We start from the raw sequence: 113,475 nt of genomic DNA on the forward strand, positions 1-113,475 counted from the left end.
GGCGACGGCCTGACCCGCAATCACCTCACCGCCGAAGGCGAGGCGGATGGCGTCGGCTTCGTGCTCGACGCTTCGCGGATGGACACCGACGGTTACCGTGACCACAGCTCGGCACGCCGCGACCAGACCTTCGCCAAGCTCAACTTCAAACCCGATGAAGACAGCAGGTTGGCGCTGATCTACAGCAGCCTGGAGCAGAACGGTACGCAAGATCCATTGGGGCAGGCGTGGGCGGCATACAAGGCGGATCCGAGATCGGTTACTGCCAACGCTTTAACGTACAACACTCGGAAAAGCATCGATCATCAGCAGCTAGGTGCTAATTATGAGCGGTATTTTGGCGAGGCGACGTTGCAGACAACGGTCTATGCGGGTAAGCGCCGCGTGATTCAGTACTTGGCCATTCCACAAGGGCCGCAGGGCAACCCGAACCACAGTGGTGGGGTCGTCGATTTCGACCGAGAGTTTCATGGCGGCAGCATACGCTGGCTGCAGCCGGTGGCAGGTGTAAGTGGGGATCTGCGTCTGGCGTTCGGGCTTGATTACGACCAGAGCCGCGATGACCGACGCGGTTACGAGAATTTCTCGGGTTCTCGGCTCGGAGTCAAAGGTGACCTGCGTCGCGATGAAGTCGATACCGTTACCAGCCTGGATCCCTATGCCCAGGCCACCTGGACCATCGGCAACTGGACCCTGCAGGGTGGCTTGCGCTACAGCACCGTGGAGGTGGATGTCGATGACAACTATATCGTCGGCGCCAATGGTGACGACAGCGGTACCAGGCGTTACGAGAAGGCCACGCCCTCGGTCAGCCTCGGCTATGCCTTCACGCCTGACCTGAACGGCTATCTCAGTGTCGGCAAGGGCTTCGAGACGCCCAGCCAGGCCGAGCTGGCCTATTCCCAGGGAAACGCGGGTTTCAACTACGGCCTCGAACCTTCGGAAAGCACCCAATATGAAATCGGCCTGAAAGCCCGCGTCGCCGGAGGCACCCGCATCAACGCTGCCATTTTCCAGATCAACACCGATGACGAAATTGTGGTGCTGGAAAACAGCGGCGGCCGCACCAGCTACCAGAATGCCGGCAAGACCCTGCGCCGCGGCCTCGAGCTGGGGGTCGAAAGCCAGTTCACCGAGCGCTGGTCGGCAGCGCTGGCCTATACCTACCTGGCGGCGACCTACGACTCCAGCTTCACCACCGGAGCTGGGAATACCCTGAAAAATATCGACAAGGGCAATGATCTGCCCGGCGTACCCCGCACCACGTTGTTCGGCGAGCTGGCCTGGAAGCCGGTCGACGGCGTCAGTACGGCGCTCGAGGGCCTCTATCGTAGCCAGGTGTACGTTGAGGACACCAATACCGAAAGAGCCGCGCCCAGCTATGCGGTGTTCAATTGGCGTACCCGCTTCGAACAGCAGTTCGGTCCATGGAGCACCCATCAGACCTTGCGCCTGGACAATCTGGCCGACAAGCAATACGTCGGCTCGGTGATCGTGGGTGACGGCAACGGACGTTTTTACGAGGCGGCACCGGGGCGTTCCTGGTACGCCGGTGCCGGCGTCGAGTATCAGTTTTGAGCCGCATCGCGGGTGTATCGACCCCGGTATGGCGGGCAGCGCAGAATTCGCGGCCTCCAGCAGCTAACTAAGCGACGGTCGGTAGCGCCTTGCAACGCTTTGACGCTGCCTGGCTCTCCACTCCCGCGCAGGTTTCAGCTACTCTGAAATCAAGCGGTCACCATAGCCGTGCGCAGTTTGAGGATACCCTTATGAAAAACTGGTTCGAAAAAATCACTGCCCAGCTCAACGCGCTGCTTGCCCCACGCATGCAGCCCATCCCGATCCGCAGCGACGAGCAACGTCGTCTGGCCGAAGAGCGCCGTCGGCGCCGCTGATACCAGGCATTCCCACTGGGAGCGTCGTCCAGGGCGCTCGCCATGGATCGGCCATGCCTATATGCGCTTGGCTCAGGTCCTCTTTTGCAGCAACTGACTTCCTGATCAGGTCGATGCCCAGGCATCGGCCTGTTTTCGCCTGTATACGGTACTCCTTCAGCGTCAATTGGCTGGACTGGCGTCACCTCGTTCGGCGCACCGGCTCGCAGATTCCTTGCTGCCCTCCACATGGGATACAGAACCGCAACGGGTCGCCGCTCGCGGCTGACAAGCGGCTGCAAAGTTAGTTCAACGGCACCCTCAAGTCGTTGAACCTGTTGCCGACAAAAGAAGCAATCCCGTTCGGGTGAGCAGCGAGCAAGGTATGACAGGGGAGCTGCAGGTCGGCTTTCCGCGTGTTCTCTCTCCAGCGTTTCGAGCATCACACACCAACCGCCTACCCTTGCTGGCGCGGCAGCTTTGCTGTGCTAGACATAGTGGAGTGGAAAGGACGTACCCTTCACGTATTAAAGGATCGCAACCATGCGTCAGAATCTTCCGGTAACTCAGCGGGAACGGACTTTTCCCGGTCACGAGCGGTTGATTTCCACCACTGATCTGAACAGCAAGATCACCTACTGCAACGATGCTTTCGTGGCCATCAGCGGGTTCACCCGGGAGGAGCTGATCGGCCAGCCCCACAACCTCGTGCGTCATCCCGATATGCCGCCAGCCGTCTTTGGCCATATGTGGGACACCATCAAGCAGGGCAAACCCTGGATGGGCATCGTCAAGAACCGTTCCAAGAATGGCGATTACTACTGGGTCAGTGCCTATGTCACGCCCGTTTATGAGCACGGCAAGGTGGCCGGGTACGAGTCCGTTCGTTCTTTGCCCAGCGAAGACCAGAAGCGCCGTGCCGAGGCGCTGTATGCGCGGTTGCGGGCGGGCAAATCCCCCGTGCCGAAGATCGAGCACCTCACCTATGACCTGCTTCGCTCCTGGCCACTGATCATCGCCGCGCTGGTGATTCTGGCTGCCCAGACGATGCTTGCCGGGGCATGGCTGGCGCTGGTGGTGGTGGCCGTGATGGCGGCGCTGGGTTCCTATCAGTTGTACAGCAAGCGCGCCTTGATCCGCCGCACCCTGGGTGAGCACCCCAAGGCCTTCACCAGCAGCCTGGTGGCGCTTACCTACAGCGACAACCGAGGTGCCCAGGCGCTGCTCGACATGGCCATGATCAGCGAAGAAGCGCGGCTGCAGACCGCCCTGACACGCCTGGAGGATGCCGGTGTCAACGTCAAGAGGCAGGCCGCCCAGGCCGCCGGCTTCTCGCGATCGGGCGCCGAGATGCTCGATCAACAGCGCAGCGAGACCGATCAATCGGCGACGGCCATCAACCAGATGGCCGCCACCATCCAGGAAGTCACCCAGAACGTGCAGAGCACCAGCCATGCCGCCGAGGAGGCGGACCGCTTGGCCAGGGAAGGGCGGCAACTGGCGGGTGGCAGCCTGGAGTCCATGCAGCACATGGCCAAAGCTGTGGTGGATATCGGCCAGGCGGTGAACGACCTGGCCAACTCGACGCAGTCGATCGGCAGCGTCGCCGACGTGATCACCTCGATTGCCGAGCAGACCAACCTGCTGGCCCTCAACGCTGCCATCGAGGCGGCACGTGCGGGCGAACAGGGGCGTGGTTTCGCCGTGGTGGCCGACGAGGTTCGTTCGCTCGCCTCGCGCACCCGTGAATCGACCCAGCAGATCCACCAGATCATCGCCTCGTTGCGCGCCGGTGCCGAGCGCGCCGTTGCCACGGCCGGGCGGGGCGAGGAAATCTCCCGGGAAAGCGTGCAGAGCGTCGAAGCGGTGCGCATTGCGCTGGACGGCATCAGCGAATCGGTCAGTCGCATCAGCGGCATGAGCCAGCAGATTGCGGCGGCCTCCGAGGAGCAGGGGCAGGTGGCGGACGACATCAGCCGGCAGATTACCCGCATCGCCCACCTCTCCGAGCAGGGCGCCGAGCAGGCCCACCAGGGCGCGGCGATTGGCAAGGAGCTGGAGACCATGGCCGACTACCTGCACAGCCTGGCCGAGCGCTTCAACCGCTAGCGGTCTTTACACCGCCTCTCGGCTGCGCTGGCGTGCTATGGCACACTGCGCGGCCGAGGAGACCCGCCAATGCCACGCCCCCGCTGTTCCCGCTGCAAGCGCCCGGCAAGCCACTGCCTGTGCGCGTTGATCCCTGATCTGCCAAGCCGCACTGAAGTGCTCGTGCTGCAGCACCCCGATGAAGTCGACCATGCGCTCAACACAGCCAATCTCGCCGTGCTGGGCTTGCGTAACGCCACCTTGTGGGTGGGCGAAGTATTCGCTGATCTGCCGGCCTGGCTGGCAGAGCCGGGCTATCGTGTGCGTTTGCTGTTTCCCGGAGATGACGCGCAGCCACTGGCCCTTGTCAGCAGCGCAGAGGAGGACCGCCCGATGCGCCTGGTCGTGCCCGATGGCACGTGGCGCAAGGCCCGCAAACTCTTGCATCTGAATCCGCTGTTGGCAGCGTTGCCGCGGGTGACCCTGAGAGATGCGCCGCCTTCACGCTATCGATTGCGCAAAGCGCCGATGGAGGGATCGCTATCGACGCTGGAGGCAATAGTCGCGGCATTGAACGTTCTTGAGGCCCCTTATGATTACGAGGCCCTGCTCAAGCCGTTCGATGCCTTGATCGAGGGGCAGATCGCGGCGATGGGGGAGGAGACCTTCAGGCGTAACCACCTGCGCTGAGCGGCTGTGTCTGCGTGCATCCGCTCAGGCAAAGCTGCCATCACGGAAATCACGCAGCGCCTGCTCGATTTCCTCCCGGCTGTTCATCACGAATGGCCCGTACTGCACGATCGGCTCGTTCAGCGGCTTGCCGGCAATCAGCAGAACGCCAGCACCGCCGTCACTGCTCAAGAGCAACTCGCCCTCGTCACCGAGCCTTACCAGTCGACCTGCTTTGACCTCATGACTTTGCTGTGCCTGGATTTCGCCCTGGTACACATACAGCAAGGCGCGATGACCTGCCGGCAGTTCAGGGCGTACAACGCTGCCGGCGGGGAGGCGCAGATCGTAGAGTTGTGGCTCGGTGCGTGGGCGCTGTACCGCGCCGGCCTGGCGACTGTCGCCCTCGACGAACGTGCCGGCAATCACCACCGCCTCGACACCCTCGGCGGTATGCAAGCGCGGAATCTGCGTACTGGGGATGTCGCGGTAGTCCGGCTCGGCCATTTTGCTGTCAGCAGGCAGGTTCAGCCACAGCTGGAAACCGCGCATGGTGCCCTGTTCCTGTTCGGGCATCTCGCTATGAATGATGCCCCGTGCGGCGGTCATCCACTGGACGTCCCCGCCCTGCAGCAAGCCGACGTTGCCGAGGTGATCCTCATGGCGCATGCGCCCTTCGAGCATGTAGGTGATGGTCTCGAAACCGCGGTGCGGGTGCGGTGGGAAGCCGGCGATGTAGTCGTCGGCGTTGTCGGTGCTGAACTCGTCGAGCATCAGGAAGGGATCGAAACGTTCGATACCGGCGCCGCCGATGACCCGGTTCAGGCGCACACCGGCGCCGTCTGAGGCCGGTTGGCCCGGTTGAATGGCAAGGACAGGGCGTAGCTGGTTCATCTGGCTGGCTCTCGTGACAAGCGATGGGTCCATGGTAGGCCAGCCGAGCCGTGGGATGGGTGGGAAAAGATCAACTCATCTATCGAGAATGTCGATGTACTGACGGAGCCCTGGGGCGCCGTCAGGTTTTCACTCGGCGATCTGCAGCTTGCGCGACTCGGTGTAGAAGAAGCGCAGCTTCTCGTATTCGAACGGCGAGTTCAGCTGGCCGTAGCGGAAGCTGGTGGTCGAGCGCTGATCGATGCCCCGCAGGACGATGATTTCCGGGTGGCTGCTGCTGACCTCGGCTACGTTGAGGTAGTTGATCTGCTGGGCGACCCCGAAATCCACCACCAGGCCCGTGGTGTCACGCAGGTTGGACGGGCCGAGGATCGGCAGCATCAGGTACGGGCCGGCGGGAGAGCCGTAGAAACCCAGGGTCTGGCCGAAGTCCTCGCGGTGCTTGGGCAGGCCCATGAGCGTGGCCGGGTCCCACAGGCCCGCCACGCCCAGGGTGGTGTTGAACAGCAGACGCGCCGTGGTGTTCAGGGCGCGTTCCCCCTTGAGCTGCAGGGCGCTGTTGATCAGGTTCGGCACATCACCCAGGTTGCTGAAGAAGTTGGTCACGCCCTTTTGCACGAAGCCTGGGGTGACATAGCGGTAACCATCGACCACCGGCAGGAACACCCACTGGTCGAAACGGTAGTTGAAGTGGTAGACGCGACGGTTCCAGGATTCCAGAGGATCCTGGATTTCCAGCGCCGAGAGCGTCGAGCGTTCGAATTCGCGCTGGTTGAGGCCCGGGTTGAACGTGAGTTCCTTGAGCGGTTGCTTGAAGCCATCGTCTTCGACGGTGGTCTGGGCAGAGGCAACGCCGCAGCTCAACAGGGCAGCGAACAGTGCGAGAGCAGGGAAGGACTTAGCCACGGAAGAACTCCAACATGTCGTTGCTGTTGACGCGGTAATTGAGGTTGCCGCAGTGCCCGCCGTAGGGATACACGGTCAGGCGATCACCCATCGTACGGCGCAGGAAGCCCAGGTCGCCGGGACCGAGGATCACGTCATCGGCATTGTGCATCACCGCGATCTTCGGACTGTTCTTCAGGTAATCCTCGATGCTGTACAGGCTGACCTCGTTGATCAGTTGGTTGATGCTGCCGCCGCCATAGCGGGCGCGCCACATGGGGATCAGCTGTTCGGTCATGTAGCAGTCGAAGTCGCACTGCAGCGCGCGACGGAAGAAGGGTGTCAGGCTGGTGCCTTCGCCAATCGGGTAGTCCACGGGGGTGATCAGGCCACGGCGGTTGATCAGGTCCGAGGTAAAGGCGATGTCGGCAGCCGAGAAGCGGAACGAGGTGCCGATCAACATGGCAAGCTGCTCGTTGGTCAGGTGCTCCTTGGACTGCTGGAAGTCGTAGAGCAGGGCGTCGTTGATGTCCACGTAGCCCTTCTGCTGGAAGTAGCGGGTCAGCTTGGCCAGCACCAGCTCATAGAAGGTGGTGCGGTTGGTGATGCCCTTGACCTGGGTCTGTACCAGACGATCCAGGTTGGTGATCGAGGTGTACAGGTTGACCGGCGGGTTGAGCATCAGCACGCGCTTGAAGTTGAAGCTGCGGCGCGTCTCGTCCAGCTGGCTGACGAACGCCGCATGCAGGGCGCCGAGGCTGTAGCCGGTCAGGTAATAGTCGGTGACCTGCAGGCGCGGATGCTGGGCACGTACGGCCTGCATGGCGCGGTACATGTCTTCGGCGTCGTCACGGCTGATGCCGGGCGTGGCGAAGCGCGAGGCGGAGGTCATGAAGTCGTAGCTGGTCGGCGACGACAGCTGCACGACATGGTAGCCGGCACCGTAGAAGAGTTTCTTCAGGTACTCGGGCGTGCCGCTCGAATAATGCGCGCCGGTACCGGCGATGATGAAGATCAGCGGCGCCGGGCCGTTCTGCTCGGCCAGCCGGTAGCTCATCTTGGTGACGGCCCAGAAGTTGTCCGGCAGCTGGAATTCCCGTTCCGGACGCAGGCGGACGCGGTAGTCAGCCTGCTTGATGTCCGCGTCTTCCGGCAGCTCGGGACGCAGCTCCGGCGGGGTGGTGGCGATGGTGGCTTCGAAGGGGTTGGTCAGCGGATAGCCGTAGGTCTGCGCATCGATGTCGGCGGCCCACAGAGGGGCGCTGAGCAGCAGGGTGCCGAGCAGGGCTGCAAGACGGGGAATGAAAGACATACAAGATCCCTATGGAAGAGAACATTCTTTTCAGAGGTGGGGCCGGCAAGCCGGTGCTTTCGGCATCAGCCGCGATGACTAGGACAACCGCCGTTGTATCAAAGTGCCATGGGAAATTCTGCCATGCTGCACACCGGATATACCAGAAGGCGATTGGGCCGCCAACGGCCTTTGCCATGGCGTATGCGCCGGGTTTGATCGGCATCGATTTGCCGCTTGCATCCGCCTGCCGGGCGATTATGCTGAGCGCCGTTTTCAAGCCCTCTGGAGTGCAGCATGCCTCGTCGTTTATCCATCGTCGCCCTGGTGATCGCAGCGCTCGTCTGCGTGGCCGCCAGTTACGCGTTGCGCTACCTGCTCATGGAGGGTGATCAGTGGGTCGGCCGCTGCGTCGATGACCCGGGCCTTCTGGCCTGCCAGGTGCGTGCCACCCTGGGCTGGATGATCCACCTGCGGGTGATCGCCTGGGCGGCGCTGGGTTGCGCGCTGCTGGCATTCGTCCTGCCCGGCGCCTGGGGCTGGCGCCTGGCCGTGCCGGGGCTGCTGCTCGGTTTGCCGGCGCTGGCGCTGTATACCGCGAGCCTCGCGGTGTTCGCAGTCGTTCTTGCGCTGCTTCGTCTGGTGCGCGCGCCCGCTGTGGTGACGCGCTGATAGCCTGTTCAGGACCGTTCGGCTCGGCTTCAGCGCGTTGACTGCAAAGTGGCGCAAGTGGCCTTTCGTAGGGTGGACGACGCTTTACCCGTCCACCGCTCTGCGATCGCAATGGTGGACAAAAAGAGCGTTGTCCACCCTACGCTGGGAGCGGCCGCTTCTGCCTTGTAGCAGTCTCTGCAATGTCGTCTGGAAAGATCGTGAACAGGCTCCAGGACGCCGGGCGCTACGCGGCAAGCGCAGCGCCCGCGGTGGGGGTTACCGCTTTGAGTGGCGCACGCTGCGCCACAGGGCGGCTGCTAGCAGCGCGCTGGTAATGGCCCAGCCGATGGCCTGCAGATTGTCCAGGGTCTCCTCATAGAGTTGCGGCACGATGCCGGCAGCGATCAATACCGCCAGCACGGCGATTTCCCGGCGCGGCCCTGCCACCGGGCGCAGCAGGTACACCAGTGCCGGCAACAGCAGTGCGGCACTCGGGAAGCTGCGATAGCGCGCATCGGTGACCATCGCCAGCATCATCACCGCACCGGCAAAGCCGGCTGCTGCCAGCCACCAGCCGGCACGCCGCTCCAGCCAGCCGAAAGCCTGGGCTCGCCAGCCCTGCGCCGTGGACAGGGCCAGCGCGGCATGGGCCAGTACCAGCAGGTTGAGGGCGAGCAGGGCGCCTGCCCACAGCCATTCGCCGACATAGCGGCTGGTCACCCAGGCCAGCTCCGCCCACAGGCCGATGCAGGCGGCGCCCAGTGCGGCCAGCAACGGCAGCAGCACGGCGTTGCGCGTCGAGCTCGGACGGCCACCGACCAGCAGGCCGAAGGCCAGAACGCCGGCGCTGATGGCCAGCCACAGCGGCCAATGGGGCAGGTTGGACACCGGCCCGGCGAGGATCGACTTGTCCTGGCGATCGGCGTCGTACAGCCCCCAGAAACCGCCCACCGCACCCTCGCTGACGCGTTTCCAGGGTTGGTCGAAGGCTTCGATCAGGTTGTAGCGCCAGCCATGCTGCTCGGCCAGGGCGACGAAACCGCGGATGAAGGTGGCCTGGTTGACGCGGCTGGGCACCGCGGTTTCACGCTGGCGGCCTTCGCTGGGCCAGCCGGTCTCGCCGATCATGATGTCCTTGGGCGCGAACTGCTTGCCGAACAGCTCCCGTACCTCGGTCACTTCATGCAGGGCCGCGTCGATGCCGGCCGGGTTGTCTTCCCAGTACGGCAGCAGGTGGATGGTGATGAAATCCACCGCTGGCGCCACTTCCGGGTGCTTGAGCCAGAACTCCCAGACGTCGGCGTAGGTGACCGGCTGGCTGATCTCGGCCTTGACCTGGTTGATCAGCTCGACCAGCTGCCCGCCGGTGACTTCCTTGCGCAGCAAGGCTTCGTTGCCGACGATGACCGCCTCGACCACATCCGGGTTTTCCTTGGCCAGCTTGATCAGGCCCTGGATCTCGATGGCCGTGTCATGCGGGTTGCGGCTGACCCAGGCGCCGGTGATCAGCTTCAGGCCATGCTTGCGGGCCAGCTCCGGCAGCGTTTCCAGGCCGGTGACCGAATAGGTGCGAATGCATTGGAAGCGCTCGGCCAGCAGCGCCAGGTCGGTGTCCATCTGCTCCGGGTGGATCTGCAGGGGTAGATCGAAGGGCGACTGGTCCTTGCCGAAGGGCGTGTAGGACGCGCATTGCAATTTGTGGGTCGGCGTGGCCGCGTCGGCCAGCACCACCGGCTTGCCGATGGTTTGCCAGAGGCTGCCCAGCGCGAGAAAACCGACGATGCAGGCACAGAGGTAGGGGAGCAGAGGAAAGCGGGCGGTGGCGGGCATGGTCGAACACGCATGGTAATGGAGACGCGCATCTTAGCGGCGAGCAAGGCCTTTAGATAGACGCGGAAAAAGTAGTTACAAAGGCTCCTTTGACGGGGCGTTCAGACTGGCTATTTTCATCGTGCGGCGTGAGGAACACCCGCGTCGCTCAACTCGAGTGGAACTTACAGAGGATGTTGATCATGCTGAAAACTACCCTGCAAGCCCTGCTGTTTTCCGTGGTTGCCAGTGCGTCATGGCTGGCCAGCGCCAATGAGGCGGCGAATGCACCCGCTACCGAGCCCGTGGCCCGGCAAGTGGCCGAACTCAATCCCATCAACCTCAATACTGCCGACGCCGAGACCCTGCAGCGCGAGCTCAGTGGCGTCGGTGCGGTAAAGGCACAGGCCATCGTCGCTTATCGCGATACCCACGGTGAGTTCGCCTCGGTGGACGAACTGCTCGAAGTCAAGGGCATCGGTGAAGCCCTGCTCGAACGCAACCGCGACAAGCTGACCGTCGGCCAGTAGCTGCTGGTGTCCCAGGCCGCGCCTCCTTCGGGGGGCGCGGCTTTTTCATGGGCAACGGCTTTTCGTCACCGCCTCTCCATCGCGAGCCGAGGGGCAAGACTGGCGCGGTTTCTGCTTCGTCTGCCTGGTAGCCACGGATTGATGGCGCGAAGGTAGTTGGCACCCTTGTTGCAAATACCTTCAGCAAAGCACTCGCGGCGTCAAAAAACCGCGGTCAGTGGAGGAAGGGTCATGAGTCAGGGTGTCGCGTTCAACCGTCTAATGCTGGAAATGCGCTCCATGCAGGCCGAGGCCATGGCGCGCAAGCCAGCCGTGCCCCAGGCCCAGGAAGTCGGCGCGCCGAGCTTCTCGGACATGCTCGGGCAGGCGGTGAACAAGGTCAGCGAAACCCAACAGGCCGCCGGCCAGCTGGCCAACGCCTTCGAAATGGGCCAGAGCGGCGTCGACCTGACCGACGTGATGATCGCCTCGCAGAAATCCAGCGTCTCGTTCCAGGCCATGACTCAAGTGCGCAACAAGCTGGTTCAGGCCTATCAAGACATCATGCAGATGCCGGTTTAAGGGGTAGATTTCGATCATGGCCGACGCTCTCGCCGCAAACGTACCTGCCACCGCCGCCGACAACGCGCCGAAGAAGCCGCTGTTCGGGCTGACCTTCCTGGAAAACCTGTCCGACATGCCGTTGCTGCGTCAGGCGGGCCTGCTGGTTGGCCTGGCCGCCAGCGTGGCGATCGGCTTCGCCGTGGTGCTGTGGTCCCAGCAGCCCGAGTACAAGCCGCTGTACGGCAGCCTCGAGGGCATGGATGCGCGTGGCGTGATGGAAACCCTGACCGCCGCCAACATCGATTACACCGTGGAGCCGAACTCCGGCGCCCTGCTGGTCAAGTCCTCGGACCTGGCCCAGGCGCGCATTCGCCTGGCGTCCGCCGGCGTGGCGCCGACCGACACCAGCATCGGTTTCGAGATCCTCGACAAGGAGCAGGGCCTGGGCACCAGCCAGTTCATGGAAGCGACCCGCTACCGTCGCGGCCTGGAAGGCGAACTGGCGCGCACCGTGTCGAGCCTCAACAACGTCAAGGCCGCCCGCGTTCACCTGGCGATCCCGAAGAGTTCGGTGTTCGTGCGCGACGAGCGCAAGCCCAGCGCCTCGGTGCTGGTCGAGCTGTACGCCGGGCGCAGCCTGGAGCCGAGCCAGGTGATGGCCATCGTCAACCTGGTGGCCAGCAGCGTGCCGGAGATGGACAAGGGCCAGGTCACCGTGGTCGACCAGAAGGGCAACCTGCTGTCCGATCAGCAGGAAATGTCCGAGCTGAGCATGGCCGGCAAGCAGTTCGACTACAGCCGCCGCATGGAGAGCCTGTTCACCCAGCGCGTGCACAACATCCTGCAGCCGGTGCTTGGCGTCGGCCGTTACAAGGCCGAAGTGTCCGCCGACGTGGACTTCAGCGCCGTCGAGTCGACCTCGGAAACCTTCAACCCGGATCAGCCAGCGCTGCGCAGCGAGCAGCAGGTCAATGAGCAACGCAGCAGCGGCAGCGGCCCCCAGGGCGTGCCGGGGGCACTGAGCAATCAACCGCCTGGCCCGGCTGCCGCACCGCAGCAGGCCGGTGGTGCCGCCGCGCCCGGTGGGCCGGTCGCTCCCGGCCAGCCGCTGGTCGATGCCAATGGCCAGCAGATCATGGACCCGGCCACCGGCCAGCCGATGCTGGCGCCGTACCCGGCCGACAAGCGCGACCAGTCGACCCGCAACTTCGAACTCGATCGTTCGGTCAGCTACACCAAGCAGCAGCAGGGGCGCTTGCGCCGGCTTTCCGTCGCCGTGGTGGTGGATGACCAGATGCGCGTCGACCCGGCCACCGGCGAAGCCACCCGGGTGCCGTGGACCAGCGACGACCTGGCGCGCTTCACCCGCCTGGTGCAGGACTCAGTCGGCTTCGATGCCAGCCGTGGCGACAGCGTCAGCGTGATCAACACGCCGTTCAGCAGTGAAACCGCGGAAGTGATCGAAGTGCCGTGGTACCAGAGCGAGCTGTTCCTGATGGCCATGGGCGGCCTCAAGTCGCTGTTCCCGGCGCTGCTGATCTTCCTGCTGGTGTGGTTCGTGCTGCGCCCGGTGCTGAACAACATCACCGGTGGCGGCAAGAACAAGGAACTGGCCCTGGCTGGCGGCGGCCGCGATGGCGATGTCGACCTCGGCGAAATGGGCGGCATGGACGGCCTGGCCTCCGATCGGGTAAGCCTTGGCGGGCCGCAAAGCATTATGTTGCCAAGCCCGAGCGAGGGGTATGATGCACAACTGAACGCGATCAAGAGTCTGGTCGCCGAAGATCCGGGCCGGGTCGCCCAGGTAGTCAAAGACTGGATCAATGCCGATGAATGAGAACCGCACCACCGCCAAGATGAGCAAGGTCGAGAAGGCCGCGATTCTGCTGCTCTCGCTCGGTGAAACCGATGCCGCTCAGGTGCTGCGCCACCTGGGGCCCAAGGAGGTCCAGCGCGTGGGCGTGGCCATGGCCGCCATGCGCAACATCCATCGCGAGCAGGTCGAGCAGGTGATGGGCGAATTCGTCGAGACCGTGGGCGACCAGACCAGCCTGGGCGTGGGCGCCGACGGCTACATCCGCAAGATGCTCACCCAGGCGCTTGGCGAGGACAAGGCCGGCAACCTGATCGATCGCATCCTGCTGGGCGGCAGCACCAGCGGCCTGGACAGTCTGAAGTGGATGGAACCGCGCGCGGTCGCCGACGTGATTCGTTACGAGCACCCGCAGATCCAGGCCATCGTGGTCGCCTACCTGGACCCCGACCAGGCCGGCGAAGTGCTGGGCCACTTCGATCACAAGGTACGCCTGGACATCGTCCTGCGCGTCTCGTCGCTGAATACCGTACAGCCGGCGGCGCTCAAGGAGTTGAACCTGATCCTGGAGAAGCAGTTCTCCGGCAGCTCCAACACCACCCGCGCCACCATGGGCGGCGTGAAGCGTGCCGCAGACATCATGAACTTCCTCGACAGCTCGGTCGAAGGGCCGCTGATGGATTCGATCCGCGAGATCGACGAGGACCTGTCGTCGCAGATCGAGGACCTGATGTTCGTCTTCGACAACCTGGCCGATGTCGACGACCGCGGTATCCAGGCGCTGCTGCGCGAGGTGTCGTCCGACGTGCTGGTGCTGGCCCTCAAGGGCGCCGACGAGGCGATCAAGGAAAAGGTCTTCAAGAACATGTCCAAACGTGCGGCCGAGCTGCTGCGTGATGACCTGGAGGCCAAGGGGCCGGTGCGGGTCAGCGACGTGGAAACGGCGCAGAAGGAAATCCTCACCATTGCCCGGCGCATGGCCGAGGCCGGCGAGATCGTGCTTGGCGGCAAGGGCGGCGAGGAGATGGTGTAACCCATGGTAGCCAAGGAGCCGGTCAGCGAGCTGATTCGCGCCAAGGATCTGGGCAGCGTCGACCGCTGGTCGCTGCCCAGCTTCGACGAGCATGACGAGTCGCAGGCCGAGGCGCCCGCGCCGGAGCCGGTGGCTGCCGAGCCTGCACCCGTGGTGCAGGAAAGCGAGGAGGTGGCCCTCGAGGATGTCAAACCCTTGACGCTCGATGAGCTCGAGGCCATTCGCCAGGACGCCTATAACGAGGGCTTCGCCACCGGCGAAAAGGATGGCTTCCGGGCCGGCCAGCTCAAGGCCAAGCAGGAGGCAGACGCCGCCCTGGCCGGGCGGGTCCAGGCGCTCGAGCAGGTCATGCGCCATCTGCTCGAGCCGATCGCCGAGCAGGACCAGCAACTGGAAGTGGCCCTGGTGACCCTGGTCGGCCAGGTGACCCGTGAAGTCATCCAGCGTGAGCTGAGCCGCGACTCCAGCCAGATCCGCCAGGTGCTGCGCGAGGCTCTCAAGTTGCTGCCGATGGGCGCGGAAAACATCCGCATCCACCTCAACCCCCAGGATTTCGAGCTGGTCAAGACGCTGCGCGATCGCCACGAGGAAAACTGGCGGATTCTCGAAGACGATTCGCTGCTGCCCGGCGGGTGCCGCGTGGAAAGCGAGCACAGCCGCATCGATGCCAGTGTCGAGACCCGGCTGAGCCAGGCACTCAAGCAACTGTTCGAGCAGCAGCGCGAGCATGCCACCACGCCGCGCGCCGCCGACATGGTCATCGATCTGGATGCCAACGATGCGCCTTGAGCGCCTCAGTTTCGCCCGCCGCCTGGATGGCTATGGCGAGGCCGTCAAACTGCCCACCCAGCCCATCGTCGAAGGCCGCCTGCTGCGCATGGTCGGCCTCACCCTGGAGGCCGAGGGCCTGCGCGCCGCCCTGGGCAGCCGCTGCCTGGTGATCAACGACGACAGCTACCATCCGGTGCAGGTCGAGGCCGAGGTGATGGGCTTTTCCTCCGGCAAGATCTACCTGATGCCGGTGGGCAGCCTGGCTGGTATCGCGCCGGGCGCTCGGGTGGTGCCGCTGCCGGACACCGGGCGCCTGCCCATGGGCATGTCGATGCTCGGCCGGGTGCTCGATGGCGCCGGCCGCGCCCTGGACGGCAAGGGCGGCATGAAGGCCGAGGACTGGGTGCCGATGGATGGGCCGACCATCAACCCCCTCAAGCGTCATCCGATCAGCGAACCGCTGGATGTCGGCATCCGCAGCATCAACGGGCTGCTCACCGTCGGCCGCGGCCAGCGCCTGGGTCTGTTCGCCGGTACCGGCGTCGGTAAGTCGGTGCTGCTGGGCATGATGACGCGTTTCACCGAGGCCGAGATCATCGTGGTCGGGCTGATCGGTGAGCGGGGCCGCGAGGTCAAGGAATTCATCGACGAGATTCTTGGCGAGGAGGGCATCAAGCGTTCGGTGGTCGTCGCTTCACCCGCCGATGACGCGCCGCTGATGCGTCTGCGCGCCGCCATGTACTGCACGCGGATCGCCGAATATTTCCGCGACAAGGGCAAGAACGTCCTGTTGCTGATGGACTCGCTGACCCGTTTCGCCCAGGCCCAGCGGGAAATCGCCCTGGCCATCGGCGAGCCGCCAGCGACCAAGGGCTATCCACCGTCGGTGTTCGCCAAGCTGCCGCGCCTGGTCGAGCGGGCCGGTAACGCCGAGGCGGGCGGCGGTTCGATCACTGCCTTCTACACCGTGTTGTCCGAAGGCGATGATCAGCAGGACCCGATTGCCGACGCCGCCCGCGGCGTGCTCGACGGCCACTTCGTGTTGTCCCGGCGTTTGGCCGAGGAGGGGCATTACCCGGCCATCGATATCGAAGCCTCGATCAGCCGGGTCATGCCTCAGGTGGTCAGTCCCGAGCACATGCGCAACGCCCAGCGCTTCAAGCAGCTGTGGTCGCGTTACCAGCAGAGCCGCGACCTGATCAGCGTCGGCGCCTACGTGCCGGGTGGCGACGCCGACACCGACCTGGCCATCGCCCGCCAGCCGGTCATGGTGCGTTACCTGCGCCAGGCCCTGGGCGAGAGCGAGAGCCTGGCGAGCAGCCGCGAGCTGCTCGCCGCGGTGCTCAACCCCTCGGCGGCATCCTAAGCCGTGGCCGCCAGCCGAGCGGCGCGTCTGGCGCCGGTGGTCGACATGGCCGAGAAGGCCGAACGCGAAGCCGCCTTGCAGCTGGGGCGCGCTCAGGGCCTGCTGGGGCAGGCGCAGAACAAGCTCGCGGACCTGGAAAATTACCTGCAGGGCTATCAGCAGCAATGGATGAGCGAGGGCCAGCGCGGTGTATCCGGCCAGTGGCTGATGAACTATCAGCGCTTCCTGTCCCAGCTCGACGTGGCGATCGCCCAGCAGCAGCAGGCGGTCAACTGGCACCGCAACAACCTGGACAAGGTGCGCGAGGTCTGGCAACAGCGCTACGCGCGCCTGGAAGGGCTGCGCAAGCTGGTGCAGCGCTACCTGGACGAAGCACGCCTGGCCGAGGACAAGCGTGAGCAGAAGCTGCTCGACGAGCTGTCCCAGCGCATTCCGCGACGCGATTCCCTGGAATGATGGTTGCCGCTTGGGCGGGCTAGTGCTAAATCTTCTTAGGCCGGAATTCAGCATCGCCGGACCGCGGGCTGGGCAGGGCCAGGAAAAACAGGTGAGACACCGCGTCACCACACGGGTCAACAGCTTATCGGCCGCTCCACGGAGCTGCTTCGGCCACGTTGACCCGCCTTAGCGGGCTGCGGGTTATCCCGGATATCAAGGAGTGTTTCATGCCCATCACCTCGCTGCCTTCGGAAGACGGGCAAGAGTTGACCATCACCATTCAGGGTCGCTTCGATTTCGGCGCCCATCAGGAATTTCGCCGCGCCTACGAACGCGTCGATATCCGTCCCAAGCGTTATACGGTCGATCTCAAGGGAACGACCTATCTGGACAGCTCGGCGCTGGGCATGTTGTTGCTGCTGCGTGATCATGCCGGGGGCGACCGCGCGCAGATCCGCCTGCTCAACTGCAATGCCGACGTGCGCAAGATTCTCTCCATCTCCAACTTCGAACAGCTTTTCCAGATCGATTGAGGCGCGATGAACGCCTCTTCCCTGACCATCCTGATTGCCGAGGACAGCGCCACTGACCGCATGCTGTTGTCGACCATCGTCGGTCGCCAGGGGCATCGGGTATTGGTGGCTGCCAACGGCCTCGAGGCGGTCGCGCTGTTCGAGTCGCAGCGCCCGCAACTGGTGCTGATGGATGCGCTGATGCCGGTGATGGACGGCTTCGAGGCGGCCAGGCGGATCAAGGCCATGGCCGGTGAATCCATGGTGCCAATCATCTTCCTGACCTCGATGAGCGAAGACGAGGCGTTGGTCAGCTGCCTGGAGGCGGGCGGCGATGACTTTCTCGCCAAGCCCTACAGCCGGGTGATTCTCGAAGCCAAGATCAATGCCATGGACCGCCTGCGGCGCCTGCACCAGGAGGTGCTGCGCCAGCGCGACCAGATCGCGCGGCACAACGAACACCTGCAGAACGAGCAGCTGGTCGCCAAGGCGGTGTTCGACAAGGTGGCCCACTCCGGTTGCCTGGGTTCCGGCAATGTGCGTTACCTGCAGTCGCCCTACGCGCTGTTCAATGGCGACCTGTTGCTGGCCGCCTTTCACCCCAGCGGCGACATGCACGTGCTGCTTGGTGACTTCACCGGGCATGGCTTGCCTGCCGCGATCGGCGCCATGCCCTTGGCGGACGTCTTCTACCGCATGACGGGCAAAGGGCATTCGCTGGTGGAAATTCTCCACGAGAGCAATGCCAAGTTGCGCCGCATCCTGCCTCGCGGGGTGTTCTGCTGCGCCACCCTGTTGAGCATCAGTTTCCGCCGCCGGACGGTCGACTTCTGGGGCGGCGGGCTGCCGGCCGGTTATGTGCTTCGCCACGGCAGCGGCGAGCGAGTACCGCTGGTCTCCCGCCATCTGCCGCTGGGCGTGCTCGAGCCGGAGAGTTTCCGCGATGACTACGAATCCTACGCGCTGGAGCTGGGCGACCGGGTTTTCCTGCTCTCCGACGGCGTACTCGAAGCGCAGAACGAGCGCGACGAGCTGTTCGGCGAACAGCGCCTGCTCGACGTGCTCGATGGCAGCCGTGATCCGTCGCGGCTGTTCGCCGATATTCGCCAGGCCCTTCAGGCCTTCCATGGCGAAGCCCGCGATGACGTCAGCCTGGTCGAAGTGACCATGATCGCGGAGGACGCGGTCGTGCGGCCGCCGCTGCCGGCGAGTGAGTCCCACGCCGGCCCGGAGAACTGGTCGGCCCGCTATGATTTTCGCGGTTCCACCTTGCGCGACTTCTATCCCTTGCCGCACCTGTTGCAGTTGCTGCTCGAAGTGCCGGGCCTGCGTGGCAATGGCGGCAATCTCTACAGCGTGCTGTGCGAGCTGTACACCAATGCGCTCGAACATGGCGTGCTGGCGCTGGACTCCTCGCTCAAGCGTGACGCGGCCGGTTTCGCCGAGTACTACCGGTTGCGCGCCGAGCGGCTCGATACCTTGCAGGATGGCTGCGTCAGCGTGGCCTTCGACGTGCGCCAGCAACCGGGCGGCGGCTGCCTGACCCTGACGGTCGAGGACAGTGGCGCAGGCTTCGACCCTGCAGCGGTACTGGCGCGCCAGCGCACGGCGAGCGGCTTCAGTGGGCGCGGCATGGGGCTGATCCGCCAGCTCAGCGAGCGCTGTGAGTGGGCGCCTGACGGGCGTCGGGTCAGAGTGGAGTTTTCCTGGGCCACGCAGGCATAATCGGCCTGCTCTCGCGTGTCACGCACAAAGGTGCGCGCGGCGGCGAACCGTCGTTCGAGGCTGGCCTGGAGTCTAGGGTGTCCGACAATCATCTGGATCGCGATGTACTCAATACCCTGCAGGACATCATGGAGGACGAATATCCGGTGCTGCTGGATACCTTCGTGACCGACTCCGAAGAGCGCCTGCGCCTGCTGAAAAATGCCGAGCACGATCAGGATGCCCAGGCCATGCGCCGCGCCGCGCACAGTTTCAAGGGCAGCTGCAGCAACATGGGCGCCAAGGTGCTGGCCGAGTCCTGCCGGGAACTCGAAGAGCTGGCGCGGCGTGGTGAACTGGCCGGGTCGGCGCACCTGGTCGCGCGCATCGAGCGCGAGTTCGCCATCGTGCGGATCCTGCTGAAGTCCGAACGGCAGCGTTTTCCCGCCAGCTAGCCCCGCCTCTTGAATGTTGGCCCAGCCTTTGCTTACAGAGGGCATACGTCATAATTCAAGCGGAGAGCATTCATGCCCGTTGCCCCTGATCTGTTGCTGACCCCAGCGGCGGCTGCCAAGCCCAAGGCCGCGCCGGCAACCAATACGCAGAGCACCGCGCAGCCGCGCAAGCAGGAGGCTTCCAGCTTCTCGCAGGTGTATGCCAAGGAGCGCCAGGCCAAGGCCACCGAGCGCCAGGAAGACGCCGCGAAGTCGGCGCGTGATGGCAAGGCCGATCCCCAGGCGGGCGCCAGCGATCCGGCAGCGGCCGCTGCCGCCGAGCCGGCGGTTGCCGATAGCGGCAAGGATTTGCCTGAGGAACCGACGCTCGAGGAGGACGCCGTCGACCCACTGGTGCTGCTGGGCCTGTTCCAGCCCGAGCCGGAGGCTGTGGTGGTCGAGGCCGAACCCGACGGGCAGGCCGCGACCGCCGCCGTGGCCTCGAGCAGCCTGATCGGCTCCGCGCCGGCGAGCATGACCGAGGCGAGCTTCGATCCGGAAATCGATGCGCTCAATCAGCAACCTGCCGTGCAGTTGGCGCTCGAGGTCGGCGCGCAGGAAAAGGCCGCCGCGCAGTCGACGACCACGCCTGGCGGTGCGGCCGCTTCCGCATCGGCCAGCAGCGGTCAGGCGTTCGCCAGCGCCATGGCAGCCATGGGCATGAAGGCGGGCGCCCAGGAAGGGGAGTCGACCGACCTGACCCCGCTGCCGTCGTTCGAGCTAGGCAGCGAAGCGCTCGAGGCGCTCAAGGAAAGTTCGGCGGGCACTGCGCCGGAGCAGTTTGTCAGCAAGCTCAGCGCCCTGAGCCAGGCGATTGGTCAGCAGGCCTCCCAGGTCGGGCGTGTTCCGGTGGTACCCGGCCAACCCTTGGCCATGCAGCAGGCCGGCTTCAGCGAAGGGGTGGTGGACAAGGTGATGTGGATGTCCAGCCAGAACCTCAAGTCCGCGGAGATTCAACTCGACCCCGCTGAGCTTGGCCGCCTCGACGTGCGCATCAGCCTGAACCAGGATCAGACTCAGATCAGCTTCGCCAGCGCGCACCCGAGCGTACGCGAGGCCCTGGAAGGCCAGGTGCACCGCCTGCGCGAGATGTTCACCCAGCAGGGCATGAACCTGGCTGACGTGAATGTCTCCGATCAGTCCCAGGGCCGCGCCTGGCAGGGCCAGGAAGGCGAGGGTCGCGGCCGCGGCAGCCGTATGGCGGACGAGGGCGGGGCAGGCAGCGAGAGCGAGGAGCGCGTGATCGGCAGCATCGAGATCCGCGACCCGGCCCAGGGCGCTGGCCGCGGCATGGTCGACTATTACGCCTGATACGAGTGGCACGTGCTTAGCGTGTAGGGCGGACTCAGGAGCGAAGCGAACAGTCCGCCAAACCCTCCGATCCTGACACAACGGCAACGGCAACGGCGTACTGCTTCGCGAACGGAACGCCGCCCGGTACGCCCTACCGCGGTGGTTCCGGCGCGGCCGTGCATGAAACGGCAGCAGACCCTACACTTCCAATCACCCCGCTCGATCCGTCGAGCGGGGTGATTTGCTTTTACGGCACGCCTGCAGTCGGGTCAGGCTCCATGCTTTCGCGTAACATGGCGCGCTCGGTGATTGCAGCCGCGTCTGTGAGCTGGCATAACACTTGCTCTTAACCCATTGAAAGCGGAGGGTTCTCCGCTACGTGACGGATTTTTGGCATGGCAAAGAAGAACGCGCCACCCGCTGCTGCCGCCGAAGCAGGCAGCAAGCCGCCTGGCAAGCTCAAGCTCATCATCGTGATCGTGCTGGCGCTGTTGCTGGCTATCGGGGCATCGATCGGTGGCACCTGGTTCTTCCTGAGCAAGGACAGCGCCAAGTCGGAGGCCGAGCACGAACAGGCCGAGAACGCCGCGCCGGTCAAGCAGCCGGCCATCTATGAAGAGCTGACGCCGGCCTTCGTGGTCAACTTCACCCAGAACGGCAGGGCGCGCTACATGCAGGTCAGCGTGGCGCTGATGACCCGCGACCAGGCTGCGCTGGATGCGCTGAAAGTGCATATGCCGGTGCTGCGCAACAACCTGGTCATGCTGTTCTCCAGCCAGGACTTCGCCACCCTGATCACTCCGGTCGGCAAGGAAATGCTGCGCCAGCAGGCGACCGCCAGCGTGCAGCAACTGGCCGAGAAGGAAACCGGCAAGGTGACCGTCGAGCAGGTGCTGTTCACCAACCTCGTGTTGCAATAGGGCGGGAGTTCACTGATGGCCGTACAAGACCTGCTGTCCCAGGACGAGATTGATGCGCTGCTGCACGGGGTCGATGACGGCCTGGTGGAGACCGAGGAGTTCGTCGAGCCCGGCAGCGTCAAGCAATATGACCTGACCAGCCAGGATCGCATCGTGCGCGGGCGCATGCCGACCCTGGAGATGATCAACGAGCGTTTCGCGCGCTACACACGCATCAGCATGTTCAACCTGCTGCGCCGCTCCGCCGATGTGGCGGTCGGCGGCGTGCAGGTGATGAAATTCGGCGAGTACGTGCATTCGCTGTACGTGCCCACCAGCCTCAACCTGGTGAAGATGAAGCCGTTGCGTGGCACCGGCCTGTTCATTCTCGATGCCAAGCTGGTGTTCAAGCTGGTCGACAATTTCTTTGGCGGCGATGGCCGCCACGCCAAGATCGAAGGCCGCGAATTCACCCCTACCGAATTGCGGGTGGTGCGCATGGTGCTCGATCAGGCGTTCATCGACCTGCGCGAGGCCTGGGCCGCGGTGATGGACATCAACTTCGAGTACGTAGGCTCGGAGGTCAACCCGGCCCTGGCCAACATCGTCAGCCCCAGCGAAGTGATCGTGGTATCCACCTTCCACATCGAGCTCGACGGTGGCGGTGGCGACCTGCACGTGACCATGCCTTACGCCATGATCGAGCCGATCCGCGAAATGCTCGACGCCGGCTTCCAGTCCGATGTCGACGACCAGGACGAGCGCTGGGTCAAGGCCCTGCGCGAAGACATCCTCGACGTCAGCGTGCCGTTGAGCGCCACGGTTGCGCGGCGCCAGCTCAAGGTGCGCGACATTCTGCACATGCAGCCCGGCGACGTGATTCCCGTCGAGTTGCCCGAGCACATGATCCTGCGTGCCAACGGCGTGCCGTCCTTCAAGGTCAAGCTGGGCTCGCACAAGGGCAACCTGTCGCTGCAGGTGCTCGACCCCGTGGACCGCCAGCACCGTTAGCCCCCAATCATCCGCCGCGCGGCGCGCGTGGCCAAACCGATAAACGCCAGCCGAGGTTCAACGATGGCAGACGAGAACGAACAAACCAGCCCCGAGGAACAGGCGCTCGCCGATGAGTGGGCGGCGGCGCTGTCCGAGTCCGGCGACGCGGGCGGGCAGGACGATATCGACGCGATGCTGGCCGCCAGTGCAGCCAACCAGCCGGCTGCGCCGCGTGCGCCGATGGAAGAGTTCGGCAGCATGCCCAAGGCCAGCAACCCGGTCAGCCTGGAGGGCCCGAACCTCGATGTGATTCTCGACATTCCGGTGTCCATCTCCATGGAAGTGGGCAATGCCGACATCACCATCCGCAACCTGCTGCAGCTCAACCAGGGCTCGGTGATCGAACTCGATCGCCTGGCTGGCGAGCCGCTCGACGTGCTGGTCAACGGCACCCTGATCGCCCATGGCGAGGTGGTGGTGGTCAACGAGAAGTTCGGCATCCGCCTGACCGACGTGATCAGCCCCAGTGAACGCATCAAGAAGCTGCGCTGACGCCATGAACAGACTCCTGCTCACCCTACTGGCGCTGCCGTGCGTCGCATTCGCCGCCGAACCGGCTACCCAGGCGCCCGCGGCCAGCGGCGGCATCGCCGGCCAGCTGGCGCAACTGGTGATCGGCCTGCTGCTGGTGATCGGCCTGATCTTCCTGCTTGCCTGGATGATGCGCCGCGTGCAGCGGCTGGGGCCCAACAATGGCAAGGTGATCAAGATCGTCGCCAGCCAGGCGCTGAGCCCCCGTGACCGGCTGGTGCTGGTGCAGGTAGGCAACGAGCAGATCCTGCTGGGCCTCACGCCTGGGCGTATCAACCCGCTGCACGTGATGGGCGAGCCGGTTCACCTGCCCGATGCCGAGCCGGCTTCCAGCGAATTTTCCCAGCGCCTCATGGAACTGCTGGGCAAGGATCAGAAGGACAAGTCCTGATGTTGCGACTTCTGCTTGTGCTGGTGTTCGCGCTAGGAGCTTCGCTGGCCTTTGCCCAGGAGCCGCCATCGCCCAGCCCGCTGATCCAGCAGGGCAGCAATCCGCTGTCGATTCCGGCGATCACCCTGAGCACTGATGCCGAGGGGCAGCAGGAGTACTCGGTCAGCCTGCAGATCCTGCTGATCATGACGGCGCTGAGCTTCATCCCGGCGTTCCTCATGCTGATGACCAGCTTCACGCGGATCATCATCGTGTTCTCCATCCTGCGTCAGGCGCTGGGCTTGCAGCAGACCCCGTCCAACCAGATTCTCATCGGCCTGGCACTGTTCCTGACGATGTTCATCATGGCGCCGGTGTTCGACCAGATTAACCGCGAGGCGCTGCAGCCGTACCTCAACGAGCAACTGCCGGCGCAGCAGGCGATCGAGCGGGCGGAGGTGCCGATCAAGAACTTCATGCTGGCGCAGACCCGCGAGAGCGATCTGGAGCTGTTCGTGCGCCTGTCCCAGCGCACCGATATCGCCAGCCCGGAAGCGGCGCCGCTGACCATCCTGGTGCCGGCCTTCGTGACCTCGGAGCTCAAGACCGCGTTCCAGATCGGCTTCATGATCTTCATCCCGTTTCTGATCATCGACATGGTGGTGGCCAGTATCCTCATGGCCATGGGCATGATGATGCTGTCGCCGCTGATCATCTCGCTGCCGTTCAAGATCATGCTGTTCGTGCTGATCGACGGCTGGGCGTTGATCATGGGCACCCTGGCCAGCAGTTTCGGCACCTTGTAGCGAGGCTCACATGACCCCTGAAGTTGCTGTCGATCTATTCCGTGAAGGGCTCTGGCTGATTTCCCTGATGGTGGGCCTGCTGGTCATGCCCAGCCTGCTGGTGGGGCTGTTGGTGGCCATGTTCCAGGCCGCCACGCAGATCAACGAACAGACCCTGAGCTTCCTGCCGCGTCTGCTGGTGATGCTGCTGACCCTGATCGTTGCCGGGCCCTGGATGGTGCAGCAGCTGATGGAGTACACGCAGAACCTGATCATGAACATTCCGCAGCTGATCGGCTGAGCCGATGTTCGAGCTGAGCGACGCGCAGATCGGCAGCTGGGTCAGCAGTTTCCTGCTGCCGCTGTTTCGCATCGCCGCCCTGCTGATGGTGATGCCGATCATCGGCACCCAGCTGGTACCCACCCGGGTGCGCCTGTACCTGGCCCTGGCGATCAGCGTGGTGGTGGTGCCCACCTTGCCGCCGATGCCGCAGGTCGATTCGATCAGCCTGCAGGCCTTCATGCTGATCGCCCAGGAGATCCTCATCGGGGTGATGCTCGGCTTTGTGCTGCAGCTGTTCTTTCACGTCTTCGTGGTCGCCGGGCAGATCCTGGCGATGCAGATGGGCCTGGGTTTCGCCTCCATGGTCGACCCCGCCAACGGCATTTCGGTACCCGTGATCGGCCAGTATTTCACCATGCTGGTGACCCTGCTGTTCCTGGCCATGAACGGCCATCTGGTGGTGTTCGAGGTGCTCGCCGAGAGCTTCGTGACCCTGCCGCCGGGCTCCGGTCTGCAGGTCGAGCATTACTGGGAGATCGCCACCAAGCTCGGCTGGGTGATGGGCGCCGCGCTGATCCTGGTGTTGCCGGCGGTCACCGCGCTGCTGGTGGTGAACATCGCCTTTGGCGTGATGACCCGGGCGGCGCCGCAACTGAACATCTTCTCCATCGGTTTTCCGCTCACCCTGGTGCTGGGTATGGTGATCGTGTGGATTTCTCTGGCTGACATCCTGGCGCATTACCAGGCCCTCGCGACCGAGGCCCTGATCATGCTGCGTGAACTGGCGAGGGCGAGCTGATGGCCGAGTCGGATAGCGGTGCCGATAAAAGTGAGGAACCCACGGAGAAACGCCGCCGCGAATCCCGTGAAAAAGGCCAGATCGCGCGTTCACGCGAGCTCAACACCTTTGCCATCATGCTGGCGGGGACCGGCGGGTTGCTGGCCACCGGCGGGTCGATCGGCAACGCCATGCTGGAGATGATGCGCGGCAATTTCTCCCTGTCGCGCGAGGTGCTGATGGACGAGCGCAGCATGGCCCTGTGGCTGGCCGCCTCCGGGCAGCTGGCGCTCGAGGCGCTGCTGCCACTGCTTGTGGTTTTGCTGGTGATGTCCATCGTCGGGCCGATCGCCCTGGGTGGCTGGCTGTTCTCGGCCAAGGCCATGGCGCCCAAGTTCAGCCGCATGAATCCGCTTGCCGGGCTCAAGCGCATGTTCTCGATGAAGGCACTGGTCGAGCTGCTCAAGGCGCTGGCGAAATTCATCGTCATTCTGGTGGTGGCGCTGGTGGTGCTGTCGATGGATCGCGACGATCTGCTGGCGATCGCCAACGAACCCATAGAATCGGCGATCATGCATTCGGCCCAGGTCGTCGGTTGGAGCGCGCTGTGGATGTCCCTCGGGCTGATCCTGATCGCTGCCGTGGACGTGCCGTTCCAGCTCTGGGACAACAAGCAGAAGCTGATGATGACCAAGCAGGAGGTCAAGGACGAGTACAAGGACAGCGAGGGCAAACCCGAGGTCAAGCAACGCATTCGCCAATTGCAGCACGAGATGACCCAGCGGCGCATGATGCAGGCCGTGCCGCAGGCCGACGTGGTGATCACCAACCCGACCCACTTTGCCGTTGCCTTGAAATACGACCCGGACGCCGGGCAGGCGCCCATGTTGCTGGCCAAGGGCAGCGACTTCACCGCGCTGAAGATCCGCGAGATCGCCACCGAGCACAACGTGCTGCTGCTGGAGTCGCCGGCCTTGGCGCGGTCGATCTACCACACCACGGAGCTCGATCAGGAAATTCCCGCCGGCCTGTATCTCGCTGTCGCCCAGGTACTGGCGTACGTCTATCAGATTCGCCAGTTCCAGGCCGGCAAGGGCAAGCGGCCGGCGCCGCTGAAGGATCTGCCCATTCCGCCTGATTTACGTCGCGATGAATGATGGGGTGCAGCCCGTTTGAGGGCCGCACCACCGCCAGTTACTTGATCACGCCGCAGGCCACGCGCGCGCCGCCGCCACCCAGGGGCTTGGGATGGTCGGCGTGGTTGTCGCCACCGGCGTGAACCATCAGCGACAGGTCCTTGAGCTCGTCCACGCTCTTGATGCGGGGTGCCAGCACGGGCTGGCTGGCCTTGCCGTCCGCAGTCACCAGCAGGGCGGGAAGGTCGCCCAGGTGGCCCTCGCCCCAGGGCAGGCCATGTTTGCCGGTGCCTTTCGGATCCCAGTGACCGCCAGCGGCTTCGGCAGCAGAGGGCTGGCCATCCTTGGGTGCCGGGTCACAGCTGGGTTTGCTGTGTACGTGGAAGCCATGCACGCCGGGCTCCAGGTCGTGCAGCTCGGGGGTGAACACCACGCCGTACGGGCTCTGGCTGATCACCACCTTGCCCACCGAGCTGCCGACGCCGTTGGCATCCACAGCGTTGAGTTCGACGGTCTTGTCAGCGGCATGCAGGCTGGCCGCGCAGCAACTGGCCAGGGCGGCCATCATCCAACGTTTCATGGTGCTCTCCTTGGTGGATCGTCTTTGAGTGGAGCCATTGCTCACAGGCTGTGACTGGCCTTTGCCGGTGGGGTTCGTGTTTTCGTCCCGCGGCTGTACGGGGGCAGGCCCCCGGCCTTAGGAGGGAGCCGCCTGTTTCGCGGCTTTCGAAGAGTTGGAAAGGTTCTTGCAATACCGGCTGCAGAGACGTCCTGGACGTCAAAAGATTGAATCAGTCGGGGTACCCACGTGGCACTAGATCGCGCACAAATGATTGGCGATGTTCGCAGCAACCTTTCCGGGCTGCGCAAAGGCAATCTCGGCATCCCGCTGCTGCTGCTGGTCATGCTCGCCATGGTCATGCTGCCGATCCCGCCATTCTTGCTCGACGTGCTGTTCACCTTCAGCATCGCGTTGTCGATCGTCGTGCTGCTGGTGGCGATCTATGCCCTGCGGCCGCTGGATTTCGCCGTGTTCCCGACCATCCTGCTGGCCGCGACCCTGCTGCGTCTGGCCCTCAACGTGGCCTCCACCCGGGTGGTGCTGCTGCATGGCCAGGACGGCCACGACGCCGCGGGCAAGGTGATCCAGGCCTTCGGCGAGGTGGTGATCGGCGGCAACTACGTGGTCGGTATCGTGGTGTTCGCGATCCTCATGATCATCAACTTCGTGGTGGTCACCAAGGGTGCCGGGCGCATTTCCGAGGTGAGTGCGCGTTTCACCCTGGACGCCATGCCCGGCAAGCAGATGGCCATCGACGCCGACCTCAACGCCGGCCTGATCGATCAGGTGGAAGCCAAGAAACGGCGCAGCGAAGTGGCCCAGGAAGCCGACTTCTACGGCTCCATGGACGGTGCCAGCAAGTTCGTGCGCGGCGACGCCGTCGCCGGCCTGCTGATCCTGTTCATCAACCTGATCGGCGGCATGGCGATCGGCATGCTGCAGCACGGCCTGAGCTTCGCCGACGCCGGGCGTATCTACACCCTGCTGACCATCGGTGACGGCCTGGTGGCGCAGATCCCGTCGCTGCTGCTGTCCACGGCCGCCGCGATCATGGTCACCCGCGTTTCCAGCGCCGAGGACATGGGCGCCCAGGTCAACCGCCAGATGTTCGCCTCGCCGCGCGCCCTGGCCGTATCCGCCGCGATCATGATCGCCATGGGCCTGGTACCCGGCATGCCGCACATGTCGTTCATCAGCCTCGGTCTGGTCGCGGCTGGCGCTGCCTACTGGATCGCCAACAAGCAGCGCAAGACCAAGGAAGCCGAAGTCATCGAAGTGCAGCGCCAGCAGGAACTGCTGCCGGCCCAGCGCGCCCAGGAGGTCAAGGAACTTGGCTGGGACGACGTGGTGCCGGTGGACATGGTCGGCCTGGAGGTGGGCTACCGGCTGATTCCCCTGGTCGATCGCAACCAGGGTGGCCAGTTGCTGGCGCGTATCAAGGGCGTGCGCAAGAAGCTTTCCCAGGAGATGGGCTTCCTGATGCCATCGGTGCATATCCGCGACAACCTCGACCTGCAGCCCAATGCCTACCGCCTGACCCTGATGGGCGTGAGTGTCGCCGAGGCCGAGGTGTACCCGGATCGCGAATTGGCGATCAACCCCGGCCAGGTGTTCGGCACCCTCAACGGAGTGGCCGCCAGAGATCCGGCGTTCGGCCTGGAGGCGGTGTGGATCGACCCGGGCCAGCGCGACCAGGCGCAATCGCTCGGTTACACCGTGGTGGATGCCAGCACCGTGGTGGCCACGCACCTCAATCAGATCCTGCACAAGCATGCCCACGAGCTGCTCGGCCACGAAGAAGTCCAGCAACTGATGCAGCTGCTGGCGAAAAGCTCGCCGAAACTGGCCGAGGAGCTGGTGCCGGGGCTGATTTCCCTGTCGACCCTGCTCAAGGTGCTGCAGGCGCTGCTCCAGGAGCAGGTGCCGGTGCGTGATATCCGCACCATCGCCGAGGCCATCGCCAATGTCGCACCAAGGAGTCAAGATCCCGCCGCCATGGTTGCGGCAGTTCGGGTCGCGCTGTCCCGCGCCATCGTGCAAAACATCGTGGGACTAGAGCCGGAGCTGCCTGTGATCACTCTTGAGCCAAGGTTGGAACAGATATTGCTAAACAGTCTTCAGAAGGCCGGTCAGGGCTCCGAGGATGGCATCCTCCTCGAACCCGGCATGGCCGAGAAGCTGCAGCGTTCCCTGGTGGAAGCAGCGCAGCGTCAGGAGATGCTTGGCAAGCCGGTGATTCTGCTGGCAGCCGGGCCGGTTCGGGGAATGCTCTCGCGTTTCGCCCGGTTGGCCGTCCCGAGCATGCATGTTCTGGCGTACCAGGAAATTCCGGACAACAAGCAGGTCACCATCGTTGCGACGGTGGGGCAGAACTAATCGAGGGTACGGGCCATGCAGGTCAAACGCTTTTTCGCTGCCGATATGCGCCAAGCCATGAAGCTGGTGCGCGATGAGCTGGGCGCCGATGCGACCATCATCGCCAACCGCCGCGTGGCCGGTGGTGTGGAATTGACGGCTGCGCTCGATTATCAGGCTCCGCCGGTACCGGCGCGGCAGGCCAACCCCGCGCTGGAAGCCGAGCTGCGCAAGACCCAGTCGAAGATTGCTTCGGCCCATGCCGAGTTGACCACGCGCAGCCAGGCCGATGCCGGCAAGGACCGTCAGCTGTTTGGCGCGGCGCCTGCCGCGCCGTCCGCCGACAGCCTCGATGCCGTGTTGCAGCGCCAGCAGCAGAAGCCGGCTGCGGCCTCGGTCGATCAGTCGGCGCTGGATTCCATGCGCTCCGAACTGCATGGCCTGCGTGAGTTGATCGAAATGCAGATGGGTTCCATGGCCTGGGGGCAGATGCAGGCCCGGCGTCCACAGCAGGCCACCTTGTGGCGTCGCCTGCAGCGTATGGGGCTGCCCGCCGAGCTGGCGCGCACGCTGCTCGAGCGCGTGGCCTCGATCGGCGATCAGCGTCAGGCCTGGCGCATGGTGCTGGCGCACCTCGCCCACTCGATCCAGACGCCCAAGCAGGAGCCGATGGAAGAGGGCGGTGTGATCGCCCTGGTCGGCCCGGCCGGCATGGGCAAGACCACCACCCTGGCCAAGCTGGCCGCTCGCTACGTACTCAAGTATGGTGCCGCCAGCATCGCCCTGGTGAGCATGGACAGCTACCGCATCGGTGCCCAGGAGCAGCTCAAGACCCTGGGACGGATTCTTGGCGTCTCGGTGACCCAGGTCGACCCCGGTCAGTCGCTGACCCAGGCCCTGGCGCCGTTGGCGCGCAAGCGCGTGGTGCTGATCGACACCGCCGGCCTGCCCGCCAACGATCCGGCGCTGCGCATGCAACTCGAGGCGCTGGCCAGTCGCGGCGTCAATGCCCGCAATTACCTGGTACTGGCCGCCACCAGCCAGGCCCAGGTGCTCAAGGCGGCCTATCACAGCTACAAGCGTTGTGGGCTGGCCGGCTGCATTCTGAGTAAACTGGACGAGGCGGCCAGCATGGGCGAGGTCTTGGGCCTGGCTATTGGCCACCGCCTGCCGGTAGCCTACCTGGCGGATGGTCCGCGCATCCCGGATGACGTGCACGTGCCGCGCAGCCACCAGCTGGTCAGCCGCGCCGTCGGGCTGCAGGCGCCGGACGAGCCGAGCGAAGACACCATGGCCGACATGTTCGCCGGGCTTTATCAGAACCCGGCCAGGCAGGCCGGTTGAACGGGTTGAGTGTGGCGAAGCGCTGGTCGTGCTCGCCGCGACAGCGCACAATGGCCCCAGGGCCCACAGTGAAGTTAGATAAGGTGTATAGATAACATGGGTATGCATCCCGTACAGGTGATCGCGGTGACCGGCGGCAAAGGCGGCGTTGGCAAGACCAATGTGTCGGTGAATTTGTCACTGGCGCTCGCCGATCTCGGTCGGCGCGTCATGCTCATGGATGCCGACCTTGGCCTGGCCAACGTCGACGTGTTGCTCGGCCTGACCGCCAAACGCACCCTGGCCGACGTCATCGACGGCCAATGCGATCTGCGCGACGTGGTTTTGCAGGGCCCCGGTGGCATTCGCATCGTGCCCGCGGCCTCCGGCACCCAGGCCATGGTGCAGCTCACGCCCATGCAGCATGCCGGCCTGATCCAGGCCTTCAGCGACATCAGTGACAACCTCGACGTGCTGATCGTCGACACCGCTGCCGGCATCGGCGACTCGGTGGTCAGCTTCGTGCGCGCGGCCCAGGAAGTGCTGGTGGTGGTGTGCGATGAACCGACCTCCATCACCGATGCCTACGCGTTGATCAAACTGCTTAATCGCGACCACGGCATGAGCCGTTTCCGGGTGCTCGCCAACATGGCGCACAGCCCCCAGGAAGGCCGCAATCTGTTTGCTAAGCTGACCAAGGTGACCGACCGTTTTCTGGATGTCGCGCTGCAGTATGTCGGCGCGGTGCCCTACGACGAATCGGTTCGCAAGGCCGTACAGAAACAACGTGCGGTGTATGAGGCGTTCCCTCGTTCGAAGTGCGCGCTGGCGTTCAAGGCGATTGCCCAGAAGGTCGATGCATGGCCCTTGCCGGCCAACCCGCGTGGCCATCTGGAGTTTTTCGTGGAGCGCCTGGTGCAACAACCGACTGCAGACACGGCTGTATGACGACAGCCTCTGGACTCCGAATGTACAGCAAGGCAACAGCACGAGATTCACAGCATCAGTTGATCGAGCGCCACGCGCCGCTGGTAAAACGTATCGCCTACCACCTGTTGGCCCGCCTGCCGGCCAACGTGCAGGTCGACGATCTGATCCAGGCCGGCATGATCGGCTTGCTCGAGGCGTCGCGTAAGTACGACGCCGGCAAGGGTGCCAGTTTCGAAACCTTTGCCGGCATTCGCATCCGCGGCGCCATGCTCGACGAAGTGCGCAAGGGTGACTGGGCGCCACGCTCGGTGCACCGCAACAGCCGCATGGTCAGTGATGCGATACGAAAAATTGAGGCCAGAACCGGTCGTGACGCTAAAGATCACGAGGTTGCTGCCGAACTCCAATTGAGTCTCGAAGATTACTACGGCATTCTTGGCGACACTTTGGGCAGCCGCCTGTTCAGTTTCGACGACCTCTTGCAGGAAGGCGAGAACGGCGGCCTGCAGGAAGACACGAGTTCCCTGCATCACGGGCCATCGCATGAGCTGGAAGACACCCGTTTCCAGGCCGCGTTGGCCGATGCCATCAGTAATCTGCCGGAGCGTGAGCGGCTGGTGTTGTCGCTGTATTACGACGAGGAGCTGAACCTCAAGGAAATCGGCGAGGTACTGGGGGTGAGTGAGTCGCGGGTCAGCCAGCTGCATAGCCAGTGTGCCGCGCGTTTGCGAGCGCGGCTGGGGGAATGGCGCGCATAGGAATTTGTTCAGGGGTTGGAGTTGGTCGAGCCAGTCCTTGTGGTAAATGCAGGACAGCAGGGCGGGGCACACAGTGAACGCAGCAAAGCCGAGCGCATGGGTTGCGGCGTTCAGCCAGGCCGGTTTCACGATTAATAAGCGCTGCACAAGGTTGCAGGCGTTTTAGGACTGTACGGAGGTCGACTTGGACAAGAACATGAAAATCCTCATCGTCGATGATTTCTCGACGATGCGACGGATCATCAAGAACCTCTTGCGTGATCTGGGGTTCACCAACACGGCAGAGGCTGACGACGGCACCACCGCGTTGCCGATGCTGCAGAGCGGCAGCTTCGATTTTCTGGTAACCGACTGGAACATGCCGGGCATGACGGGCATCGACCTGTTGCGCGCGGTGCGTGCCGACGAGCGACTCAAGCACCTGCCTGTGCTGATGGTCACGGCGGAAGCCAAACGCGATCAGATCATCGAGGCCGCGCAAGCCGGTGTGAATGGCTATGTAGTCAAGCCGTTCACCGCTCAGGTGCTCAAGGAAAAGATCGAGAAAATCTTCGAGCGGGTTAACGGCTGATGTCTGCCGCGAGGTTGTTATGGAACACCATGAATCTAACGAGGTTGACCTCGAGTCGACCCTGAAAAGCAATGCCCGCCAACTGGTCGACAGCCTCGAACAGGGCAACTTTGGCGAAGCCGTACAGCTGATCAACGAACTGAACAAGGCGCGCGACCGGGGTCTTTACCTCGAAGTCGGCAAGCTCACTCGCGAGTTGCACAACGCGATCGTCAACTTTCAGCTCGATCCCCGGGTACCGCATGCCAAGGAAGTCTCGCAGATCGCCGATGCGACCGAGCGCCTGAACTATGTGGTCACCATGACCGAGCGTGCGGCCAACCGCACCATGGACCTGGTCGAGCAGAGTGCGCCGCTGGTCAACGACCTGAGCAGCGAGGCCGATTCGCTCGCCGAGGATTGGGGCCGTTTCATGCGCCGCGAAATGAGCGCCGAGGCGTTCCGTGAACTGGCCAAGCGCATCGAGCTGTTCCTGGCGCGCAGCCAGCGCGACACCAGCAAGTTGTCGGGGCATCTCAACGACATTCTGCTGGCGCAGGATTACCAGGACCTGACCGGCCAGGTGATCAAGCGCGTCACCCAGTTGGTGACCGAGGTCGAGAGCAATCTTCTGAAACTGGTGCTGATGGCCAGCCAGGTCGATCGCTTCGCCGGTATCGATCACAACCACGAAGAGCTGCGTGCCGAGCAGAACAAAGAAAAAAATCCGTCCCGCGGTGAAGGTCCGCAGATTCATGCCGATAAGCGTGATGACGTCGCCTCTAACCAAGACGACGTCGACGATTTGCTGTCCAGTCTGGGTTTTTAGGAGCACGTCATATGAGCTTCGGCGCCGATGAAGAAATCCTCCAGGATTTCCTGGTAGAGGCCGGCGAAATTCTCGAGCAATTGTCCGAGCAGTTGGTGGAGCTGGAAAGCCGCCCGGACGATATGAACCTGCTCAATGCGATTTTCCGAGGGTTTCACACGGTAAAAGGTGGTGCCGGCTTCCTGCAGCTCAATGAGCTGGTGGAGTGCTGCCATATTGCCGAGAACGTGTTCGACATCCTGCGCAAGGGCGAGCGCCGTGTGGACGCCGAACTGATGGACGTGGTGCTCGAAGCGCTGGACGCCGTCAACGGCATGTTCGCCGAAGTGCGTGAGCGGGTGGAACTGACGCCTGCCTCGCCGCAGCTGCTGGCTGCGCTCTCGCGCCTGGCCGAGCCGGGTGGTGCCGAGCCAGAGCCTGCGCCTGCAGCAGTGGCGGCCGAGCCGGAACCGGCGCCTGCAGAACCCGTTGCGGCCGCAGTCGAGCCTTCGGCAGATATCTCTGACCGCGAATTCGAGCAATTGCTCGATGCCCTGGGCGATGAATCGCCAGCGCCAGCCAGCGCCTCGACCGACGAAATCACCGATGACGAGTTCGAGTCGCTGCTCGACCAGCTGCACGGCAAGGGCCAGTTCGCGGCACCGGCCGCTGCGCCGGTGGCGGCCGCGGAGCCGGCGGCTGCCGCGCCGGGCGATGAAATCACCGACGACGAATTCGAAGCGCTGCTCGATCAACTGCACGGCAAGGGCCAGTTCGTCGCGCCTGCCGTGGCACCGGCTGCCGAGCCGGTCGCAACGCCGGCCGCCGAGCCCGCGGCTGCGGCAACGCCGGGCGACGAAATCACCGATGACGAATTCGAGGCGCTGCTCGACCAGTTGCATGGCAAGGGCCAGTTCGTCGCGCCTGCCGTAGCAGTGGCCGCCGCGCCTGCTGCCAAGCCGACGCCTGCCCCCGAGCCAGCCAAGGCCGCGCCGCCCGCAGCCAAGGCCGAATCGGCCAAAGCGGCTCCAGCCCCTATAGCCAAGCCCGAGCCAAGCAAGGCAGCTCCTGCCGCCGCCAAGGCGGAAGCCAGCAAACCGGCGCCGGCACCAGCGGCGGCCGGCGCACCGGCCAGCGAGGCGGAAACCACCGTTCGCGTCGACACCGCCCGCCTGGACGAGATCATGAACATGGTCGGCGAGCTGGTGCTGGTGCGCAATCGCCTGGTGCGCCTGGGGCTCAACAGCGGCGACGAGGCCATGTCCAAGGCGGTGTCGAACCTCGACGTGGTGACCGCCGACCTGCAGACCTCGGTCATGAAGACCCGCATGCAGCCGATCAAGAAGGTCTTCGGGCGCTTCCCGCGCCTGGTTCGCGACCTGGCCCGTCAGCTCAAGAAGGAGATCAACCTCGAGCTGGTGGGTGAAGAGACCGACCTGGACAAGAACCTCGTCGAGGCCCTCGCCGACCCGCTGGTGCACTTGGTGCGCAACGCCGTCGACCATGGCGTGGAAAGCCCCGATGAACGCGAGGCCGCCGGCAAGTCGCGCACCGGCCGGGTGGTGCTGTCCGCCGAGCAGGAGGGCGACCATATCCTGCTGATGATCACCGATGACGGCAAGGGCATGGACGCCGACGTATTGCGCAGCAAGGCCGTGGAAAAGGGCCTGCTGGACAAGGACGCGGCCGATCGCCTGACCGACCTGGAATGCTACAACCTGATCTTCGCCCCCGGTTTCTCGACCAAGACCGAGATCTCCGACGTCTCCGGCCGCGGTGTGGGCATGGACGTGGTGAAGACCAAGATTTCCCAGCTCAACGGCACGGTCAACGTGTTCTCGCAGAAGGGCCAGGGTTCGAAGATCGTCATCAAGGTGCCGCTGACCCTGGCGATCATGCCGACGCTGATGGTGATGCTGGGCAACCAGGCGTTCGCCTTCCCGCTGGTCAACGTCAACGAGATCTTCCACCTCGACCTGTCGCGCACCAACGTGGTCGATGGCCAGGAAGTGGTGATCGTGCGCGACAAGGCGCTGCCGCTGTTCTATCTCAAGCGCTGGCTGGTGAGCAGTGCGGCGCACGAAGAGCAGGGCGAAGGCCATGTGGTGATTCTCACCGTGGGCAACCAGCGCATCGGCTTCGTGGTCGATCAGCTGGTCGGCCAGGAAGAGGTGGTGATCAAGCCGTTGGGCAAGATGCTCCAGGGCACGCCCGGCATGTCCGGCGCGACCATCACCGGTGACGGCCGCATCGCGCTGATCCTCGATGTGCCCAGCATGCTCAAGCGCTACGCACGGCGTCTCTGATCGTCTGCGGCGCGGCGACGGCCGTGCCGCTTAGGAGTGTTTATGGTTGTCAAGGTACTGGTAGTCGATGACTCCGGTTTTTTCCGACGCAGGGTTTCGGAGATTCTCTCGTCTGACCCCAACATCACCGTGGTCGGTACGGCCACCAACGGACGTGAGGCCATCGATCAGGCCCTGGCATTGAAGCCGGACGTGATCACCATGGATTACGAGATGCCGCTCATGGACGGCATCACCTCCGTGCGCAACATCATGCAGCGCTGCCCCACGCCGGTTCTGATGTTCTCCTCGCTCACCCACGAAGGCGCCCGGGTCACCCTGGATGCGCTGGACGCCGGTGCGGTGGACTTTCTGCCGAAGAACTTCGAGGACATCTCGCGCAACCCCGAGAAGGTCAAGCAGTTGCTGTGCGAGAAGGTCCACAGCATCTCGCGCAGCAACCGCCGGGGGTTCGGCACGGCGTCCGTGACGCCGCCTGCCGGTGGTAGCCCGAGCCGACCTGCCGGCGCACCGAGCACGCCCGCAGCGGCCGCGCGGCCGCAGCCGAGCGTCAGCCATGCGCCGGCCGAGCGGCATGCCGCTGCCAGTGCGGCGCCCAAGCGCAAGGGCTACAAGCTGGTGGCGATCGGCACCTCGACCGGCGGCCCGGTTGCCCTGCAACGCGTACTGACTCAGCTGCCGGCCAATTTCCCGACGCCCATCGTGCTGATCCAGCACATGCCGGCGGCCTTCACCAAGGCCTTTGCCGAACGCCTGGACAAGCTCTGCAAGATCAACGTCAAGGAAGCCGAGGATGGCGACATCCTGCGCCCCGGTCTGGCCATCCTGGCACCGGGCGGCAAGCAGATGATGATCGACGGCCGTGGCACCATTCGCATCCTGCCCGGTGACGAGCGCCTGAACTACAAGCCCTGCGTGGACATCACCTTCGGGTCGGCGGCCAAGTCGTACAACGACAAGGTATTGGCCGTGGTGCTCACCGGCATGGGCGCCGATGGCCGTGAGGGCGCGCGCCTGCTCAAGCAGGGCGGCAGCCAGGTCTGGGCCCAGGATGAAGCCAGCTGCGTGATCTATGGCATGCCCATGGCCATCGTCAAGGCCAACCTGGCCGATGCGGTCTATCCCCTCGATGATATCGGTCGCCATCTGGTCGAGGCCTGCCTCTGATGGATGTGCTGAGCCTGATCGGCGTCATTCTGGCGTTCGTCGCGATTCTTGGCGGCAATTACCTGGAAGGCGGTCATGTCTCGGCACTGCTCAACGGCCCGGCGGCGCTGATCGTGATCGGCGGCACCCTGGGCGCGGCCTTGCTGCAGACGCCCGTGGCGGTGTTCAAGCGCGCCGTGAGCATCCTGCGCTGGATCTTCGCGCCGCCGCAGATCGACCTGGCGGGCGGCATCGACCGCGTGGTGAACTGGAGCATGACCGCGCGCAAGGAAGGCCTGCTGGGTTTGGAGGCGGTCGCCGATGGCGAAGCCGACCCCTATGCGCGCAAGGGCCTGCAACTGCTGGTCGACGGCGCCGAGCCGGAAGCCATTCGCAGCATTCTCGAGGTGGACCTCTACACCCAGGAAAGCCGCGACATCCAGGCCGCCAAGTTCTTCGAGTGCATGGGCGGCTACGCACCGACCATCGGCATCATCGGTGCGGTCATGGGCTTGATCCACGTGATGGGCAATCTGGCCGACCCCAGCCTCTTGGGTAGCGGCATCGCCGTGGCGTTCGTTGCCACCATCTACGGTGTGGCCATCGCCAACCTGCTGCTGCTGCCGATCGGCAACAAGCTGAAATCGGTGGCGCTGCGCCAGTCGGCGTACCGGGAGATGCTCCTGGAGGGCATCCTGTCCATCGGTGAAGGTGAAAACCCGCGGTCCATCGAGCTGAAGCTGCAAGGCTTCATGAGCTGATCATGGCCCGCCGACGCCATCACGAAGAACACGAGAACCACGAGCGCTGGCTGGTTTCCTATGCCGACTTCATCACCTTGCTGTTCGCCTTCTTCGTGGTGATGTATTCGATTTCGTCGATCAACGAAGGCAAGTACAAGATCCTCTCGGAGACCCTGACCGGCGTCTTCAACCAGCCGGATCGTTCGATCAAGCCCATTCCGGTGGGCGACGAGCGCCCGCGTACCACCGAGCCGGATCGCTCGATGGTCGACGAGGCGGCGCCGCAGCAGATCGCCGCCTCGACCCTGCAGAACATCGCCGACAGCATTCGCGATGCCTTCGGCGGGCTGTTGCAGAGCGATCAGCTCAAGGTGCGCGGCAATGAACTGTGGATCGAGATCGAACTGAGTTCCGGACTGTTGTTTCCCAGCGGTGACGCGCTGCCGAACGACGAGGCCTTCGAGATCATCGAGAAGATCGCCAAGATCCTGGCGCCCTATGGCAACCCCGTGCATGTCGAGGGCTTCACCGACAACCAGCCGATCAGAACCGCGCAGTACCCCACCAACTGGGAGCTGTCCGCGGCCCGTGCCGCGAGCATCGTGCGCATGCTGGCCATGGATGGCGTCGATCCGTCGCGCCTGGCGGCCGTGGGCTATGGCGAGTTCCAGCCCGTGGCCGATAACGCCACGGCGGAGGGCAGGGCGCGCAATCGCCGGGTGGTGTTGGTGGTCTCGCGTAATCTCGATGTACGGCGTAGTGTGAGTGGCGTGGGGAGCGCCAATGCGCAGCCCGATGCTGCGCTGCAGCGCGCTGGCACGCAACCTGCTACAGGGCTTGCAGCACCGGCGTCCGCCAGCGGCACCGTCAATTCCCCGTCGCCAGTCCCTGCAATGGGCAATTAGTCTCGGCCAGGCCAGGCCTGCCCCCGGGAGGATGAAGATTATGAGAGTGTGGGCTGTATCCAATCAGAAAGGCGGCGTGGGCAAGACCACTTCGAGCATTGCCCTGGCCGGCCTGCTGGCCGATGCCGGCAAGCGCGTGGTGGTGGTCGACCTCGATCCCCATGGTTCGATGACCAGCTACTTCGGTCACGACCCGGACTCCCTGGAAAACAGCAATTTCGACCTGTTCCAGCATCAGGGCAACGTGCCGGAAGGCCTGCCCAAGCAGTTGCTGTTGCCCACCAGCCACGAACGCATTTCCCTGCTGCCGTCGAGTACCGCGCAGGCCACCCTGGAGCGTCAGTCGCCGGGGCAGAGCGGCCTGGGCCTGGTGATCGCCAAGAGCCTGGCGCAGCTGTGGCAGGACTTCGACTATGCGGTGATCGACAGCCCGCCATTGCTTGGCGTACTGATGGTCAATGCCCTGGCGGCCAGTCAGCAGCTGGTGATTCCGGTGCAGACCGAGTTCCTCGCGGTCAAGGGCCTGGAGCGCATGGTCAACACCCTGACCATGATCAACCGCTCGCGCAAGCAGGCGCTGCCGTACACCATCGTGCCGACGCTGTTCGACCGTCGCACCCAGGCGTCGCTGTCGACCCTGCGTCTGCTCAAGCACACCTATCCCGAGCAGCTCTGGCAGGCCTACATTCCGGTCGATACCCGCCTGCGTGACGCCAGCCGCGCCGGCCTGACGCCGTCGCAGTTCGATGGCAACAGCCGTGGCACCATCGCTTACCGTGCGCTGCTCAAGCATTTGCTGGCGCAGCAGCCCGCCTCCCAGGTGGCCTGATCATGGCGGCTGAATATTCTGCGCGAACCGGCTCAAGTCTGCCGCCCCAGCGGCCGATAGCTCATACAGAACTCTTCTGCAGGTTGCCTTCATGAGTCGTTCCACTGCTACCGCAACTCGGCCCCAACTGGCGCTGCAGTCTTACCTCGATGGGTTGCTGCAGGACGCCGCGATCGAACTCGAACAAACCCTCGAGCACAGCACCCTCGATGAATTCGAAGCCGCCGTGCTCGAGGAGCAGGTGCGTGATGCGCAGCTGGCGCCACGCACCGAAGCGCCTGCGCTGGCCCTGGTTCCGCCGGCTACCGCCGAGGTGGCGAGCGAGCCGCGCGTCGAGGTGGTCGAAACGGTGGCCGAGGTGGTCGCCCCGGTCGTGGTCGAGCCCATTGCCATGCCACCGGTGGTCGAGCCGGTCGCCGACGTGCATCGCCCGGCCCCACAGCTGTTCCTGACCCAGCCCGACGGTCGCCCCGATTGGGCTGAAGAGCCGTTCGAATGCCTGTTGTTCGACGTCGCCGGCCTGACCCTGGCGGTGCCGTTGGTCTGCCTGGGCTCTATCTACCCGCTGGCCGGCCAGGATCTGACACCTTTGTTTGGCCAACCCGACTGGTTTTTGGGCATACTGCCATCACAGTCTGGCAACCTGAAGGTGCTCGATACCGCGCGCTGGGTGATGCCGGATCGTTACCGGGACGATTTCAAGCAGGGCCTGCAGTACGTGATTTCCGTACAGGGCTACGAGTGGGGCCTGGCGGTTCATCAGGTCAGCCGCTCGATTCGCCTCAACCCGGACGAGATCAAATGGCGCAGCCAGCGCGCTCAGCGACCCTGGCTGGCCGGTACCGTGATCGAACACATGTGTGCGCTGCTGGACGTCGCCGCGTTGGCCGAACTGATCGCCAGCGGCGGCGCCAAGCGTATGCACAACGGGCAGATACACTGATAACGGTCGTACGCGCGATGGCGTGCGTGCGATCATCTGAATAGCGGGACTCCCGCGCACCGCAACGCGCGGTCAATGACGAGGCTAGGCCATGAAGAAAAGCTCTGCACAAGGCGCTGAAGATCCGATCCTGCAGTGGGTCACCTTCCGTCTGGACAACGAGACCTACGGCATCAACGTGATGCAGGTGCAGGAAGTGCTGCGTTACACCGAAATCGCCCCGGTACCGGGTGCGCCGAGCTACGTGCTGGGAATCATCAACCTGCGCGGCAACGTGGTCACCGTCATCGACACACGCCAGCGTTTCGGCCTGGACTCCTCCGACGTCACCGACAACACCCGGATCGTCATCATCGAGGCGGACAAGCAGGTGGTGGGTATCCTGGTCGACAGCGTGGCCGAAGTGGTCTACCTGCGTCAGTCCGAAGTGGAAACCGCACCGAACGTCGGTAACGACGAATCGGCCAAGTTCATCCAGGGCGTGTGCAACAAGAACGGCGAGCTGCTGATTCTGGTAGAACTGGACAAGATGATGACCGAGGAGGAGTGGTCGGAGCTGGAGAGCATCTGAGGTGCTCGAAGCCGCGCTCATCGTTCTCGCCCTGGTCTGTGCCGGGCTGGTGGGTACTTGCGTCTGGCTTGCCGGACGTTTGCGCCTGGCAAGCCAGCTGCAGGCCGAACGCGATGCCCAGCGCGACCAGCGTATTCGCGAGCTGGGCAAGCGCCTGGATACCTACCTGACCGGTAGCATCCGCATGGGCGAAGAACTGCATGAGCTGCGCCGCACCGTTGCACCGTTGCCGGACAAGCTCACCCAGATCGAGCAGCGCGACCCTACCAGCCTGTCGTTCACTCAGGCTGCGCGGCTGGTCGGCATGGGCGCCAGCGCCGACGACCTCACCCAGTCCTGCGGCCTCAGCAAGGCCGAAGCGGATCTGGTCGCCAAGCTGCATCAGGCGCGCCGCTCCTAACCTGTGGCTGGTTGCTCGCGATCTTTTGGGAACGGCGACCTCGCCACGGATCCTGTTTACGACGCCGGTCTTGCAACAAGGCCACAATCCTTTCGCGCCGGGTCGGCGCTCCCACGCGAGTAAGGGGATGCCCGCGATCTCGTAGGAGCGGCGACCTCGCCGCGAATAGTGCGTACAACGCCGCTCTTGCAGCAAGGCCGCAATCTTTTCGCGCTGGGTCGGCGCTCCCACGCGAGTAAGGGGATGCCCGCGATCTCGTAGGAGCGGCGACCTCGCCGCGAATAGTGCGTACAACGCCGCTCTTGCAGCAAGGCCAAAATCTTTTCGCGCCGAGGTCGGCGCTCCCACAGGGGCGCTGGCAATCTGGGGCGGAGCGCCGTAGTCAGCGCCCGGTTTTCTTGCCCGGCCCTTCGAGCCTCAACGGTCCGTCCTTGGGTTTGCCTCGTGGGTCGAAACCCGCCGGGAACTTGCCTTTCAGGTACCAGGCGAAGGCGATGATTTCCGCGATGCAGCGATACAGCTGCTCGGGAATCGCTTCGCCCAGTTCCAGGCGTGCGAGCAGGCGCACCAGTTCGGCGTTTTCGTAGATCGGCACATCGTGGGCGCGGGCGATGGCCAGTATGGCCTCGGCCAGCTCGTCGTCGCCCTTGGCGCTGAGGTTGGGGGCGTTCTGGCCATCGTAGGTGAGGGCGATGGCCTGGCGTGGGGCTTTATGGCTCATGCGGTTTCATCGACCCAGCGTTGTTCCAGGGAGGTTTTCGGGCCCTGGGGCGGCGTGCCCAGGCTGCACACCAGGTCGCCTACCGTCAGGCCGGCGGCCACCAGGCGTTCGCGCAGGTTGCCCAGTTCGCGGTCGATCAGCCCGGCGGTGCTGGCGCGCTCGGCCCACAGTTGGCTGGACAGGCTGCCATGGGCCAGCTGCGCCTGCACCTGCAGCGGCCCCAGGGGATCGAGGTCGAACGCCAGGTCGATACGCCACAGCGCTTCCTTGGGATCCTGCTTGCCGGAGGGCGCCGGCTCCTCGTGCTGAATCTTCACCTGCAACGGCACCAGTTCGTGCTGATTGCGTATCGGCACTTCCATCTGCCAGGTGGTCAACAGCTGGCCCTCGGGGCCGACCTGGCTCTGTGAGAGGCTCGACAACTGGTGGGTCTGCAGGCGCGAGATGGCGGCGGCCGCGAGCTTGAGCAATGCCTCCAGGTCGGCCTCTTCATCCATGGATTGCAGCAGGCGGCTGGGCAGGGGAAAACTCATCGCCTGCTGGCGGCCGCTGCTCTGGCCGATATTGCCCAGCACGTTGCGGGCGAAGGCCGGCAGCGCCTGGGTCATGGCATTGGCCGAGGCGGTTGCCGCGGCCAGGGGCGCGGCACCGGGCAGCAAGGGCAGCAACTGGCTGACCAGGCGCAGCAGGTTGGCCTTCATGTCGGTGCCCAGGCCGCCGGTCTGGCCGGCCAGCAGTTTGCTCTCGAGAAACAGCCCGCTGTTTTCCAAGGCCTTCATCAGACTCTTGCCATCGCTCATCTGCTCGCCAGTCGGCAGGCCTGCCAGCAGCTTGTCGATGCTGCCCTTCAAGCCTTCGGGCAGGCCGCCCTGGCCACCCATGCCCTTGAGCGCCGCCATCAGGCCTTCCAGTGAGCCCTGACGGCTTTGCTGGTTGCCGAGTTGCTGGAGCAGGGCGAGCTGGTCGAGGCGGCCACTGAGCGGTAGAAAGGCAAGGGACTGATCACCCTGCACCCGGGCGCTGAGCAGGCTGCCAGGCGGCAGGTCGAGGCTGGTTTCCAGGCTCAGGGTCTTGCCGGCCATCCCGGTGTTGAGCAGGTTGACCAGCACTTTGAAGACGGTGGCCTGGGCAGCCTGGACGGGCAGCGCTTCGCGAGAAAGCACCTTGCCTTGCAGCAGGGTGCCAACGGGCAGTTGCTCGAGGTCGATGCTGGTCAGCGGTTTGTTGCCGCCGGCCAGGACGGCCAGCGCCAGGCGGGTATCGGAGAGCGCGGTGACGGCCAGCGCGGTACCCTGGGCGAGCGGCTGCGGGCTGCTGGCCTGCAGGGTCGCCTGGCGGCCACCGTCCAGGGTCACGCGCAGCATCAGCTGGAAGTTCTGCGCGCCTTCCCTGACGCCAACCACCTCGGCCTTGGCGCTTTCCCCGGCCGCCATCAGGCCGTCCAGGGGTTTGAGCAGCTTTACCGCCAGGTCGGCGGCACTAACTGCGGGTCTGCTGGCCGCCGGCGGGGGGGCGACAGGACGCGATCCACTGATCTCGGTCATTAAGTCTCATACTCTGGGCCCAATGCACACTGCGGGCGAGCAGGGCGGGCATGTATACTCGCGGCCAATCCGAACGTCCGCAACAGTATAGCGGCCGCAATCGTCCCGACTTGAACCAGGTGCCCGCGTTGTGAGCAGTCCCTTTCTCGAAGCCACTGCGCTGTCCTGCGAACGGGACTGGCGGCTGTTGTTCGAGAATCTCGACATCAGGCTGGACGCCGGGCAGATGCTGCAGGTCTCCGGGCCCAACGGCAGCGGCAAGACCAGCCTGCTGCGGGTGCTTGCCGGTCTCAGGCCGCCCTCCAGCGGCACCGTCCGTGTCAAAGGCCAGCCCCTCGCCAGCTGCAGCGGTGACCTGCTGTGGATCGGCCATGCCGCAGGCATCAAGGGGCTGCTCAGCGCCGAGGAAAACCTCGCCTGGCTGTGTGCCCTGCATCGTCCCGCAAGCCGCGAGCAGATCTGGCAGGCACTGGAGGCCGTCGGGCTGCGCGGTTTCGAAGACGTGCCCTGTCATACCCTGTCTGCCGGCCAGCAACGCCGCGTGGCACTGGCACGCCTGTATCTGGACAGCCCGCCGTTATGGATTCTCGACGAGCCCTTTACCGCCCTGGACAAGCATGCAGTCAGCCAGCTCGAAGACCATCTGGCTGCACATTGCAGAGCGGGCGGTCTGGTGGTCCTGACCACCCACCATTCGTTGAGCCGGATGCCGGATGGCTACCGGGATCTTGATCTGGGACAGCATGGCCCATGAATAGCGTGTTTATGCTGCTGGTCATGCGCGAGGCGCGGCTGCTGTGTCGGCGCCCTGCAGAGCTGGCCAATCCACTGGTGTTCTTCGCTATCGTCATCGCCCTGTTTCCACTGGCCGTCGGGCCGCAAACGCAACTGCTGCAAAGCCTTTCGCCCGGCCTGGTGTGGGTCGCGGCGCTGCTGGCGGTACTGCTGTCCCTCGATGGCCTGTTTCGCAGCGACTTCGAGGACGGCTCCCTGGAGCAATGGCTGCTTTCCTCGCACCCCTTGCCGGTGCTGGTGCTGGCCAAAGTCATGGCCCACTGGCTGTTTTCCGGCCTGGCCCTGGTTTTGCTGTCGCCGCTGCTGGCCTTGATGCTCGGCCTGCCGGGACGCTGCCTGCCGGTATTGCTGGCTTCCCTGCTGCTGGGTACGCCGATTCTCAGCCTGCTGGGCGCCATTGGCGCCGCCCTGACGGTGGGCCTCAAGCGCGGCGGGCTGTTGCTGGCGCTGCTCATTTTGCCTTTGTACATCCCGGTGCTGATTCTTGGCAGCGGGGCCTTGCAGGCGAGTCTGCAAGGGTTGCCGGTAGCCGGGCATCTGCTCTGGCTGGCCAGCCTCAGTGCACTGACGGTAACCCTGACACCCTTCGCCATAGCCGCCGGCCTGAGTATCAGCGTCAGCGAGTGATTGAACGTGCTACCGAGGATGGCCGCCGGGCCCTGACCTTGGAGAATGATGAGTGACCTGATGAACTGGACATGGTTTCACAAGCTGGGCTCGCCCAAATGGTTCTACGAGATCAGTGGCCGCTGGCTGCCCGGCCTGGCCATTGCCGCCACCGTGTTGTTGGTCGTGGGCACGGTGTGGGGCCTGGCCTTCGCGCCGCCGGACTACCAGCAGGGCAACAGCTTCCGAATCATCTACATCCACGTCCCGGCGGCGTTCCTGGCCCAGTCGATCTACGTGATGCTGGCGGTAGCCGGCCTGGTCGGCCTGGTGTGGAAGATAAAACTGGCCGATGTGGCCCTGCAGCAGGCAGCGCCCATCGGCGCCTGGATGACCGCCATCGCCCTGATCACCGGCGCCGTGTGGGGCAAGCCGACCTGGGGCACCTACTGGATCTGGGATGCGCGCCTGACCTCGATGCTGATCCTGCTGTTCCTGTATTTCGGCGTGATCGCCCTCGGCCAGGCGATCAGCAACCGCGACAGCGCCGCCAAGGCCACCGCGGTGCTGGCAGTGGTCGGGGTGATCAACATCCCGATCATCAAGTACTCGGTGGAGTGGTGGAACACCCTGCACCAGCCGGCCACCTTCAGCGTCATCGACAAGCCGGCGATGCCGGTGCAGATGTGGTTGCCGCTGTTGATCATGGTGCTGGGCTTCTACTGCTTCTTCGCGGCGGTGCTGCTGCTGCGCATGCGTCTCGAAGTGCTGCGCCGGGAAGCGCGCAGCAGCTGGGTGAAAACCGAGATTCGCGCGCTGGTGGAGGGCAAACGATGAGTTTCGCGTCATTCGCCGACTTTCTCGCCATGGGTAACCATGGCGCTTACGTGTGGTCGGCCTACGGGATCTGCCTGGTGGTGCTGGTGCTCAATGTACTGTTGCCGCTGCGCGCCAGGCGCCGTTACCTGCAGGATGAGGCGCGCCGTATGCGCCGGGAGGAGTCACGTTGAACGCCGTCCGCAAGAAGCGCCTGTTTATCGTCCTGGCCATCGTTGCCGGCGTCGGTATCGCCGTGGCGCTGGCGCTGAGCGCCCTGCAGCAGAACATCAACCTGTTCTACACCCCGACGCAGATCGCCAACGGTGAAGCGCCGGTCGATACCCGCATTCGTGCCGGTGGCCTGGTAGAAAAGGGCTCGGTGAAACGCTCCAGCGATTCCCTGCAGACCGACTTCGTGGTCACCGATGGCGCGGCGCAGGTGACCATTCGCTTCCACGGCATCCTGCCGGATCTGTTTCGCGAGGGGCAGGGCATCGTTGCCATGGGCAAGGTCGATGAGAGCGGCATCCTGCTCGCCGATGAAGTGCTGGCCAAGCACGACGAGAACTACATGCCGCCCGAGGTCAAGCAGGCCTTGGAGCAGAGCGGCATGAACAGGCACTACGAGAAAACCGGGGAGGCCCCACGATGATTCCCGAACTCGGTCATCTGGCGATGATCCTGGCGCTGTGCCTGGCCCTGGTGCAGTCCACGCTGCCGTTGATCGGTGCCTGGCGCGGCGACCGGCAATGGATGAGCCTGGCGCAGCCGGCGGCCTGGGGGCAGTTCGCCTTTCTGGCGTTCGCCTTCGCCTGCCTGACGTATTCCTTTATGCTCGACGACTTTTCCGTGGCCTATGTGGCGCAGAACTCCAACACGGCGCTGCCCTGGTACTACAAGTTCAGCGCCGTGTGGGGCGCCCACGAGGGCTCGCTGCTGCTCTGGGCGCTGATTCTCGGCGGCTGGACCTTTGCCGTGGCGATCTTCTCGCGGCAGTTGCCCGAGGAAATGCTCGCCCGCGTGCTGGGCGTGATGGGTATCATCAGCGTCGGCTTCCTGCTGTTTCTGATCGTCACCTCCAACCCCTTCACCCGCTTGCTGCCGAACGTGCCGGCCGATGGCCGCGACCTCAATCCGCTGCTGCAGGACTTCGGCCTGATCATCCACCCGCCGATGCTGTACATGGGCTATGTGGGCTTTTCGGTGGCCTTCGCCTTCGCCATCGCCGCGCTGCTCGGCGGCAAGCTGGACGCTGCTTGGGCACGCTGGTCGCGGCCCTGGACCATCGTTGCCTGGGCCTTTCTCGGCATTGGTATTGCCCTGGGTTCCTGGTGGGCGTATTACGAGCTGGGCTGGGGCGGCTGGTGGTTCTGGGATCCGGTGGAAAATGCCTCGTTCATGCCCTGGCTGGTCGGCACTGCGCTGATTCACTCGCTGGCGGTTACCGAGAAGCGCGGCGTGTTCAAGAGCTGGACGGTGCTGCTGGCCATCGCCGCGTTCTCCCTGAGCTTGCTGGGTACCTTCCTGGTTCGCTCGGGTGTGCTGACTTCGGTGCACGCCTTCGCCAGCGATCCGGAGCGCGGCGTGTTCATTCTCGCCTTCCTGCTGCTGGTGGTCGGCGGTTCGCTGACCCTGTTCGCCTTGCGCGCCCCGGTTGTGCGCAGCCAGGTCGGCTTTGGCCTGTGGTCGCGGGAAACCCTGCTGCTGGCCAACAACCTGATTCTGGTGGTAGCCGCCTCGATGATCCTGCTCGGCACCCTCTATCCGCTGGTGCTCGATGCCCTGAGCGGTGCCAAGCTGTCGGTCGGCCCGCCATACTTCAATGCGCTGTTCGTGCCCTTGATGGGGCTGTTGATGGCCGTGCTCGCGGTCGGCGTGCTGGTGCGCTGGAAGGACACGCCGCTGCGCTGGCTGCTGGGCATGCTCACCCCGGTGCTGGTCGCCAGCGTGATATTGGCATTGCTGGCCAGCCTGGCATGGGGCGATTTCCACTGGGCGGTGCTCGGCGTCTGCCTGTTGGCCGCCTGGGTAACAATGGCCGGGCTGCGCGACATCCAGGACAAGACCCGTCACAAGGGCTTTTTCAAAGGTATGGCCAGCCTGGGCCGCAGTTATTGGGGCATGCAGCTGGCGCACCTGGGGCTGGCGGTCTGCGCACTGGGGGTGATCCTCACCAGCCTGGGCAGCTTCGAGCGCGACATGCGCATGGCACCGGGCGAGGCGGTGGAGCTGGGTGGCTATCGCTTCGTGTTCGAGGGCGCTGCGCACCATGAGGGGCCGAACTTCATTTCCGACCGTGGCACGGTGCGCATCTTCGACGGCGAGCGGCAGATCGCCGTGCTGCACCCGGAAAAGCGCCTGTACACCGTGCAGCAATCGGTGATGACCGAAGCGGGCATCGACGCCGGGCTGACCCGTGACCTGTTCGTCGCCCTCGGCGAGCCGCTGGGGCAGGGCGCCTGGGCGGTGCGTATCCATATCAAACCCTTCGTGCGCTGGATCTGGCTGGGCGCCCTGATGATGGGCTTCGGCGGCTTTCTCGCCGCTGCCGACAAGCGCTATCGGATGAAGGTCAAAACCCGCGTGCGTGACGCGCTGGGTCTGCAGGAGGCACGCGCATGAGACGGCTGATCTTGTTGCTACCGCTGGTGATCTTTCTCGGCGTGGCGGTGTTTCTCTATCGCGGGCTGTTTCTCGACCCGTCCGAGCTGCCGTCGGCATTGATCGACAAACCCTTCCCGGCCTTCTCGCTGCCGGCGGTGGAGGGTGATCAGTTGATCACCCAGCAGAACCTGCTTGGCAAACCGTCGTTGGTCAACGTCTGGGCCACCTGGTGTGTGGCCTGCAAGGTCGAGCACCCGGTGCTCAATAAGCTGGCGGCCATGGGCGTGAACATCCATGGCGTCAACTACAAGGACGACAACGCCGCCGCGCAGAAATGGCTGAGCGAATTCCATGACCCGTACCAGCTCAATATCAGCGACCCCAAAGGCACCTTGGGCCTGGATCTCGGCGTGTACGGCGCGCCGGAAACCTTCTTCGTCGACGCCAAGGGCATCATCCGCCACAAGTTCGTTGGCGTGATCGACGAGGCGATCTGGCGCGAGAAGCTGGCGCCGTTGTACCAGCAGATGGTCGACGAGGCGGGCCAATGAGACGCTTGCTGACCGGCCTGGTTCTTCTGCTCGCGCTGGGTGGCGTCGCCCAGGCGGCCATCGACACCTACGAGTTCGCCAGCGAAGCCGAACGCGCCCGCTACCGCCAGCTCACCGAAGAGCTGCGCTGCCCGAAATGCCAGAACCAGAACATCGCCGACTCCGACGCGCCGATCGCCATGGACCTGCGCGCCGAGATCTACCGCATGCTCGAGGCGGGCCAGAGCAATGCGCAGATCATCGACTACCTGGTCGCCCGCTATGGCGACTTCGTGCTCTACAAACCGCCGGTCAGCGGCCGCACGCTGTTGCTCTGGTATGGCCCGGCAGCGTTTCTGGCCGGTGGCTTCGTGTTGCTGGGGGTGATCGTGCTGCGCCGTCGCAAGGTTGGTGCTGAGGCCTCCACGGGTCTGTCGAGCGATGAACAGCAACGTCTGGCGCAACTGCTCGAGCAGGCGCCTGAGGATAAGAAAGCCCCATGATCGAATTCTGGTTGTCCGCCGGCCTGCTGTGTCTGCTCGCCGTGAGTTTTCTGCTCGTTCCGCTGCTGCGCGGGCGCAAGGTGCAGGCCGAGGAAGACCGCACGGCCCTGAACGTCACCCTCTATCAGGAGCGCCTGGGCGAGCTGGAGCAACAGCACCAGGCCGGCACGCTCGATGCCGCGCAGTTGCAAGCTGCCCGCGACGAAGCCGCCCGCGAGTTGTTGGCCGATACCGAAGGCAGCGAAGCCCGGCAGGGCCGCCGCCTGGGGCGCGGCGTGCCGCTGCTGGCCGCGGCGCTGATGCCTGTGTTGGCCGTGCTGCTTTACCAGCAGTGGGGCGCCATCGACCAGGTGGAGCAGGCGCGCACCTTCGCGGGTGAGCCGCACAGCATCGAGGAGATGACCACGCGCCTGGAACAGGCGGTGCAGAACAATCCTGAATCGGCTGAAGGCTGGTATTTCCTCGGCCGCAGCTACATGGCCCAGCAACGTGCCGCCGATGCGGCGCGCGCCTTCGGGCAGGCGGTCAAGGTCGCCGGCCGGGAGCCGGAGCTGCTCGGGCAGTGGGCCCAGGCGTTGTATTTTGCGGCTGACAAGCAATGGAGCCCGCAACTGGATGCCCTGACTGGCGAAGCCTTGCAAGCGGACCCGGAGGAGGTGACCAGCCTCGGCCTGCTGGGCATTGCCGCCTATGAGGAGCAACGTTTCGCGGATGCCATCGGCTACTGGCAGCGCCTGGTGGCCGTGCTGCCCGAGGGCGATCCCTCGCGGCAGGCGATTGCCGGGGGGATCGAGCGCGCGCGCCAGGAGTTGGGCGCCCAGGGCGGTGATGCCGCCGCCGCACAGCCGCAAGCGGCTGGCTTGCAGGTGCGTGTCGAACTGGCGCCGGCGCTGCGCGACAAGGTGCAGCCCGGCGATACGGTGTTCGTCTTCGCCCGCGCCGCTTCCGGGCCGCCGATGCCGTTGGCGGCCAAGCGCCTGACCGTGGCCGAGTTGCCGGCCCAGGTCAGCCTGGCCGACGGCGATGCGATGATGCCGCAGCTGAAACTTTCCGCGTTCGACCAGGTTCAACTGGTAGCGCGCATTTCGCGCGCCGGCGATGCAAAGAGCGGCGAGTGGATCGGCCAGGGGCAACCGGTGGCCAGTAGCACCCAGGACGTGCAACGCCTTGTCATCGATAGCCCTGACGGCACACCACCATGAACAGACTGATCTGCGCTGCCGTAGCAGCCACCTTGTTGAGCCTTGCCGGCTGTACCTTGCACAGCCCGGCGCCTGGCAAACCCGATGGCGGCCCTTCGGCCCCCGCCGGCTCGCCGCCGGTGAGCAAATCCCATCCCCGCTTCGCGCCGCCACCGGGCGTCTCCAGCCATTGGAACGGCACGCTGGGCGTCTACCAGATCGACTCCGAGCGCAACACCTACTACCGCGAGCGCACCTTCTACCGTTGGCAGGACGGCTGGAGCTGGGCCGGCACCCTGCAAGGGCCCTGGGAGCCGGTGGACAGCACCGGCGTGCCGCCTGCGCTGTATCGCCATCACGCGCAGTAGTTACCCAACAGAAGGGTCGCCTTGGTGCGAAAACGATTGCAGTAATGCTCCGTAACTGCAGCGCTGCCCCAATTCGCGGCGAGGTCGCCGCTCCTACACGATCGCATGAAGTCCACATTGATGTAGGAGCGCCGCCCCGGCGCGAATGAGGGTGCCGCGCTGCAATACCGGCGTCTTATGCAGGATTCGTGGGGAGGTCGGTACTCTCTTGCGATTATCGAACCGCAGTTCGATAATCGCGCATACCGTCTGGACGAGTGACAGTGCCATGCCCGAATCCCGTTCCGTGCCCAGTTCCATGGCGCCGCCGATCATCGCGTCGCCGGCCAAACGCATCGAAGCCTTTACCGGCGATCCCAACTTCATGACCTCACTGGCCCGGGGCCTGGCGGTCATCCATGCCTTTCAGGAACGCAAGCGCCACCTGACCATCGCCCAGATCAGCCACCGCACCGAGATCCCTCGCGCAGCGGTGCGCCGTTGCCTGCACACGCTGATGAAGCTCGGTTACGTGACCACCGATGGGCGGGTCTACTCACTGCTGCCCAAGGTGCTGACCCTGGGCCATGCGTACCTGTCGTCCACGCCCATGGCCGTTACCGCGCAGCCGATTCTCGACCGGCTCAGCGAGCAGCTGCACGAGGCCTGTTCGATGGCCACCCTGGAAGGCGACGAGATTCTCTATATCGCACGCTCGGCGACGCCGCAGCGGCTGATCTCCGTGGACCTGAGCGTGGGCAGCCGGCTGCCGGCCTATTGCACCTCCATGGGCCGTATCCTGCTGGCGGCGCTGGACGATGCGGCGCTGGACGACTACCTGAGCCATGCGGATCTGCAGGTGAAAACCAGCCGTACCCTGCATACCCCGGACGACCTGCGTGCCAATATCGAGGAAATCCGCCGCCAGGGCTGGGTGATCATCGACCAGGAGCTGGAGGTCAGCCTGCGCTCCATCGCCGTACCGCTCAAGGATTCCGCCGGCCAGGTACTGGCGGCGCTCAACGTCGGCACCCATGTGGGCCGCGTGTCCCGCCAGGAGTTGGAAAACCGCTTCTTGCCGATCCTGCTCGAAGCCAGCCACGAGCTGAGCACCCGCCTGTTCCAGTAACCATCGAGATCGTAGCCCGGGTTGAGCGCAGCGATACCCGGGGAGCTGGACGCTACGCCATACCCACCCCGCGGTGCACCCATTCAACAAGCTGATGATGGCTGGGAGGCGCCTGTGCCTTCGCTACACTCGGGCTGTCTTCCATTGGCCAGCAGGGCAGGTTGGGTATGAGCAATCGCATGATGATCACGGGCGCCGGATCCGGCTTGGGGCGCGAGCTCGCGCTGCGCTGGGCGCGCGAGGGCTGGCGCCTGGCGCTGTCGGACGTCAACGACGACGGGTTGGCCGAGACCCTGCGCCTGGTGCGCGAGGCGGGCGGCGACGGCTTCACCCTGCGTTGCGACGTGCGTGACTACAGCCAACTGACCGCCCTGGCCCAGGCCTGCGAAGAGAAATTCGCCGGCATCGACATCATCATCAACAATGCCGGCGTGGCCTCAGGTGGTTTCTTTGCCGAGCTGTCGCTCGAAGACTGGGACTGGCAGCTGTCGATCAACCTGATGGGCGTGGTCAAAGGCTGCAAGGCGTTCCTGCCGCTGCTCGAGCGCAGCCACGGACGCATCATCAATATCGCCTCCATGGCGGCGCTGATGCAGGGCCCAGGCATGAGCAACTACAACGTCGCCAAGGCCGGTGTGGTGGCCCTGTCGGAAAGCCTGCTGGCCGAGCTCAAGCCCCTGCAGGTCGGCGTGCACGTGGTGTGCCCGTCGTTCTTCCAGACCAACCTGCTCGATTCGTTCCGCGGCCCGACGCCCGCCATGAAGGCCCAGGTGGGCAAGTTGCTGGAGAGCTCGCCGATCAACGCCGAGTTCATCGCCGACTATATCTTCCAGGCGGTGGCCGCTGGCGAGTTCATGATCCTGCCCCACGAGCAGGGCCGCCAGGCCTGGGCGCTGAAGCAGAAGAATCCGCAGCTGCTGTACGACGAGATGACCCTGATGTGCGAGAAGATGCGCGCCAAGGCTGCCGGGCAGCGCGAAGCGAAGACGCCTTAAGCCTGTCACGACCTTTGGGTTTCTGGGCGCTTGGATCCCCGTGAATCGGCTGCAAGAAGGCAGAATCGAACATCGTGCGCTTTTGTAGGGTGGACGACGCTTCACCCGTCCACCGCTTCGAAACCGCAATGGTGGATGAAAAAAGCGTCATCCACCCTACGTCCGCTTCCGCCCGTTGCAGTCATTACAGATGCAATTACTGCGAGTAATCCTGAACAGCTTCTCAGGCCATCGCACAGTGCGAGCACTGGCTCGCGCTTGCCCTAATCGAAACGCACGAGTAGGGTTGCCGCCTCGGCTAAACCTGGCCACCTGATCAGGAACTCGTGTGAAACCCGTCTCCCGCGCTTTACTGCTGCTGGCCCTGGTGGCCGCAGCGGTGAACCTGCGACCCGGCATTACCTCGCTGGCGCCGCTTATCGAACGTATCGCTCAGGAACTGTCCCTGAGTCGTGGCTTTATCAGCCTCACCACGGCGCTGCCGGTGTTGTGCATGGGCCTGCTGGCGCCCCTCGCGCCCCGGCTGGCGGTGCGCCTTGGCCTGGAGCGCACCATTACCCTGTGCCTGGCCGCCATCGCGCTGGCGCTGACGCTACGCCTGGTGGGTCACTCCAGCACGATACTGGTCGGCAGCGCGGTGCTGCTGGGGGCCGCCATCGCCATTGCCGGTCCTTTGCTGTCGGGATTCATCAAGCGTCATTTCATCGGTCGCATGGGCCAGGTGCTGGCCTGGTATTCGCTGAGCATGGCCGTGGGTGGCGCCATCGGCGTGGTGCTGACCATGCCGGTCGCCCAGCTGTTCGGCGACGACTGGAGCTATGGCCTGGCCATCTGGGCAGTGCCGGCGGTATTGGCCGTGGTCATCTGGTGCCTTCTGCCCAAGCAGCACGCCGAGCCGCTGAGCAGTGAAGACGCCTCTGCCGGCTTGCCCTGGCGCGAGGGCCGGGCCTGGTTGATCAGCGCCTATTTCGCCCTGCAGGCCGGCCTGTTCTACGCGGTGGCGACCTGGACGGTGGCGCGCTACCAGGAGGCGGGGCTGTCGGCGATGCACAGCAACACGCTGTTCAGCCTGGCCATGCTGATGGGGCTGCCGAGCTCCTTCGTGCTGCCCATGCTGGTACAGCGCCTGAACCGCTACCTGCTGATGGTCGGCTGCGGCTCCCTGACCCTGGTTAGCCTGGTGATGATCACCTTCATGCCCACCTTCGTCCCGGAATTCTGGGCATTGACCCTGGGCTTCGGCATGAGCGGCTCCTTTGCCTTGTCGCTGCTGCTGCCCATCTACGAAGCCGGTTCGCCGCTGGCGGTCAGTCGCTGGACGGCGATGATGCTCGGCTCGGGCTACAGCGTGGCGTGCCTGAGCCCGGTGCTCAGTGGCCTGGCGCGGGATATGTCGGGGACCTACCAGGTGCCGTTCCTGGTACTGACCGGCATGGCGGTGGTGATGGTGCTGCTGGCCTGGCTGATGCGCAAGGGCCCGCGCCGCACTACGGCCTGACCCGTTGTCGCCCGGGTAGCGCGAAGCGAAACCCGGGAGCATGGCTAACCCGTGAGCCCGGGTGATTGAATGATCTCCATCACCGTCCTGACTGGCCGTGCTGCCTGCAGCATTCCCCTGCATCGCGGGCTGTGATAGAAGGCTGCCAGTTTTTAGCGGAGTGCCCCCGTGGAATCGGAATCCATCGTCTACGGCAACATTTGTGACTGGCCGTCGGACAGCCCGGCAGAGAGCCGCCTGCGACGTCTGCTCAACAAGCAGGTGCTCGACGCATTGCCGAGCGGCGACGCCTGGCCGTTTCTGGGGCGCGAGATGTTCTCCTGCTGCCAGCAACCGGGCAGCGGCCTGTACCAGACCCAGGTGATTCACTTCGGCGCCAGTTACCAGACCATCGAATACGAGTGGAAACTGTGGGTCGCCGAGTTCGAAGCGCTGCTCAAGCGCCTCTACTGGGCCAGTGCCGTGGTGCACCTGGAGACCGAGCTGAATGGCACCCACACCTTCCGCTGGGAAGCGGAGTCGGAGAGCGGCCTGCACAGCCCCCAGGACGGCGCGCTGCGCGTGCGCTGTGCCTGGGAGCGGGAAGGAGGATTGCGCGGGTAACGCCGCGCCCCGGCTCGAAAGCGATGGTGGCCATACCGCCATCGGCGTCGTACCCACCATTCGCCGCGCAGTCGCGGCTCCTACAACAATTGCAGGTGGCGTACTCGCGTAGGAGCGTCGCCCCGGCGCGAAACGATGGTGGCCATACTGCGATTTATGGCGTTGCCACGACCCAATCGCCGCGGGACGCGGCTCCTACAATGATTGCAGGTAGCGCATCGCCCGCTTCGACGCGTCTACACTGCCAAAACTGCAGACTCCAAGGAGGGATTCTTATGAGCGTCGAGCACAGCGCAGGGCATCGGCTTCGTTTGGGGCGATGGTCGGTACCCGGTCAGTACTATTTGATCACCACCGTGACAGCCCACAGAAAGCCGATTTTCAACGATTTCCACTTGGCAAGAATGCTGATCCGAATCATCCAGCAGGACGCTCTCGCAGGATCCCATACAACCCTCTGTTATGTTGTGATGCCTGATCACCTGCACTGGCTGTTCGATTTGCGACAGGGAACGCTTTCAAACTTGGTCGGTAGGGTGAAGTCGCTATCTGCAAAATACTATGGCGGGAAGATCTGGCAAAAAGGTTTTCATGACCATGCACTGCGCAAAGAAGAAGACGTGCTTGACGTGGCCCGCTATATCGTGGCGAATCCCATACGCGCTGGACTGGTAACGCGAGCAGGCGATTACCCTCATTGGGATGCGATCTGGCTTTGATCACCCCAACCTGATCAAAGGTATCCACCACTCCTATAGACGCATCGCCCCCGGCGCGAAACGATGGCGGCCATGCTGCGATTACGGCGTTGCCACGGCCATTCGCCGCGGGGCGCGGCTCCTACAATGATTGCAGGTGACGCACCGCTCGCGTAGGAGCGTCGCCCCGGCGCGAAACGATGGCAGCCATGCTGCGATTACGGCGTTGCCACGGCCATTCGCCGCGGGGCGCGGCTCCTACAATGATTGCAGGTGGCGTACCGCTCGCGTAGGAGCGTCGCCCCGGCGCGAAACGATGGCGGCCATGCTGCGATTACGGCGTTGCCACGGCTATTCGCCGCGGGGCGCGGTTCCTACAATGATTGCAGGTGGCGTACCGCTCTTGTAGGTGCGAGCGGCCCACCACTCGGCGTCAGCCCTCGTCCTGCTCCAGCCACTCCTTGGGTACGTCACGCTTGAGCGCCAACTGGCACTGTTGGCTTTCCGGGTCGAACACGATGACCGCTTCGCCTTTGTCGAGCGCCCGGCGCACGCGTGTCACCCGGGTGTCCAGCGGTGTTTCATCGCCATTGTCGGTGCCGTCGCGGGTGACGAAGTCCTCGATCAGGCGGGTGAGGGTATCTGCCTCGAGCAGGTTGGCGGGGATCAGCACGGGTTTCTCCTGAGGCGCGGGTGGCCTCTGACCATAGAATGCATGCTTGGACGGCGCCTGCAGGGATTTGATCACCTTTCATGCCTTGCGCCTGCAGCTAGTCAGCGCGAATCGCCGCGCTCGTCAACAATGCTGCACAGTCAACGACTTACCTTCACCTGCCGGAATCGGTGGCAATCGATTCAAGACGTCGGGCACATTTTCAGAGCTGGTGATTTTTTAGGCTGTTCAAAAGCTGATCAGCGTGCTACAACCTTTCCATCGAGTGACATAGCCGCTTGAAAACGAAGGGAAAAGTATGACCAAGTCGGAGTTGATCGAAAGAATCGTCACCCACCAAGGGCAGCTTTCAAACAAAGATGTCGAGCTGGCCATCAAGACCATGCTGGAACAGATGTCCCAGGCGCTGGCGACCGGTGATCGCATCGAGATCCGTGGCTTCGGCAGTTTCTCCCTTCATTACCGCGCTCCGCGGGTGGGTCGTAACCCCAAGACCGGGCAATCGGTACGCCTGGATGGCAAGTTCGTTCCGCACTTCAAGCCGGGCAAGGAATTGCGTGATCGAGTGAACGACGAGGACGAGTGATTCCCGTCCGGGTAACGCGCCGGCGACGTTCCTTGGCTTATCCGCATTCCTTCTCTCAACGCCCTATGCAATTGGCGCCGGGTCATGTCATTGACCTGTCAGGCAGCGGTATCGGTTGACCGCGCCGTCCTTCAAATAAAGTCCCCTCCGACCCTTCAGCCTCCTCTGGCCCAGTCGATATGGTGTTGATGCCGTCGCCTGTCTGGCGAGCGCAGCTCATCTTTCCCTGTCCAGGTGTGCATATGAACTGGTTTTACGACGCCAAGATATCTACCAAGCTGTATCTTGCATTCGCGCTTTGCGCCTCCATCACCTTGATCGTTGGCGTTGTCGGTAGCCAGGGAATCGGCTCATTGTCTTCTAGCTTGCAGTCAGTGTTCTCCAACAACCTCGTGTCGGTCGCCAAGACCGCTGAGGCACGCTCCAATGCGGTGGCGCAGAGCCGCGATCTCTACCGTCTGCTGGCGGCTGCCACGGCGGGAGGCGATGCAACCGAACGAAGCGCCATCCTCGCGTCCATGAGGGAGAACCGCCAGACCAGCGAGCGTGCATTCGCCGCCTACCGTGCCACGCCCCTGGCGGATGACGAGCGAGCCGCCGGCGACCGTATGGAAAAGGACTGGCCGGCCTATCAGGCGATCATCGATCGCGCGGTGGCCACCATCGAACGCGGTGACCTGGCCGCCGCCAAGCAGTTGATGTCCGGTGAAATGCATGAGGCCTATCGCACCGTCATCGACGAGATGGGCATCATGGTCGAATCCAACAACCGTCAAATCGCCGAGGGCGCCCAGGCTGCACGCGAAAGCGAGGCGGCTGCCAAGCTCAACCTCTATATCGGTATCGGTGTCGCCTTTATCGCGGCCATCCTGCTGGGGATGTTCATCAGCCGGGTGATCAGCGCGCCTATCGCATCGGCAGTTCGCAATGCCGAGCGAATCGCCGGCGGCGACCTGACCAAGACCATCGAAAGTGGCCATCGCGATGAAGCCGGCCAGTTGCTGACCGCGCTCGGGGCGATGCAGAACGGCCTCAAGGGCACCATCCAACAGATTGCCAGCGCGGCGGACCAATTGGCCTCGGCGGCTGAAGAACTCAACGCCGTGACCGAGGAGAGCAGCCGCGGCCTGACCCGTCAGAACGACGAGATCCAGCTCGCAGCCACCGCCGTTACGGAAATGTCCGCCGCGGTCGAGGAAGTGGCGCGCAACGCCACCTCGACGTCCGAAGCCTCCCGGCACACCAGCAAGGAGGCGGCCAGCGGCCGTGACCAGGCACGGGATGCGGTCAAGGCGATCACCAGCGTGAACGACGAGATCGGCAACTCCACGGTCATCGTCGACGAGCTGGCCGGTAGCGTGCGTGATATCGCCAAGGTGCTCGACGTCATCCGCGGCATCGCCGAGCAGACCAACCTGCTGGCGCTCAACGCGGCCATCGAAGCGGCGAGGGCGGGCGAGCAGGGGCGTGGTTTCGCCGTGGTGGCCGATGAAGTGAGAGCCCTGGCGGCGCGCACCCAGTCCTCCACCGGAGAGATCGAGGCGATGATCGCCAGCGTGCAGTCGCGTGCCGACGACGCGGTCAAGGCCATGGGCAACAGCCGCACCCTGGCCAACAGCACCCAGGAGCTGGCCCGCGCCACGGGCGAGTCCCTCGAGCGCATCGCCCAGAGCATCGCCGAGATCAATGACCGCAACATGCTGATCGCCACGGCCTCCGAAGAACAGGCCAACGTCGCGCGGGAGGTCGATCGCAACCTGATCAATATCCAGGACCTGTCCACCCAAACCGCCGCCGGCGCCAACCAGACCAGCGCGTCCAGTCAGGAGCTGTCGCGCCTGGCCGTGTCGTTCAACAACCTGGTCAGCACGTTCAGGCTCTGAAGCTTTTCGCGGCTTTGCAAGCTAATGGGCGGCAGCCAAGCGCAGGCTGCCGTCCGGCATAGCATTGTGGGAGCGGGCCATGCCCGCGATTTGCTGTGTTTAGATCAGCTTACCTGCGCCCAAGAACTCAATAGTACGCCGCTTTGCTTCATTAGCCTCTGTAGCCTGGGTTGAACAAAGCGACACCCAGGTTTCTAGCGCACGCCAATCTGCCCTTCGCGCAGAAAACAGCGAAACACGATGTGTCCAGGCGCTTTCCTCAAACCGCCGCATAACGCATCATTGCGCGCTCGAAAATTCATCTGCCAGACGTTAAGGGATTAACCGATGGAGTACCCGCACATCACCCATCATGGCGCCCAGGATGGGGTAACCGGTTCCTGCCACCAGCTGCATATGGCGCAGCACAGCAGCCTGCTGATCGACTGCGGGCTTTTTCAGGGCGCCGATGCCTCGCCGCTTGGTGCGCGGGCCGACCATCAGCGTATTGAATTCCCCCTGGATGGCATTCACGCGCTGATCGTTACCCATGTGCATGCCGACCATGTGGGACGCATTCCCTATCTGCTGGCCGCCGGCTTCAAGGGGCCTATCCTCTGCAGTGATCCCTCGGCCAAACTGCTGCCCATCGTGCTGGAGGACGCGTTCAAACTCACCTTCAGCCGTGACCAGAAACAGGTCGAGCGCTACCTCAAGCAGGTGCAGGAGCGAATCATCGCGCTGCCCTACGATCACTGGTTCACCCTGCACAATGACGAAGGCCTGCATGCCAAGGTGCGGCTGCAGCGCGCTGCCCATATGCTCGGCTCCGCCTATGTGGAAATCGATGTGCAGTACCGCCCAGGCGAAGCCAGCACGCGTATCGTATTCTCCGGCGACCTCGGTGCCCCCGGCGCGCCGATCCTCAAGCCCTGCGTACCACCAAGCCGCGCCGACATCCTGGTGCTGGAAAGCACCTACGGCGACCGCCTGCACGAGGACCGCAGCACCCGCCGCCAGCGCCTGGAGCAGGTCATCGAACATGCCCTGGCCAACAGCGGCACCGTGCTGATCCCCGCCTTCAGCGTCGGCCGCACCCAGGAACTGCTCTACGAGCTCGAAGACATCATCCACAGCAAAAAGCTGGACACCCCAGCCGCTCCGGAGGCCCCTGTGGGAGCGGGCCACGCCCGCGAAAATCTCGAATCCGCACCAAATTCCCCTGCCGAAACCGACTGGCCCCGCCTGCCCATCATCCTCGACTCCCCCCTGGCCAGCCGCTTCACCCAGGCCTACCGCGAACTCAAAGACCACTGGAACGAAGAAGCCCAGGCTCGCGTGCAGGCCGGCAGAAGACCGCTGGCGTTCGAGCAACTTATCACTGTCGACAGCCACGCCGACCACCAGAAGATTCTCAATCATCTGGTCAGCAGTGCGCGACCCGCCATCGTTATCGCCGGCAACGGCATGTGTTCCAGCGGCCGCATCGTCGATTACCTCAAGGCCATGCTCGGCGACCCCCGCCACGACGTGCTGTTCGTCGGTTATCAGGTCAGAGGCACGCCCGGCCATGCCATCCAGCGCTTCGGGCCGCGCAATGGCTACGTTGAGTTCGATGGCCGGCGCTACGACATTCGCGCAGCCGTGCACAGCATCGGCGGGTATTCGGCCCATGCCGATCAGGCGGGTTTGGTCGGCTTTGTCACAACGATGGAGCAGTGGCCGAGGGAGATTCGGTTGGTGCATGGGGAGGTGGCGGCAAAAGCCGCCCTGCAACGAGTGCTGCTGACGCGATACGCTCAAAGGGGCATACCGCTTCTTATCAATGCAGAAAGCACATAGCCTTGACGCCGCAGACATCGGCAAAGCTTTACCTTGAAAAAGCTACTCAATGAGTTCGGGCTGAATACCACTCGAGGCAAAGCTGCCCCGAGCGATCACCCAGCCCGATGCTGCAGTTACAGTCAGAAGCGGACGGTCACCCCCGCGTTAACCGAATGGAAACGAGTGTCGGAACCGAACTGCCCTTGATAGGACAGGCCCAGGTCGGTCTGGCTATTCAAGCGAAGCTTCGTACCCACTTCAGTGAGTGCCATGTCACGGGTTTGAGCCACGCCTTGCACTTCGAAGTTCGGGCCGCCAGCAAAGGACTGCTCGCTTCGCGGATCCAGATCACCATAGGCACGTCGCCATCCTAGCGAGCCGTAGACCTGCGTATTGAGGTTCGCGACGCGCGTGTGGGTCGAGGCGCGCAGGCCCGTTGTCGAGAAGACGGTATCCTGTTTGTCGCTGGAAACATCCAGAGCGGCCGCTCCACCTTTTTCATGCAGATCGTCGGCATCATAGCGAACGTAGGAAAGGCCGACGAAAGGCTCCAGCACCACGCTGCCAACCGGCAAGCGGTAGGCGGCCTCACCGTTCGCTTGCAGCGACTGGGCGTCGCGTTTGCCGGTCAAGCGATCACTGAATCCGCCAAAGGCAACATTGCGCTCGCTCTCCAGGCGGTGCCAGGTGTAACCGAGATCGGCACTGAGGCGCAGGGCATCGATCTCGCCGCCGGTATACAGGCCCAGGTGATAGTTGTCGCTGTGGCCCTCGGCATCACGCTTATCGGCGTCGAACTTCGAGCGGCTGTAACCGCCATACACACCACCACGCCAATCCGGGGTGAAGCTGCCATCGGCACCGAACAGCAAGCCGCCCGTGCTCTGACGCAGACCGTCGGCACCCTTATTTCCGTCTACCTTGGTCCAGTTGCCGAATGGCTGCACCCATGCACCGTTTTCGCTAGGTGGCGTGCCGGGCATAAAGCTCAGGGCCATGGCTGGCAGGCGCACAGATCCGCTGTCCAGCAGATTACGCACGCGAGTCCCTACCACGCCTGACACCATCTGGCTGTTGGCAATCAGTGCGGTGGAGGTGCTGCTGAGAGAGTCCCCGGACAGCTGATCTGCTGCGTCACGCGCACTTTCGGCATCCAGAATCAGCAGGTTGTTGTAGAGGCGCAGGGATTCGCCGCTTTGCTCCAATACACTCAGCGCGCCGGCAGTATTGAACTGGTTTTCGGTCAACATGACTGTCTGGAAGATACCCAGAGTGGGTTCTGGGGTCGGCGTTGGCGTTGGCGTCGGAGTAGGTTCGGGTGTTGGTGTTGGTGTTGGTGTGGGAGTCGGTTCGGGAGTGGGCGTCGGTGTCGGCTCTGGAGTCGGTGTCGGGGTTGGCGTCGGTTCCGGCGTCGGAGTAGGTATTGGGGCTGTACTCTTTTGCTCGATGGTCAGGTTCAGATCATTGGCAGTACGCTGCAGCCCGACATTCAGGAACGCCGAATTGGTAAACGCCTGGGCATAGGTGGTTCCTGCAGCGGCGCCGTCAACCAACCCGCCTTGAGCGGAGAGCAAGGTATAGGTTCTGCCGCTTTGGTAACTTTGCGAGGAATCCAGGGCCGTCACGTTGACCTGCGTGCCACGCAGGGTAGCCGTGCCGCTCACGTTGATCCGATCTGCACCGCCGTTACTGGCAATATCCGCCGCATAACGCGAGCCGGCGGCCATGTCGAGGTCGCCCTGTATGGTCAGCGCACCTAAGGCACTTTCACCGGGCGAGAGCGTACCGCCGGCGGCTACTTCCGTAGTGCCCACTTGACCGGTGCCGGCCAGAACGCCGCCGTCCAACACCTGGGTGCTGTTGGTGTAGACCCCGAATTCATTGCGCCCCACGGTGCCGTTCACCACCAGGGTGCCGTTGCCGACGTTCAACCGCGAAAGACTTTGGGTTGTGGCCGTGTTGCCGCGCTGATTGACCTGGTCGACATCACCCGACAGCACGAGTCGCCCGCCGCGTACAACCACACTACCGGCCAGCCCAGTAAGGTCGCCGCTCAGGGTGGTATTGCCGTTGAACGCATACACGCGGCCGGTTCCACTCAACGTGTTGGCGACTTGCAGATCGGTGTCCGTGTGGTTGAACGCCAGGTGCCCGTTGCCGGTGCCGAAGCGAATGGCTGTTTGCGGGTTCAACCGGCCGGCCGCCTGAGCGGCTCCGGCAGTCACCGAATCGATATCGGTACGGTTAGGATCAGTCACGACCGAACCGCCTACAGCAAGCGTGCCCCGGGTCGGAGTGTTGATGCTGCTGATCGTGCTGATGAGAATCCCGTTGGTAGCACTCAGTTCGGCACCATCGGACAGCGTGAGGTAAGTACGAGTGTCGCTGGTACCGAGTGTCATGCTCTGAGTTTCCAGGCGTGTGCCTTGCCCGGAAACATTCACTTGGTTACTGCGGCTGCTGATGGCCGAACCCAGCAGCAGTGAGTCGGTCGCCAGCACGGCACCATTTTCGAGCGTCAGATCGTTTCTATTCCTGAAAACACCGCTGTTGTCCCAGCGGGTTCCAGCATCGGAAAGCCTGACAACTGAGTCGATGTCCACCTGCTGGCTGCTGATTTTGCCGCCATCATTGGCCGTTACGCCTGATCGGTACACGAATACACCACCGGCCTCGATGTTGACCGCGTCGACCAGGGAGTTTTGGCCACTCACGAGCAGTTGCGCGTTCGAAAAGGCATTGGAGCGCGAACCGTTGACATCGCCAAGATCCAGATCCCGCACTGACACCTGGCCCCCGTTTCGCACGGTCAGGTCGCCTTGACCGACGCCACCGACAACGATCGTGTTACCCAGCACGAATGACGTGCGGGGCACGATCCAGCGTGAACCCGCGCCTTCGACCACTACACTGGCCTGGGCCGGATTTACACCCGTGCTGCTGGCTTGGCCCACAATATTGCCGCCTTCACTGGTCAAGGTTGCGCCATTGTTGATAGTTAGACTGGAGGTGTTGCCGTCGGTTGACCGGACGTTGACTGAGCCATCGATTACGCGGTCACTGCTGAAGGTTTCCTGACCGTTGGTGAGCGTGTAGTCCGCTGCCTGAGCCTCTGGAAGCACTGCAAGAGTAATTGCAAGAGCAAGAGGGGATATTCTGAATAAGGGGTTCATAGCAGTTGCAGATACTCCATATAAAGGCCACGAGGGTGGCTGCCGGCCCAGCGGGCCAAAGCGTTTCCGTTAGGCAGGTTGCTAACGACGGGAGTATCAGGAGGCGCAATCTTGGTGGGTATAGTACGCATGCACTAACGCCCGCATCCCAGCAGAACTGGGAGCACGCTTTGGTCAGAGCATTTGCGCGAGCGGTAACCCGGACTTGTCTGTGCAAAAGCATTCGCAAACAGCCGATCACCGCACGACGCAGGTATAAGGCGACATGCCCGCAGAGTCGGTCAATTTCGTGACGGGGATGGAGCAGTGACAAGAGGAGATTCGTTCGGCGCACGGCGAGGAGGGCGCCAAGGCGTCATCGAGCCTAGTCGTGCTAGATGCCTGCGCGTGCGGATTGATCGTTCGGATCCACGTCACTGAGCTTGCTGCGGGCTAAAAACGAAGGAAAAAAATGAAGATTCGTTCACATAGATGGTAGTTGATTGACAAAGAATGGTTAGAATGCGCGCTCGATAGGGCAACGGTCTGCCCCACGTCAACGCTGTTGATTGGGCACCAGGCCGATCCATTCAGTACCAGATAGTATAAAAAGTACTCCGATTGATGCGAGCCAGCAGTCATTCGGGGCGCGATGCCACAGCTTGCACTGCGTTGCAGGTTTTACAGGAGTGTAGTGAAGGCAACGATTGCCGGATCCGGTTATGAGAATGTTCAATCCAGCCCTATCGGCGCCCAGCCGCCCGTTTATCAAGCGTGAACCTACCTACGTCGTGCTGGGTGGCCCGGCTTTGCTGCCTTGCCTATCAGCACGCTCGCGCTCCGGGCTCCTGTGCCACGAGGCGCTCCAGTCGTCGCCTTCCCGGTCGCCCGCAGTGGCATCCTTGCCCTCGGCATGATGTATCAACGTGGATTGATCATCTGCGCAGCTCACCAAAGCGATCACGTTTTTCCGTGCCTCGAATTTCTCTCGCCCGCCTTGAAACAGGATGACTGAGCCCATGTCGCAAGTCCCAACCGCCCGTTCGCAGAACGACGAAATCGATCTCGGCGAGTTAATGCGCGCATTGTGGGAGCGCAAGAAGCTGATCATCGGCGTCGCTGCCGTCGTCACGCTGTTGGCCGTTGCCTATGCATTGTTGGCAACCAAGTACTACCGGACCCAGAGCATCCTGCGGCCGGTGGCGATGAATGTGCTCGATGAACTCAACGCGTCTGGGTTGTACGAACTGACCCCCGAAGAAGCACTGCAGCGAGTTGGCGCCGGCATCAGCTCCTACGAGTACCGGCTTGAGTACTTCAATGCCAATCAGGAGCTTTTTGGGCCGGATGCCATGAGTGATGGGCAGACTCCTGAACAGGCGCTGAACCAAATTATCGAAGATTTCGAAATATTACGCTCAGATGCCAGCCGCCCTGATGGTGGCTTCTCATACGTGGGCCTCGCCTATACCTATCCGTGGGGCGTGAAAGGCGCAGATATTGTCAATGGACTGATCGAGTATGTCATTCAGCAGGAGCGTGCTGCGCTAGCTGAGGATGTGGAAGTGATCATTCGTAATCGCTTGGCGAAGCTGGAGCAGCGCATGGCTGCCGAGCGGGCCGCCTATCAGGCGGACAAACAGGCGAAAATTGCCTCTCTTTCCGAAGCTGACGCCCTGAAACGAGCCCAGCTTGAGGACGAGCTGAATTCGTTGCGCAAGGAGCTGCGTACACGCCGTGATAACCGCATCGCTCAATTGAACGAAGCCATCGTGATCGCCAAATCGCTGGGTATCGAAAAACCGAGCACGCCGTCTACCCTCGCGGATAGCGCGCCGGTAACCGGCTCGGGCAACGTCATTCGTACGGAAGTCAACAATCAGCAGATTCCGTTGTACTTCATGGGTACTGAGGCGCTTGAAGCCGAGCGCAATGCGCTGCAAAAGCGTCGGTCGGATGAATTCACTGAGCCGCGGATTGCCAAACTCCAGGCCGATTTGCGACTGCTGGAGCAGAATCGCGAAGTGGAACTGCTCAAGCAGCGCGCCGATGAGGACGTATACATCGAGAATTATGCGAAGTGGAGCCAAGAAGCTGCGGAGTTGAAAGGACTTAATTTGAATCTTAATGCTCTCCAATTAGTAAGTATCGATAGACTGGCGATATATCCGCGTACAGCCGTGAAGCCAAAACGCCTGTTTGTGATTGCGCTGGGTGGGGTTCTAGGCTTTATGCTGGGCGTGAGTGGTGCACTGATTCTTGCAATGATAAATAGAGGTCGAATTAGATAAGATGTTAATGAAGTATGTCAGGGCTTTATCTAAAAGTTCTAAAAGTGATGCTAATTGGTCACTTCCAAGGTAGGCCAATGACTGGTTTAATTGTTAAATTATGGGCAGGGTTGGGGCTTGAAGATAATCTTCCTGTCAAGTGAGTTGCTACGCTTTTCATTATAATTTATACGGGTAATCAACATTTATGAATGCTTACCGAAATTTGGTGGAGTGCTGAAAAGAGGAAGGATTTAGTAGATTTTTAGGGTTAATTGGTTGGGGTATTGCCTTGAAAGGTACATTATTAATATTTTTCGCGAATGTTATTTACAGCATTCCTACTGTGATTCTTGTGGTGATGGCTTCCCATATGGGGAAGCCATCTTCAGTTGTTGAGCTTGGGCTTGCAATATCGGTCTGCGCCCCGGCTCAACTACTACTGTCAATGCAAAATAATGTATCCATTATAAGTGGAAAGCTTAGCCTCGTTGATGCAATGAGAACTAGAATTAATTTGCTTCCTGTGTTTTTGCTAATTGGTTTGTTCGGTGCGTTATTTTTTTCATCAATTTTGTTTCTGTGCTTTTTTTTATATAGGGGGTCAGAGTTTTTATACGAAGTAGAAATGGTTGAGTGCTTTCGAGTTGGTGATTACCTAGATGCGCTGTATAGAACGCTTCAGAGGGCAATATTTTTCTTGGCTTTATCTACGTCTGTACTGATGCTGCATGGCAGCCTTGAGCTTAGTATCGCTGTTGCTGGTATTCCAATGGCCATTTTTACCATGGCGAGATGCCTGAGAAAGTACGCTGGTCGTGGGGTTGTTGTATTCAATTTTGCGCTTGGTGGTGCAGCTTTTATTGCTAGTCTAATAGTCAATTTGCCTAGGTATTATGTTGTTGCTGCCGACTCGTTATATGCGGCTTTCTATTCCAATATGATGACGATTATTCTAGGCGGGGGGGTTTTATATGGTGCGCTGAACAACTATATGTTTGCACGGCTCTGTGTGCAGGGTAAAAGAGGTGTGCAAAGATTTATGAACTATTCGCTTCTCTTGTTTTTTTTCGGGATTTTCTTGTCTTTCTTTATTCTAGAGTCTACGAGCATTCAATCTTGGATTGTAAGTTTGTTTCTCGGATATAAATATATAGAACTCTCTGGAGGGGTGATGGGTTTTGCATTGCTGTATCTTGTTTTGTATTTCCATAGCGTTCTCAACTACGTTTTTGTTTATCTAGATGATGCGCCAATATATTTAGGATCACTTGGAGTGTATGGGGTGCTAATGGCTTTGCTAATTTATCATAACTTAAGCTCTGCTTTGTTGGGGCAGAAGTTGGTTTGGTTTGTTTGTGCTGTTGGAGTATTGTATGGGATAGTTTGCTATTTTTATTTGTCTTTCAGGCTTTCAGTGAGGCGTCCAGGTGTCTGAGCTTTTGATTGTTCTGATCTACGCCAGCTCTATGTTGGGTGGTAGGGTTGCTTATCTCGCAGTTGGGGCCTTTAGTATTTGGGGAGGGCTTAGGCTGATTAGCGATTTTTCATTTTTTAATAATAAGTTTACCCCTCTGCAGCTTTTTGTTTTTGTTTTGCCGTTCTTTGTTTTTTGTACTTGGTGTTATGGCGTACTGAAGGGATTGGCTGGTGGCGTTACTCCGGCCTACGCATTTTCAAATTTTTTTGGTCTTTCATTATATCTGCTTTTTTATCCATTCTTTTTTTATGTGAGCGTCAAGTCCATAAAAAAAGTCTTGTTAATCGCTTCTTTTTTTGCGTGTGTGTTTGCTATATATTCAGTCTTCAGTTTTTTTGCGCGGGTGGGGGGAGGAGGGGAGGCAAATGTGGTTGGATTGTCGGGTTTTAGAACAATTTATTCTGTGGCTTTTTTGTATGTGACACCCTTTCTATTACTCTCCATGGTTTCAATTTTCTTGCTTGGGAACGGTAGCTCTCGTATTACGCTTATGAGCTTTTTTTTACTTGCCTTGTATTCTTTTGTGTTGATTGTTCCGGCAATGTCAAAAGGATATATATTGGTCTTTCTTTTCCTTGGTTTTCTAATTTTTTCTAGGGGGGTTATTATTTCTTTTGGGTTTCTTCTTGTGCGCTCAAGCCTGCTTTTTTTGACTGGACTCGCTGTTTTTTTTGTGCTGGTATTGCTTTTTTTTACAGATATATACGATGTTTTGATATTTAGCTTTTCTTCTAATGAGCCAAGTAACTCTGTTAGGTCTGAGCAGTTTTCATATTTGATTTCTGAATGGAATTTGCAGGGCGCTGGGCTGGGAAGTGGTTTGGTTTCCGGGTATTCTCGAGATGATTCTGGTTATGGTTTTGAGCTGACCTACATAAATTTAATCAATAAACTTGGAGTGTTTAGCATTCCTCTTTTTTTATCATATATTGTGCCTGTGTTTTTGGGGTTGAAGTTGTTTTTAATTGATGGTGATCATGTGAGAGGCGCTTGGGTTTTGGGCTTGATGGCATATTTGATTCCGGGGGCAGGCAATCCGCTTTTGCTGGCTCCAGTGTTCGTTTTTTCTCACTTTGCAGCTATCAAAATAGCTATTAGTGCTGATAGGAGCTAGCTTCATGTCTTTGACTGTACTGAGGGTTTATGAGTTTTGTTAGTGTTTGCATAGCAACATATAATGGGGGCTCTTTTTTAAGAGAGCAGCTTGTATCGGTTTTGTCACAGCTTCCTGCCAATTCAGAGGTTTTAGTCGGGGATGATGGATCTACTGACGATACAGTAGCTATCGCTGAAGGTTTCGCTGACCCTCGAGTGAGGGTTATTATGAACTCAAGTAATCTTGGTTATATAAGAAATTTCGAAAATCTTTTGGGGTTGGCCGCAGGGGACTACATTTTTTTTTGTGACCAGGATGACGTATGGCCAAATGGAAGAGTGGATAAGATGATTTCTGCGATGAAATCAACGAAAAAACTTTTGGTTGTGGGTAGTACTGACTATTTTTTTACCAACCCAGCTGATCACCATTATTTTTGTGGATTTAGCCATCAGCGTGATGGTTCTTATTTGAGAAATATTTTCGACCTGGCCGCCGGGCGTAATGTTCCTTATTTTGGGTGTTCAATGCTGATATCTAAAGAGCTTAAGCTGTCTTTATTACCATTTGGAAGTCCAACTGTAAGTCATGATATTTGGACGTTCTTAGTGGCGACAAGGCTTCGCTCGATCTCTCATACCCGAGATGTTGTGACTTATAGGCGTGTGCATAATAATAATTTGAGTAATCGCAAGCGTAGCTTTCTTGACAAAATTATCACCAGAGTTATCTGGCTTATTGCTTTTTTCAAAATTTTTATGGGAAAAAGATAGATGTTCAAATCTCAGGTTCTGCTCATCACTGGTGGTACTGGCTCTTTTGGTAATGCCGTACTCAAGCGCTATCTCGATACCGATATCGCTGAAATCCGAATCTTCAGCCGTGATGAGAAAAAACAGGATGACATGCGCAAGCATTACGCCAGCCCCAAGCTGAAGTTCTACATTGGCGACGTGCGCGACTACCAGAGCGTCTTGAATGCCACGCGCGGTGTGGATTACATCTTCCATGCCGCCGCATTGAAGCAAGTGCCGTCTTGCGAGTTTCACCCCATGGAAGCGGTCAAGACCAATGTGCTGGGCACCGAAAACCTGCTGGAAGCTGCCATCCAGAATGGCGTCAAGCGCGTGGTCTGCCTGAGTACCGACAAGGCTGTTTACCCGATCAACGCCATGGGTATTTCCAAGGCGATGATGGAAAAGGTCATGGTGGCCAAGTCACGCAACCTCGATGAAACCAATACGGTCATTTGTGGCACCCGTTACGGCAACGTCATGGCTTCTCGCGGCTCGGTGATTCCGCTGTTCGTCGATCAGATTCGTGCCGGCAAGCCGCTGTCGATCACCGACCCGAACATGACCCGTTTCATGATGACCCTGGCCGATGCGGTCGACCTGGTGCTGTATGCATTCGAGCATGGCCGCAATGGCGACCTGTTCGTGCAGAAGGCACCTGCTGCTACTGTCGAAGTGCTCGCGCAAGCGCTGACCTCCCTGCTGGGCAAGCCCGACCATCCCATCCAGGTGATCGGTACCCGCCATGGCGAGAAACTCTACGAAGCGCTGCTGAGCCGCGAGGAAATGGCCTGCGCCGAAGACCGTGGCGAGTACTACCGCGTGCCGCCGGACCTGCGCGACCTGAATTACAGCAAGTTCGTCGAGCAGGGCGAGGAGCGTATTTCCCATACGGAAGATTACAATTCGCACAACACCGAGCGCCTTGACGTGCAGGGCATGCAGAAGCTGTTGCTCAAGTTGAATTTCATGCGCGCCATTCAGCGCGGCGAAGACGCAGCGCCCGAGGAGTGAGCATGAAAGTATTGATCACCGGGGCCAACGGTTTTGTTGGCAAGAACCTGATCGTACATCTCAACGAGCGTCAGGATATCGAGGTTCTCAAATTCGGTCGCTCCGATGACTTGAATGCACTTGGCGAGCGTGTAGCTCAAGCGGACTTTATCTTCCACCTGGCAGGTGTAAACCGCCCTCAGGATCCTGCGGAATTCGATCAGGGCAATACCGAGCTGACGGTTGAACTGTGCAAGGCCATCGAGGCCAGCGGTCGGCAGATTCCGGTTGTCTATACCTCGTCGAGCCAGGCCGCTTTGGACAACCCCTATGGCGCCAGCAAGCGTGGTGCCGAGGAGGCCCTGCAGGCGCTCTCGGCGCAGCACGGCAACCCGGTGCATGTGCTGCGGCTGCCGAACGTGTTCGGCAAATGGGCCAGGCCGAATTACAACTCGGCAATAGCCACCTTCTGCCACAACATCGCGCGTGATTTGCCTATCCAGATCAACGATCCGGCCGCCGTTATCACCCTGGTGTATATCGATGACGTGATCGCTCATTTCCTCGCCTTGATGGCAGCCGAGGAGGCTGGTGTTGACGTGCAGCCGCAATATCGGGTGAGTGTCGGCGAGATAGCCGACCGCCTGCACGGTTTCAAAGACAGCCGCAATACCTTGGTCACGGATCGGGTGGGTGACGGCTTCGTGCGCGCCCTGTACTCGACCTACTTGAGCTACCTGCCGCCCGAGCTATTCACCTACGAAGTGCCGAAGTATGGTGACCCGCGTGGCGTGTTCGTGGAGATGCTGAAGACCCCCGACTGCGGGCAGTTCTCGTTCTTTACCGCGTACCCGGGTATTACCCGTGGCGGCCATTATCACCACACCAAGACCGAGAAATTTCTCGTCATCAAGGGGCGCGCCCGCTTTGGGTTCCGCCATATGACCTCGGGTGAGTTTCATGAGGTCGTCACCGAGGGCGATAAGCCGCAGATCGTCGAAACCGTTCCCGGCTGGACCCATGACATCACCAACATTGGTGACGATGAAATGATCGTGATGCTCTGGGCCAACGAGATCTTCGACCGCGCGCACCCCGATACCTACGCCTGCCAGGTGAAACCATGAAAAAGCTGAAAGTTGCCACGGTCGTTGGCACCCGCCCGGAAATTATCCGCCTGGCGCGCGTGATGGCCAAGATGGACGAGCATTGCGACCATGTATTGATCCATACCGGGCAGAACTACGATTACGAGCTCAACGAGATCTTTTTCGACGATCTGGGTATCCGCCGCCCTGATCACTTTCTCAATGCCGCGGGTGCAACTGGCGCGGAGACCATCGGCAACGTGATCATCGCGGTCGACAAGATGCTGGCTGAAGTCCAGCCCGACGCGTTGTTGGTGCTGGGCGACACCAACAGTTGCATGGCGGTGATTCCGGCCAAGCGACGCAAGATACCCACCTTCCATATGGAAGCAGGCAACCGCTGTTTCGACATGCGAGTGCCGGAAGAGATCAATCGCCGCATCGTCGATCACACGGCGGATATCAACCTGACCTATAGCACCATCGCCCGCGATTACCTGCTGCGCGAAGGGCTGTCGCCGGATATGGTGATCAAGACCGGCAGTCCGATGTTCGAGGTATTGACTCACTATCGTGAAGGCATCGACGCCTCCGATGTGCTTCAGCGCCTTGGGCTGGAGGAGGGCAAGTTCTTCGTGGTCAGTGCGCACCGTGAAGAGAATATCGACTCCGAGAAAAACTTCCGCAAGCTGGCCGAGACCTTGAATCAGGTCGCCGCGCACTACGATCTGCCAGTAATCGTGTCCACTCACCCGCGTACTCAAAAGCGTGTGGATGCATTGGGCGTGACCTTCCATCCCAATGTGCGGTTGCTCAAGCCGCTGGGCTTCAAGGACTACAACAAGCTGCAGGCCTGCGCCAAAGCGGTGTTGTCCGACAGTGGCACCATTTCGGAAGAGTCTTCGATTCTGAACTTCCCGGCGCTGAACATTCGTGAAGCTCACGAGCGCCCCGAGGGCATGGAAGAGGCCGCCGTGATGATGGTCGGGCTCGAAGTCGAGCGAGTGATGCAGGCGCTCCAAGTGCTCGAGTCGCAAGGCCGTGGTGACCAGCGCAGCTTGCCTTTGGTGGCTGATTACAGCATGCCTAACGTGGCGGACAAGGTCGTGCGGATCGTCCATAGCTATCGAGACTATGTGATGAGAACAGTTTGGCGGAGGTACTAGACCGTGGCCATCCGGGTACTTTTACTTACTCAGTGGTTTGAGCCCGAACCTACTTTCAAGGGATTAGTTTTTGCTAGGGAGTTAATGCGGCAGGGTTTTGAGGTCGAAGTCCTTACGGGGTTTCCCAATTACCCAGGAGGCAAGTTATATCCTGGATATAAGGTCAAGCTTTTGCAGCGTGAAGTTATTCATGGTGTAGAGATAACTCGAGTACCGCTGTACCCAAGCCATGGGCGAAGTGGAATCGGCAGGGTGATGAATTATTTGAGTTTTTCGGCTGCTGCATCAGTTTACGGTCTATTCGGGGCTAAGCGCCCTGATGTCATATATGCCTATCATCCGCCTTTGACCGTTGGTATCACAGCAGCGCTGATAAGGATTTTTCGTAGAGTACCTGTGGTTTATGATGTTCAAGATATGTGGCCTGATACGCTAAATGCAACCGGTATGTTTTCCAATCGGACTGGATTGAAGATAGTTTCCCGGATTTGTGATTGGGTATATCGAACAGCAGACCACTTAGTCGTCTTATCTCCAGGGTTTAAGCGTATCTTGATTTCGCGTGGAGTTCCTGAAGAGAAAATAGATATCATCTACAACTGGTGCGATGAGAATGCGTTGGCAAAGGTGGATGTTAATATCTCTGCCGATTTCCCTGGGTCTGAGAGTTTTCGGATCTTGTTCGCAGGAAATATAGGGAAAGCACAGGCATTGGAATCAGTTATTGAAGCCGCTCAAATACTGAAAACCCGAGGGGAGAATATTATTTTTGTTTTTCTCGGTGGTGGCCTAGAGGTCGATAATTTAAAGGAGCTTGCAGTAAGACAGCAGCTTTATAATGTGAGATTTCTTCCTAGAGTACCTATGTCAGAGGTCGGTAGTTATTTGAATAGCGCAGATGCCTTATTGGTGCATCTGAAAAAAGATGAGCTATTTACTATAACGATACCCTCTAAAACCCAGGCTTATATGGCGGCAGGAAAACCTATCTTGATGGCTGTTGATGGTGACGCGGCCGATCTTATACGTCAGTCGGGCTGTGGCCAGGTTGCTGAGTCGGAAAATCCGCAAGATATTGCAAATGCTGCGTTGGCATTGCAGAGTCTGAGCGCTGATGAGAGAAAGAGTATGGCTGGCAAAGGGTCGGCCTACTACAAGGAAAATCTTTCGCTGTCTGTTGGAACCTCTCATTTCGGAAGTATCTTCAGAACACTCTCGTTTGCCAAAAGGAAGCCATAATGTTAAAACGATCTTTTGACATTCTAGCCTCGTTTCTTGGGCTAATACTTTTCTCCCCAATAATTCTCATCGTTGCATGCTTGGTTAAACGAAATTTAGGTGCTCCTGTATTTTTCAGGCAGGTGCGGCCCGGTCTCAACGGGGTTCCCTTCGAGATGATAAAGTTTCGTACTATGCGCGATGCTGTAGATCACAATGGGGAAGTTTTGGCCGACGGCGATAGATTAACCAAATTTGGAAGATTTCTCAGGTCCAGTAGCCTCGATGAGTTGCCAGAACTATGGAATGTCCTTCGTAACGATATGAGTATAGTGGGGCCGCGGCCACTGCTTAATAGGTATACCCCTTATTTCACTGAAGAAGAACGATGCCGGTTTTCAGTGAAACCCGGTATTACGGGGTGGGCTCAGATAAATGGGCGAAACGAGTGTAAATGGGATGCGCGCCTGGCATATGATGTTTGGTATGTTAAGAACAGATCTTTCCTACTTGATATGAGAATTATCTTTCTTACTTTCTATAAAGTGCTGAAAAGTGATGGCATAGTCGTAGACCCCTCGCAGACGATGCTGAATCTTGATGAGGAGCGTAGCCGGAAACGAGGGGGAGATAATGTTTAGAAGAGCGTGTGTGAAGGATGCGACTGATATCGTTGCACTTATCCAGTCTTCCTTTGGGCTGTATCATCTTGATAAGATCATTTATGGTTGTCGAGGCGTTGCGCTGTTTTTGGAAAGGCAGTTGTCACTGAGAGAGAGATTGAGTGACGTTTCCGTGTATGTGGCGCATGATGGAGCAAAAGTTATTGCTGTTGCCCAGTTTAAAAAAATAAGGGCGTCAGGCATTTATTACCTGGACTATATTTGTACTGACAGTAAGTTTCGTGGCGGTGGAATAGGTGCGGGGCTGCTGCGATATGCTTTATCTTCGGAGCCTTTTGAGTATAGCCAAGTTGCTCTGGATGTTTTCGAGCACAATACTTCCGCAGCGCTATGGTATAAGAGTTTAGGGTTTGAGGAGCGCTTTGAGAAAAAATGGGTCAAGATAGAAATTGATGGCCAAGAAGGCGAAGCTGGTTATATTGCAAACTTGCCACAGGCGATCGCTAGCTTTGAGTCATACGGGTTCGCGCAGTTAACCGTGTCGACGGACTCAAAAAACTATCAAGTCGGCCTGCTAGGGGATTGCTATTATAGGCTTGGCGACAACCAGGTTTTCAGTGATACACAGGCTATTAATGCTCTTCTTGAATTTGATCCGCATAGAGAGTTTTTGTTAATTATAGACGAAATGCCTGTTGTTAAGGCTGCAGCAGTTAATCAGTTCGCTAAAACGATAAATATGTCGGTTGAAGCGGAGCGCTTGCGAACTAGTCTTGGAATACAGAACGTCCACTGAAGGTTTTATATATGCGAATTGAAAAGCAAGCAAGCGTTGGGCGCAGCGGTGGTCGAGTCTGGGTAGACTATCCAAGAGCTAGGGATGCATTTGAAGCATATCTACGTGCTTTGGAATTGCGTGAAACAGAAGTCGTGCTAATGCCTAATTACATCGGTTATTCTCCGCGAGAAGGCTCGGGTGTGTTTGATCCCATCGTCAATTCGGGAGTTAACTGCGAGTTTTATGAGCTTGATAAAAGCTTGACGATATGTCTTGACTCGATAAAGCGCTGTATTGAAAATTTTGACGTTAAGTTGATAGTGGTTATCCATTATTTTGGTTATGTCGATCCTGGCTACGAACGGGTAGTCGAACTTGCAAAGGCGAATGGTATAAAAATACTTGAAGATCAGGCCCACTCGCTATTTACTGATATTCATGGAGGTGTGAGTGGCCGATTGTCAGATGCAAGTATCTACTCTCTTCACAAAATGCTACCCGTAAGTAGCGGTGGGGCCCTATCGTTGCAGAAGGCAGGTGATGGGTATGCGCCCAGTTTAGTATCAAAACTCTGCTTCGAACATGATATCGCTTCACTGGTAAAAGCCAGAATAAAAAATCACGGTTATTTGACTCGTAGATTGGCAGGGCACGATTCGGTTCTTAAGGCTCTTCGGCCTGTGCTTGAACCAGGTGTGGTTCCGCAAACATTTCCGGTCTTGATCATTTCCTGTGATCGTAACGCTCTATATCAGAAAATGAATGATTCAGGGTTCGGGGTGGTGAGCCTTTATCATACAATGATCTCGGAAATCCAGACGAATCCTGATTTTCAGACGAACTACGTCGCGGAGAGGATTTTAAATTTACCACTACACCAAGGCGCTGATGAAGAGTCGCTTGGTCTGATGTGTGAAACTCTGTTGAGTTTATTGTATGCAAGCTAATATTGTGAGTGGTTATCTGAAATCCTACGATTTGGCCAGGCCGTCCGATTTTGAGGAGTATCTGTCTATATGGCGTACTAGTCAGAGCCGCAGGCCTCATGATCACCCGGGCTATCTAATGCTGATGAAATCTAATAATCAGCACCCGCGCGCAGTGGTATATTTTGAAGATGATATTCCAAGAATCATTTACGCATTTTATATGCTTTACCTTCAGGACTTTCCCTCCATTGGACTTGGGAGTGTACAAGCCTGTCATATAGTTTCGGCATATGGATATGGTGGCCCTGTTTTCTGCCAGTTGGAGTCCGGGGCGTCTGAAGGATTTGAAAGGGCATTCTCAAATTATTTGTCTGAAAACAAAGTGATTAGTGAGTTTGTGCGAGAGGATTTGTTTTCAACGTTCAAGGTGATTCGCCCTGTTGAAAGCATAAAACAGCAAGAAAATGTTGTGGTTGGCCTGCAGAGAACCGCAGAGAGTTTATGGCTGGATTATAAGCACTCGGTTCGAAAGAACATAAAAAGGGCTGAGGCTTCCGAGTTGCAGGTGGAGCTCGACTTTGAGGCAAAAACGACTGAAGAGTTTGTTGAGGTTTATCATCTTACAATGACTAGGACGAACGCCAGCCAGTCATTTATGATTCCCGAGAGTGAATTCGTAAAATTCAATACTCACTTGGTTGAGGATAAAATTGGGTTTTACGTTCATGTCCGCCTCCATGGTGAGGTCATTGCTACCGAGCTTGTATTGCGTTCTCCCAGACATGTTTATTCCTTTTTGGGAGGGTCGAATATGGAGTATTCGGCCCTAAGACCCAGCGATCTGCTAAAGCACCATGTCAATTTATGGTGCGTCTCTAACAACATAGAAGGGTACGTTTTAGGTGGTGGCGTCCGACCGTATGATGGTATTTACAAGTTCAAGCTTGCTTTCGATCAGAATGGATCGACACCATTTTGTGTGCAGCGGCTGATTCACGATAGAAATAGATATGATGATGCCATATCCGCGCGGCGTAACGCAGCCATTGGTGCATCATGGATAGAGAATCCAGACTACTTTCCAGCTTACTTCTCCTGACATCTCCTGGTGTATTCCATGCTCAATACTGAATTCTCGTCGTGGCCCTCCTTCACTAATCAAGAAGCTGATGCAGTACGTGACGTGATTTTGTCGAATAAAGTTAATTACTGGACAGGTCAAGAGTGCCGCGAGTTCGAAAAGGAGTTCGCGCTGTGGGCAGGAGCCAAATATGCCATTGCTCTTGCGAATGGCACTGTCGCCCTCGATCTGGCCTTTCAAGCGTTGAACCTCGGCACTGGTGACGAAGTCATCGTCACGCCTCGAACCTTTCTTGCTTCCGTTTCCAGCATTGTCAATGCAGGTGCAATTCCGGTCTTTGCAGAAGTAGACCGGGATACCCAAAATATTACTGCCAAGACCATTCTTGCCGTACTGACGCCGCGCACCCGCGCCATCATCTGTGTTCACCTGGCCGGCTGGCCTTGTGATATGGATCCGATCATGGCGCTGGCTTCGGAGCACGGTCTTAAAGTTATCGAAGACTGCGCTCAGGCCCATGGCGCAATCTACAAAGGTCGTCCGGTCGGTTCTATCGGGCACGTTGGCGCCTGGTCCTTTTGTCAGGACAAAATCATGACCACGGGTGGCGAAGGCGGTATGGTCACCACCAATGATCACGAGCTATGGTCAAAAATGTGGTCATATAAGGACCACGGCAAATCTTGGCAAGCCATTTACGAGCGTCAGCATGCCCCCGGCTTCCGATGGCTCCATGAAAGTTTCGGCACCAACTGGCGGATGATGGAAGTGCAGGGTGCAATTGGGCGAATTCAGCTATCGCGCATGAAAGATTGGAGCGCTGCTCGCCAGTCCAACGCGAAGCGCATCTGGGCGGTCGCCAGTGCCTTGCCTGGTCTGCGAGTTCCTGAGGTACCTGCCGATATCGAGCACGCTGCCTATAAGTGCTATGTATTCGTCGAACCAGCAAAGCTGAAACCAGAATGGAGTCGCGACCTTATTCTGAGCGAGATCAATGCACGTGGTGTACCTTGCTATTCCGGTTCATGCTCCGAGGTCTATCTGGAGAAAGCATTTGATGATACAGGCTGGAGGCCGGAGCAACCCCTTGAGGTCGCGCGCGAGCTGGGCGAAACAAGTCTGATGTTTCTGGTGCACCCGACTCTAAGCAACGATGAAATATCAAAAACCTGTACAGTGCTCGAAGACGTTTTGCGAGAGGCCTCGCTGACGGTTAACTAGGGGGCCGTCGGATTAATTTAGGCAAAGCAATTTAGTAGGGATACGAGGTAGTGTTGTGTTGAGGTTTGCTGAGCTGCTACGCACTCGCTTGGTTCGGTTGCGCCGTCGCCAGAAGCGATTACTCCAAGTTGTTATAGACGTGGTGCTCGTTTGGGCTGCATTGTGGCTGGCCTTTGTCGTTCGCCTGGGAGATTTTGACGAGATCTATCCGCTTGACGGCCACCTGTGGCTCTTCGCGCTGGCACCACTGATCTCCATTCCGCTGTTCATACGCTTTGGCATGTACCGAGCCGTGATGCGCTATTTCGGTACCGAGGCACTGATCGCCATCACCAAGGCGGTCTCTCTTTCGGCACTGATTCTGGCATTGGCGATCTACTGGCATCAGGATGCGCGGGCGGTGATCCCACGCTCCATGGTGTTCAATTACTGGTGGCTGAGCATCATGTTGATCGGCGGGCTGCGCTTGGCCATGCGCCAGTTCTTCATGGGGCACTGGTTTGCAGCCGACCAGCCCTTCAAGTTCAGTAGCCGCGATGCGGGTGCCCCAGCAGTGGCGATCTATGGCGCTGGTTCAGCTGGCAATCAGTTGGCGGCATCCCTGCGGATGGGCCGCTCGATGAGGCCCGTAGCGTTCATCGATGACGACTCGAATATTTCCAATCGAATCATCGCCGGCCTACGGGTTTATTCGCCCAAGCATATCCAGCAGATGATTGATGATACTGGTGCCACCGAGATCCTGATGGCATTGCCATCGGTGTCACGTACGCGTCGCAGGGAGGTGCTCGAAGCGCTGGAAAAATACCCCCTGCATGTACGCACCGTTCCCGGCTTCATGGATCTGGCAAGTGGCCGGGTAAAGGTCGAGGATGTACAAGAGGTCGATATCGCCGACCTGCTGGGGCGCGATACCGTGCCTCCGCAACGCGAGTTGTTCGAGCGCTGCATTCGTGGCCAGGTGGTGATGGTAACCGGGGCTGGTGGTTCGATCGGTTCCGAGTTGTGCCGGCAGATACTTGGATCCGGCCCTAAAACGCTACTGTTGTTCGAGCACAGCGAGTTCAACCTCTACGCCATTCATGGCGAACTGGAGCAGCGGATCCGTCGTGAGTCGCTGGCAGTTCGATTGGTGCCGATTCTTGGCTCGGTGCGTAACCAGCAGCGCCAGGTCGAACTGTTGCGTGCCTGGGATGTGAATACCGTTTACCACGCGGCCGCCTACAAGCATGTGCCCATGGTTGAGCACAATATCGCCGAAGGCGTATTGAACAATGTGTTGGGTTCGCTGCATACCGCCCAGGCCGCTTTGAAGGCTGGTGTCGAGCACTTCGTATTGATCTCCACCGACAAGGCCGTGCGCCCCACCAATGTGATGGGCAGCACTAAGCGCCTGGCCGAGATGGTGCTGCAGGCGTTAAGCCGCGAAAGCGCCCCCGTGCTATTTGGCGACAAAGAAGGTGTGCATCAGGTCAACAAGACCCGGTTCACCATGGTGCGTTTCGGTAATGTGCTTGGTTCTTCGGGCTCGGTCATACCTCGCTTCTACGAACAGATTCGCAAGGGCGGGCCGGTGACAGTCACCCACCCGAACATTACCCGCTACTTCATGACTATTCCCGAGGCTGCGCAACTGGTGATCCAGGCCGGCTCCATGGGGCAGGGCGGTGACGTGTTTGTATTGGATATGGGGCAACCGGTAAAGATCGCCGAGCTGGCCGAGAAGATGATTCACCTCACTGGCCTCAGCGTGGCGTCTGATAACAACCCTAGTGGTGATATCGCCATCGAGTTCACCGGCTTGCGCCCGGGCGAGAAGCTCTACGAGGAGCTGTTGATCGGCGATAACGTGAGCCCCACCGAACATCCGATGATCATGCGTGCTAACGAAGAGCATCTGCCGTGGGAAACCTTCAAGGCGGTTATGGCTGATCTGATCAAGGCCGTGGAGCAGGACGATTATGATCGCGTGCGCCAGTTGTTGCGCGACACGGTGAGTGGTTATGCCCCTGAGGGTGAGATCGTCGATTGGATGCATGTGCGCTGCAAAACGACGAAACCCGCGGCAAAAGACTGAAGGCTTAGCAGGCACTTCTTTGTCCAGAAGTGCCGCTCCCTCTTTAGCTCATTCCTTTCTGTTCAGACACTCGAGCAGGCCGTGGTGCCAGTCCGGCAGGCGCACGCCCCAATCGCGCTCCAGACGGCTGCAGTCCAGGCGCGAGTTGAGGGGGCGCTTGGCGGGCGTCGGGTAATCCGTGGTGGCGATGGGCTTCAGCGTGGCGACGGGCTTGCCCTGTGCCAGCAGCTGCGCGGCGATGGCTTCGGCAAAGCCGAACCAGGAGGTCTCGCCCCGGGCAGTGAAGTGATAAACGCCCCAGGCTGCGGTTTGCTGCTGTTGCCAGCGCTCGATCAGTTGCCCGGTCGCGGCGGCGATGCTGCCGGCCCAGGTCGGCGCGCCGATCTGGTCGGCCACCACGCTGAGCTGCTCACGCTCCTGCAGCAGGCGCTGCATGGTCAGCAGGAAGTTGCGCCCGTGCCGCGAATACACCCAGCTGGTGCGCAGGATCAGGTGCTTGCCACCCACCGCCGCGATGGCCTGTTCGCCAGCCAGCTTGCTGCGGCCATAGACGCCCAGTGGGTTGGCAACGTCGTCCTCGTCATAGGCAGTGGCTTTGCTGCCATCGAACACGTAGTCGGTGGAGTAGTGGATCAAGGGAACATCGAGCGCTGCGGCTTCTTCGGCCAGTATGCCGGGCGCCACGGCATTGATCGCAAAGGCCGCCTCCGGCTCGTTTTCGGCGGCATCGACCGCGGTGTGCGCAGCGGCATTGATGATCAGCTCCGGGCGCAGATGGCGCACGGTCTCGCGCAGACGCTCTGTGTCGGCAAGGTCGAGCTGCTCGCGGCCCAGCACGATCAATTCATGCTGCTTGCTGAGCAGCAGCTGCAGCTCACGGCTGACCTGACCGTGCTGACCGAGCAGAAGGATCTTCATGCGAACACGTCCGCTTCGTCGAAGCTCAGGCCCTGCTGATCCTTGGCGGAAAGCCTCGGCTCGCCCTGCAGCGGCCAGTCGATGGCCAGCGTCGGGTCGTTCCAGCGAATGCAACGTTCGTGTGCAGGCGCGTAGTAGTCGGTGGTCTTGTAGAGGAATTCGGCGAATTCGCTGAGCACCACGAAGCCATGGGCAAAACCTTCGGGGACCCACATCTGCCGTTTGTTGTCGGCGGACAGGTGCGCGCCTACCCACTGGCCAAAGGTCGGCGATTGGCGACGCAGGTCCACGGCGACGTCATACACCTCGCCAGCGGTGACACGCACCAGCTTGCCCTGGGCCTGCTGCACCTGATAGTGCAGGCCACGCAGCACGCCCTGTTGCGAGCGCGAGTGGTTGTCCTGGACGAAGGTGGGATTCAGGCCCGTGGCTTCGCTGAAGGCGCGGGCGTTGAAGCTTTCGAAAAAGAAGCCGCGCTCATCGCCGAACACCTTGGGTTCGAGTATCAGTACGTCGGAGATGGCGGTTTGAATGATGTGCATCAGTTGTCCTCGGCCAGGCTGAACAGGTACTGGCCATAGCCGGTCTTGCCAAACGCCTTGGCCTGGCGCAGCAGGCATTCGCGGTCGATCCAGCCCTGCCCGTAGGCAATTTCTTCCAGGCAGGCGACTTTCAGCCCCTGGCGGTGCTCGATGGTTTGCACGTACTGCGAGGCTTCCAAGAGGCTGTCGTGGGTGCCAGTGTCGAGCCAGGCGAAGCCGCGGCCGAAGCGTTCCACGCGCAAGTCGCCGCGCTGCAGGTAGGCATTGTTGACGTCGGTGATCTCCAGCTCGCCGCGTGGCGAGGGCTTGACCGCCTTGGCGATCTCGATCACGTCGTTGTCGTAGAAGTACAGGCCGGTGACGGCATAGCTGGAGCGCGGCTGGGCCGGCTTTTCCTCGATGGAAATCGCCTGGCCCTGGGCATCGAACTCCACCACGCCAAAGCGCTCGGGATCCTTGACCCAGTAACCGAACACGGTGGCGCCCTTGTCCGCGGCAGCCGCGCGCAGGAGTTTTTCGGTGAAGTGCTGACCGTGGAAGATGTTGTCACCAAGGATCAGGCACACCGGATCGTCGCCGATAAACTGCTCGCCAATGATGAAGGCGCGGGCCAGGCCGTCCGGCTCCGGCTGTTCGGCGTAGCTCAGTTGCAGGCCGAACTGGCTGCCGTCGCCGAGCAGCTTCTGGAACTGCGGCAGGTCGTGGGGCGTGGAGATGACCAGAATCTCGCGGATGCCGGCGAGCATCAGCACCGAAAGCGGGTAGTAGATCATCGGCTTGTCGTAGATCGGCAGCAGCTGCTTGGACAGGCCCAGGGTGATCGGGTGCAAACGGGTGCCGGAGCCACCGGCGAGAATGATGCCTTTCACTGTTGTTGCTCCCTGGGGGCGCCGAGCCGCTCACGCTGGTAGCTGCCGTCCTGCACGCGGCGGCACCAGTCGAGGTTGTCCAGGTACCAGCGCACGGTCTTGCGCAGGCCGCTGGGAAAGGTCTCTTCGGGGGTCCACCCAAGCTCGCGCTCGATCTTGCTGGCGTCGATGGCGTAGCGCAGGTCATGGCCGGGGCGGTCGGTGACAAAGGTGATCTGCTCGCGGTAGGAGCCCGCGGCACGCGGTTGCAGCTCGTCGAGCAGGTCGCAGATGGCGTGCACCACATCGAGGTTCTTCTGCTCGTTGTGGCCGCCGATATTGTAGGTCTCACCGACCGCGCCGCGGGTCACCACCTGCAGCAGGGCGCGGGCGTGGTCCTCGACGAACAGCCAGTCGCGTACCTGCTGGCCATTGCCATACACCGGCAGCGGCTTGCCATCCAGGGCGTTGAGGATCACCAGCGGAATCAGCTTCTCCGGGAAGTGATACGGGCCGTAGTTGTTCGAGCAGTTGGTCAGCAGCACCGGCAGGCCGTAGGTGCGCTGCCAGGCGCGCACCAGGTGGTCCGAGGCCGCCTTGCTGGCCGAGTAGGGCGAGCTGGGGGCGTAGGGCGTGGTTTCGGTGAACAGGTCGTCGACGCCGTGCAGGTCGCCGTATACCTCGTCGGTGGAAATATGGTGGAAGCGAAACGCCTGGCGACGGGCCTCGTCCAGCTTCGACCAGTAGGCGCGGGTGGCCTCCAGCAGCGCATAGGTGCCGACGATATTGGTCTGGATGAATGCTGCCGGGCCGTCGATGGAGCGGTCGACGTGGGACTCGGCGGCCAGGTGCATGATGGCGTCGGGCTGGAAGCTTTGCAGCGCATCGGCTACCGCAGGCTGATCGCCGATATCCGCTTGCAGGAAGCGATAGCGCGGGTTGCTCTCGACCTCGCGCAGGGATTCCAGGTTGCCGGCGTAGGTCAGCTTGTCGAGGTTGAGCACCTCGTGGTCGGTGTCCTTGATCAGGTGGCGGATCAGCGCGGAGCCGATAAAGCCGGCGCCGCCGGTGACGAGAATACGCATGTTCAATTCCATTGAAAAAAAGCGTGATTATGCCCTCACTTTGATTCTGGTGCGCGGTATATATGGATGCCTTAGTTAGACGAGCTTCTGTTTTAGCCCTGAGTAAGGCCTAGAGCGACTCTGGGGTGCGTTTGAAGAGCCGCATTCGTCAACTGTTAGGTGAAATGGTCTGCGGTTACTCGCCGGAGGACGGAGTCGTCGACTGGATGCACCAGCGCCGTGCCGCCAACAAGCCAGTGGAATAATCAATCCAGGTTTGGCCAGTGAGCAGCGATACCCACGGATAGGTGGGTATCGCTCAGGGCTCTACGTTTTATCCGAGAGGCTTACGCCTTGATGTAAGCGGCTCAGAAACCCCACTTCGAAGGCGCGGCGCTGTATATCCGCGGGTATCTCTTCGCGTTCGAAAATCAGGGCGGCCCATAGCCAGTTCCTGCGGTTGCCGGCTAGCCAGGCCTGGGCCGCTTGAACGCCCTGGTTGAAGGCGGGGCGGCAATCTTGCGCCCAGGCGATGGTCAACCCAGGGTGGCCCTGATAGCTGGGCAGCGTGGTGGCGATGATTCTCTTATTCATGGCTGCTTCCTCCCTGAAGCTGGGACAGTGCCCTGCGGTACAGCACCACCAATTCGTCCAGCAGGTCATTGGCGGCCAGTGTTGCCAACCGTATTCGCAGCCGGTCGGTGCTGTGCTCTGCATGGCTAGTGAGATCTTCCAGTAGCTCTCGCAGTAGGGCGGCACGCAATTCGGCATCGCCTTGAGCGTTCTGGGTTTGGTAGTCGGTGACGGGGATTGGGCTTGGGCGCCTTGGAAATGGCAGGACGCGACCTTGCGGATTAGCCATGGTACACCTCCTTCATGGAGGTTTCGGTAGGTGCTCGATGGGCAAGGAGGTGCCCTTGCATAAAAGCTGGATAGCGCATTTTCCTTATGCTCCTTGGTTTGGTTAAGGAGCCGCCACCGCCGTTGCTACGCGGGAATGGTGACGGACCGCACGGGGGTAGCAAACCGGAAACCAAGGGAACCGGCCAGGCCGAAGCCTGCCCCGTACGGCCCGCCATAGAAATGCAGTAGCACGGTAACGGGTACCGGCTAGGCAATTACGACGCACCGCGTCTTGGTTTTTCAGGTTGCTACACCCGGCCACGGTACCAACCGTGGCAGGCGCACTGTAGCTTGGGATATGGGCATTGGCAACCGCCGCAGCCAGCCCTGGCAAGCCTCACGGAGGTTGGGAGCACGAGGTGGATGAAAAGGGCGCCGGCTGCTCGTAGCGCCAGCGAACGGCGGTCCGCCGGACTAACTCGCGGGTGGGAGCGGGCCATGCCCGCGAAAAATCACGGACGGCGGGCACGGAGTTTTGTGGGAGAGGCTTTAGCCTCGAATCATTTATCAAGGCAAACAAAGAGCTCGGGGCTAAAGCCCCTCCCACGGGTTCGCGAACGGCCGTTCTCGCCACTTGGCTGCCAAAATCGGCGAACCTGGCTTAAAAATTATGGACCGGTTCTCAGATCTTGAAGCGGCTGGTCATCTCTTGCAGGCGAGCACTGATGCGCGCCAGCTCGACACTCGAAGAGGCGGTTTCTTCGCTGGCTGCTGCTGTCTGCACGGAGATATCTCGCACGCTGGTCACGCTTCTGCTGATTTCTTCACCGGCACTGGTTTGTTGTTCCACTGCGCAGGCGATCTGCTCGTTCATCGATTCGATGGTCCTGATCGAGTCGGTGATGCTTCGCAGCGTAGCGCCCGCCTCGCGGGACAGGGCAACACTGCTGTCCGTGAGCAGGATGTTCTGCTCCAGCACACCCGCCATGCGGTCCGTGCTGTTGTGCAAGCCGCCAATCAGATGGGCGATTTCATCGGTGGAGGCACGGGTGCGCTGGGCCAGGCCACGAACCTCGTCGGCTACCACGGCAAAGCCTCGTCCGGCTTCACCGGCGCGGGCTGCTTCGATGGCGGCATTGAGAGCGAGCAGGTTGGTCTGTTCGGCTACCGTCTTGATGACGTCGAGTACGCCGCCGATGCTTTCCGCGTCGGTGCGCAGGCTGGTCATGGCCACTCTGGTGGTTTCCATTTCCGCTGCCAGCAGTTCTATCTGCGAAACTGCTTTGCTCACCACTTCGTCGCCTTGCGAGGCCTTCTGGCTGGCTTCGAGGGCAGTGCGCGAAGCCTGGGCCGCATTACGCGAGACTTCCTGGCTGGTGGCGGTCATCTCATGCATGGCCGTGGCGATCTGGTCGGTCTCGACCGTCTGGGCGTTGACCCCGGCGCTGGTCTGTTCGGTAACCGCGGAGAGCTCTTCGGCTGCGCTGGCAACCTGGACGATGCCATCCTTGACGTCACCGATCAGCGTACGCAAACCGGTGGTCATGCGCTGCATGCTGTCTTGCAGCATCCCCAGCTCGTCACGCCGGGTGATCACGGCCTGGTAGGTAAAGTCGCCATTGGCGACGTTTTCCGCGATTCTGACCGTCTCCTTGAGTGGCGTGACAATCGAGCGAGAGATGAGCCAGCCGGCCAGCGCGCTGATGATCAGCGCCAGGGTCATCCAGAGCATGAGCATCTGGAATGCACTGGCGATGTCGGAGACACGCGAGGTTTGCTGGATGTCGGTCATCTTGTTGCTGACCGCGAACAGGTTCGCAATCAGCCTCGTGATGCCGGCCTGGGCCTCGTCCACCCGGCCTTGCATGCTGACCACGGTTTGCAGGTGCTTTTCATAGTCATTGAGTGCGCTGGCGAGGTTTTCGACCCCACTCTGAGGCAATGACGTCGCTGTGAGGCCGTTGACCTGACTCGCGATGTCGCCGATCGCCTTGCGCACGGCGTCCAATGATTCCGGGCTCGGCGATGCGGTGTAACTGCGGAAGCTCACGCGCATTCTCTGAAACGCCAGGAGTATCTGCGTCATCTGCTGGCGAGCGATGAAGCTGCCACTGTCCCCGTTGGCATTCTCGGATAGATCCTGCAGCAGCTTGCTCGCTTTGTCCGCCAACGCCACAGCGGCGCTGCGCGCCGTCTCGCGCTCGTTGGTGGCGGTTACGGCTTGTGTGTAGAACTCGCGGTAACCGACAAGCGTAGTGGCAACCTCCTGCAGCAGTTGCTGGTTGGTGGGGCTGGCGAAATGTGGAGTGATGGACTTGAGCTTGTTGTCGAGGTTGTCGATGGCCTCAAGCCATTTACCGGCCTGGACCTGGGTTGCCGTGAGGGAATACACCAGGCGCTCGATACGCATGTCGCGAGTCAGAAGGCTGATGCTCGAAATGTCCTCCATGCGCTCACTGCGATCGCGAAGGGAGTCGATGGCTTTCCACCCCGTATAGGCGATCAGGAACATCATGACCACAAGGAGAGAGAAACCGTAGAGCAGCTTGGCGCGCACGCTGATGTTGCCCATGAAGCCTGATGAGTGACTGTACATCTGGATTACCTGGAAGAAGGTTGTGGTTATTGTCTAAGAACCTGTTCAGAGTCTGCTGCGCGTCGGCCCTGCTGCGTTAAAAACAGGCTCGGACTGCTCATTTACAGCGCGTAAACTCCGCGTCCTCGCCTATTTTTGCCTTGCATGGCTCTAGCTCGCGAGACTTTGAACAGGCTCTAAGGGTGCTGCTGGCGGTCATCTCTGAGGCCGGTTTCAAGACTGATCCGGGCTGTATCTTGTTTTGTTCGCCTGTAACGGGCTGCCGATCAAGCATCGCGAACATCAACGCCTGCAGCTGCCGAGCGCATCTCGAGCCATTTCATGTGAGCTGGCATTGAACCGAGTGCGATGTCTTGGGGAAGTGTGTTTCGGCGCTTGGTCGGCGGCAAAGCGCCTTTTTCAATCGCCTCCAGAGTCCCTCTCTATAATTGGTGCGCAAAATATTTGTTTACAATAATATCTCGCAGCGAAAGTTAGTGTGCTTTTTGTATTGTCATTGTGCCACTATGACGTCGATACGGTCGGGTTTGTTCACGTCATTTTCGACAAGCGGTTACTGGCAGCGAGAATCCAGCCCGACCGCGAGCGCTGTATGGCTCCCACGATCTGCGGCGATTAGGCGATTTGTATAGGGTTGCCCGGGCTGTAGCGGTTCGGTGCTAGCCGCCGATTTTGCCGAAGCGGGAGTTCGCGCAAGGCTACGAGCGTTTCGAGGTCGCTCCTGAACGGGGCGCGAAATGCAAGGGGTGGAAACCTTACCTAGTCGGCTGCCAACGCGCAGCGATTACGGCCGTTACGTTTGGCCCGGTAGAGCGCATTATCGGCACGTGTCATGAGTGCATCGATATTGGCTGCGTGTGCAACCTTGGTCAGGGCGACGCCGAAGCTGGCCGTTATGTGGATGGGCTGTTCCAGGCCTATATCGAAGGGCGTTTTGTCGATGGCCGTGCGCAAGCGTTCGGCAAGTTGCAGCGCAGTTCGCCCGCTGTCTATGCAGAGTTGAATCGCGAACTCCTCTCCACCAATTCGAGCGATACGCTCGCCATTTCTCATCTGCGCTATGCACCGAGCTGCGAGTGCCTGTAGCAGTCGATCGCCAGCGGGATGGCCGTAGGTGTCGTTGATACGCTTGAAATGATCGACGTCGAAAAGAATCACCGCCAGCAGGGCGTCATCTTTCTGCGGCGTGTCCTTGAGCCGTGCGTCGAAGGCCCTGCGATTGGCCAACCCGGTCAGGTGATCGGTTTGCGCATAGGTTTTCAACTGGTTTATCAAGGCATCTCGTTCGAGGCGCACGGCATAGGCTTGCCGCAGTTGACGCTCGAGTTCATGCAGTGTGTTGGAAATGCTGAAACGGTCGAGTTGCCGGCTTTCGTCTGCGCTGGGGTCGGCCTGCACCAGCAGCGCTGTCATCTTGTGCGTACTGGCCAGGAGCGGGTCGAGTACGCGTCGCTTCAGCCATACCAGGCTGACTGCCAGCAAGAGCAGCAAAGCCAGGGCCGTGCCTGCAACGAGCGCGAGGTGCATGAGTGCGTCCTGGGTCAAGCGCTGCAGTTGGATTTCGGTCAGACGCAGGGCAGTGTCGCGTAACGCCAGGATGCTGGTCATGGTAGGCACGTAGTGTCGTGCGAAATGCGCCGCACTGGGTGCGTGGCCTGTGTTCAGCGTGCTCACTGTGCCGCGTTGATAGTTCAGGCCTTGCTCGAAGAAGTCCCGGCTCATCTGTTCATACGCTGTTCGCATATCACGCTGGTTGTCGCCGGCGAACTGCTTGGGTAGATGCTCGACAGTGAGTGCCAGCTGTAGCTTTAGTTGGCCAATACGGCCCTGGGCGATATGCAAGCGCTCGGTTTCGGCTGCATCCAGCGGTCGCTGCTTGGCGAGCGCTGGGGTGAGAAGCGAGCCTAATTAGCCAGCGAACTCTCGCAGCTGTGCTGCCCAATAGGCGTTGTACAACGGCGCTCCGGCCTGAGGCGTGCGGCGTAGCATGTCGCGAGAAATCCAATCGGCCAATGGCAGCAGGATCGCGACGACATCGAACATCGCGTCGATGGCCGCGGATTGCTCTTTCGCCGTCCGTTGTTCCACGGGGTAGCCGAGTAAATCATCCACCTGCTTGCGCGCGGCCGCCAGTGCGCTGCGAATGTCTTCAAGGTTGTAGGGCATCGCTTGGCAGGAGGGGCAGGTGGCGAGTGCGGCTGCGAAGGCATCCAGACGCTGATCGCTTACCCTGCGGCTGGCCACCAACTGTGCCAAGTCGCCGTCCTGGCCTCCGAGCAAGCCATTGGTTGGGCCGCGCTCGGCGCTCACCGCTTCCATCGCGCTCAATGCGCTACGAAACACGGACAGTTGTTCGCGAGTTTGCGAATGTGCACGGTAGTCCCGGTAAGCGTCGGTAACGATCAACAGAAAGCTGAGCGAGATGCCAAGGCTGACGCCGATCAGGATCGTGTTTACCCAGCTGTCTAGGCGCGAGATAGCATGTTGAGAGTCTTGTCCTGGCATTCGACGACCACTGCAATCTTCAGGTAAGGACCGCACATCGTGAGCCGATGTCTACCTCGATTGTAATGTCATCGCGCCATCGGAGAAAACGTCGCGTGTTCAATGCGGCTACACACCGCAGCTGTGGGCGCAGTGTTGGCGACAGCAGAGCCAATCTGTCGATACGGCTGACCAGCGCGCCGTGGCAGGGCGCGCGAGCGGTATTCGTGACCTACGCGTCAGCCGTCTCTCTCCCGATTCCCCACCAAGCTATCCACCGTCGGCACCCGCGTCTCCGGCTCCATCTGCGCATCATGTTCCAGCTGGTGGCTGAAACGCTCCAGCGAGCCATTCTCCGGCTGTGCGTCGCTGGCGAATACCGGCGGGCTTAGCAGGTAGGCGCCGAGCAGGCGGGAGAGGGCGGCGAGGCTGTCGATATGGGTGCGTTCGTAGCCGTGGGTAGCGTCGCAGCCGAACGCGATCAGCGCGGTACGGATATCGTGGCCGGCGGTGACGGCGGACTGGGCGTCGCTGTGGTAGTAGCGGAACAGGTCGCGGCGCACCGGGATTTCGTTTTCGCTGGCCAGGCGCAGCAGTTGCCGCGACAGGTGATAGTCGTAGGGGCCGCCGGAGTCGTGCATGGCCACGCTGACGGTATGTTCGGTAGAGCGCTGGCCGGTGGCGACCGGAGCGATGTCGATACCCACGAATTCACTCACGTCCCAAGGCAGCGCTGCGGCCGCGCCGGAGCCGACTTCTTCGGTGATGGTGAACAGCGGATGGCAGTCGATGGGCGGTTCCTGGCCGCTTTCCACCACCGCCTTGAGCGCGGCGAGCAGGGCGGCCACGCCGGCCTTGTCATCCAGGTGGCGAGCGCTGATATGGCCGCTTTCGGTGAACTCGGGCAGCGGGTCGAAGGCCACGAAGTCGCCTACCGACACCCCCAGGCTTTCGCAGTCGGCGCGGCTGGCGACCAGAGCGTCCAGGCGCAGCTCGACGTGATCCCAGGAGATCGGCATCTGGTCCACTTCGGTGTTGAAGGCGTGCCCGGAGGCGAGCAGCGGCAGGACGCTGCCGCGATACACGCCGTGGTCGCTGAACACGCTGACCCGGCTGCCTTCGGCGAAGCGGCTGGACCAGCAGCCCACGGCGGTCAGGCACAGGCGGCCGTTGTCCTTGATCTCGCGAACCATGGCGCCGATGGTGTCCAGGTGCACGGAGACGGCGCGATCAGGGCTGTCGCGACGCCCTTTGAGGGTGCCGCGAATGGTGCCCCGGCGGGTCATTTCGAAGGGGATGCCGATTTCGCTCAGGCGCTCGGCAACGTAGCGCACGATGGTGTCGGTGAAACCGGTGGGGCTGGGGATGGCGAGCATCTCCAGCAGGACTTTTTGCATGTACTCGAGATCGGGTTCTGGAATTTGCGACATGGGCTCTCCATCTAGGACGGGGCGGGCCGCCGGGCGGCGTCGGTCTCTGGTGACCGCGTGACGCCTATCGACGGACGGGAAATTTGCGCTCTGTTACATCCTGACCTGTATTTGCCCTCAGGGTTTCAAGGGGAACTCGTACGGAGTTGTGGCGAATGGTTCAGGTGGCTCTAATCGCAGCAAGGCCACAATTTTTCGCGCCGGGTCGGCGCTCCTACGCGGGCTGTGGGTTGCCCGCAATCGTGTAGGAGCCGCGACCCGCGGCGAATGGTGGTTACGACGCCGGTTTTATGGTGGTTACGACGCTGGTTTTACAGCAAGGCTGCAATCGCTTCGCGCCGGGTCGGCGCTCCTACGCGATTGTGGTGTGCCGCGATCATTGTGGGAGCTGCGACCCGCGGCGAATGGGGCAGTCACCGCGGTCCCGGCAAGCTTCACTCAATCCCCAACCCCATGGCTCAGCGGGAACAGCAGGTCGATGAATCGCTCGGCGGTCGGCTGTGGCTCATGGTTGGCCAGGCCCGCGCGCTCGTTGGCTTCGATGAACACGTACTCGGGCTGATCCGCAGCAGGTACCAGCAGATCCAGGCCGACCACCGGGATGTCCAGCGCGCGAGCCGCCTTGACGGCCGCATCGGCAAGCGTGGGGTGCAGAATGCCGGTGACGTCTTCGAGAATCCCGCCGGTGTGCAGGTTGGCGGTCTTGCGCACGGCCATGCGCTTGCCCTGGGGCAGCACGCTGTCGTAGTCGTAACCGGCTGCATGCAGGGTGCGCAGGGTCTCGGCATCCTTGGGGATGCGGCTCTCGCCCCCGGTGGCGGCCTGGCGGCGACGGCTTTGCGCATCGATCAGTTCGCCGATGGTATGGCGACCGTCACCGAGCACTTCGGCGGGACGGCGAATCGCCGCGGCGACCACTTCGAAACCGATCACCACGATGCGCAGGTCGAACCCTTCATGGTAGCTCTCCAGCAAGACGCGTTCGTCGAACGGGCGGGCGCGCTCGATAGCCGCCTGCACCTCGGCAGGGGTGCGCAGGTCCACGGCAACGCCCTGGCCCTGTTCGCCATCCACGGGCTTGACCACCAGGCTGCCATGCTCGGCCAGAAAGGCGGCGTTGTCCTCGGCGCTGCCTGCCAGGCGCTGGGCCGGCAGGCTCAGGCCGGCGCGGCTCAGGGTGCGATGGGTCAGGCGTTTGTCCTGGCAGAGGGTCATGGTGACGGCGCTGGTCAGGTCGGTCAGCGACTCGCGGCAGCGAATACGTCGACCACCCTGGCTGAGGGTGAACAGGCCGGCTTCGGCGTCGTCGATCTGCGCGTCGATGCCACGTCGACGGGCTTCGTCGACGATGATGCGCGCGTAGGGGTTGAGCTTGTCGTCCGGCCCTGGGCCGAGGAACAGGGGTTGGTTGATACCGTTCTTGCGCTTGATGCTGAAGGTTTGCAGTTCACGAAAGCCCAGCTTGGCGTACAGCTTCTTGGCCTGGCCGTTGTCGTGCAGCACCGACAGGTCGAGGTGGCTGAGGCCGCGGCTCATGAAGTGCTCGACCAGGTGACGTACCAGCACTTCGCCTACGCCAGGTCGGCTGCAGGCCGGGTCGACGGCCAGGCACCAGAGGCTGCTGCCCAGCTCCGGATCCTGATAGGCCTTCTGGTGATTGAGACCCATCACGCTGCCGATCACCGCACCGCTGTCTTCATCCTCGGCCAGCCAGTAGACCGGGCCGCCCTGGTGGCGCGGGGTGAGCTTCTCCGGGTCGAGCGGCAGCATGCCGCGGGTCTGGTACAGGCAGTTGATCGCCTGCCAGTCCGCTTCGGTTTGCGCGCGACGCACGCGAAAACCGCGAAAACCGCGGCGTGCTTGGCGGTAGTCGCTGAACCACAGGCGCAGGGTGTCCGAAGGGTCGAGAAACAGCTGCTGCGGGGCGTGGGCCAGCACCTGTTGCGGTGCCGCTACATACAGTGCGATATCGCGCTCGCCGGGCTGCTCGCTGAGCAGCTCTTCGGCCAGTACCGCAGCATCCGGAAAAGTGTGGCCGATCAGCAGTCGGCCCCAGCCACAGTGGACGATTTGCGGTTGGCTGATGCCATCGCCGTGCTCTTCGGCAAACCGTGCCTGAAGGCGCTCGTAAGAGGGGGACTGGCCCCGGAGAAGGCGTTGGTTGTGGGCAGTGGCTCGCATTGAAGAATGTTCCTTTGCTTACGCATGGCCGGCATTGCCGGCTATCGGTTGGCCTGTCTGGTAACCCGCGGCGAGGCGGATACGGCCATTGCAGTTGGGAGCGGGGGAGCCGCAGCTCCCTCGATTCGTCGTTACAGGCCCTGTTCGCTCAACCACAGGTTCAGCGCCGCCATCTGCCACAGTTTGGAGCCGCGCAGCGGCGTCAGCTGGCCCTGCGGGTCGGTGAGCAGGCGGTCGAGCATCTGCGGGTTGAAGATGCCGCGGTCATGGGCCGGGTCGACCAGCAGGTCGCGCACCCAACCCAGGGTCGCGCCTTCCAGGTGCTTGAGACCCGGCACCGGGAAGTAACCCTTCTTGCGGTCGATGACCTCGGACGGAATGACCTTGCGGGCCGCTTCCTTGAGCACGTACTTGCCGCCTTCCGGCAGTTTGAACTGGGCGGGGATGCGCGCCGACAATTCCGCCACGCGGTAATCCAGGAACGGTGTACGGGCTTCGAGGCCCCAGGCCATGGTCATGTTGTCGACGCGCTTGACCGGGTCGTCGACCAGCATCACCGTGCTGTCCAGGCGCAGCGCCTTGTCCACGGCAGCGCTGGCGCCCGGTTGGGCGAAGTGCTGGCGAACGAATTCGCCGGACACATCGTCGGTCAGCCAGGCCGGCTGCACGCAGGCGGCGTATTCGTCGTGCTCGCGGTCGAAGAAGGCCTTGCGATAGGCGCTGTAGGCATCGTCGGCACCATCGACCAATGGGTACCAGTGATAGCCGGCGAACAGCTCGTCGGCGCCCTGGCCGCTCTGCACCACCTTGCAGTGCTTGGCCACTTCCCGGGAGAGCAGGTAGAAGGCGATGCAGTCGTGGCTGACCATCGGCTCGCTCATGGCGCGGAAGGCGGCAGGCAGCTGATCGAGAATCTCGTTCTCGCCGATGCGCAGCTGGTGGTGCTGGGTTTCGAAGCGCTTGGCGATCAGGTCCGAATACTGGAATTCGTCGCCGCGCTCGCCGCCGGCATCCTGGAAGCCGATGGAGAAGGTCAGCAGGTTCTCGACACCGGCTTCGCGCAGCAGGCCGACCAGCATGCTGGAGTCGACGCCGCCGGACAGCAGCACGCCGACGTCCACGGCGGCCCGCTGACGGATCTCCACGGCTTCGCGCATGCTGTCGAGGGTGGCGTCGCGCCAGTCTTCGAAGGTGAAGTTGGCTTCGTCGGCGTTCGGGCCGAAGTTCAGCGTCCACCAGACCTGCTGCTCGACCTTGCCATTGGTGTCGATACGCATCCAGGTGGCCGGCGGCAGTTTCTCCACGCCGGCGAGGATAGTGCGTGGCGCCGGCACCACGGCATGGAAGTTCAGGTAATGGTTGAGCGCGATAGGATCCAGGGTCTTGCCGATATCGCCGCCTTTGAGCAGCGCCGGCAGGCTGGAGGCAAAGCGCAGGCGATCCTTGGTCTTGGACAGGTACAGCGGCTTCACGCCCAGGCGATCACGGGCGATGAACAGCTGCTGGCTATCGCGCTCCCAGATGGCGAAGGCGAACATGCCATTGAGCTTGGGCAGCAGGTCGGCGCCCCAGGCGTGATAGCCCTTGAGCAGCACCTCGGTGTCACCGCCCGAGAAGAAGCGATAGCCGAGCTGCTCGAGCTCACTGCGCAATTCCGGGTAGTTGTAGATGGCGCCATTGAAGACCATCGACAGGCCGAGATCGTTATCGATCATCGGCTGGCCCGAGGCTTCGGCGAGATCCATGATCTTCAGCCGGCGGTGGCCGAAGGCGACGGGACCGCGACTGTGGAAGCCGTGGGCATCCGGGCCGCGAGGGGCGAGGTGGTGAGTGATGCGTTCAACGGCGGCCAGGTCGGCCGCTTGGTTATCGAATCGAAGTTCGCCTGCTATTCCGCACATAGTCTATAAAGCCCGCATGTTTCCTGGGCTCTGTTCCTCCTTAACGTCAGTCCGTACCAGTGTTGTACCGGTGCTGAGTTCCAGTGCGCTCCAGGGCGCGCCGGAGACGATCGAGCAGTGAAAAAGCTGCTGCGCGCGGGGAGGCAACGCAGCAGGCTCGAGTTTTTTCGAGTCCCCGTGCGCGGCGAACGTTCAATAAAATGGCCGGGAGTTGGGGGGCTGGCTGCCCGGCGAGGCCGCAATCGCTTCGCGGGCATGAACTCGGCGTCCCCGCCCGCTCCCACAAAGGGTGGCGGGCATGCCCCCCTTATTGGCTGCCATCACTCTTTGACTGTGGGAGCGGGCCATGCCCGCGATCAGGTAAGTCGGACAAGAAGTCCAAAGGTGGCCAGCGGCGTGCTGGGGCCTCAGCCCTTACGAATCAGCTGGCGCAGCACGAAGCGGTTGGGGTGGCAGCCTTCGGCGACGTCGCTGGGGACGGGTAGCGGCTCGTTTTCCAGCCAGGCGGCGATCAGTTCGCCGGACAGCGGGGCGGTGATCAGCCCGCGCGAGCCGTGGCCGCTGTTGATGTACAGGCCTTGCTGCCAGGGGCAGGGGGTTGGTGGCACCTGGCGGGCGTCCCGGGCCAGCACGGCATAGGCCTGCGCGAACTGCTCGGCATCGGCCAAGGGGCCAATGATCGGCAGGTAATCCGGGCTGGTGCAACGAAAGGCGGCGCGGCCCTGCATCGAATCGGGGGCGAGCTTGTCGGCTTCGAGGCGCTCGGCCAGATCGCTGGAGATTTCCCGCAGCAGCTCCAGGTTGCTGGCGTGTTCGGCGCTGCTCGGCGTCAGGTCATCGCTGTCGAAGTTGAAGCTGGCGCCCAGGGTGTGCTCGCCCTGACGCGGCGGGGCTACGTAACCCTCGGCGCACACCACGGTACGCAACGCGGCGCTGCGTTGTGACGCCGGTAACCGGCTGATCTGCCCGCGGATGCGCTTGAGCGGCAGGTGCACGCTTTGCTCGAAGCGCAGGGTATCCGCCGCGCTGCAGATCACCATCACCGGCGCCTCGGCCAGTACTCGCGCGTTGCTCAGTGCCTGCCACCGGCCGTCGATGCGTTTCAGCGTCAGGGCTTCCTGATGGCCGTGCAGGCGAATCCCGGGGTGGTCGAGCAACTGCGCGCACAGCGCTGGTGGATGCACCCAGCCGGCATCGGGGTAGAACAAGCCGCCACTGGCCAGGGCGATGCCGGCCTGCCGTTCGGCCTGTTGGCGATCCAGTGGGTTGAGCAGCGTGGGCGGAAAGGCGGCGGCGAGCTTGGCCTGGCGCTGGGCTTCGCGTTCGTCGAACGCCAGTTGCAGCACGCCGCAATCATCCCAGTCCTGCCCCTTGTGCAGGCGCTCGAGCAGCCGCCTGGTGTAGCCGAAGCCATCGACGATCAGCCGTGACAGGGCGGTGCCATGGGCAGACAGCTTGAGGTAGAGGACGCCCTGGGGATTGCCCGAGGCTTCCTGGGCCGCGGCGCCGTGGCGCTCCAGCACCGTGACCTGCCAGCCGCGTCTGGCCAGGCTCGAAGCCGTGGCGCAGCCGGCCAGCCCGGCGCCGATCACCAGGGCGTTTCGTTCCCGGTGGCGGTCAGTCGGCCGCGCGAACCAGGGCTTGGCCTGATTGCTGGCCGCAGCGGTGAAGGCGCCGCACATCACTTCCCATTTCTTGCCGAGGCCCGGCACCCGCTTCATGGCGAAGCCCGCTTCGATCAGGCCGCGGCGCACGTAGCCGGTGGCCGTGAAGGTGCCCAGGGTGGCACCCGGCGCGCTCAGCCTGGCCACTTGCGCGAACAGCTCGGGCGTCCACATCGCGGGGTTCTTCGAGGGTGCGAAGCCGTCGAGAAACCAGGCATCGATGCGCGCATCGAGCTGCGGCAGCATGGCCAGTGCATCGCCGATCAGCAGGGTCAGCAGCACCCGGCCATCGTCGAACACCAGGCGCTGGAAGCCCGGGTTCAGGCAGCGATAGGCCTCCAGCAGCTGCTGACTGTAGCGTTGCAGGCAGGGCCATAGCGCCAGGGCACGCTGCAGATCCGCCTGGTTCAGGGGGTGCTTCTCCACACTGACGAAATGCAGGCGCGCGCCGGCGGGTGCCTGCTCGTCGAACGATTGCCAGGCGCAGAGAAAATTCATCCCGGTGCCAAAGCCGGTTTCACCGATCACCAATTGCCCGCCCGGCGGCAGGGCGGCAAAGCGCCGTGGCAGGTCGTTGTTGTCGAGAAACACGTAGCGCGTTTCTTCCAGGCCATTTTCCCGGGAAAAGTAGACATCGTCATACTGACGCGAGGAGGGCTGGCCCTGTTCGTCCCAGTCGAGCTGTGCGTATTGATCGGCCATGGTCGGGTGTCTGTGGCGGGCAGGGCGGCGATTCTAGCAGGGCGAAGGCGTGGTCGTGATGCGCCCGTTTGCAGCAGCGGGCCTGGCAGCCCGAGCGCCGTCGCTTGCGCGAAGCGGCAAACGGCCCCTAGTCTGCATGCACCGTTCAGGAAGAGGTGCTTATGTTCGAATCCGCCGAGATCGACCACGTCATCGACAAGGCCACGTTCGCTGCCGAAGAGCAGGTACTGCGCGAAGCGTTGCTCGAAGTCCAGTACGCGCTGCGCGAGCAGGGCCGCCATGCGGTGATCATCCTGATCAATGGCATCGAGGGCGCAGGCAAGGGCGAGACGGTGAAGCTGCTCAACGAGTGGATGGATCCACGGCTCATCCAGGTCAGCACCTTCGACCAGCAGACCGACGAGGAACTGGCCCGACCGCCTGCCTGGCGTTACTGGCGGCAACTGCCACCCAAGGGGCGCATCGGCATCTTCTTCGGCAACTGGTACAGCCAGATGCTCCAGGGCCGGGTGCACGGCGACCTCAAGAAGGATCAGCTCAACGGCGCCATCGACGGGGCGCTGGGCCTGGAGCAGATGCTCTGCAACGAGGGTACGCTGATCTTCAAGTTCTGGTTTCACCTGTCCAAGAAGCAGATGCTCACCCGGCTCAAGACCCTGCAGGACGATCCGCTGCACAGCTGGCGCCTGAGCCCCCTGGACTGGCAGCAATCGAAGACCTACGACAAGTTCGTGCGCGCTGGCGAAGATGTGCTGCGGCGCACCAGCCGTGATTACGCACCCTGGTACATCGTCGCCGGTGCCGATGCCAATTACCGCAGCCTGACGGTCGGGCGCATCTTGCTCGAAGGCCTGCAGGCGGCGCTGCGCGGCAGCGCCGAGCGGGCGCCGTTGCCGCACACCACGCCACTGATGACGCGCACCGATCAGCGCAGCCTGCTCGACAGCCTGGATATGGGCCTGAGCCTGGCCAAGGCCGATTACCGTGAGCAGCTGACCCGGGAACAGGCGCGCCTGGCGCAGCTGATGCGCGACAAACGCATGCGTCGTCACGCCCTGGTCGCGGTTTTCGAGGGCAATGACGCTGCCGGCAAGGGCGGGGCGATTCGCCGTGTGGCGGCAGCGCTGGACCCGCGCCAGTACCGCATCGTACCGGTCGCGGCGCCAACCGAGGAGGAGCGCGCGCAGCCCTACCTGTGGCGTTTCTGGCGGCACATACCGGCGCGCGGCAAGTTCACGGTGTTCGATCGTTCCTGGTATGGCCGGGTGCTGGTGGAGCGAGTGGAAGGTTTCTGCGCGCCCGAGGACTGGCTGCGCGCCTACGGCGAGATCAATGACTTCGAGGAGCAGTTGAGCAACGCCGGCGTGGTGCTGGTGAAGTTCTGGCTGGCCATCGACGAAGAGACCCAGCTGCTGCGCTTTCGCGAGCGCGAGAGCAACCCGGTCAAGCGCTTCAAGATCACCGAGGAGGATTGGCGTAACCGCGAGAAGTGGCCGCTGTACCGGGAGGCCGTTGGCGATATGGTCGACCGCACCAGCACCCGCCTGGCGCCCTGGACGTTGGTCGAGGCCAACGACAAGCAGTTCGCACGGGTCAAGGTACTGCGCACCCTCAACGATGCGCTGGAGGCGGCGCTCAAGAGGGATGTGCGATAGGCGCGCTTTCGGCGGCTCGAGCGCCTTGCTGAAGCCCGGCCAGGGGCGTCTTGATGTGGGGCGGCAGGCATGTGGCGCAAGCAGCCATTTGCAATGGTGGGCTAAAGCCCACCCTACAGATAGTGCCAGCCTCGTAGGGGGGGCTTCAGCCCACCACTATGAGCTGGTTTGAAATCGCAGCACGACCGGCCGCTTCTGCCTTTGAGCGACCACTCGGTCCAAGCGCTCGGATATGCCATCTGCTGTGTGACACCACACTCGCCTTGCGGTAGAAGCCCTGGCGACCGTTCAGCGGCGATCCGGCAGGGTCTTCTGCTTGAGGATATACAGGCTGACCAGTACCGCGCTGGTCAGCATGAACAGCCGTGCCCAGATCAGCGGCACCAGAACGCAGGAAATGCCGATGCTCAGCCACATCAGGCCGATGGCGTAGATCTTGGCCTTGCGCGGGATGCCTTCGCCGGCCAGGTAGTCGCGGATCCATGGCCCTAGCCGCGGGTGCTCGACCAACCACAGGTAGAACCGCTTCGAGCTGCGCATGAAGCAGGCCGCGGCGAGCAGCAGGAAGGGTGTGGTGGGCAGCAGCGGCAGGAAGATGCCGAGCACGCCCAACGCCACGCTCAGCCAGCCGATGGTCAGCAGGCAGTAGCGCAGCAGTGGGTTGCGGGTCTCGAAGGGTTCGCGCGCCATGACGGCGTCGCCATTAGTGGTGGCGGGGCTTGAGCAGCGCGGGTTTCTCGTCGGGGGCGTTGCACAGCAGGAACAGCGCGGTCAGCAGCTCCGGAATCTGATCGACCATGCTGTCGACCAGGTCACGGTCACGGGCGATCTCGGCGAACTCCGGTTGCTCGTCGAACAGGCCCGAACCGACCATGATCGGCAGCAGCAGCTCGCTGACTTCGTCTTCGGCGTCGTCGAACCACACGCTCTCGCGCAGGAACACGCCTTCCATGAAGCCGATGCACCAGCCGCGCAGGTCGGAGTCGTCCGGCTCGTCGCCCAGGTCCAGGTCGCACGGCACTTCCGGCTCGTCGTCGCTGGCCAGCTGACGGGCGATATGGGCCTGCAGCTGGATCAGGGTGGCTTCGATCTCGTCGCGCTCCTCGTCGCTGCGGTAGTGCGGCGGCTCGGAGAACAGGGCGTCGATCCACTCCCGCGGCTCGATCTTTTCCGGGCAGATGGACAGGGCCGTCAGGTAGCCATGGGCGGCGACGTAGTCCAGAGCCTCTTCGTGCAGGTCATCGGCATCGAGGAAGGCTTGCAGGCGGGACAGTTGCTCGGCGAAGGACATCAGTGGCTACCTTGGAGAAGTAAACGAGGCTGGATTCTAGCAGGCTGTTGAAAAACTATCTGCGTTGCCATGCAAGTGCAGACCTGCGCAGCCAGCCAGAGTTGCAGGTAAAGAGCGGTGTCAAGGCCGCACCTTGCGGCACAGGTGCGTATAATACCCCGCTTGATTCGGAGACCCTACATGCTCGAGCAGGCGCAACGCATCCTCAAAGACGTATTCGGCTATGACAGCTTCCGGGGTCGCCAGGGCGCGATCATCGAGCGCGTGGCCAGCGGCGGCGATGCGCTGGTGCTGATGCCCACCGGCGGCGGCAAGTCGCTGTGCTTCCAGGTACCGGCGCTGCTGCGCGACGGGCTGGCCGTGGTGGTGTCGCCGCTGATCGCCCTGATGGACGATCAGGTGGCGACCCTGGAGGAACTCGGTGTGGCGGCGGTGGCGCTGAACTCCACCCTGGAGGCCGAACAGCAGCGCGATATCGCCGCGCGGATCCGCCGCGGCGAGATCAAGATGCTCTATCTGGCCCCGGAGCGCCTGGTGCAGCCGCGCATGCTGGACTTCCTGCAGCAGCTGCAGATCGCCCTGTTCGCCATCGACGAGGCCCACTGCGTGTCGCAATGGGGCCATGATTTCCGCCCCGAGTACCTGCAACTGGGGCAACTGGCCGAGCTGTTCCCCCAGGTGCCGCGCATCGCCCTGACCGCGACCGCCGACATGCGCACCCGCGAGGAAATCGTCAATCGCCTGCACCTGCAGGATGCCGAGCGTTTCCTGTCCAGTTTCGACCGGCCCAACATCTTCTATCGCATCGTGCCCAAGGAGCAGCCACGCAAGCAGCTGCTGGCCTTCCTGGCGGCGCGCAAGGGCGATGCCGGCATCGTCTATTGCCTGTCGCGCAAGAAGGTCGAGGAGGTGGCGGGTTTCCTGACCGAGCAGGGCTTCCCGGCGTTGCCCTATCACGCCGGCCTGCCCGCCGAGCTGCGCGCCTATAACCAGAAACGCTTTCTCAATGAGGAAGGCCTGATCATGGTGGCCACCATCGCCTTCGGCATGGGCATCGACAAGCCCAACGTGCGCTTCGTCGCGCACCTGGACCTGCCCAAGTCGCTGGAGGCCTATTACCAGGAAACCGGCCGCGCCGGGCGCGACGGGCTGCCGGCCGATGCCTGGATGGCCTACGGCCTGCAGGACATGATCTTTCTCAAGCAGATGCTCGCCAATTCCGAAGGCGACGAGCGCCACAAGCGGGTGGAGCAGCACAAGCTCGACGCGATGCTGGCGCTGTGCGAAGAAACCCGCTGTCGCCGCCAGGTGCTGCTGGCCTATTTCGATGAAGAACTGCCGCAGCCTTGCGGGCATTGCGACAACTGCACCGACGGCGTACAGACCTGGGACGCCACCGAGCCGGCCCGCCAGGCGCTGTCGGCCATCTATCGCAGCGGACAGCGTTATGGCGTCGGCCATCTGGTGGATATCCTGCTGGGCCGCGACAACGAGAAGATGCGCGGCCTCGGCCATCAGCACCTGTCGGTATTCGGCGTGGGCAGCGCGCTCAGCGAGGGCGAGTGGCGTTCGCTGTTCCGCCAGCTGGTCGCCCGCGGCCTGGCGGACGTCGACCTGGAAGGCTTCGGCGGCCTGCGCCTGTCCGACAGCTGCCGGCCGCTGCTGCGCGGCGAGGTGACCCTGCTGCTGCGTCGCGATCTCAAGCCCCAGCAGAGCGCCAAGGCGTCCGGCAGCGCTGCGCGGCAGTTGGTGCGCGGCGACGAGCGTGAGCAGTGGGAAGCGCTGCGTGCGCTGCGCAAGCGCCTGGCCGAGGAGCACGCGGTGCCGCCTTACGTGATCTTCCCCGATGCCACCTTGCTGGAAATGCTGCGCAGCAAGCCGACCACGATGGCCGAGATGGCCCGGGTCAGCGGTGTCGGTGCCCGCAAGCTGGAGCGCTACGGCGAGGCCTTTCTGGACGTGCTGGCCGGCGCTGATACGCCAGCGCCGGTGGTCGACCTGCGTCACGAGCTGGTCAGCCTGGCCCGCGCCGGCATGACGCCGAGCCAGATCGCCACGCAGCTGGGCTGCAGCCCGAAGAGCGCCTACGCGATGCTCGCCGAAGCCATCGCCGAGCACCAGATTTCTCTGCAGCAGGCCCTCGATCTGCCCGAGGAGCTGCTGGGCGAAATCCAGGACGCGTTTCTCGATGGCGAGGGCGAGTTGCCGCCGGTCGCCGAGGTCAGCCCGCTGTTCGCCGGGCGTATAGAGGAGGGCGTGCTGCACTGCGTGCGTGCCGCGCTGCAGGCGGAGTTCGAGGCCTGATCGAACAGGCGACAGGGGTGTGTCTGGTTACGACGGCAATCTTGCTCTCTGCCAAAAGCTATGGTTAGCTCGCTAATAATTAGTTTTTGATAATTCGAAGAGCGACCTCCATGTCCCCGAACGAACCCCATCGTTTCGCCATGCAAGTGGCGCAATTGTCCCGTGCCTGGCGCGCAGAACTGGATCGACGACTCGCTGGGCTGGGGCTTTCCCAGGCGCGCTGGCTGGTGCTGCTGCATATCGGCCGTTTCGCCGAACTGCCGACCCAGCGCGAACTGGCGCAGAGCGTCGGCGTGGAAGGGCCGACGCTGGCCCGGTTGCTCGACAGCCTCGAAGCCCAGGGCCTGGTGGTGCGCCATGCGGTACCCGAAGATCGCCGCGCCAAGAAGATTGCCTTGTGTCCGCCTGCCAAGCCGCTGATCGAGAAGATCGAGGCGATTTCCACGCAGCTGCGTGAGGAGTTGTTTGCCGGCATCGACCAGGAAGACCTGCGCCGCTGCCAGCAGGTGCACGCGCGCATTCTGGGCAATCTGGAGCGGCGTTGATGCAGGACCTGTCTCTGCTGCAGAGACGTTACGGGCCGCGTTATCCGAATTACCTGCTGATCGTGCTGATGCTCGGCAGCATGGCGATGATCCTGGCGTCGACCAGCGTCAACGTCGCGCTGCCGGCGATCATGGCCGACTTTCGCATCGGCCGCCCCCTGGCCCAGTGGCTGTCCACCGGTTTTCTCGCCGCGATGACCTCGGGGCTGCTGCTTTCCGCCTGGGCCCAGGCCCGCTTTGGTGCCAGGGCCACGGCGCAGGCCGGCCTGGCCGTGTTCATCGTCACCTCGGTGCTTGCCCTGGTCGCCAGCGCGGCCTGGCAACTGATCACCCTGCGCATCATCCAGGGCCTGTGCGCTGGCATCGTCCAGCCGTTGGCCATGGTGCTGATCTTCCGGGTGTTCGCCGGCGGCGGTCGCGGCGCTGCACTGGGCGCCTACGGGCTTGGGGTGATGATCGCGCCCACACTGGGGCCGACCATCGGCGGTTACCTGGTCGACATGTTCGGCTGGTACGCGGTATTCTGGCTGCCCTTGCCCATGTGCTTCCTGGCCATGCTGGCCGGGTTGTTCCTGATGCCCAGCGAGCGCCAGCGCAATACACCGTTTCTCGACCTCTGGGCATTCGTGCTGCTCAACGTCGGCCTGTTCGCCACGCTCGGCGCGCTGGCCGAGGCCCAGCGTTTCGCCTGGGCCGAAGCGCGGGTGTGGGCGCCGGGGGTGATCGGCCTGGCGGCCATCGTCGGTTTTCTGTGGCGCAGCCGCGTCAGCAGCCGACCCTTGCTGCCGCTGGCGCTGTGGCGGCACGCAGGCTTCCGCAAGGCCAGCTGGGTGGCGCTCGCCCTTGGCATGGGCCTGTACGGCACCACCTACATCATCCCCCTGCACGTGCAGGCCATCGAGGGCTACAGCGCAGGCTGGGCAGGTCTGCTGCTGTTGCCGACCGGGGTGGTGATGGGCGTCGCCTCGTTCATGGGCGGGCGCTTGAGCGACCATCTGTCGACGGCCGTGCTGTTGGTCGCGGGCCTGCTGGCGCTGGTGGTGTCTTCGCTCGGCCTGGGCTGGCTGCAGCCGGGCGCGTCCTTTCTGGTGCTGTGTTTCTGGGCCTGCATCGGGCGGGTCGGCCTGGGCATCCTGCTGCCGGCGCTGACTACCGGTGCGCTGGATGCGCTCGATCGCGAGCAGGTGCCCCACGGCGCAGGCGCCATCACCTTCGTGCGGCAGCTGGGCGGGGCCTTCGGCGTGAACCTGCTGACCTTTTTCCTGGAGTGGCGCCATCGCCAGGAGGGCGGTGATTTCCCAGCCGAGGTGGCGGCTTTCCAGCAGAGCTTCTGGCTGATGGGCGCGCTGTTCGCGCTGACCCTGCTCGCGGCATGGACCCTGCGGCCGTCACAAGGTTGACGGCGTTCACATAAGTAGCCGTATTTCTGGCTTTTTGCGTATGATGGCGAGGTGCTCGAGCGGTAGGACTTGAACGGCTCGAGAAACTCGCAAGTCTTTGAATTGTGACCATACTCACTACTCGGTGGGACAAGGAGCGTTTGCCGAGGCAGCGCCATGCACGCCGCACCTTGCAGAATCGTCGGCCCGGTTAGAGCCGCTGCAACCGTTTTCGAGCGGAGTTATCGGGAGCTTTTATGACTCATGTTCGTCATCTGCTGATCGGCCTGGCATCGAGCTCGGCGTTCTATTCGGGGCTGGCGCCTGCGCTGGGGCTGGGTGAGATCACCCTGCATTCGGCACTCAACCAGCCACTGAACGCTGAAATCCAGTTGCTGGCGGTCGGTGATGACATGACCACCGCGGATATCAAGGTGGCCCTGGCGCCGGCCGATGCCTTCAACCGCGCCGGCGTCGACCGTGTCTATTTCCTCAACGATTTGCGCTTCAGCCCGTTGCTGCGCGGCGGCAACAGCGTCGTGCGGGTGGTATCCAACCAGCCGGTGCGCGAGCCCTACCTGAACTTCATCGTCGAGCTGAAGCGCCCCGGCGGGCAATTGCTGCGCGAGTACACGGTGCTGCTCGATCCGCCGTCTTCCTCCGCCTACAGCAACCAGGCCGCGCCGGTGGGCGACCAGCAGTTCACCTCCTACGCGCCACCGCGCCGCACGCCGATCGCCAGCCGTGGCGAGCGTTACCGGGTGGCCAGCGGCGAGAGCCTGTGGACCATCGCCTCCAAGCTGCGGGTCGATGGCGACCAGTCGTCGCTGCAGGACCTGATGCTCGATATCCATGCACTCAATCCTGATGCATTTAGCAACGGAGATATCCATCGTCTGCGCGCTGGCGCTTCGCTGTTGTTACCCGACCACGCGCGGATGTCCGAGGCAGCGCCTGCCCAGCCTGCCGACTCGGCCACCCCGGAGCGTCCGGCCGCGCCGGCGGAAATCATCCCCGACACCGCGCCCCAGCAGCCTGCCGAACCACAGGTGGAGGTGCTGGCGCAGATCCGCCGGGTCGAGGAAGAGGTCGCCAACCGCACTGCCGAGAACCTGCAGCTGCAGCAGGATCTGCTGACCGTGCAGAACCAGTTGAAGGACATGATGACGCGTATGGAAGCGCGGGATCAGCAGATCGCCCAGTTGCTCGAGCAACTGGCCCAGCGCCCGGTCGCCGCGCCGGTCGCGCCCGCTGAACCGGCACCACAGGCTGCCGCGCCGAGCGCTACCCCACAGGCCGCGCCAACACCGGTCGCCGCTGCGGCGCAGACAGAAGGTTTCTGGAGCCTCTGGAACATCCTGCTGGCCGCCTTGCTGGGGTTGCTGGCACTGATGCTGGTGCTCTTCAAACGCAAGCGCAAGCCGGACCCGCAGGCCATCGCCGAGCCCGTGGTCGTCGTGCCACCGGTGGTGCAGGCCCCTGTGGCCGAGCCGGTCGAGCCGGTCGTCGCGCCGCGCGCCATCGAGGCGGACGTGCCGCCGCCGGTGCGCGCGCCGGTCGCTCCGCGTACCGATACCAGTTCCACCGATCCGCTGGATGCCGCCAACATCTACCTGGCCTATGGCCGCCTGGGCGAGGCGGTCTCCGTGCTGCGCCAGGCGTCCCAGGCCAACCCGCAGCGCCTGGACATCGGCTTCCGCCTGCTCGAGGTGCTGGCGCAGAAGGGCAATACCGCGGCCTTTGCCGAAGAGGAAATGCGCCTGCGCCAGGCCGGTTTCGACGCTGCCCGTATCGACGCGCTCAAGGCCGGTTACCCGGGGCTATTCGCCCAGCCGGCCGATGAGTTGGAGCCGCTCGAATCTCTGGGCCCGCTGGAAGACCTGACTCTGGACCTGGATGAGACGCCAGCACCTGCGCCCCAGCAGAAGCCCCAGGATGACGACTTCCAGCTCAATCTCGACGACCTGTCGCTGGACGCCGACTGGGATCTGGTCAACCCCTTCGAAAACGGCTCGCGCAAGAAGCGTCCCGGCGCCGAGGCCGACGCGCCGGCGATACCCGAGGAGACGCCGGAGGATATCTTCGGCCATGACGTCAACAGCCCCTTCGCCGGCACCATGCTGGTCGAGGAGCAAGGCCCGCAGGACGAGTGGCTGGAGCTGGACGAGCTGCCTGGGGATTCGGCCGACGATGCCGACCGTTTCGTCACCAACCACCAGAATCTCACCAAGCTCAACCTGGCGATGGCCTATATCGAACAGGATGACCTGGAAGCCGCCTGCGACATCCTCAACGAGGTGATCAACGAAGGCGACGAGGAGGAGAAACAGGAAGCCCGCGAGCTGCTCGCACGTATCGCCTGACGTTCAGGCTGTAGACGCTCGGCCGTGTCCGCGCTCTTCATGTGCGCCCGGCATGGGCGCAATTTGGTGTTTTCTCCGGGCGCTGCCAGTCCTGGCCAAACAGCACTGGTTCGAGGCGTGATGCAGCGCCGTGGCGATTGCCAGCAAACCACCTCGTATGAGGCCGCCTGCGCGCCACGGCATCGCAATACGATCTGCACGCCGGGATCTGCGCCTGGGGCTTCCAATGACCAGTAATAATTATCTATCTAGCAACGCTGCCCCGAACCCCGGCGGCAATGACCCAATGGCACGGCTAGCTCAGGGCTGATAGCCCATGCGCCAACTGACGGCGCGGGCTGCAGCCAGCAATCGTTGCGCCGCCGGGCCATTCTCGTCGGCTTGGAACAATGCGGTAGGGCCGACCACGGTCATCACCGCCGTCACATGCCCGACCGCGTTGAACACCGGCGCCGACAGTGCATCCACCCCCGGCATCAGCAAACCGTGGACAACGTGCAGGCCACGGCTGCGAATCTGCTCGCAGACGGTGATGTAGGTCTGATCGTCGGCTAAGGCGTGGGCAATTCCTGCCCGAATTTCACGCTCGCGCAACTCCATGGTTTCCCGCGGCGGCAAATAAGCGCTGAATACCAGGCCGGTAGACGAACTGAGCAGCGGTAACACCGACCCCAGTTGCGTCACCACCGTGACGGCGCGCACCGCAGGCTCGATATGCACCACGGTCGCACCTTGATTGCCCCACACCGCGAGAAAGCAGGTTTCATTCAGTTCATCGCGCAACTCCGCCAGGGGCATCGCGCCGACTTTCAACACGTCCATGCTGCCCAACGCAGCCAGGCCCACGCGTAACGCCTCGCGACCCAGCCCATAGTGGTTGGTGGCGCTGTTCTGTTCGGCAAAACCCGAGGCGATCAGCGCTTGCAAATAACGATGCACCTTGCTGGCGGGCATTTGCACGTGTTCGGCCAGGCGCGATAACGAGGTGGCAGGCGAGAGTTCGGCCAGGGCCTTGAGGATGTCGGTGCCCACTTCGGCCGAGCGCACTTTCTGTTTACCGGTGTCGCGGGGGGTATCCATGGAAGAGCAAGAATCCGAGAGATGAATGGGCGTCTTTATAGCTTGACGGTAGACAGTGATCAAATTACGTTATGCGTAATTGGATTACGAAAAATAATAGCTTCAGCTTGGAGACGATCCATGAACCTCGAATACCTGTCGGGCTTCGGCAATGAATTCGCCAGCGAGGCCCTGCCTGGCGCGCTGCCCGTTGGCCAGAACTCCCCGCAAAAAGCGCCCTACGGCCTATACGCCGAACTGTTTTCCGGCACGGCTTTCACCATGGCGCGCAGTGAAGCGCGCCGTACGTGGCTGTACCGTATCCAGCCATCTGCCAGTCATCCGGCGTTTGTCAAGTTGGATCGGCTTTTGGCCGGTGGGCCTCAGGGAGCGGTGACACCGAACCGCCTGCGCTGGAACCCCCTGGATATTCCGATCGAGCCGACGGACTTTATCGATGGACTGGTAGGGATGGTCGCCAATTCCGCGGCCGACAAACCTTCAGGCGTCAGCATCCACCACTACCGAGCCAACCGCTCGATGGAGCGCGTGTTCTTCAACGCCGATGGCGAGCTGTTGATCGTCCCCGAGCAGGGCCGCCTGCGTATCGCGACCGAACTGGGTGTGCTGGAGGTCGAGCCGCTGGAAATCGCCGTGCTGCCACGGGGGCTCAAATTCCGTGTGCAATTGCTGGATGCGCAAGCCCGCGGTTATGTCGCCGAAAACCACGGCGCACCGTTGCGCCTGCCGGATCTGGGGCCGATCGGCAGCAATGGGCTGGCCAACCCACGCGATTTCCTTACGCCGGTTGCCCATTACGAAGATTTGAAACAACCGACGGCGCTGGTACAGAAATTCCTCGGCGAGCTATGGGCCTGTGAGCTGGATCATTCCCCGCTCAACGTGGTCGCCTGGCACGGCAACAACGTGCCGTACAAATATGATCTGCGCCGCTTCAATACCATCGGCACCGTAAGCTTCGACCACCCGGATCCGTCGATCTTCACCGTATTGACCTCACCCACCAGCACCCATGGCCTGGCCAATCTGGACTTCGTGATCTTCCCGCCGCGCTGGATGGTGGCCGAAAACACCTTCCGCCCGCCATGGTTCCACCGCAATATGATGAACGAATACATGGGCCTGATCCAGGGTGGCTATGACGCCAAGGCTGAAGGCTTCCTGCCCGGTGGCGCGTCGCTGCACAGTTGCATGAGCGCCCATGGCCCGGACGGCGAGACTTGCACCAGGGCCATCAATGCGGATCTGGCACCACACAAGATCGAAAACACCATGGCGTTCATGTTCGAGAGCAGCCAAGTGCTGCGCCCGACCCAGTTCGCATTGGATTGCCCACAATTACAACCTTCCTATGACGCGTGCTGGGCCTCGTTGCCCACCCCCTTCAACCCGAACCGGAGATAAGCCATGAATCAGCCCACACCGACCCGCAGCTGGGTGGCCTCCGCCAATGGTCACAGCGATTTTCCCCTGCAAAACCTGCCGCTGGGGGTGTTCAGCATCAATGGCTGCGCACCACGCGCAGGTGTCGCGATCGGCGACTCGATCCTGGATCTGCACGCTGCGATCGATGAGTTTGACGGTGACGCCCGGCGCGCCGTCGAAGCGACCGCCGATGGCCAATTGAACGCTTTTTTTGAGCTGGGCCGTGGCCCGCGCGTGGCCTTGCGCGAGCGTCTTCTGGCATTGCTGGCCGAAGGCAGCAAACTGCAGGCGCGTGAAGCACAAGTGCTGCATCGGGCTGCCGATTGTCAGATGCATCTACCGGCGCGAATCAATGACTACACCGACTTCTATGTCGGTATCGAACACGCGCAGAACGTCGGCAAACTGTTCCGTCCCGATAACCCCCTGTTGCCTAACTACAAGTACGTACCGATTGGTTATCACGGTCGTGCTTCGACTATTCGCACCTCCGGCACAGACGTACGCCGCCCGAAAGGCCAGATCTTGCCAGCCGGCCAGACTGTGCCGACCTTCGGCCCGTGTGCGCGCCTGGACTACGAATTGGAGCTGGGCGTCTGGATCGGCCAGAGCAATGAGTTGGGGAATTCCATTGCCATTGGTGACGCGGCTGAGCATATCGCCGGTTTCTGTCTGCTCAATGACTGGTCGGCGCGGGATATCCAAGCTTGGGAATACCAGCCTTTGGGACCGTTCCTGTCGAAGAGTTTCATCACCACCATTTCATCCTGGGTAGTGACGGCAGAGGCGCTTGAACCGTTCCGCATGGCGCAACCGGCGCGACCGGCAGGTGACCCGCAACCGTTGTCGTACCTGCTGGACGAGCGCGACCAGGCTGCTGGCGCTCTGGATATCGAGCTTGAGGTACTGATCACCACGGCGGCCATGCGCGAACGGAACCTGCCGGCTTACCGCCTGGCGCTGAGCAATAGCCTGCATATGTACTGGACGGCCGCGCAATTGGTGGCGCACCACAGCGTCAACGGCTGCCAATTGCAGGCGGGTGACCTGTTTGGTACAGGGACCCTGTCGGGCTCGCAACCCGGTCAGTTCGGCAGCCTGTTGGAAATGACCGAGGGCGGTAAGAAGCCTGTCGAGCTACCGTCTGGCGAAATGCGCACGTTCCTCGAGGACGGTGACGAAATCATCCTGCGCGCCCGCTGCAGCCGTGAGGGTTTTGCCTCCATCGGTTTCGGCGAATGCCGCGGCACTGTGGTCGCGGCACACTAGGAGGGCAGGGGATGGAGCTCTATACCTACTACCGTTCTACCGCGTCGTACCGGGTGCGCATTGCATTGGCGCTCAAGGGCCTGGATTTCACTGCTGTGCCGGTCAACCTGCTGGTGCCGGCAGGCGGTGCGAATCGCCAGCCGGCGTACCTGGCGATCAACCCGCAAGGCCGGGTGCCGGCCTTGCGCACCGATGAAGGGGAGCTGTTGATTCAATCGCTGGCGATCATCGAATACCTGGAGGAGCGCTATCCACAGGTGCCGCTGCTCCCCAGCGACCTGCTGGCCCGGGCTAATGCGCGTGCGGTGGCGGCGATCATCGGCTGCGATGTCCATCCGCTGCACAACTCCAGCACCCAGAATCTGTTGCGCCAGTGGGGGCATGACGAGGCGCGGCTGCTGGAGTGGATTGACCATTGGATCAGCCAGGGGTTGGGTGCGGTGGAGCAGTTGATTGGCGACCAGGGGTATTGCTTCGGCGACCAGCCGGGGCTGGCCGACGCGTTCCTGATTCCGCAATTGTATGCGGCTGAGCGTTTCAAGGTGTCGCTGGCGGCGTACCCGCGCATTGGCCGGGTAGCGGCGTTGGCGGCGCAGCATCCGGCATTCATTCAGGCTCACCCCGCAAACCAACCCGATACACCTTGCCTCCCATAGGAGCCTGCTTGCCAGCTCCTGCAGCGTTGTGCTTGTCCATAAAAATAAAATCAAAGGTACCTTGCGATGCATAATCAGATTGCCAGCTTGCGCGCAGCGCTCGATGCCCATCCGGTGTCGCGCTATCAATGGTTGATCCTTCTGTTGCTGGTGTTGTTGCTGGTGACCGATGGCTACGATGCCCAGGTGCTGGGCTATGTGGTGCCGGCGCTGGCCGAGGACTGGGGCCTGGAGAAGGCCGCATTCGGACCGGTGTTCAGTGCCAACCTGCTCGGGCTGACGCTGGGCTCACTGCTGGTCACGCCATTGGCCGATCGCTTTGGCGTGCGACGCATTCTGCTCTGCTGCGTGCTGATCTACGCCAGCCTCACCTTGCTGATGGTACTCGCCAACTCACTGACCACCCTGATGGCCGCAAGGTTTATCTGCGGCATTGGCATGGGCGGTGCCATGCCCTGCGCCATGGCGTTGATGTCAGACTATGCCCCACCGCGACTGCGCACCCTGATGGTGACGCTGGCGGCCTGTGGCTTCTCGTTCGGTGGGGCAGCGGGTGGGTTTGTGGCCGCGGGGTTTATCGAAGGCTTCGGGTGGCAGGCGGTGTTTCTGGCCGGGGGCGTGACGCCGCTGCTGCTGTTTCCTTTTCTGGTGTGGTTATTGCCGGAATCCCTGCCGCGCCTGTTGCATGATGCACCACCTTATACGCGGCTGCAGAAGGTCACGTCACGCATGCTGCCGGGCTGGCAACCGCCGCCTGCGGTCCAGGCCGAAAACCGACAGGAGCAAGGCAGCAAACTGACGGTCGTGGAACTGTTTCGCAACGGTTACGCGCGGCCGACTGTGCTGATCTGGGCGACCTTCTTTGTCAGCCTGATCCTGCTGTACTTCATGATCAGCTGGCTGCCGTCGCTGCTGCTGGAGAGCGGGCTGGCGTTGAAAGAAGCCAACCTGGTGACGTCGATGTTCCTGTTCGCGGGTACCTTTGGCGCCATCGGTATGGCCTGGTTCGCCGACCGCCTGAAAAGCAAAGTTCACCTTCTGGCCGGTGTGCTCACTGCCGCTGCGGTGTGCACCATCCTGCTCGGCCTCAACCATGACAACCCGCGTTACCTGGTGGCCTTTGTGTTTGCGGCCGGGTTTTGCATCATTGGAGGGCAGCTGACCCTAAATGCCTTCGCCAGCAACTTCTATCCGGCGCATGTGCGCGCCACCGGTGCGGGTTGGGC

The 113,475-nt window shown here is 61.9% G+C and carries 104 protein-coding genes and 1 pseudogene (2 of these 105 cut by a window edge); 79 read left to right on the plus strand and 26 right to left on the minus strand.

Features of this window, described 5'->3' with window-relative positions; all coding sequences use genetic code 11:
* The 4 genes from K8U54_RS21975 to K8U54_RS21985 all read left to right on the plus strand — a co-directional run.
* Window positions 1–1,578: the 3' portion of a TonB-dependent receptor family protein gene (locus K8U54_RS21975; RefSeq protein ID WP_249907798.1), read on the plus strand. Its footprint begins 561 nt before the window's first position; only the last 1,578 of its 2,139 coding nucleotides appear in the window; its start codon lies beyond the left edge, outside the window; the stop codon is at window positions 1,576–1,578.
* Between the two features lie 191 nt (window positions 1,579–1,769).
* Window positions 1,770–1,895 carry a PA1414 family protein gene (locus tag K8U54_RS25240; RefSeq protein ID WP_283939387.1) on the plus strand — a complete coding sequence of 42 codons (126 nt, stop codon included), beginning with the start codon at window positions 1,770–1,772 and terminating at the stop codon, window positions 1,893–1,895.
* A 522-nt stretch (window positions 1,896–2,417) separates the two neighbouring features.
* On the plus strand, window positions 2,418–3,983 hold the full coding sequence (locus K8U54_RS21980; protein ID WP_249907799.1) for a methyl-accepting chemotaxis protein: 1,566 nt from the start codon (window positions 2,418–2,420) through the stop codon (window positions 3,981–3,983).
* A 69-nt stretch (window positions 3,984–4,052) separates the two neighbouring features.
* Window positions 4,053–4,652 carry a tRNA-uridine aminocarboxypropyltransferase gene (locus K8U54_RS21985; protein WP_249907800.1) on the plus strand — a complete coding sequence of 200 codons (600 nt, stop codon included), beginning with the start codon at window positions 4,053–4,055 and terminating at the stop codon, window positions 4,650–4,652.
* 24 nt (window positions 4,653–4,676) lie between these two features.
* On the opposite strand, the gene K8U54_RS21990 is transcribed toward K8U54_RS21985, so the two are convergent.
* The 3 genes from K8U54_RS21990 to K8U54_RS22000 form a co-directional block, all read right to left on the minus strand.
* Window positions 4,677–5,525, minus strand: a complete 849-nt coding sequence (locus K8U54_RS21990) for a pirin family protein (protein ID WP_249907801.1) — start codon at window positions 5,523–5,525, stop codon at window positions 4,677–4,679.
* Between the two features lie 129 nt (window positions 5,526–5,654).
* Entirely contained in the window at window positions 5,655–6,404 is a 750-nt protein-coding gene (locus K8U54_RS21995) for an MlaA family lipoprotein (RefSeq protein WP_249910494.1), read from the minus strand.
* Window positions 6,405–6,423: 19 nt separating this feature from the next.
* Window positions 6,424–7,722 (minus strand): serine/threonine protein kinase, encoded by a 1,299-nt coding sequence (locus tag K8U54_RS22000; protein WP_249907802.1) that lies wholly within the window; start codon window positions 7,720–7,722, stop codon window positions 6,424–6,426.
* A 276-nt stretch (window positions 7,723–7,998) separates the two neighbouring features.
* On the opposite strand from K8U54_RS22000, the gene K8U54_RS22005 reads away from it, so the two are divergent.
* Entirely contained in the window at window positions 7,999–8,373 is a 375-nt protein-coding gene (locus K8U54_RS22005) for a hypothetical protein (protein WP_249907803.1), read from the plus strand.
* A gap of 258 nt (window positions 8,374–8,631) precedes the next feature.
* Here the strand turns inward: K8U54_RS22005 and K8U54_RS22010 are convergent, their stop codons facing one another.
* Window positions 8,632–10,185 (minus strand): beta (1-6) glucans synthase, encoded by a 1,554-nt coding sequence (locus K8U54_RS22010; RefSeq protein ID WP_249907804.1) that lies wholly within the window; start codon window positions 10,183–10,185, stop codon window positions 8,632–8,634.
* 182 nt (window positions 10,186–10,367) lie between these two features.
* Here K8U54_RS22010 and K8U54_RS22015 point away from each other — a divergent pair, with 182 nt between their 5' ends.
* The 19 genes from K8U54_RS22015 to flhB all read left to right on the plus strand — a co-directional run bounded on the left by K8U54_RS22015 (window position 10,368) and on the right by flhB (window position 26,517).
* Complete coding sequence (locus K8U54_RS22015) at window positions 10,368–10,694, plus strand: ComEA family DNA-binding protein (RefSeq protein WP_249907805.1); 327 nt, start codon at window positions 10,368–10,370, stop codon at window positions 10,692–10,694.
* Between the two features lie 231 nt (window positions 10,695–10,925).
* Window positions 10,926–11,255: a flagellar hook-basal body complex protein FliE gene (gene fliE / locus K8U54_RS22020; RefSeq protein WP_070886364.1), complete on the plus strand. Its 330-nt coding sequence runs from the start codon at window positions 10,926–10,928 to the stop codon at window positions 11,253–11,255.
* Between the two features lie 16 nt (window positions 11,256–11,271).
* Window positions 11,272–13,074 (plus strand): flagellar basal-body MS-ring/collar protein FliF, encoded by a 1,803-nt coding sequence (gene fliF, locus K8U54_RS22025; protein WP_249907806.1) that lies wholly within the window; start codon window positions 11,272–11,274, stop codon window positions 13,072–13,074.
* Window positions 13,067–14,083 (plus strand): flagellar motor switch protein FliG, encoded by a 1,017-nt coding sequence (gene fliG, locus K8U54_RS22030; protein ID WP_249907807.1) that lies wholly within the window; start codon window positions 13,067–13,069, stop codon window positions 14,081–14,083. Before fliF ends, fliG begins: the two co-directional genes overlap by 8 nt.
* 3 nt (window positions 14,084–14,086) lie before the next feature.
* Window positions 14,087–14,872: a flagellar assembly protein FliH gene (gene fliH, locus K8U54_RS22035; RefSeq protein WP_249907808.1), complete on the plus strand. Its 786-nt coding sequence runs from the start codon at window positions 14,087–14,089 to the stop codon at window positions 14,870–14,872.
* Window positions 14,862–16,220 carry a flagellar protein export ATPase FliI gene (fliI, locus tag K8U54_RS22040; protein WP_249907809.1) on the plus strand — a complete coding sequence of 453 codons (1,359 nt, stop codon included), beginning with the start codon at window positions 14,862–14,864 and terminating at the stop codon, window positions 16,218–16,220. The genes fliH and fliI overlap by 11 nt, the downstream gene beginning before the upstream one ends.
* Before the next feature lie 3 nt (window positions 16,221–16,223).
* Window positions 16,224–16,676 (plus strand): flagellar export protein FliJ, encoded by a 453-nt coding sequence (gene fliJ, locus K8U54_RS22045; protein WP_070886359.1) that lies wholly within the window; start codon window positions 16,224–16,226, stop codon window positions 16,674–16,676.
* A gap of 209 nt (window positions 16,677–16,885) precedes the next feature.
* Window positions 16,886–17,191, plus strand: coding sequence for an STAS domain-containing protein (locus K8U54_RS22050; protein ID WP_013791031.1), 306 nt, complete (start codon window positions 16,886–16,888; stop codon window positions 17,189–17,191).
* 6 nt (window positions 17,192–17,197) lie between these two features.
* On the plus strand, window positions 17,198–18,895 hold the full coding sequence (locus K8U54_RS22055) for an ATP-binding SpoIIE family protein phosphatase (protein WP_249907810.1): 1,698 nt from the start codon (window positions 17,198–17,200) through the stop codon (window positions 18,893–18,895).
* 77 nt (window positions 18,896–18,972) lie between these two features.
* Window positions 18,973–19,329 carry an Hpt domain-containing protein gene (locus K8U54_RS22060; protein WP_249907811.1) on the plus strand — a complete coding sequence of 119 codons (357 nt, stop codon included), beginning with the start codon at window positions 18,973–18,975 and terminating at the stop codon, window positions 19,327–19,329.
* Window positions 19,330–19,401: 72 nt separating this feature from the next.
* Complete coding sequence (locus K8U54_RS22065) at window positions 19,402–20,679, plus strand: flagellar hook-length control protein FliK (protein WP_249907812.1); 1,278 nt, start codon at window positions 19,402–19,404, stop codon at window positions 20,677–20,679.
* Between the two features lie 377 nt (window positions 20,680–21,056).
* Window positions 21,057–21,581 carry a flagellar basal body-associated protein FliL gene (gene fliL / locus K8U54_RS22070; RefSeq protein ID WP_249907813.1) on the plus strand — a complete coding sequence of 175 codons (525 nt, stop codon included), beginning with the start codon at window positions 21,057–21,059 and terminating at the stop codon, window positions 21,579–21,581.
* A 15-nt stretch (window positions 21,582–21,596) separates the two neighbouring features.
* A complete protein-coding gene (gene fliM / locus K8U54_RS22075; RefSeq protein ID WP_070886353.1) occupies window positions 21,597–22,571 on the plus strand; it encodes a flagellar motor switch protein FliM in 975 nt (324 codons plus the stop codon).
* Between the two features lie 63 nt (window positions 22,572–22,634).
* A complete protein-coding gene (fliN, locus tag K8U54_RS22080; RefSeq protein WP_249907814.1) occupies window positions 22,635–23,105 on the plus strand; it encodes a flagellar motor switch protein FliN in 471 nt (156 codons plus the stop codon).
* Window positions 23,106–23,109: 4 nt separating this feature from the next.
* Window positions 23,110–23,535 carry a flagellar biosynthetic protein FliO gene (gene fliO / locus K8U54_RS22085; protein ID WP_249907815.1) on the plus strand — a complete coding sequence of 142 codons (426 nt, stop codon included), beginning with the start codon at window positions 23,110–23,112 and terminating at the stop codon, window positions 23,533–23,535.
* Complete coding sequence (gene fliP / locus K8U54_RS22090) at window positions 23,535–24,320, plus strand: flagellar type III secretion system pore protein FliP (protein WP_249907816.1); 786 nt, start codon at window positions 23,535–23,537, stop codon at window positions 24,318–24,320. The genes fliO and fliP overlap by 1 nt, the downstream gene beginning before the upstream one ends.
* 10 nt (window positions 24,321–24,330) lie before the next feature.
* Window positions 24,331–24,600: a flagellar biosynthesis protein FliQ gene (gene fliQ, locus K8U54_RS22095; RefSeq protein ID WP_013791040.1), complete on the plus strand. Its 270-nt coding sequence runs from the start codon at window positions 24,331–24,333 to the stop codon at window positions 24,598–24,600.
* Window positions 24,601–24,604: 4 nt separating this feature from the next.
* Window positions 24,605–25,381 carry a flagellar biosynthetic protein FliR gene (fliR, locus tag K8U54_RS22100; protein WP_249907817.1) on the plus strand — a complete coding sequence of 259 codons (777 nt, stop codon included), beginning with the start codon at window positions 24,605–24,607 and terminating at the stop codon, window positions 25,379–25,381.
* Window positions 25,381–26,517, plus strand: a complete 1,137-nt coding sequence (gene flhB, locus K8U54_RS22105) for a flagellar biosynthesis protein FlhB (protein WP_249907818.1) — start codon at window positions 25,381–25,383, stop codon at window positions 26,515–26,517. Before fliR ends, flhB begins: the two co-directional genes overlap by 1 nt.
* 37 nt (window positions 26,518–26,554) lie before the next feature.
* On the opposite strand, the gene sodC is transcribed toward flhB, so the two are convergent.
* Entirely contained in the window at window positions 26,555–27,076 is a 522-nt protein-coding gene (sodC, locus tag K8U54_RS22110) for a superoxide dismutase [Cu-Zn] SodC (RefSeq protein WP_249907819.1), read from the minus strand.
* 249 nt (window positions 27,077–27,325) lie between these two features.
* Here sodC and flhA point away from each other — a divergent pair, with 249 nt between their 5' ends.
* The 14 genes from flhA to K8U54_RS22180 all read left to right on the plus strand — a co-directional run bounded on the left by flhA (window position 27,326) and on the right by K8U54_RS22180 (window position 41,625).
* Window positions 27,326–29,434 carry a flagellar biosynthesis protein FlhA gene (flhA, locus tag K8U54_RS22115; protein WP_249907820.1) on the plus strand — a complete coding sequence of 703 codons (2,109 nt, stop codon included), beginning with the start codon at window positions 27,326–27,328 and terminating at the stop codon, window positions 29,432–29,434.
* Between the two features lie 15 nt (window positions 29,435–29,449).
* Window positions 29,450–30,757 carry a flagellar biosynthesis protein FlhF gene (gene flhF / locus K8U54_RS22120; RefSeq protein WP_249907821.1) on the plus strand — a complete coding sequence of 436 codons (1,308 nt, stop codon included), beginning with the start codon at window positions 29,450–29,452 and terminating at the stop codon, window positions 30,755–30,757.
* Window positions 30,758–30,844: 87 nt separating this feature from the next.
* Window positions 30,845–31,684 (plus strand): flagellar synthesis regulator FleN, encoded by an 840-nt coding sequence (gene fleN, locus K8U54_RS22125; RefSeq protein ID WP_170833959.1) that lies wholly within the window; start codon window positions 30,845–30,847, stop codon window positions 31,682–31,684.
* Complete coding sequence (gene fliA, locus K8U54_RS22130) at window positions 31,681–32,424, plus strand: RNA polymerase sigma factor FliA (protein WP_249907822.1); 744 nt, start codon at window positions 31,681–31,683, stop codon at window positions 32,422–32,424. The genes fleN and fliA overlap by 4 nt, the downstream gene beginning before the upstream one ends.
* A gap of 196 nt (window positions 32,425–32,620) precedes the next feature.
* Window positions 32,621–32,995: a chemotaxis response regulator CheY gene (locus K8U54_RS22135; RefSeq protein ID WP_170829026.1), complete on the plus strand. Its 375-nt coding sequence runs from the start codon at window positions 32,621–32,623 to the stop codon at window positions 32,993–32,995.
* 19 nt (window positions 32,996–33,014) lie between these two features.
* Complete coding sequence (locus K8U54_RS22140; RefSeq protein ID WP_249907823.1) at window positions 33,015–33,803, plus strand: protein phosphatase CheZ; 789 nt, start codon at window positions 33,015–33,017, stop codon at window positions 33,801–33,803.
* Window positions 33,804–33,814: 11 nt separating this feature from the next.
* On the plus strand, window positions 33,815–36,088 hold the full coding sequence (locus K8U54_RS22145) for a chemotaxis protein CheA (RefSeq protein WP_249907824.1): 2,274 nt from the start codon (window positions 33,815–33,817) through the stop codon (window positions 36,086–36,088).
* A 42-nt stretch (window positions 36,089–36,130) separates the two neighbouring features.
* Window positions 36,131–37,255, plus strand: coding sequence for a protein-glutamate methylesterase/protein-glutamine glutaminase (locus K8U54_RS22150; RefSeq protein ID WP_249907825.1), 1,125 nt, complete (start codon window positions 36,131–36,133; stop codon window positions 37,253–37,255).
* Window positions 37,255–37,995, plus strand: a complete 741-nt coding sequence (locus tag K8U54_RS22155; protein WP_249907826.1) for a flagellar motor protein — start codon at window positions 37,255–37,257, stop codon at window positions 37,993–37,995. The genes K8U54_RS22150 and K8U54_RS22155 overlap by 1 nt, the downstream gene beginning before the upstream one ends.
* Entirely contained in the window at window positions 37,995–38,882 is an 888-nt protein-coding gene (gene motD / locus K8U54_RS22160; protein ID WP_249910495.1) for a flagellar motor protein MotD, read from the plus strand. The genes K8U54_RS22155 and motD overlap by 1 nt, the downstream gene beginning before the upstream one ends.
* A gap of 40 nt (window positions 38,883–38,922) precedes the next feature.
* Complete coding sequence (locus K8U54_RS22165; RefSeq protein ID WP_249907827.1) at window positions 38,923–39,711, plus strand: ParA family protein; 789 nt, start codon at window positions 38,923–38,925, stop codon at window positions 39,709–39,711.
* A 91-nt stretch (window positions 39,712–39,802) separates the two neighbouring features.
* Window positions 39,803–40,654, plus strand: a complete 852-nt coding sequence (locus tag K8U54_RS22170; RefSeq protein WP_249907828.1) for a CheW domain-containing protein — start codon at window positions 39,803–39,805, stop codon at window positions 40,652–40,654.
* Between the two features lie 91 nt (window positions 40,655–40,745).
* A complete protein-coding gene (locus K8U54_RS22175) occupies window positions 40,746–41,225 on the plus strand; it encodes a chemotaxis protein CheW (protein ID WP_013791056.1) in 480 nt (159 codons plus the stop codon).
* A 1-nt stretch (window position 41,226) separates the two neighbouring features.
* A complete protein-coding gene (locus tag K8U54_RS22180; RefSeq protein ID WP_249907829.1) occupies window positions 41,227–41,625 on the plus strand; it encodes a DUF2802 domain-containing protein in 399 nt (132 codons plus the stop codon).
* A 382-nt stretch (window positions 41,626–42,007) separates the two neighbouring features.
* Here K8U54_RS22180 and K8U54_RS22185 read toward each other — a convergent pair whose 3' ends face one another.
* Window positions 42,008–42,346: an EscU/YscU/HrcU family type III secretion system export apparatus switch protein gene (locus tag K8U54_RS22185; protein WP_249907830.1), complete on the minus strand. Its 339-nt coding sequence runs from the start codon at window positions 42,344–42,346 to the stop codon at window positions 42,008–42,010.
* Window positions 42,343–43,890, minus strand: a complete 1,548-nt coding sequence (locus K8U54_RS22190) for a flagellar hook-length control protein FliK (RefSeq protein ID WP_249907831.1) — start codon at window positions 43,888–43,890, stop codon at window positions 42,343–42,345. Before K8U54_RS22190 ends, K8U54_RS22185 begins: the two co-directional genes overlap by 4 nt.
* 130 nt (window positions 43,891–44,020) lie before the next feature.
* On the opposite strand from K8U54_RS22190, the gene ccmA reads away from it, so the two are divergent.
* The 15 genes from ccmA (at window position 44,021) to K8U54_RS22265 (ending at window position 56,219) form a co-directional block, all read left to right on the plus strand.
* On the plus strand, window positions 44,021–44,644 hold the full coding sequence (ccmA, locus tag K8U54_RS22195) for a cytochrome c biogenesis heme-transporting ATPase CcmA (RefSeq protein WP_249907832.1): 624 nt from the start codon (window positions 44,021–44,023) through the stop codon (window positions 44,642–44,644).
* Entirely contained in the window at window positions 44,641–45,312 is a 672-nt protein-coding gene (ccmB, locus tag K8U54_RS22200; RefSeq protein WP_249907833.1) for a heme exporter protein CcmB, read from the plus strand. Before ccmA ends, ccmB begins: the two co-directional genes overlap by 4 nt.
* Window positions 45,313–45,369: 57 nt before the next feature.
* Entirely contained in the window at window positions 45,370–46,128 is a 759-nt protein-coding gene (locus tag K8U54_RS22205; RefSeq protein WP_249910496.1) for a heme ABC transporter permease, read from the plus strand.
* On the plus strand, window positions 46,125–46,301 hold the full coding sequence (gene ccmD / locus K8U54_RS22210) for a heme exporter protein CcmD (protein ID WP_249907834.1): 177 nt from the start codon (window positions 46,125–46,127) through the stop codon (window positions 46,299–46,301). Before K8U54_RS22205 ends, ccmD begins: the two co-directional genes overlap by 4 nt.
* On the plus strand, window positions 46,298–46,762 hold the full coding sequence (gene ccmE, locus K8U54_RS22215) for a cytochrome c maturation protein CcmE (RefSeq protein WP_249907835.1): 465 nt from the start codon (window positions 46,298–46,300) through the stop codon (window positions 46,760–46,762). The genes ccmD and ccmE overlap by 4 nt, the downstream gene beginning before the upstream one ends.
* The gene (locus tag K8U54_RS22220; protein WP_249907836.1) at window positions 46,759–48,732 is read left to right on the plus strand and encodes a heme lyase CcmF/NrfE family subunit; all 1,974 of its coding nucleotides are present in this window, start codon (window positions 46,759–46,761) and stop codon (window positions 48,730–48,732) included. The genes ccmE and K8U54_RS22220 overlap by 4 nt, the downstream gene beginning before the upstream one ends.
* Window positions 48,729–49,265: a DsbE family thiol:disulfide interchange protein gene (locus tag K8U54_RS22225; RefSeq protein ID WP_249907837.1), complete on the plus strand. Its 537-nt coding sequence runs from the start codon at window positions 48,729–48,731 to the stop codon at window positions 49,263–49,265. Before K8U54_RS22220 ends, K8U54_RS22225 begins: the two co-directional genes overlap by 4 nt.
* The gene (locus tag K8U54_RS22230; protein WP_249907838.1) at window positions 49,262–49,747 is read left to right on the plus strand and encodes a cytochrome c-type biogenesis protein; all 486 of its coding nucleotides are present in this window, start codon (window positions 49,262–49,264) and stop codon (window positions 49,745–49,747) included. The genes K8U54_RS22225 and K8U54_RS22230 overlap by 4 nt, the downstream gene beginning before the upstream one ends.
* Complete coding sequence (ccmI, locus tag K8U54_RS22235) at window positions 49,744–50,949, plus strand: c-type cytochrome biogenesis protein CcmI (protein ID WP_249907839.1); 1,206 nt, start codon at window positions 49,744–49,746, stop codon at window positions 50,947–50,949. The genes K8U54_RS22230 and ccmI overlap by 4 nt, the downstream gene beginning before the upstream one ends.
* A complete protein-coding gene (locus K8U54_RS22240; protein WP_249907840.1) occupies window positions 50,946–51,296 on the plus strand; it encodes a hypothetical protein in 351 nt (116 codons plus the stop codon). Before ccmI ends, K8U54_RS22240 begins: the two co-directional genes overlap by 4 nt.
* A 268-nt stretch (window positions 51,297–51,564) precedes the next feature.
* On the plus strand, window positions 51,565–52,404 hold the full coding sequence (locus tag K8U54_RS22245) for an IclR family transcriptional regulator domain-containing protein (protein WP_249907841.1): 840 nt from the start codon (window positions 51,565–51,567) through the stop codon (window positions 52,402–52,404).
* Between the two features lie 167 nt (window positions 52,405–52,571).
* Window positions 52,572–53,399 carry an SDR family oxidoreductase gene (locus K8U54_RS22250; protein ID WP_249907842.1) on the plus strand — a complete coding sequence of 276 codons (828 nt, stop codon included), beginning with the start codon at window positions 52,572–52,574 and terminating at the stop codon, window positions 53,397–53,399.
* 328 nt (window positions 53,400–53,727) lie between these two features.
* Complete coding sequence (locus K8U54_RS22255) at window positions 53,728–54,897, plus strand: MFS transporter (protein ID WP_249907843.1); 1,170 nt, start codon at window positions 53,728–53,730, stop codon at window positions 54,895–54,897.
* 168 nt (window positions 54,898–55,065) lie between these two features.
* Complete coding sequence (locus K8U54_RS22260; RefSeq protein WP_249907844.1) at window positions 55,066–55,500, plus strand: hypothetical protein; 435 nt, start codon at window positions 55,066–55,068, stop codon at window positions 55,498–55,500.
* Between the two features lie 275 nt (window positions 55,501–55,775).
* Complete coding sequence (locus K8U54_RS22265) at window positions 55,776–56,219, plus strand: REP-associated tyrosine transposase (protein ID WP_249907845.1); 444 nt, start codon at window positions 55,776–55,778, stop codon at window positions 56,217–56,219.
* A gap of 412 nt (window positions 56,220–56,631) precedes the next feature.
* Here K8U54_RS22265 and K8U54_RS22270 read toward each other — a convergent pair whose 3' ends face one another.
* Window positions 56,632–56,871, minus strand: a complete 240-nt coding sequence (locus K8U54_RS22270; RefSeq protein ID WP_249907846.1) for a YheU family protein — start codon at window positions 56,869–56,871, stop codon at window positions 56,632–56,634.
* A 298-nt stretch (window positions 56,872–57,169) separates the two neighbouring features.
* Between K8U54_RS22270 and ihfB the strand changes: the two genes are divergently transcribed.
* The 3 genes from ihfB (at window position 57,170) to K8U54_RS22285 (ending at window position 61,161) form a co-directional block, all read left to right on the plus strand.
* Window positions 57,170–57,457, plus strand: coding sequence for an integration host factor subunit beta (ihfB, locus tag K8U54_RS22275; protein ID WP_070886319.1), 288 nt, complete (start codon window positions 57,170–57,172; stop codon window positions 57,455–57,457).
* A 242-nt stretch (window positions 57,458–57,699) separates the two neighbouring features.
* Window positions 57,700–59,340 (plus strand): methyl-accepting chemotaxis protein, encoded by a 1,641-nt coding sequence (locus K8U54_RS22280; protein ID WP_249907847.1) that lies wholly within the window; start codon window positions 57,700–57,702, stop codon window positions 59,338–59,340.
* 327 nt (window positions 59,341–59,667) lie between these two features.
* Complete coding sequence (locus K8U54_RS22285; protein WP_249907848.1) at window positions 59,668–61,161, plus strand: MBL fold metallo-hydrolase RNA specificity domain-containing protein; 1,494 nt, start codon at window positions 59,668–59,670, stop codon at window positions 61,159–61,161.
* Window positions 61,162–61,283: 122 nt separating this feature from the next.
* Here the strand turns inward: K8U54_RS22285 and K8U54_RS22290 are convergent, their stop codons facing one another.
* Window positions 61,284–64,316 carry an autotransporter outer membrane beta-barrel domain-containing protein gene (locus tag K8U54_RS22290; protein WP_249907849.1) on the minus strand — a complete coding sequence of 1,011 codons (3,033 nt, stop codon included), beginning with the start codon at window positions 64,314–64,316 and terminating at the stop codon, window positions 61,284–61,286.
* 998 nt (window positions 64,317–65,314) lie between these two features.
* Between K8U54_RS22290 and K8U54_RS22295 the strand changes: the two genes are divergently transcribed.
* The 14 genes from K8U54_RS22295 to K8U54_RS22360 all read left to right on the plus strand — a co-directional run bounded on the left by K8U54_RS22295 (window position 65,315) and on the right by K8U54_RS22360 (window position 81,109).
* Window positions 65,315–66,586 carry a Wzz/FepE/Etk N-terminal domain-containing protein gene (locus K8U54_RS22295; protein ID WP_249907850.1) on the plus strand — a complete coding sequence of 424 codons (1,272 nt, stop codon included), beginning with the start codon at window positions 65,315–65,317 and terminating at the stop codon, window positions 66,584–66,586.
* Between the two features lie 271 nt (window positions 66,587–66,857).
* Window positions 66,858–68,003 (plus strand): hypothetical protein, encoded by a 1,146-nt coding sequence (locus K8U54_RS22300; protein ID WP_249907851.1) that lies wholly within the window; start codon window positions 66,858–66,860, stop codon window positions 68,001–68,003.
* Window positions 67,996–69,159, plus strand: a complete 1,164-nt coding sequence (locus K8U54_RS22305) for a hypothetical protein (RefSeq protein WP_249907852.1) — start codon at window positions 67,996–67,998, stop codon at window positions 69,157–69,159. Before K8U54_RS22300 ends, K8U54_RS22305 begins: the two co-directional genes overlap by 8 nt.
* A 29-nt stretch (window positions 69,160–69,188) precedes the next feature.
* Complete coding sequence (locus K8U54_RS22310) at window positions 69,189–69,914, plus strand: glycosyltransferase (protein ID WP_249907853.1); 726 nt, start codon at window positions 69,189–69,191, stop codon at window positions 69,912–69,914.
* Window positions 69,915–70,949, plus strand: a complete 1,035-nt coding sequence (locus K8U54_RS22315; RefSeq protein ID WP_249907854.1) for a polysaccharide biosynthesis protein — start codon at window positions 69,915–69,917, stop codon at window positions 70,947–70,949. It begins immediately after the preceding gene.
* A gap of 2 nt (window positions 70,950–70,951) precedes the next feature.
* The gene (wbjC, locus tag K8U54_RS22320) at window positions 70,952–72,055 is read left to right on the plus strand and encodes a UDP-2-acetamido-2,6-beta-L-arabino-hexul-4-ose reductase (RefSeq protein WP_249907855.1); all 1,104 of its coding nucleotides are present in this window, start codon (window positions 70,952–70,954) and stop codon (window positions 72,053–72,055) included.
* The gene (gene wecB, locus K8U54_RS22325; protein ID WP_249907856.1) at window positions 72,052–73,182 is read left to right on the plus strand and encodes a non-hydrolyzing UDP-N-acetylglucosamine 2-epimerase; all 1,131 of its coding nucleotides are present in this window, start codon (window positions 72,052–72,054) and stop codon (window positions 73,180–73,182) included. Before wbjC ends, wecB begins: the two co-directional genes overlap by 4 nt.
* Before the next feature lie 3 nt (window positions 73,183–73,185).
* On the plus strand, window positions 73,186–74,421 hold the full coding sequence (locus K8U54_RS22330; RefSeq protein ID WP_249907857.1) for a glycosyltransferase family 4 protein: 1,236 nt from the start codon (window positions 73,186–73,188) through the stop codon (window positions 74,419–74,421).
* On the plus strand, window positions 74,421–75,041 hold the full coding sequence (locus K8U54_RS22335; RefSeq protein WP_249907858.1) for a sugar transferase: 621 nt from the start codon (window positions 74,421–74,423) through the stop codon (window positions 75,039–75,041). The genes K8U54_RS22330 and K8U54_RS22335 overlap by 1 nt, the downstream gene beginning before the upstream one ends.
* A 10-nt stretch (window positions 75,042–75,051) precedes the next feature.
* On the plus strand, window positions 75,052–75,819 hold the full coding sequence (locus K8U54_RS22340) for a GNAT family N-acetyltransferase (RefSeq protein WP_249907859.1): 768 nt from the start codon (window positions 75,052–75,054) through the stop codon (window positions 75,817–75,819).
* 11 nt (window positions 75,820–75,830) lie between these two features.
* Entirely contained in the window at window positions 75,831–76,748 is a 918-nt protein-coding gene (locus tag K8U54_RS22345) for a DegT/DnrJ/EryC1/StrS family aminotransferase (protein WP_249907860.1), read from the plus strand.
* Window positions 76,738–77,829, plus strand: a complete 1,092-nt coding sequence (locus tag K8U54_RS22350) for a GNAT family N-acetyltransferase (protein WP_249907861.1) — start codon at window positions 76,738–76,740, stop codon at window positions 77,827–77,829. Before K8U54_RS22345 ends, K8U54_RS22350 begins: the two co-directional genes overlap by 11 nt.
* Window positions 77,830–77,847: 18 nt before the next feature.
* Window positions 77,848–79,032: a DegT/DnrJ/EryC1/StrS family aminotransferase gene (locus tag K8U54_RS22355; RefSeq protein WP_249907862.1), complete on the plus strand. Its 1,185-nt coding sequence runs from the start codon at window positions 77,848–77,850 to the stop codon at window positions 79,030–79,032.
* A gap of 73 nt (window positions 79,033–79,105) precedes the next feature.
* On the plus strand, window positions 79,106–81,109 hold the full coding sequence (locus K8U54_RS22360) for a polysaccharide biosynthesis protein (RefSeq protein WP_434060042.1): 2,004 nt from the start codon (window positions 79,106–79,108) through the stop codon (window positions 81,107–81,109).
* 48 nt (window positions 81,110–81,157) lie between these two features.
* Here K8U54_RS22360 and rfbD read toward each other — a convergent pair whose 3' ends face one another.
* The 14 genes and pseudogenes from rfbD to mnmC form a co-directional block, all read right to left on the minus strand.
* A complete protein-coding gene (gene rfbD, locus K8U54_RS22365; protein WP_249907864.1) occupies window positions 81,158–82,027 on the minus strand; it encodes a dTDP-4-dehydrorhamnose reductase in 870 nt (289 codons plus the stop codon).
* Window positions 82,024–82,569: a dTDP-4-dehydrorhamnose 3,5-epimerase gene (rfbC, locus tag K8U54_RS22370; protein ID WP_249907865.1), complete on the minus strand. Its 546-nt coding sequence runs from the start codon at window positions 82,567–82,569 to the stop codon at window positions 82,024–82,026. Before rfbC ends, rfbD begins: the two co-directional genes overlap by 4 nt.
* Window positions 82,569–83,438, minus strand: coding sequence for a glucose-1-phosphate thymidylyltransferase RfbA (gene rfbA, locus K8U54_RS22375; RefSeq protein ID WP_249907866.1), 870 nt, complete (start codon window positions 83,436–83,438; stop codon window positions 82,569–82,571). The genes rfbC and rfbA overlap by 1 nt, the downstream gene beginning before the upstream one ends.
* Complete coding sequence (gene rfbB, locus K8U54_RS22380) at window positions 83,435–84,502, minus strand: dTDP-glucose 4,6-dehydratase (RefSeq protein ID WP_249907867.1); 1,068 nt, start codon at window positions 84,500–84,502, stop codon at window positions 83,435–83,437. The genes rfbA and rfbB overlap by 4 nt, the downstream gene beginning before the upstream one ends.
* A 306-nt stretch (window positions 84,503–84,808) precedes the next feature.
* On the minus strand, window positions 84,809–85,075 hold the full coding sequence (locus K8U54_RS22385) for a LasR-specific antiactivator QslA (RefSeq protein WP_249907868.1): 267 nt from the start codon (window positions 85,073–85,075) through the stop codon (window positions 84,809–84,811).
* Window positions 85,068–85,343 carry a hypothetical protein gene (locus K8U54_RS22390; RefSeq protein WP_249907869.1) on the minus strand — a complete coding sequence of 92 codons (276 nt, stop codon included), beginning with the start codon at window positions 85,341–85,343 and terminating at the stop codon, window positions 85,068–85,070. Before K8U54_RS22390 ends, K8U54_RS22385 begins: the two co-directional genes overlap by 8 nt.
* 663 nt (window positions 85,344–86,006) lie before the next feature.
* A complete protein-coding gene (locus K8U54_RS25475; RefSeq protein ID WP_434060043.1) occupies window positions 86,007–86,894 on the minus strand; it encodes a methyl-accepting chemotaxis protein in 888 nt (295 codons plus the stop codon).
* 18 nt (window positions 86,895–86,912) lie between these two features.
* Window positions 86,913–87,920 (minus strand): annotated as a pseudogene (locus K8U54_RS25480) (methyl-accepting chemotaxis protein); the annotation flags it as partial.
* Between the two features lie 759 nt (window positions 87,921–88,679).
* Window positions 88,680–89,762, minus strand: coding sequence for a GGDEF domain-containing protein (locus tag K8U54_RS22400; RefSeq protein WP_249907871.1), 1,083 nt, complete (start codon window positions 89,760–89,762; stop codon window positions 88,680–88,682).
* A gap of 66 nt (window positions 89,763–89,828) precedes the next feature.
* A complete protein-coding gene (locus K8U54_RS22405; RefSeq protein ID WP_249907872.1) occupies window positions 89,829–90,425 on the minus strand; it encodes a hypothetical protein in 597 nt (198 codons plus the stop codon).
* A 218-nt stretch (window positions 90,426–90,643) separates the two neighbouring features.
* Window positions 90,644–91,834, minus strand: a complete 1,191-nt coding sequence (locus tag K8U54_RS22410; protein ID WP_249907873.1) for an osmoprotectant NAGGN system M42 family peptidase — start codon at window positions 91,832–91,834, stop codon at window positions 90,644–90,646.
* A gap of 438 nt (window positions 91,835–92,272) precedes the next feature.
* Window positions 92,273–94,015 carry an N-acetylglutaminylglutamine synthetase gene (ngg, locus tag K8U54_RS22415; protein ID WP_249907874.1) on the minus strand — a complete coding sequence of 581 codons (1,743 nt, stop codon included), beginning with the start codon at window positions 94,013–94,015 and terminating at the stop codon, window positions 92,273–92,275.
* Window positions 94,016–94,146: 131 nt separating this feature from the next.
* Window positions 94,147–95,916 carry an N-acetylglutaminylglutamine amidotransferase gene (locus K8U54_RS22420; RefSeq protein WP_249907875.1) on the minus strand — a complete coding sequence of 590 codons (1,770 nt, stop codon included), beginning with the start codon at window positions 95,914–95,916 and terminating at the stop codon, window positions 94,147–94,149.
* A 407-nt stretch (window positions 95,917–96,323) separates the two neighbouring features.
* Window positions 96,324–98,282, minus strand: a complete 1,959-nt coding sequence (gene mnmC / locus K8U54_RS22425; protein WP_249907876.1) for a bifunctional tRNA (5-methylaminomethyl-2-thiouridine)(34)-methyltransferase MnmD/FAD-dependent 5-carboxymethylaminomethyl-2-thiouridine(34) oxidoreductase MnmC — start codon at window positions 98,280–98,282, stop codon at window positions 96,324–96,326.
* A 161-nt stretch (window positions 98,283–98,443) separates the two neighbouring features.
* Here mnmC and pap point away from each other — a divergent pair, with 161 nt between their 5' ends.
* On the plus strand, window positions 98,444–99,937 hold the full coding sequence (pap, locus tag K8U54_RS22430; RefSeq protein WP_249907877.1) for a polyphosphate:AMP phosphotransferase: 1,494 nt from the start codon (window positions 98,444–98,446) through the stop codon (window positions 99,935–99,937).
* 288 nt (window positions 99,938–100,225) lie between these two features.
* Here pap and K8U54_RS22435 read toward each other — a convergent pair whose 3' ends face one another.
* Entirely contained in the window at window positions 100,226–100,627 is a 402-nt protein-coding gene (locus K8U54_RS22435; RefSeq protein WP_249907878.1) for a YbaN family protein, read from the minus strand.
* A 13-nt stretch (window positions 100,628–100,640) separates the two neighbouring features.
* Entirely contained in the window at window positions 100,641–101,228 is a 588-nt protein-coding gene (locus K8U54_RS22440) for a YecA family protein (RefSeq protein ID WP_013791085.1), read from the minus strand.
* 180 nt (window positions 101,229–101,408) lie between these two features.
* On the opposite strand from K8U54_RS22440, the gene recQ reads away from it, so the two are divergent.
* The 4 genes from recQ to K8U54_RS22460 all read left to right on the plus strand — a co-directional run bounded on the left by recQ (window position 101,409) and on the right by K8U54_RS22460 (window position 107,819).
* Window positions 101,409–103,532: a DNA helicase RecQ gene (gene recQ / locus K8U54_RS22445; RefSeq protein WP_249907879.1), complete on the plus strand. Its 2,124-nt coding sequence runs from the start codon at window positions 101,409–101,411 to the stop codon at window positions 103,530–103,532.
* A gap of 110 nt (window positions 103,533–103,642) precedes the next feature.
* Window positions 103,643–104,077 carry a MarR family transcriptional regulator gene (locus K8U54_RS22450; RefSeq protein WP_070886297.1) on the plus strand — a complete coding sequence of 145 codons (435 nt, stop codon included), beginning with the start codon at window positions 103,643–103,645 and terminating at the stop codon, window positions 104,075–104,077.
* The gene (locus K8U54_RS22455; RefSeq protein ID WP_249907880.1) at window positions 104,077–105,477 is read left to right on the plus strand and encodes a DHA2 family efflux MFS transporter permease subunit; all 1,401 of its coding nucleotides are present in this window, start codon (window positions 104,077–104,079) and stop codon (window positions 105,475–105,477) included. Before K8U54_RS22450 ends, K8U54_RS22455 begins: the two co-directional genes overlap by 1 nt.
* A gap of 236 nt (window positions 105,478–105,713) precedes the next feature.
* Window positions 105,714–107,819 (plus strand): FimV/HubP family polar landmark protein, encoded by a 2,106-nt coding sequence (locus K8U54_RS22460; protein ID WP_249907881.1) that lies wholly within the window; start codon window positions 105,714–105,716, stop codon window positions 107,817–107,819.
* Between the two features lie 300 nt (window positions 107,820–108,119).
* Here the strand turns inward: K8U54_RS22460 and K8U54_RS22465 are convergent, their stop codons facing one another.
* Window positions 108,120–108,899, minus strand: a complete 780-nt coding sequence (locus tag K8U54_RS22465) for an IclR family transcriptional regulator (protein ID WP_249907882.1) — start codon at window positions 108,897–108,899, stop codon at window positions 108,120–108,122.
* A gap of 120 nt (window positions 108,900–109,019) precedes the next feature.
* Here K8U54_RS22465 and hmgA point away from each other — a divergent pair, with 120 nt between their 5' ends.
* The 4 genes from hmgA to K8U54_RS22485 all read left to right on the plus strand — a co-directional run.
* Window positions 109,020–110,303 carry a homogentisate 1,2-dioxygenase gene (gene hmgA / locus K8U54_RS22470; protein WP_249910497.1) on the plus strand — a complete coding sequence of 428 codons (1,284 nt, stop codon included), beginning with the start codon at window positions 109,020–109,022 and terminating at the stop codon, window positions 110,301–110,303.
* Between the two features lie 3 nt (window positions 110,304–110,306).
* Window positions 110,307–111,593 carry a fumarylacetoacetase gene (gene fahA, locus K8U54_RS22475; RefSeq protein ID WP_249907883.1) on the plus strand — a complete coding sequence of 429 codons (1,287 nt, stop codon included), beginning with the start codon at window positions 110,307–110,309 and terminating at the stop codon, window positions 111,591–111,593.
* Window positions 111,594–111,604: 11 nt separating this feature from the next.
* The gene (gene maiA, locus K8U54_RS22480; RefSeq protein WP_249907884.1) at window positions 111,605–112,249 is read left to right on the plus strand and encodes a maleylacetoacetate isomerase; all 645 of its coding nucleotides are present in this window, start codon (window positions 111,605–111,607) and stop codon (window positions 112,247–112,249) included.
* A gap of 66 nt (window positions 112,250–112,315) precedes the next feature.
* A protein-coding gene (locus K8U54_RS22485; protein ID WP_249907885.1) for an MFS transporter crosses the window boundary here: on the plus strand, window positions 112,316–113,475 show its 5' portion. Its footprint extends 154 nt past the window's final position; 1,160 of the gene's 1,314 nt are visible here — the first part of the coding sequence; the start codon lies at window positions 112,316–112,318; its stop codon lies beyond the right edge, outside the window.

Origin of the sequence: Pseudomonas fulva (assembly GCF_023517795.1) — a bacterium.
Taxonomy (GTDB): domain Bacteria; phylum Pseudomonadota; class Gammaproteobacteria; order Pseudomonadales; family Pseudomonadaceae; genus Aquipseudomonas; species Aquipseudomonas fulva_D.

What these genes read in the sequence shown, in the direction of transcription:
- K8U54_RS25240 (WP_283939387.1), top strand. Translation starts at nt 1,770, where the DNA reads ATGAAAAACTGGTTCGAAAAAATCACTGCCCAGCTCAACGCGCTGCTT.
- K8U54_RS21980 (WP_249907799.1), top strand. Translation starts at nt 2,418, where the DNA reads ATGCGTCAGAATCTTCCGGTAACTCAGCGGGAACGGACTTTTCCCGGT.
- K8U54_RS21985 (WP_249907800.1), top strand. Translation starts at nt 4,053, where the DNA reads ATGCCACGCCCCCGCTGTTCCCGCTGCAAGCGCCCGGCAAGCCACTGC.
- K8U54_RS21990 (WP_249907801.1), bottom strand. Translation starts at nt 5,525, where the DNA reads ATGAACCAGCTACGCCCTGTCCTTGCCATTCAACCGGGCCAACCGGCC.
- K8U54_RS22000 (WP_249907802.1), bottom strand. Translation starts at nt 7,722, where the DNA reads ATGTCTTTCATTCCCCGTCTTGCAGCCCTGCTCGGCACCCTGCTGCTC.
- K8U54_RS22005 (WP_249907803.1), top strand. Translation starts at nt 7,999, where the DNA reads ATGCCTCGTCGTTTATCCATCGTCGCCCTGGTGATCGCAGCGCTCGTC.
- K8U54_RS22010 (WP_249907804.1), bottom strand. Translation starts at nt 10,185, where the DNA reads ATGCCCGCCACCGCCCGCTTTCCTCTGCTCCCCTACCTCTGTGCCTGC.
- K8U54_RS22015 (WP_249907805.1), top strand. Translation starts at nt 10,368, where the DNA reads ATGCTGAAAACTACCCTGCAAGCCCTGCTGTTTTCCGTGGTTGCCAGT.
- fliE (WP_070886364.1), top strand. Translation starts at nt 10,926, where the DNA reads ATGAGTCAGGGTGTCGCGTTCAACCGTCTAATGCTGGAAATGCGCTCC.
- fliF (WP_249907806.1), top strand. Translation starts at nt 11,272, where the DNA reads ATGGCCGACGCTCTCGCCGCAAACGTACCTGCCACCGCCGCCGACAAC.
- fliG (WP_249907807.1), top strand. Translation starts at nt 13,067, where the DNA reads ATGAATGAGAACCGCACCACCGCCAAGATGAGCAAGGTCGAGAAGGCC.
- fliH (WP_249907808.1), top strand. Translation starts at nt 14,087, where the DNA reads ATGGTAGCCAAGGAGCCGGTCAGCGAGCTGATTCGCGCCAAGGATCTG.
- fliI (WP_249907809.1), top strand. Translation starts at nt 14,862, where the DNA reads ATGCGCCTTGAGCGCCTCAGTTTCGCCCGCCGCCTGGATGGCTATGGC.
- K8U54_RS22050 (WP_013791031.1), top strand. Translation starts at nt 16,886, where the DNA reads ATGCCCATCACCTCGCTGCCTTCGGAAGACGGGCAAGAGTTGACCATC.
- K8U54_RS22055 (WP_249907810.1), top strand. Translation starts at nt 17,198, where the DNA reads ATGAACGCCTCTTCCCTGACCATCCTGATTGCCGAGGACAGCGCCACT.
- K8U54_RS22065 (WP_249907812.1), top strand. Translation starts at nt 19,402, where the DNA reads ATGCCCGTTGCCCCTGATCTGTTGCTGACCCCAGCGGCGGCTGCCAAG.
- fliL (WP_249907813.1), top strand. Translation starts at nt 21,057, where the DNA reads ATGGCAAAGAAGAACGCGCCACCCGCTGCTGCCGCCGAAGCAGGCAGC.
- fliM (WP_070886353.1), top strand. Translation starts at nt 21,597, where the DNA reads ATGGCCGTACAAGACCTGCTGTCCCAGGACGAGATTGATGCGCTGCTG.
- fliN (WP_249907814.1), top strand. Translation starts at nt 22,635, where the DNA reads ATGGCAGACGAGAACGAACAAACCAGCCCCGAGGAACAGGCGCTCGCC.
- fliO (WP_249907815.1), top strand. Translation starts at nt 23,110, where the DNA reads ATGAACAGACTCCTGCTCACCCTACTGGCGCTGCCGTGCGTCGCATTC.
- fliP (WP_249907816.1), top strand. Translation starts at nt 23,535, where the DNA reads ATGTTGCGACTTCTGCTTGTGCTGGTGTTCGCGCTAGGAGCTTCGCTG.
- fliQ (WP_013791040.1), top strand. Translation starts at nt 24,331, where the DNA reads ATGACCCCTGAAGTTGCTGTCGATCTATTCCGTGAAGGGCTCTGGCTG.
- fliR (WP_249907817.1), top strand. Translation starts at nt 24,605, where the DNA reads ATGTTCGAGCTGAGCGACGCGCAGATCGGCAGCTGGGTCAGCAGTTTC.
- flhB (WP_249907818.1), top strand. Translation starts at nt 25,381, where the DNA reads ATGGCCGAGTCGGATAGCGGTGCCGATAAAAGTGAGGAACCCACGGAG.
- sodC (WP_249907819.1), bottom strand. Translation starts at nt 27,076, where the DNA reads ATGAAACGTTGGATGATGGCCGCCCTGGCCAGTTGCTGCGCGGCCAGC.
- flhA (WP_249907820.1), top strand. Translation starts at nt 27,326, where the DNA reads ATGATTGGCGATGTTCGCAGCAACCTTTCCGGGCTGCGCAAAGGCAAT.
- flhF (WP_249907821.1), top strand. Translation starts at nt 29,450, where the DNA reads ATGCAGGTCAAACGCTTTTTCGCTGCCGATATGCGCCAAGCCATGAAG.
- fliA (WP_249907822.1), top strand. Translation starts at nt 31,681, where the DNA reads ATGACGACAGCCTCTGGACTCCGAATGTACAGCAAGGCAACAGCACGA.
- K8U54_RS22135 (WP_170829026.1), top strand. Translation starts at nt 32,621, where the DNA reads ATGAAAATCCTCATCGTCGATGATTTCTCGACGATGCGACGGATCATC.
- K8U54_RS22140 (WP_249907823.1), top strand. Translation starts at nt 33,015, where the DNA reads ATGGAACACCATGAATCTAACGAGGTTGACCTCGAGTCGACCCTGAAA.
- K8U54_RS22145 (WP_249907824.1), top strand. Translation starts at nt 33,815, where the DNA reads ATGAGCTTCGGCGCCGATGAAGAAATCCTCCAGGATTTCCTGGTAGAG.
- K8U54_RS22150 (WP_249907825.1), top strand. Translation starts at nt 36,131, where the DNA reads ATGGTTGTCAAGGTACTGGTAGTCGATGACTCCGGTTTTTTCCGACGC.
- K8U54_RS22155 (WP_249907826.1), top strand. Translation starts at nt 37,255, where the DNA reads ATGGATGTGCTGAGCCTGATCGGCGTCATTCTGGCGTTCGTCGCGATT.
- K8U54_RS22165 (WP_249907827.1), top strand. Translation starts at nt 38,923, where the DNA reads ATGAGAGTGTGGGCTGTATCCAATCAGAAAGGCGGCGTGGGCAAGACC.
- K8U54_RS22170 (WP_249907828.1), top strand. Translation starts at nt 39,803, where the DNA reads ATGAGTCGTTCCACTGCTACCGCAACTCGGCCCCAACTGGCGCTGCAG.
- K8U54_RS22175 (WP_013791056.1), top strand. Translation starts at nt 40,746, where the DNA reads ATGAAGAAAAGCTCTGCACAAGGCGCTGAAGATCCGATCCTGCAGTGG.
- K8U54_RS22185 (WP_249907830.1), bottom strand. Translation starts at nt 42,346, where the DNA reads ATGAGCCATAAAGCCCCACGCCAGGCCATCGCCCTCACCTACGATGGC.
- K8U54_RS22190 (WP_249907831.1), bottom strand. Translation starts at nt 43,890, where the DNA reads ATGACCGAGATCAGTGGATCGCGTCCTGTCGCCCCCCCGCCGGCGGCC.
- ccmB (WP_249907833.1), top strand. Translation starts at nt 44,641, where the DNA reads ATGAATAGCGTGTTTATGCTGCTGGTCATGCGCGAGGCGCGGCTGCTG.
- ccmD (WP_249907834.1), top strand. Translation starts at nt 46,125, where the DNA reads ATGAGTTTCGCGTCATTCGCCGACTTTCTCGCCATGGGTAACCATGGC.
- K8U54_RS22220 (WP_249907836.1), top strand. Translation starts at nt 46,759, where the DNA reads ATGATTCCCGAACTCGGTCATCTGGCGATGATCCTGGCGCTGTGCCTG.
- K8U54_RS22225 (WP_249907837.1), top strand. Translation starts at nt 48,729, where the DNA reads ATGAGACGGCTGATCTTGTTGCTACCGCTGGTGATCTTTCTCGGCGTG.
- K8U54_RS22230 (WP_249907838.1), top strand. Translation starts at nt 49,262, where the DNA reads ATGAGACGCTTGCTGACCGGCCTGGTTCTTCTGCTCGCGCTGGGTGGC.
- ccmI (WP_249907839.1), top strand. Translation starts at nt 49,744, where the DNA reads ATGATCGAATTCTGGTTGTCCGCCGGCCTGCTGTGTCTGCTCGCCGTG.
- K8U54_RS22240 (WP_249907840.1), top strand. Translation starts at nt 50,946, where the DNA reads ATGAACAGACTGATCTGCGCTGCCGTAGCAGCCACCTTGTTGAGCCTT.
- K8U54_RS22245 (WP_249907841.1), top strand. Translation starts at nt 51,565, where the DNA reads ATGCCCGAATCCCGTTCCGTGCCCAGTTCCATGGCGCCGCCGATCATC.
- K8U54_RS22250 (WP_249907842.1), top strand. Translation starts at nt 52,572, where the DNA reads ATGAGCAATCGCATGATGATCACGGGCGCCGGATCCGGCTTGGGGCGC.
- K8U54_RS22265 (WP_249907845.1), top strand. Translation starts at nt 55,776, where the DNA reads ATGAGCGTCGAGCACAGCGCAGGGCATCGGCTTCGTTTGGGGCGATGG.
- ihfB (WP_070886319.1), top strand. Translation starts at nt 57,170, where the DNA reads ATGACCAAGTCGGAGTTGATCGAAAGAATCGTCACCCACCAAGGGCAG.
- K8U54_RS22280 (WP_249907847.1), top strand. Translation starts at nt 57,700, where the DNA reads ATGAACTGGTTTTACGACGCCAAGATATCTACCAAGCTGTATCTTGCA.
- K8U54_RS22285 (WP_249907848.1), top strand. Translation starts at nt 59,668, where the DNA reads ATGGAGTACCCGCACATCACCCATCATGGCGCCCAGGATGGGGTAACC.
- K8U54_RS22290 (WP_249907849.1), bottom strand. Translation starts at nt 64,316, where the DNA reads ATGAACCCCTTATTCAGAATATCCCCTCTTGCTCTTGCAATTACTCTT.
- K8U54_RS22295 (WP_249907850.1), top strand. Translation starts at nt 65,315, where the DNA reads ATGTCGCAAGTCCCAACCGCCCGTTCGCAGAACGACGAAATCGATCTC.
- K8U54_RS22310 (WP_249907853.1), top strand. Translation starts at nt 69,189, where the DNA reads ATGAGTTTTGTTAGTGTTTGCATAGCAACATATAATGGGGGCTCTTTT.
- K8U54_RS22315 (WP_249907854.1), top strand. Translation starts at nt 69,915, where the DNA reads ATGTTCAAATCTCAGGTTCTGCTCATCACTGGTGGTACTGGCTCTTTT.
- wbjC (WP_249907855.1), top strand. Translation starts at nt 70,952, where the DNA reads ATGAAAGTATTGATCACCGGGGCCAACGGTTTTGTTGGCAAGAACCTG.
- wecB (WP_249907856.1), top strand. Translation starts at nt 72,052, where the DNA reads ATGAAAAAGCTGAAAGTTGCCACGGTCGTTGGCACCCGCCCGGAAATT.
- K8U54_RS22335 (WP_249907858.1), top strand. Translation starts at nt 74,421, where the DNA reads ATGTTAAAACGATCTTTTGACATTCTAGCCTCGTTTCTTGGGCTAATA.
- K8U54_RS22345 (WP_249907860.1), top strand. Translation starts at nt 75,831, where the DNA reads ATGCGAATTGAAAAGCAAGCAAGCGTTGGGCGCAGCGGTGGTCGAGTC.
- K8U54_RS22350 (WP_249907861.1), top strand. Translation starts at nt 76,738, where the DNA reads ATGCAAGCTAATATTGTGAGTGGTTATCTGAAATCCTACGATTTGGCC.
- K8U54_RS22355 (WP_249907862.1), top strand. Translation starts at nt 77,848, where the DNA reads ATGCTCAATACTGAATTCTCGTCGTGGCCCTCCTTCACTAATCAAGAA.
- rfbD (WP_249907864.1), bottom strand. Translation starts at nt 82,027, where the DNA reads ATGAAGATCCTTCTGCTCGGTCAGCACGGTCAGGTCAGCCGTGAGCTG.
- rfbC (WP_249907865.1), bottom strand. Translation starts at nt 82,569, where the DNA reads ATGCACATCATTCAAACCGCCATCTCCGACGTACTGATACTCGAACCC.
- rfbB (WP_249907867.1), bottom strand. Translation starts at nt 84,502, where the DNA reads ATGCGTATTCTCGTCACCGGCGGCGCCGGCTTTATCGGCTCCGCGCTG.
- K8U54_RS22385 (WP_249907868.1), bottom strand. Translation starts at nt 85,075, where the DNA reads ATGAATAAGAGAATCATCGCCACCACGCTGCCCAGCTATCAGGGCCAC.
- K8U54_RS22390 (WP_249907869.1), bottom strand. Translation starts at nt 85,343, where the DNA reads ATGGCTAATCCGCAAGGTCGCGTCCTGCCATTTCCAAGGCGCCCAAGC.
- K8U54_RS25475 (WP_434060043.1), bottom strand. Translation starts at nt 86,894, where the DNA reads ATGCTGCAAGACAGCATGCAGCGCATGACCACCGGTTTGCGTACGCTG.
- K8U54_RS22405 (WP_249907872.1), bottom strand. Translation starts at nt 90,425, where the DNA reads ATGCCAGGACAAGACTCTCAACATGCTATCTCGCGCCTAGACAGCTGG.
- K8U54_RS22410 (WP_249907873.1), bottom strand. Translation starts at nt 91,834, where the DNA reads ATGTCGCAAATTCCAGAACCCGATCTCGAGTACATGCAAAAAGTCCTG.
- ngg (WP_249907874.1), bottom strand. Translation starts at nt 94,015, where the DNA reads ATGCGAGCCACTGCCCACAACCAACGCCTTCTCCGGGGCCAGTCCCCC.
- K8U54_RS22420 (WP_249907875.1), bottom strand. Translation starts at nt 95,916, where the DNA reads ATGTGCGGAATAGCAGGCGAACTTCGATTCGATAACCAAGCGGCCGAC.
- mnmC (WP_249907876.1), bottom strand. Translation starts at nt 98,282, where the DNA reads ATGGCCGATCAATACGCACAGCTCGACTGGGACGAACAGGGCCAGCCC.
- pap (WP_249907877.1), top strand. Translation starts at nt 98,444, where the DNA reads ATGTTCGAATCCGCCGAGATCGACCACGTCATCGACAAGGCCACGTTC.
- K8U54_RS22435 (WP_249907878.1), bottom strand. Translation starts at nt 100,627, where the DNA reads ATGGCGCGCGAACCCTTCGAGACCCGCAACCCACTGCTGCGCTACTGC.
- K8U54_RS22440 (WP_013791085.1), bottom strand. Translation starts at nt 101,228, where the DNA reads ATGTCCTTCGCCGAGCAACTGTCCCGCCTGCAAGCCTTCCTCGATGCC.
- recQ (WP_249907879.1), top strand. Translation starts at nt 101,409, where the DNA reads ATGCTCGAGCAGGCGCAACGCATCCTCAAAGACGTATTCGGCTATGAC.
- K8U54_RS22450 (WP_070886297.1), top strand. Translation starts at nt 103,643, where the DNA reads ATGTCCCCGAACGAACCCCATCGTTTCGCCATGCAAGTGGCGCAATTG.
- K8U54_RS22455 (WP_249907880.1), top strand. Translation starts at nt 104,077, where the DNA reads ATGCAGGACCTGTCTCTGCTGCAGAGACGTTACGGGCCGCGTTATCCG.
- K8U54_RS22460 (WP_249907881.1), top strand. Translation starts at nt 105,714, where the DNA reads ATGACTCATGTTCGTCATCTGCTGATCGGCCTGGCATCGAGCTCGGCG.
- K8U54_RS22465 (WP_249907882.1), bottom strand. Translation starts at nt 108,899, where the DNA reads ATGGATACCCCCCGCGACACCGGTAAACAGAAAGTGCGCTCGGCCGAA.
- hmgA (WP_249910497.1), top strand. Translation starts at nt 109,020, where the DNA reads ATGAACCTCGAATACCTGTCGGGCTTCGGCAATGAATTCGCCAGCGAG.
- fahA (WP_249907883.1), top strand. Translation starts at nt 110,307, where the DNA reads ATGAATCAGCCCACACCGACCCGCAGCTGGGTGGCCTCCGCCAATGGT.
- maiA (WP_249907884.1), top strand. Translation starts at nt 111,605, where the DNA reads ATGGAGCTCTATACCTACTACCGTTCTACCGCGTCGTACCGGGTGCGC.